Raw genomic sequence first — 114,951 nt, forward strand, 5'->3', positions numbered from 1 at the left:
CACCGGCTTTAGATATCGCCGCTTGAATCTGATCTTGAGAAATGTTCACTCCGGATTTAGGAGAGATCACAACTTTCCCCATCGATACTTCGCACTTTTCCAGACCTTCCATTGTGCAGACTTGGGCCTTGATAGAGCGGGCGCAGGAACCGCAGTGCATGCCTTCCACGTTGTAAGTGATAGTTTCAGCCAAAGCGGCTTGAGAGAAGAAAAGAGCGGTTGCTGCCAATAGCATTTTCATCGAAAAACTCCTTGATGCTTTCAGAGATTATACCCAGTTTCGGGCCTTGAATAGGCGAATCTGGGGAGGTGGAGTCATCTTTTTGCTTAAAAAGATGGCATTAAACGGCAGGTTACAAGATTTTTAAAAAATCTTGTTGTATTGCGGGGGCAGCTTGGCTATAAAAGATTCTCCGAAACGCCACTGGGGTGGTAGTTAAGTTGGTTATAACGTCCGCCTGTCACGCGGAAGGCCGCGGGTTCGAGTCCCGTCCACCCCGCCATTTTTTCTCTGGAAGAGATGGTCAAAGAGTCTAAGTGGTAGATTTTATTTAAATATTCAAGGCAGCTCACAAGGCTGCCTTTTTTATTTCTCCCCTCGTGAGACGAGTTCTTTCCGAGAAAAAATGTTGCATTAGAGTTACTTCGTTTCGCGTTTAGTTGTCTTGGTTTCTAGTTTTTGTAGCAGAACCAATGCGGCCGTTACCTCGTTGAGTCCTTCTTGTTCGTGAAAATCATTAAAAGACATTTTGCAGTCGGGGAAGCTAGTAAAGAAGTCATGAGATTCGGCTGGAAAATATGCTTGATATGGGCTTCCGAAATCCATTCCACGATAAATGGGGCAGTTTGTTTCTCGGCGTTCTTGGTTTTTATCATCCAGATCTTTGAGGCAATCAGAAATACCTTCTTTGAAAGCCGCAAAGTTACGTTGAGTGCAGGTAGCCCCATGTCGTGCATAAACATCAAAAAGCTGCCAGGCTAAGAGACACTGGCCTGGTAAAAGACTCCGCTGGGTCACAACTTCCTTGTAGTAATTTAGTATCGGTACGACGTCATTATCAAAATATCTCGCAGCAGGATCTAAGCTCGGTTCTGATGCTTCTGTAGCATTGTTATATGTTTCGTGAACGGCCAAAAGAATTTGATCGTGCGTGGTTTTGTCGCCGAGATAGTGTTTTATAAACTCATGATCGAATAAACCTGCAGGTTCTTTTGTGAAGTTGGGCGAAAGGGCTGTCGGAATGAGGCCAATAATACCGTCGGATTTAAATGTGAAATAGGGTCCGTCTTGAAACACTCGTGAGGCGGGTGTTGCCACTGAGATCATTGAGGTCATGTTGCCGACATTCAAATTATCGAAGGCCGAATTTGTATAAAAGTTTCCTTGTGAGTGGGCCACAGTAATGATGGACCAGCCATTTTTCAGAGATGCCTGATAACTTTTGATCTGAAGAGAGAGATCGACGTCCAGCAGTTTTTCTACAGCTATGTATTTACTGAGGATGGTGGATACGTCTTTTGGATTAACCTGAAGAAGGTTGGCGAAAGATTTCCAAAAGCTGACGTTGATGTCTGTCACTTTCTGCCTGAACACCTGATGTAACTGAATCAGAGCGGCTTCGTCGGTATTAAATGCCAGCTTTACCGTTGCAAACTTATCGGATGGATACTTTCTTTGAAGCTTTTTCTGTAATTCGTCCTTACTTTCATTAGCGCCTACGCGATCATTAAACATCCCATTGGCAAAGTACAAAACTTTGGGGGAGTTGCAGTCCGCCCGAGAGAACAAAGGTAACAATAGAGCTAAGACACTGCTGGTGATCGTTAATTTCACTGGATTTAATCTTGAGTACATAGGGAGATATCTGGTCCGCCACCATCGAATACTCGGCCCGAAAGTCGTGCATTATAGCGAATATATCGTCGTTCGCGTTCACTTCCTTTGATAGCAAGATCCCTGATATCACCTAAAACACCGGATTCATCGGAGCCTTGCTTCTCTAGTACACCCAATACACAAGACATAGCTTTTTCCAGTTCGACATCAATCGCTACCGCATTGTCGGGGTTTTGCACCGCCAATTGAAGTGCCTTGGCCATTTGGAGAGCGGCCTTTTTTAGCTCAGGATTGCTGGCATAGCGAGTTTCAACAGACACGCGGACCTGTTCCCACCCACTAATTATAGATTCATCAGAACCATCCTTTTTGAAAAACCAAAACCCTAAAAGGATAAGTAATATCAAAAAAAGTACTGCCAAAGCTTTTTTAAAAGAAAAATTCATGAAGAAACCTTTATCTGAACGCTATGGTTTGGGGAACTTCTGGCCAGCGGCCTCAGTTCAGTCCTTAGGCTCCCTTTAAGAGGTTCAAAAATTGTGGGCCTTGTTTTTCCATTAATTCTAGCAGGCGATTGCTGGCATCGGCTGGCTTACGCTGTCCCTGCTCCCAAGAGCGTACTGTTGCAACTTTAACATTCATTATGGTTGCGAACTCGTCCTGAGTTGCCCCGAATACCGCGCGTAACTTTTTAATCTTTTTGCCGGTGAACTCAGGGGCAGGTGGGGGAAGCTCGCGAGTGCGGGTTGTAAGCTTCTTTTTTCCAACTTCAAATTCATGGGCGTCTTTCAGGCTTTGAATCAGAGCATCTTCAACTGACATTTTCTTTTTCATGATTCTTCTCCCTTTATCTTTTCTACTAATGCCTTAATGACTTTTTTACCTTCAGGACTTAGATCGTCAGCTTGGCCCTTATCATACAGAAACAGCAGGTGAGTGTGTTCTACATGGGGAAGATCCAGATAAAGGCCCCTGAATCCACCGCGCTTGCCTTTGCCGCGCTCCGTATCTTCGGACCGAAACTTACGAACACCGCCAGTGCCTTGAATAATATCTCCGCACTTTGGATTTTTAAGAACTTCACCCTTATCTATCACTCAAAACTGAAAGCCGATCCCCGGAGCTAAAGAGAATATCTTCGAGAATATCCAGATCTTCTCCTGCGGCAGGGCGCTTGTAGTTTCCAGTCGTATCGAAGCGGGTTGCCCGTTTCCTGCGTAATGGATCAAAATGTCGAAGGAGGGGACTGCGCTCCAGCCATTTTCGTCTTCGGGTTCCCTCGCCCAATAGGAAAGTTTGACCGTGGATTCTTGGGTGACCAGGTGTCGGGTGTGAACTGTAAACGTGTTTTCGTCGGTAGGAAGTTGAAAATGAAACGAAGACTCACCATTGTTGATGACAATGGCTTTCTTGTCGGCACTTAAGGTAAGGGAGCATTTTTGATTTTTCTCCGGATTGGTTTCCAGATCTTTAGTGACGCAGCTTTCGTCGATGGCTTTGTTTTTAATCCAGCCGATGAGATCCTGTAAACCTTTGGTTCCGCTTTCTTCTGGAGGGACCATTCGCAGTGCAGACCCCACGACTCTTTCATCAAAACCAAGGCCGATAAGATGCACAAAAATCTCGTCAGAGGTTTTTTCTGAAGTGGAATCCATCAGCAGATGTGTCGCTTCACGGATTTTGGGATAGTCTGCTGCGCTCAGGACCGAATACAGGGATTTTGCTTTAGCGGTGGCCGTGGTAGCACAGACTTGAGACTCCGGGAAAAGATCCTTCAGTCGGTTGCAGTAAGCATTTTTGAATGGCGCGAAATCTTCTGGATTTTTATCTCCGATTTGACGGACCTTGGACAGCACGTACAGGTCCATGACCGTTTCGTGGAAAATCAAATAGGCTTGAGTTTCTGCCGACAGACTGTTGAAGGCGGTGGAGTCGATCCAAACTTCGCCTTCAGTTTGGAAGGCATACTGTTCATAGTCTTTTGTTCGGAACTCCATTCCCATTTTCTCTGCATCGATGCGATTCAGCTTTTGAGGAACAAAAATCCAGGTCTTCTTTTGCAGCACGTTCAATAAAGCCGGATTGAACGAAGAGGTCCTTTCCAGAACTTTGCTGATTTCAGTTTTCCAGATACCAAGGGTTTCAAGTTTGGTGATGTACTGTTCGTACATTTTGGAGTTAAATCCGGTGCCGCCGCCGCCATCACCGGTATTTCCGCCACCTCCACTGGTTTCAGTGGGGCCGGTGCTGGTGTGCTCATTGGGTTGACAGGCGACGATAAACGTCATGAAGCCGCAAAGAAGCCAGGGCATAAGGCTCAATAAGAATCTGTTTCGCGATGCTTGCACTGTCATATTCGACTCCTGCCAGTCTGAAGAGCAAGCGCCATGCCTCACCAAAGGTCCCGAAATCTCAATTTGAGACAGTAAAAAGGTCCTGATTTTTGGCTCAAAAACCGAAAAACAGGTCGGGCTTTGTTTACCGTTAGTAAACTGAGAGCATGCTGGATATTTACAACTACGACGACTACAGGCTTTTCTTTAAGGATGTTCTTCAATCCCAAGAGCGCACGGACAAGAAGTACCGAGGAAAACTGGTTGAAGCCATGCGCATCAGCACCTCGTTGTTTTCGCAGATCCTGAAAGGTGAAAAGAATCTTTCTTCCGAACAGGGGTTAGAGGCTGCAGCCTTTTTCGGATTTGGTGACAAAGAAACAGATGTCTTTATGCTGATGATCGAACTGGGGCGGGCAGGCTCGGTCAAGCTTCAGTCGCGCATCAAAGGCAAGATCCAGGTATTACAGTCCGAGGCCAAGTCCATCAGTGCCCGAGTTCCCAAGGATGTTGTCCTGAGTGATGTGGACAAAGCCACCTACTATTCCTCGTGGCTTTATACTGGCGTTAGAAATCTGCTGCCGACCCCTGTGGGAAAAGAACTGAAAACCATTGCCGAAAAACTGGGCGTGCCCTTGGAAAAAGTGGACATCGCTATTCAGTTTTTGATCGAAGTGGGCTTGTGTGAGCGAAAGAACGGTCAGCTTTATTATAAGCAGGGGTTCACTCATCTTGATTCAACCCATCCGATGATTTTAAGGCATCACCAGAACTGGCGTCAGCGGGCTATTTCCAAGATGGATTTTTATAAAGACCCCCATGTCCACTATACCAGCCCCATGTCTTTATCCGCCGAAGGGGCGCAGAAGATCCGGGACTATCTGCGTGCAAACATTAAGGAAATCATCAACTTATCGCGCGAGGGAAACCCCGAGGTTGGATACTGCCTTAATATAGACTGGTACGAATACTGACTTTACCAAAAGTAAACTGAAACCCGGCCGTTTTAACCAACCGGACTTCGCGGAATTCTTCTGAATTCTGTAAAAAGCTTCTTATGCGAAATGAATCGTATGAGGAGTTTTTATGAAGTTTTCCAAATTGATCTTCATGTTGTTGCTTCTGGCTCAGGTGCAAGCCCATGCGGGCCCCCTGTGCCTGAATGACCGGTACCAATCGAAGTGGACAGCCGAAACTCTGGCTGAACAACTGCCATCCCTTCAGGAACGCGCCAAGGTAGCAAAGCCCTTGTGGGCCCGTCTGCAAGGTGAAGACCTTCTGATTAAAGAAGACACACTTCTGATGCTGCCTGAAAATCCATCTCAGTATCTGGCAAGCATCGGCAAACTGACTGTCCGAAACAATGCCATGATTTTCTATGTGCAAAATGCGCGCATGGTGGTTGGTGAGGTAACAAAGTCATCGCGCGTGCAATTGCTGGATATTGCGGCTCTAAATCTTTCAGCTGCAATAGATCACGCAAACCAGGTCGTTTCCCTGACCGAAATAAAAAACAATCCCGATCAAGCAGAGCCGTTCAAGCGATGCACTTTCATGTCTTGTGCAAGTGTCTCTGCCGCCAATGGCATTCATGGCGGAGCAGGCGGTAATGGCAGCGATGCGGGTGGAAAAATAAAATGGGGAATTCCAAAATCTACTCCTAGCTCTGAAGGTGGTACTGGAGCTTCCGGAGGAGCCGGGGCGAATGGACGTAACGGCGACAATGGCTTGCCGGGCGTTGCAGGGCTGAATGCGCACAAAATTTTTATGCAGTTTGAGAGCGTGGACCTGTGCAGCGGTGTGGAAATTGTCGCCGCGGGTGGCGCTGGCCTCAAGGGACTAAAAGGTCTTAACGCTCAGGACGCCGGACAAGGTGGCAATGGCGGCAAAGGCGGTCGTGGCGGCGGCGCCAAGTATGATCGCAAAGCCAGTCGCGGTGGTCGCGGTGGCGATGGTGGTGCCGGCGGCAACGGCGGTAACGGTGGCTTTGGGGGCGATGGCGGTAAAGGCGGTGATGGCGGTCTGGTGGTCGTCGTGGTGAAGCCAAGATTTATGGATATGGTGAAAGTGAACGACAACATCAATGTTCTGGTTGCTGGTGGTAAAGGCGGACCGGGTGGCGCTAAAGGCCTTGCAGGCAAAGGCGGACGTGGTGGTCTTGCCGGAGAAGGTGGTGATGGTGGAGACGGTTCAGTCTTCAGTCACGGCGGCAGCTCGGGCCTTACCGGCAGTGCGGGCACGCACGGTCAGGATGGCAAGGATGGTCAAGAGGGTCGTCCCGGTGTCGAGGGTCGCGAGGGTCTTGTGACCAAAGCGGAAATTTATATTTCAAACGATGTCTCTCTTGAGAGCTTTCAATTTTAGCGAGGAAAATGACTATGAAAAATATCTTTAAAACATTGATCCCTTTGGCTGCGGCTGTGACTTTTGCTGATCCTGCATGGGCCCGGATTCTGGGTGACCCTTCAGAAAGAACTCGCGTGCTACTTGAAGAACAAAAGTTTCTTTGCAGTCAGGACGAAACCCTCGTGATTAACGGGGACGTGGAATTCACCCGTAAGGATGAGGATCTGCGCCAAGCACCGCTGAATGTTGATTTGATCTGTAAAAGAATTGAATTCAGAAATGGCGGAAGAATCCTGACTCAATCAAATCTGCAGATCGTCGCTGATTCTGTTGAAGGTTTTATGAATGTGGAAAGTATTCGCGGTGTCAAAGGCCAGCAGGGTGAATTTGCCTCTGCAGTATTGGAACTTGCCAACGCTGGTTCTGCCGGAGCCCGCGGTGGCAATGGCAGTGGCGGCAGCCTGACAGATTCTCCGGAAGACGGGGGCCGAGGTCAGCATGGCTACAATGGTATGGATGGCCGTGACGGCAACAATGGCGCTCCGGGCGAGTCGGGTGTTCATGCCTCTGATATCGTGCTGAAAATCAACAGAATTGAAGGGACCATTGGCTTCCGTATCCGCGCTGTCGGGGGCGAAGGTGGAACTGGCGGCAAAGGCGGCCGGGGACAGCAAGGTGGCAATGGCGGCGTCGGTGGTGAAGGTGGTCGCGGTGGCAACCAGAAGTACGCTATTTGGAATCGTTCTGGCGACGGCGGAGACGGTGGTGATGGTGGTCACGGCGGAAATGGTGGTAATGGCGGCGCAGGCGGTGACGGGGGCCGAGGTGGCAACGGCGGTAAGATCGCTTTGTATGTGGCCGAAGTCTTTAACACGCTGGAACTGACCGGGGATGAATTCGACAACCGTGGAGGCCCGGGAGGTCAACCAGGTATGGGCGGCGAAGGCGGTATCGGTGGCAAAGGGGGCGACGGCGGTAAAGGCGGCTCATCTGGTACGGCCTTGATCACCTCACGTTGTGAAATTCCACCTTGTGAAGGTGATAACGGTCGCTATGGCAAAAGAGGTCTTGATGGTAAGCCAGGTCTGGCAGGTCCGCAGGGTCGCTTGGGACAGGATGGATTGGCTGGGGTCAAAATTCTTGATCCGAAATTCAAATTCGTGAAATCGGTTCCCGAGGACTACTTCGACAAACTGCCGGAGCTGGGAACAGAAAAGAATTTAAAAATATTCAGAATGAAACTTCCGTAAGAGACAGGGGAACGTTATGAAAAAAATTATTTTAGCGATGATGTTGTTATCCGTACAATCGTTCGCACAGACAATCAGTTACAGTGAAAATGGTTCCTTGAGGCTGGGGGCCGGGGTGGATATGGACCACCCTGACAGAGCCAAGGCAAATTGTGTTAAAAGCACTGATCGTGAATGGCTGGATGGGAACACACCCGTTTCAACTTCATTCGATCTGAGCATGATTGAGACTTCCAGTGAGCTGGAAAGAAAAATGAATTTTGATGTTCAACTGAATGCGGCGGGAACAATCAAGGCCGTGAACATCGACAGCCAGAATTCTTACCGTGTGATTCATAAATTCCTGGAAAATAAGAACAGTCTGAACTTTGCGCTGACGGCGGAATTTTCATATGGGCGTAAAGGTCTGACGGAAGAATCCCTGAAGCCCGAGTATCAGACGCTGCTGGATAACGGCAAGTGGCAGGAAGTCCTAAGACGTTGCGGAACTCACTTTGTTTCAGAAGAAATTCACCGATCCAAGGTGGTCGTGCTGATTCATGTGAAGAATTCCCGTACAGAGGATATTAAAGAAAAGATCTTGGATTTGAAAAACAAACTGAAGGTTCCCAAGCTGAACTTCGGCGCGGACCTTAATGTTCAGTACAAAGAATTCATCCGTAAGCTGGATAGGATTGGCTCCGTGGAAGTGAAGGTGGTTTCTGTGGGCGGGCAGGGCGCAGATGCTCTGGGCACCTTTGCCAATGAAATTGCGGTGGATGATTTGCAAAGCATTAAAAACGCCGCTGAAAAGTATTTCAGAAGCTTTACGATCGAGAATTCCCCGGTGTTTGCCTACGTGGTAAAGCCCCTGGATATTTTCGAGGGGGCAGAAAACATTCGTCCAAGACAGAAAAAATGGCAGCAGCTTAAAGTTATGGCGGACTGGATTTTTGAGCACGAGGAATTACTGACAGAAATCAGAAATATGCAAACCCGGGTCAGCAGAGCCCTTTATACTGTGTACTTTGAACCCAAGGCAGCAACTCTGGAAGCCAAGATCAATGAGATCCGATCCCGGGCTGAAGAGTGTCTTGAACGCTATAACTGTGACAACCTGCCTGCCGTAGGCCCGTTTGCGGTGCTTGTCCCATCCCGTGCTGTCAGCACCGTTTCGTTGAGTACGCAGTGTGGGTATCTGCCGGTGAAGAATTCGGCAATGCAGATTCTCAGTGATGTGCGTGTCGGATTGGATGTTGATTTGATGTATTCAAAGGACATCGAAAATATCGAATTGTTCCGACTGGATCAAAATGGCGAGTTCCAAAGTGCAAACTATGGCCAGAATGAAGAGCTGACGATGTCGAATAATATTCTGGAATCAGAAGTAGGGCGCGTAAGAAGATATCAGTCTGTGAATGACTTTTCCGCCAATCATGTGCTTTCGGACCGCGCAATCCTGTCGGCACAAGACAGTGTTGTAAAGGCTCAGGATATTTTCAATGCAGCCTTTAACTCCATCTACATCCTGAAAATCAGATTCAAGCAAGGACAGGATCTGACTCAAATTCTGGGTGCTCCTCCCATGAAAAACTGTTCAGTATCCAGATAGCGGTCGACTGCGGGAGCCTACCGGCTCCCGACGCAACTTGAGGTGCGGGGAGTTGACCTGGCTTAAAGCTCGACACAATCGTGAACTTTGCCGGTGAGTTTGCTCGTTTTAAACTGATAATCGAATGCATGCTCCCCATCACCTTGAGATTTAATCCCTTTCCAGAGGAATATTTGCCAGAATGGATTCAGGAGATTCCTCATGGAGCAAAGAGCGGCACCAGTTCTGTGTGCTATTGATGACTGCATTGAAAAATTCACCGCGGACCGAAAGCAGAACATTTCCCCTTTTATTGAAAAACACTTCACTGTCTCTGGTGAAGGTATTCTGATGGACTATATTCGCAAAGATCCGGTGCTGGGGCCGATGGTGGCCTCGGGGGCTGTGGAGTTAGATCAGCGCAGGATCCGAACTGAAGTCCTTAAGGAGATAGAAAAGTACACCTCCAGTCAGGCCATGATCAGTGATATCTGCAGCTCTCTCTTGACCCTGGCTGCGGGGTGGATCTATTTCGGGGACAAGTCCCTGGGGGTCTTGGGGTTGGGCAGTCGCTTTGCTCGTAAGATCGCTCGGGAAAACGCGTCTTCGAACTTTTTCCTGGGTGAAAAGGTGGGTTCGGTCTTTTATGGAGTGTTTCCTCCGGCGCCGACAAACACCCAGATTGTACTGGCGACCTTTGCGGTTGGGGCTTTGTTGACCGTTTGCAGTTTATTCGTCAGTGTCATGATCGATCCGGCCCGTAAGCGCTTTGGAATGCATGATAAGAAGCTTCATGCGCTTGTGGATAATCTGGAAGAAAGACTCTTCATCTCATTAAAGAAAGATCTGAAGAAGCAGGCGGGTTGATGCCTCCAACCCGACATTCTTAATTCTCCGACAAGGTAATGTCGCCGGAAACCACCAAAGAGATTCGCCCACGACCGCTGGAAATGATGGAGACCAGAGGACACTTTTTCTCCAGGCGCTTACGCAGCAGAATAAGACGAGTCTCGAGGTTGTCTTTGACCTCGGGCAGTTGCAGCCAGGAATCCATTCTTAGCTCACGGTTTGTGAACTCGGTTTTTCCAGTCTGATAGTCTTTGAGCATCCGCCATAAAATGCGGGCTGGGACATTGCGGATCAAATATTCCCCATTAAGCAGAATGCAGTCTTCTTTGTGGAAGTAACTAAAGATCAACTTTTCCTTTGAGGGTCGGACTTTGGGTTCAGCCATGGTGGGGGGAGCGGTGTGAACGATCTCAAAATCGTGACTGATCTGAAGATTCTGGATCGCCAGCGCCAAAACATGACTTAAAGTTTTAAGGATGCTTTCGTCACTATCACGAAACTCGTAAATATTTTCGCTTTCCGCAAAGAGCACACCGAAAAGCTCGCCGCGCAAGACAATAGGGATCGCCATCTGGCTGCGAGACATCTTAAGCCCAGGTAAAGGGATCGCATAGTGCAGAACCGATTCGGTCGCAGTTTCCTTGGGGGAAGGAGCGGTGGCTCGCGCATAAAGAATTTCTCGGGTCAGGGAGGCGTGAGCGAACGGCACCTTCATCTCGGCAGCCCGACCTATGACACCTTCGCCGATTTTGACCTCCGAGCCGACTCCGGACTGATCATAGCCACGCGTGGAAATGGTATAAAGTCGATCGGCATCGCCTTGTTTCATCAGAATCATGGAGTGCCTTAAGCCAAATTCCAAATCGATGGCTTTGAGGATGGAGTCAAAAAGATCCTCTAAATTCTGAGCTGCGCTGACTCTTTCGCAGACTTTTTGAAGTGACTCAAAGTCAATGATCGTTCGGCGCGAAGGAAGAGGAAGGGCTGCTTCTTCACTGGTATAGGCTTCATTGCCAATCTTTTCGATATTTACAATATTCAAAACTTCAATCGACTGGAGTTTGAAAAAATGGGAGGCCCCGGAGTAATCGGCAATCGCATCGAATTTTTTGGCCAGTTGTGAAAACAGGGGGCCGTCTGATTCGGTATGACTGTATTGGGCCTCGATCTCATAGGCGCTGAAGTTATCAGGATCATAAACCCGCACGGTGCAGTGAGGGTTCGTGGTGATATTGCTTTTGGTTTTGTTGAAAAACTGAGTTGTCAGCCCCAGTTGTGTTTCATTCAATAAGTAAACCTGGCTTAAGTAGGCGACATTCGGAATGCCCTCAGAGGACGCTGTTAAAATTGTCGATGGAATAACACCTAAGAATGCGTTTTTGATGCTGAAGGGGCTGATCATAGAGGAGTCCCCGCATCCTGGCCCGGCGTACTTAAGAACAACTGGGTGATCTCAACGTCGACAGCGATGGCGGGGAAGGTGACCATCAGTCTCATCACTTGAGAAGGAACGCCGGCTTTGTCGGTCTCGGCAAAAAACAATTCTCGATAACGTTCAAGAATAATGCGATCTCTGGAGTCCGCCTCCCGATGAGACAGATAGCTTCCTTTTACCTGCAGTGTTTTATAGGTGGAAGGGAGAGAGGCGACAACAGCGACATGGGTCTGTTCTTTCAGTATTGGCAGAACTCTTAGTGCCGAATCTTTCTGGATGTAGAAGGTGACGGTCTTGCGGTCTAGGCCTACGACCGCCCCAATGCATCTGGCGCCTTTGCTTTTAAGTTCGGAGTCACAACAGCTCAAGGTCATTGCGACGCCATTTTCCAAAAATTCGGACCATTCTTGATTCAACATAGAACCCAAGATAGCAGGTTAGGATTTATTTCGTAAGAACTTAGTAAATATTTAGGAAACGCGAATCCCCAATAGCCGTAAAGTGTTTTACGGAGGATCTTATGAAAGTTCTAGTCACTGCCAGCACGGGGACCATTGGTTCTAGAGTCGTTAAACAGTTGGAAAAACAGTCTCAAGTTGAAATCCTCGAGGGCAGTCGGCAGGCCCTGCGGGCCGGTCAGATTCATTTCGATTTTGACAACGAGGATGTTGTTTTGTCCGCACTAAAGAGGGTCGACAAAGCAGTCCTTATAACCCCGGCCAGCCCGACAGAGCTTGAGACCGGTGTTCGTTTCGTCCAGATTGCCAAAGACGCTGGTCTTAAGCATCTTGTCTTTATGTCCATCCACAGAGTGGAAGAGGCTCCCCTGATTCCCCATTTCGCATCAAAGGTGGCCATTCAAAAGGAGTTGGAAAAGTCCGGCCTGATGTGGACGACTGTCGCACCCAATAACTTTTATCAGAACGACTACTTTTTTAAATCATCGCTTTTAGACCACGGGATCTATCCACAGCCCTTTGGTAATGTGGGGCTGAGTCGTGTCGACGCAGACGACATTGCAGACGCCTTGGTGCAGTCTCTCTTGAGGGAAGAGCTCAGGGGGCAGATCTTTCCACTGATCGGTCCTGAGGCCTTAACCGCCAAACAGACCAGCGAGATGTACAGTCAGTATCTAGGTGCCCCCATTCTTTACGGGGGAGACGACTTGGAGAGATGGGAAGAAAGCAATAAACCCTATTTGCCTGCTTGGCTGCTGGCCGACTGGAAGCAAATGTATATGTTTTTTCAGCGTCAGGGCTTGAAAGCCACCGTGGCTGATTACATTCAACAGGAAAAAATACTGAATCGTCCCGCCAAAACATTTGAAAGCTTCGTTAAAGAAACCATTCAAGCTTGGAAACGATAGAAGGAGATATTATGCAGAAGATGTTCATACTTGCATCGACGACTTTTGTTCTTTTTACCTTGCCCGGTAACTCAGAGGCAAAATCCCGCGAAGATGAAATCCAGCGCGGTCGGTATCTAGTTAAAACCATCGGTTGCAACGACTGTCACACGCCTTTTTTTGGAATGAAGAATGGAGAAGTTCCTGAAAAAGATTGGCTGATTGGGGATCAGGTCGGCTGGAAGGGGCCTTGGGGAACAACTTTTCCCACAAACCTGCGAGAGCGAGTTCATGGTATGAGTGAGGCTGACTTTGTTCAGTACGCCAAGACCTTAAAAACACGTCCTCCGATGCCATGGTATGCGGTAAATGCCATGACGAAAGAAGACCTGCGAGCGATGTATCGCTTCATAAAGTCATTGGGCCCCAGTGAAAATAAGGTTCCGTCGGGACTGCCTCCGGGCGAAATCCCTCAAGGACCTTACATGGATATGACAGTCGTAATGCCAAAGTAGGCCCATCAGTGCCGCGCCTTCGCAGGCAGGACTTAATTGATCTTGCTTGTGAAGTCGATGCTGGCTTGCTAACATTTTTATATGACTGGTCCGGAAGTGAAGGTTTTTAAATCCAACCTGCGAAGATTTCGTTGGTTTCATTGGGCGCTGGCGGCGTTGATAACGTTGGGGCTCTTTTTGAGCCTTCACAGTCTTTACCGTGTTCTTCAAGATAGTTCAGCCAGGCCGGATAGAAGAGCGGGATTTTTTTTAGCTGGAACCATGATCTTTGTGTGGCTGAGGTGGGTGGTCCCTATGCTTCTCCGTCACACCATTGCACGTGTTGATCAGACATCTATCCTTGAACTGAACACTGCGACTTTTATCACAGTAGATCCGCTGCCTTTTACGAGTATTGAAGAAGTACTTCGTCGTTCCGATTATTGTATTGAGTTGAAGCTGAAAGAGCCGACAACAGCGCTCTTTTCATTTATTCTTTTTCGATATCGCAAGATGCAGGACAACTTTACTCTTTTGGCAGATGTTGACGAGCTCGACAGTCTTTGTCAGACGCTCACCGAAAACGGCGTCGCTGTCTGCGCAAACACTATCCCTGACGATGATCCGACCAAGCAGTACACAATCGTAGTACTTATTTTGATAATGACTTTTTTAGTTGTTTTGTTGGTCGAAAAGCTAACGACTTAGGCATGCCCATGGTCTTTCTCAAATTAAGTCCACCTGATGTTCTCCTCGAAACAGGGGTGGGGATGAAGTTGCATTGCGTGGCAGAAATAGAGCCATCAAGGTATTACCATTTCAGTACGCAAAACTTCTGAGCGAATTTTACAAGTTCAACATCTCAAATCAAACTCAGTTTTGGGCTAACGAAAAGAACCCTATGCACCGATATTGCATAGGATGACTATAGCTATGTTCGAATGGGGGAGGTCAGATGCAGTCGTTGAAATACCGTGGAGTCTTGTTGTTGTTGTGTAGCCTGATGATTTTGTCCTTTCAAAACTGCTCAAAGATCGGCAACAACGCCGTGGTCTTTGAGGGGGAGTCCTTGGGACTTTCTGACGAGCTTCTTATTCCGGGGGGGGATCCTGTGAGTGTGTCGGAGCCCGCACCGAATCCGGCGGATGGGAAAGACAAGACTCCCGAAATGCCAGTGACCTCTGAAAGTGAAATCGCTGAAGTGGTGGCTTTGTGTCGCGATGCTGAAAAAGCTTCTGGTTTCCGGGACAGTCAGGTTATCCAAGCTGTTCAAGAGTCTCTTGATTCCATAGTGAATCTGGTTTCTTCCCTGAACTCGGTTCACAGTCGCTTGGTTCTGCGTGCGGCAGGTGCGCAGTCAACTGTCGGGGACGCTCAGGGGGTGCATAGTGATCTTGTACTGTGCGGGTTCTCGAAAATTTCTAGCATTCGCGCCACCCAAAGCCGTATTTTCGTTGTCGGCGGCAGCGTTGGGAGCGCCCATCTTGTTCATAGCTCCATGATTCTGATCAATGCCCAGGTGAAAGATCACGGGGGCGTACAGAGTGTGATCAGGACATATTCTCTTCAGTAGCCTTCCCAGGACGGTTTGCCAACTGTTTGTTGACTCATTGTTGATCTGATTTGTATAGTTCTGACTGTGGTTGAGTTTCAGTCACAGTTGAACTACTCATAGGAAAAGACAATGAAAAATAAAAAATGGTTTGCCGTTAAAACTCTCTATGTGACTCGTGCTGTGGGTAAGTCCAATGCTAAAGGCAAACAGGCCTTCGCGGAATTGCTTGAAGAACGTGTGGTGTTGTTTCAGGCAGCAAATGCCAATGCGGCGGTAAAAGCGGCTGAAAAAGATGCCAAAGAATACAGTCAATACACCTACACAAATTTTGAAAACCAAGCGGTACGCACTGAGTACTTGAATGCTTGTGATGTGTTCGAGCTTTATGAAACTCTTGAAAGTGGCGTTGAACTGTTTGCTTCAACAGAAGTCTTGACGAAAAAGACCTCGAAAGCAGATTTGATCGTTCGCAGACTTGGACGTTTGGAAACTCAAAGTACGATTAAGATGCGCAAAAGATTTATGAGCAAGGAACTAGGCGCTTACGTTTAAGTCAAAGTCTTGCCAAACCCACAACCAACGTCGTGGGATGAGAAATAAAAAAGGCTGGGGGTCCCCCGGCCTTTTTTTGTAATCTGTTTGTTCTTTTCATCTTACGGCACTTCTGCTGAGATAGTCCTATGAAGTACAAAAGAATGTTGATCGTTGCGATATTGCTGGTTTCGGGCGTTCTGGCCATTTTGGGCTATCTGAAGTGGAAGGACCAAAAAGAGTTCCTCGAAGCTGTCAGGGCCTCTGCGGCCTCCCTGCAAAAGAGAAATATTGAGCAGATGCTGGAACCGCAGCTGAGTTTCGCACCCGAGCTTCAGCAGATCGCTTTGACCGCCATCCTGGATTCAGCGGATGCCGAGGTGCTGGAGAAGATCCCGGTCAGCCAGAATGAGATTCTGGTACGTTACCGCCTGAGTGTGCTTTCTGAAGTGGGGGCCCGAGAGCTTGCAGGTCATTTCCTGAAATCCTATGAGGCCAAAAAACTGATGGGGCCCGGCGAATTTGAAGATGTTATCAAAGATCAGGTGGACAAAAGTATCCCTCGGCAAGTCCTTGTGGGGGAAATACAGCTTTCCAAAAGCGACGGGCGCTGGCTGACATCTTCAGAAGCTACTCAATAGAAACCCAGGCATTGCCATCACAGTAGGTCATCTTATTGGAAGTGCCGTTGTAATTGAATGCTCCCGCCAACGCGACGGGCGCAGAACATCCGGCCCCTCCTGCGCCCGGAGAGGGGCCCATTGGAATCATCACAGAACCATTGCAGTACGCAAAGACATTGTTCGGGGCGATATAGTCGATGACGCCGGCTACAGTACAGGCCCCTTGAGTCACCAATGGAAGAGCTTTGGTGACCTCCAAAGAGTTGCCTGTGTAGTCAGGGGAATAGATGTACGGAGCAACTAGCAGCCCCAGGTTGGTGGACCCGGAGGTGTCATAGTAGTCATTGATCACCGGAGTGGCCGGTGTGGAGATGTCAACCAGTGTGATGTCCCCAGTGGTTGAAACCGCATAAGCATAATTTCCCGATACTTCGACGTTCACCAGGTTGGACAGTCTCGTCGCATGTGTGATGGAGCCTAGGACGGTCGGGGACGTCGGTGTTGAAATATCCAGGATAACAAGGGACTTGTTGGTCGTGGTGACAACATAGGCCCTGTTGCCGACGATCTTAACATCTTTGCATCCATTCATGGACGAATCATTGAAGGCTGTCAGCGATGGGCTTGCGGGATTGGAGACATCTATTACTGACAGCGTCGAGCCGTTGCATGAATACGCATAGTTCCCGTCAAGTGCAAGCGCTTGGCCTGCACCGGTAACGGAGCCGGTGATGTTGATATTGGCCAGATCGGAAAGTGAAACCGTGGATAGTTTTGAGTTACCAACAACATACAAATAGTTGCCACTGGCGGCGAGGCTGTTTAATCCCCAAAAGTTGGAAAAGCTGCTGAAATACTTCACCAGGAACTGGGGAGTTGCTGGATTGGTAATATCCAAAATGCTGATTCCGTATGAGTCAATTTCCCCTATGTAGGCGCGAGTGCCTGAAATCTCCAGACGGAGAGCTCCATAAAGTCGCGGGTGAGACCATGAAGAGGTGATAGTCGGACTTTCGGGGTTTGAGATATCAACGACCGTCAGTTGTCCTGAAGCCAGCACAAAAGCGGTCGAGCCGACTATTTTTATCACAGCGGCATTACGCAGTCGCGGCGCTGGAGACATCACAGCTGTGGCCTTTTGCGGGGCCGGCAGCGGCACGATTTCAAAAACATAAAAGGTGTCTTGAGCGTCAGCGGCGATCAGTCGATTGGCAGAAAAGGCGACGCGGCTTAAGTAGCGATTGTTAGAGCTGCTGATGGGGTAACCTAGCTGTTCGGGGGCAAGTGGACTGCTGATGTCCCAGACTGTGATAATAGACTCGACCGAATACAGATTCGTGCCTACGATTTGAAGATCACTAGGCTGACAGCCTGAGCAATTAGAAACCCCATCAAATGAGGCCGCTAACAGTGGGGCAGTCTTGTTGGTGATATCGAAAACCTTGATCTTACTGTCATTTATAAAGGCATAGTTTCCGCTGATCACAACCGTGTTGGCATCGGTGTAAGATCCGGCAGAGGCAGTTCCGGCAATGGACGGAGCTGCGGGATTTGAGATATCAATCACGACAAGCAGCTTCGTCGATGCGCAAAGGGTTACCGCATGGCTTCCGGTCAAAGCCAGTCCTCTACAGTCCGAGAGATTTGCGTGGGTGAGTGTTCCGGAGATCGCAGGTGCGGACTTGGTGGTGATATCTATGACGGTCAATCGGCCGCTGGAAAGATAGTAGGCGTAGTTTCCGGCCACCGCGACTCTTTTTCCGCTGGAAAGATTGGCGTGAGATATTGATCCTGCTATCGAGGGCGTCGCTGGATTGGTGACATCGATGATGGTGAAGTGTCCGTTGGCGGCGGTGTAAGCATAGTTTCCAGAGGAGGTCAGATCTCCAAGTGAAGAAAATTTGGAATCAGCCAGAGTTGCTGTAACAGTTGGGCTGGTTGGATTTGTCGTGTCAGTGACGGTGACGGCGGAGGTTTTTGAGCTGCCTGTCAGGGCGTAGTTACCCTTGATCACAATTCGTTGAATGGATTCATAGTCGGCAGGTGTTTTGAAAGTGCTTAGTTGTGCGATCGCCAGTGGATTGCTGATATTGTAAGATCGAATCCCGGGGATGCTATTGTCAGTGACGAAAGCCGTGGATCCTGACACAACAACACCCGTGCAGTTGGCACAGTAAACGGAGTTCTTAAGTACGGGAGCACTTGGAGTGGAGATATCAATACTTCGGATATAGTCACCAATGGTATAGGCATAATTTCCAGAGATAGCGATTTTGCTGGCATAGCTGACTGTGGAAATTTTCGTAACATACGTGGGTGCTGATTTGGTGGCTATATCAACAACGACCATTGCTGAGCTCGTGGTAATATAGGCGTAGTTCCCGGATATCGCAATGTCAGAAGCGTTTGATAAGTTGATAAAGTCACTCAGGGTGCCGACCAGACTTGGTGCTGCCGGATTGGTGATATCGAAAATATAGAGATAGCCTGATTGAATTACATAGACATGGCTTCCTGAGGCCAGAACTTTTTTTGGCCAGGAAAATGAACTACTGGCGGTCGTGACATAGGTGGGCGCCGTTATTGTGGTCGCATTGAAGACAGCCAGACCCGACGAGGCCGCAGCGTAAATATAGTTTCCCCCCCGAGTCATTGCCATGACCTGTCCCAAGTTTACGTGATAAAGGGAAGTAACCAGAGTCGGCGCTGACGGCGTGATTAGGTCATAGATAAAGATGGTGGACTGATTGGGGGCAGCTATGTAGAAATAGCTGCCGTCAAAGTGGGCGGCCGTAAAGAACATGTTGGAGCCAACTGGAACCTTGGCTTTGCCGTAAAATGACATAGAGGCAGGATTGCTGACGTTGTACGTCCAGAAGCCTCCAGATGAATCCATGGATACCGCAGTGTTCCCGCTAAGATGAAGCTCCTGCGCCCAGGAGGAATCCCCAGAGAAGATATTACTGGATTCCGGTGTCTTTGGCATACCCGTGGGGGTCAGATCCAAAGTTGCGATAAAGCCGGAAGAGTCTGCGACGCCCACGAGTTTATTGCCATCATAGGACAACTTCGAAAGGCCCCTTAGATAAGTGGTGACCTTAGTTTTTTGTATGACGGTTGGATTTACCGGATTCGTCAGGTCCAGCGTATAGAAGTCTCCATTGTCTGCTGCCGCGTAGGCGTAGTTTGACTTTACGACAATGTCATTGATCCAGTAGGTGTTGGCAATGGGGCCAACGATCGTGGGGGCCGCTTTGTTCGTGATATTGACGATCGTCGGTTGCGCTCCAGAATTTCCCGAACTTCCGATATAGGCATAGTTTCCATAGAGAGCAATACTTTCCGGGTTGCTGCAAGCAGAACAGTTGACCGAGCCTGAGACGGCCGGAGCGGCCTTGTTAGTGACGTCGACGATGATGAGATTCTTAGTAGAGTAGCCCGTGATATAGGCATAATTCCCTGAAACAGCCAGACCTGAGGAATAGCTGAAGTTGGCATTTGAAAGTGTGGACGAGATGGTCGGAGCCGCCTTGTTGGTGACATCGACAATCGCCAGTCGGCTGCTGATAGCAAATACGTAGTTCCCGCTGACAACCAGTCGACCGGTTGAAAGATAGGTGTTGGTAAGGCTGCCCACAAGAGCAGGGGCCACCGGATTTGCAATTGAGAAAATTCTGAGAGTTGAGCTTTGTGTTGTATAAAGATAAGTGCCATCGGTGGTGATGGACTCGCCAGCCCCGAAGGCTCCTTCGTAGCTACCGGCAAAAGTGGGGTTAGAGAGATTTGAAATATTATAAACGGCGATAGAGAAGTTTCCGCTGCTATTAGATCCCAAAAGGTAAGCATAGTTGCCATTGACGGCAACATCCTTGGCATTGATACGGGATGAGTCTGTATCCACGAGAGCTGCCACACCCTTGATGCCGCCGTACTTGGTCGACACCCAGTTGGTGCCGTTGCAGTATTTGAGTTCGGCCGTGGCGGTGAAGTATTCCATGGCACCCGCGATGGCGGCCGGAGATGTGCAGTCAGCGTGGGCGGCAGAAATGGATAAAAACACCGCGGCGGTAAGAAGCATACGGGTGCTTAAAAGACCTAGGAACTGTGGGAAGGTGGCAACGTGAGATTTCATAAGATGGTCTTCCTGTTATTTCTGCAGCTTCCTGAACTGGGCTTCGATGGCGGACAGACGACTCTCAAGATCCTTGTTTCTGTCTTCAAGTTTCTTTACGGCCGCCTTGAGATCGCTGTTTTCTGCCTGGATCGAGGCGATATCGCGCCGGGTGTTCTTGTCGACCTGTTGGAGAGCGCCAATGGTCCATGGGATCAGCCCGATGTAGTTCACACCATAATAATTGCCATTCAAATCAACGCGCTTTACAAGATCCGGCAGAATGACCATCATGTCCTGGGCCATCACACCGTACTCGGTCCGTTCATTGGGGTCATCCCTCATGACATAAGAATAAACCGGGATCTTTCTGATCAATTCCAAGCTCGAGCTGATGGGCTTGATGTTCTTCTTAAGTCGGCGATCCGAAATATCCGTCAGGGTACCCGTGAACTGAATATCACCCACAACGTGCAGCGCACTGGCCGGGGACGCTGTTCCGATACCAACGTTGCCCGAACTATTGATGGTCATGCGGGCCAAGTTGTTGGTTTTAAATGACAGATCGTTAGCGTTCGTGCTTCCTAAACTGACAGCGGCCGCCTGTCCTCCCAGAAGAACCGCGTCGGTGATTCCGTAACCTGCAAGTGTCGTCGGCTTGGAAGTGATCGACGACCAGGCCGGTGTCACTGTGGTGTTCGCCGCCGCCGTCAGACGCCCTTGCGCATCCACTGTAAAGGTTGCCACCTGAGTCGCGCTTCCATACGATCCCGCAGTGACGGTCGTGTTGGCCAAGGCAATAGTGCCGCTGGTGGTGATCGTGCCGCCGGACAGGCCCGTGCCGGCAATAACTGAAGTCACGGTGCCTCCGGCAGGAGCCTGGCAGGCAAATCCAGAAGCAGTCCAAGTGGGGACATGTCCGTTCGTGGCGCAGACGAAGTTAAAGAATTTGCCCGTAGAATCTTTCATCACAAAACCGGTTGTGGCGGAGTTGACTCCAGTATAGTTCAGGTCGGCTCCCAAGATTGTGCCGTCGGCGATTTTTCCGGTTGTCACCGCGTTCGCAGCAATGGTGGCCGCGGCAGAGCCCGGACCTGTCGCCGTGACCTCGCCAGTTAAAGCGGATATTCCCGCGCCAGAGACCCCCACAGCTTGCGCTGCAGAACCATCCCAGTACTTTACCTGATTAGAGGTGGTGTTGAACCAGGTTTTACCTTTGTCGGAAGCACCCCAGCCAGTAATCAAAGTCGCTTCTGTGGCGTTGGTGTAATTGCCAAGCCCCAAAGAGCCCGTCATGACGTCGCCGGCTTTATTAACAGGAGTGAAGCCCAATGCCGTCGTCACGTCCGAAGAGCCGATATTAGCTCCCACCGTCACACGACCTTTAATATCCACGGTGACTTTCGAATAGGTGCCCGCGGCGACTCCGGAATTGGCCAGCGTCAAGGCACCCGTAGTGCTGATGGTGGCATCTCCACTCATGCTGACAGCGGTGGCAACATTGGATCCGTTCCCGATCCACAGATTGCCTGTGGCCAAGGAAGGCAACAGAGGCGTCGGGGCCTGACAGGCAAATCCTGCCGCTGTCCATGTCGGAATGTGACCCGTGGTTGCGCACGCGAAGTTAAAGAATTTGCCTGTAGAGTCTTTCATCACAAAACCTGTGGTGGCTGTGTTGACTCCAGTGAAGTTCAGATCGGTTCCCAGAATGGTGCCATCGTCAATTTTTCCGGTGGTCACAGCGTTGGCGGCGATCGTTGCCGCCACGGATCCCGGGCCCGTCGCAGAAATATCCCCGGTCAGAGCCGTGAGATAATTTCCGGCGGGTTGTTTGGCATTGAAGGTGTCAAAGTCAGACTTGCTGATTAAACCCGCCGTGACACTCGGAGCGGACGCCATGGGGATATTCAAAGTGTGCGTGTTGGAAGCTGAATTCCAGGCGGGTGCATTTCCAGAGCTGCCGATCGCCAAAGACTGAGATCCGCCGGTCTGCCCTGCAATAGAGGTGATGCCAGATCCGGCCAGACCCAGAGCCTGAGCGGCGGAACCGTTCCAGAATTTGATGGTGTTGTCGTCAGAGTTAAACCAAGTATATCCCTTGTGAGCCGCGGTCAGGCTTCCCACTAAGGTCGCTTCTTGAGCGTTGGAGTAAGATCCAAGGCCCAGTGCGCGCTGCGGGCTCATCAGAATATAGCCGGCGTTGCTGATGTTGTTGCTGTCCATATTCAACGCACCGGCCATGGTGTCGCCATTTTTGTTCACAGCATCGGTGATGCCATAACCTGCCAGTGACGTGGGTTTTCCTGAAGAAATCTTGGACCAGTCCAAAGAGGGAACATCCGTCGCCGTCAGGGCGCCGTTGATCCAGGCGCCTCCGTCGAAGCGGAAGAAGTGGCCGGCGGTAAGGCCGGTGACATTCACATCCGTACCTTTGATTTTATCGACGCTGTTGGCACCAGGAGCTCCATTGACATCTCCAGCAAGAGTGGGAGCTGAGGGCAGGGATTCCCAACGGCCATCACCCCGCAGGTAAGAGCTGGCGTCCGCTGTACCCGTGGGATTCATAACAGCCAAGGGGCCTAACCCCAGATTTGTGCGAGCCGCCGCGGCAGAGGTAGCTCCGGTTCCCCCGTTAGCAATAGCAACAGTGCCGGTGACGTTCGTGGCCGTGATGGCCGTTGAAGCGGCATAAGTCCCAGCCAGAAGATCTGCCATCACGGTGCTTGAAAACCAAGCCTCGACCGCAGATTGAGTCAAACCCGTCGGCGTATTGACCGCCAGGAATTGATCCGCAGATTTTCCTTCGAGCTTATCAGCATCAGAGGACTTTTCTGCGCGCACGGCATAAGGAGAGGCGCGCATATTAAAGTCAGCCGTGATTCCCAGGCTGTTGACAACGATGCGCAGTTTTCGCGAGTCCGTGGAGGCGGGTGTATAGTCGGTGTGACCGTTGGAACAAGTCAGACCTGTCTTGGGCTTGTCATCAAAGACCTGATCGAAGGTGAGATTGGGAAGTGGCGACTTTGTGCCTTGTCCGACGACCAGATAAAGATACCCTTTTTCGATTTGCACGCCGACATGGACTTCCTGCCAAAGAATGCAGGAGTTTCCGTCATTGCGTACACCCAAAATTTGCACGGTCACGTTGGAAAGAGAGGAAGGAAAAATCGGACTGGAGGGATTGGCAGTGTCCTTGATGACCCCTTGAAAGGTGATACCTCGGTTGCCGTTGGAGGCACTGGTCGGGACTGCGATAAACCCCAGCAGAAGGCTGAAGAGGATAGAGATCGATTTACTCATAAGCTATCATCCCTTCGATAACATATTGTCCGGCGGTCTTTTTTTCAGCAAGCTCGCCGATCTGACCATGAACTTCGTAGTGTCCAGATTTATAGACTTCGGCTTGCTGGAAATCTTTCTCGTGTCTGATCTTAGGCAGAAGGATCTTGCTTCCCGCAAGGTTTTCAATATTGGCATCCAACGAGCAGCCTGCTAAGAGGCCGCCGACGTACATAATGAGTATCAAATTTAGACGAAAACCCGAAATAGCTCCCATATTCCTATATTGTCGGAATAAGGCTGGAGTTCCTAAAGTCACCCGAATGGTGAAAATGAGGCACTACCCGTAGCCATTAGGTAATTTTGAATTAAGAGTCAGAAAGGGAACAGTTAAATTACACAGTTGCAATAAAAGTTGGGCCGGTTCTTACTCTTCAAGTTGGTTTTACCGGCCCAGATACCTACACTTGTTGTAGAAACCAAGGAGGCTTTTATGCGGGCGTTGATTTTTATACTGAGTCTGTTCTTTGTAGGTTCGGTGTCTGCTAAAGAAAAGGAATACGTCAAGCCATCGGATGCTGAGCTTAAGAAAACGCTGACACCGATGCAGTACCAATGCACCCAGCAGGCAGCGACAGAAAAGCCGTTTGAAAATGAATACTGGAATAATAAAAGAGCCGGGATCTATGTAGACGTCGTCAGCGGAGAGCCTTTATTCAGCTCCACGGACAAGTACGACTCCGGCACAGGATGGCCCAGCTTCACAAAGCCTATTGATGACTCTTTCGTCGAAACCAAGCCTGACTATGAACTGTCTGTGGAACGTACCGAGTTGATTTCCAAGAAGGCCAAATCCCATCTGGGCCATGTCTTTGATGACGGACCCAAGGACAAAGGGGGGAAACGCTTTTGTGTTAATTCGGCAGCTCTTAAGTTCATCCCGGTAGATGAAATGGAAGCAAAAGGCTACGGTCGCTATTTATCGCTTTTCCCTGAGAAGAAAGAGGGGAAGAAGAAATAGCTGGCTCTAATTTGTCACCTCCAAGGCCGGTTTTAACAGGGGCGAGTGCTTTTAAATGACTATAGGCCATTTAGTCCGGGCAAGCGCCTTGCAATAGGGGTGGATGGCTTAAAAAATTGGAGGCCTTATGAAAAAGTGGATCTTGTTTTCTTTGGTGTCGGTCTTTGCGTCTTCCGCCTTGGCGGATGGAACAATCACCTGCAAAGGGTATGATGCGGCAAAAAGCAAAACAGAAGATGTGCTGATGATCGAGGCTGATATCGCTATTCTTTTGACGGTCTCAAATAACGAAGGGTTCTTATCGCCGCGTTGGCAAAACGGCCAGGTCAGGGACTATGCCAATGACAAGTATGTTGTGACCGTGAACCACGACGAAAAAACCATCACCACTGAAAATCGTATTAGTGGCACTAAACAAGTCCACACGGATGCCAAGTGCCGCTATAACGGTGAGCCCGACGAAGACTACTAAAGATCGACAGGCGAGTCTGCTTGCTGATTCTATTTAGTCTGTTTATAAAGTGGCATCACCTTTGGCAGCAAGGACGAAATACTTCTGATGCGTGTGTCGTCCGCCGGGTGTGTGCTTAAGAACTCCGGCGGTTTTCCCTCGCCCGCAGCTGACATCTTCTTCCATAATGCGACGGCCTCCTCTGGATTGTAGCCAGCGCGAGCCATCAGCTCCAGGCCAATGTCGTCAGCCTCAGACTCTTGTTCTCGACTGTGGGGCAGTGACACAGCCAGCGTCGTGATTTGATCCGCCATTCCAACATATTTAGCCTCGACTTTGCCAGTGAGCAGTATAGCCTCGGCCAGACCACTTTTGATTAATTCTTCGGACATTCGTTCACGGCCGTGTTCGCGCAAGGCATGGGCAATTTCATGACCCATGATTGCCGCGATCTCGCCATCTGTAAGTTTCAACTTTTCGATAATTCCAGAATAGAACATGATCTTTCCGCCCGGCATGCAGTACGCGTTCAGCTCCTGGGATGTGATCACGTGGACCTCCCAGGCCCAAGAGGGGGCATCACTGCGAAAGATCGCCGTCTGCGGGATAAGTCTTTTGGCGATTGTCTGCACTCTTTGCACTTGCGCGGTGTTCTTATCCAGCAGGCCCTTTTTCTGAGCGTCCTGTTTTGTTTGCACGTATGCCTGAGCCGACATAGACACAATCTGCTCACTTGGCACCAAAAGAAGCTGGCGGCGCTCAACACCGATGGCCCCTTTCTCGGTTGAAGTCGCGCAGGCAACCAAAAATGCGAATAAAACGAAAATTAATATCTTCATAAATAGGAAGTTAGTGAGACTTTGGTTAAAGATCAACGCGCGACTTTATGCAAGTTGACCGTCCAGGCCGTGCATCTTCGCATTCCGACCATAGAAAGCTTTCCTTCCTCATTTGAAAGTAAGACCCTTGGTCCAAATTGATTCTTTTTTTTTAAAACAGAAAGGCTTAACCATGAAAAAAAATATCGGACTTGTTTCCGTCGCATCCATCTTGGCCCTGACTATGGCAGCGTCCATTTCTTTTGGTGCTGATACCATGAAAACTAAGGCGCCAAAAGTCGAATGGACGAACTTACAGCGTGAAAATATGGCGAAGATGCATGAAGATATGGCGACCTGCCTGCGCTCCAGCAAGACGCCAAAAGAGTGTCATGCAGACATGAGAATGGCCTGCAAGAATATGGGGAAAGAGGCATGTCCCATGATGCATGAAAAGGGTCGTCATATGATGGACAGTGAATACTGAAGTCCCTAGGGCTTCGGATTCCAGCTCCTCTGACACATTCAGATGAAGGCAAGTTCACTAAGTTGCCTTTCTTTCTTTTTATGTGCAGAATCAGTCTCTGATGCTTTACCGTTTTCAGATTGAAGTTTCAGATATTGATCGCGGAGTGTACGAGTCATTGGATTTCAGGGTTGCTCAGCATCCTTCGGAAACATACCCTTATATGCTCAGTCGTGTGTTGGCCTACTGCCTGGTGTATCAGGAAGGCTTGGAGTTTACCCCCGGGGGCCTGGCCGATCCGGAGGCTCCGGCTTTACGCAAGTTGGGAAATCACAATTCCATTGAAATGTGGATTGAGGTGGGAAGTCCTTCGGCGCGAAAGCTTCATAAGGCGGGGAAAGCCGCTTCCGAAGTTTTGGTTTTCACCTATAAAAATCCTGAGATTCTGCTGAATGAGATTAAAAACAACGACGTCCATCGTGCTGCTGACCTGCAGATCTGGGCTTTTGGTTCTGAGTTCCTGGATTCTGTTGGAAGTCTGGTCGAAAAGAACAATCGCTGGTCCTTGTTGGTACAACAAGGACAAATGGATCTGACAATTGGTGAGCAAACATTGTCAGATGAAATAAAGAAGTTCAAACCAGAAGTTAAATAGCCGAACCGGACTCCCAAAAATTCTAAAAGCTGAAATAATTTACCTACGATTTTTAGCGAAGGAGTTTTTTATGCAGACCTCACAAGCCAAAGATAATCAGACTTACGTACATAAACTCTCGACCCCCGGGGCAAAGTTGCTGGAAATAAATCGAGAGTTTCAAGCTCCGGTCGAGCGACTTTTTGAGGCTTTTGCAAATGCGGAGAGTTTAAAAAAGTGGTGGTGGCCTCATGGGATGTATGCGGATCATATCGAGCTCGATTTCCGCAATGGAGGAAAATACTTCTTCAATATGAAAGGAAACGAGCAGAGCGCTGCGGGAATGGCGGGGCACTTTGAGGAAATCATTAAAAACAAGCGTATCGTTATGACTGACCATTTTGCCGATACGCACGGCCACCCCATCTCGGCCAAGGAAGCGAAAATGCCCGGAGATTGGCCCGAGATGGCTTACATCACTTTTGAATTTGAATCCATCAATCGCAATACCAGTCGTTTCAAACTCTCTCAGCAGGGCATCCCGAACGAATTTCACAAGGACTGTCTTCAAGGTTGGTCCGAGTCCTTTGAAAAACTAGAGAAGTTCCTGGGGCATTAGAAAACCAACTTTAGCAGCTTGCTGCGGATCTGGCGGGCCCGGGCTTCATCGGTGGTGAGGCCCACAGCCTTGTTATACATCGCTTTGGCTTCCTCGGGCATGGACTGCATTGAGTAAGCGTCGGCCAAGTGCTCTGCAATGATGCTGGCAGAGGACTGATATCCATAGGCTTTCTCCAGAACTTTGATTGATTCAGAAAACTTCTTCTGTTTGAAAAGAACCCATCCAAGTGTATCCAGAACATAACCGTCTGTGGGCTCAAGCTCCAAAGCTCGGCGTGCCAGTCGTTCGGCTTCTGGAAGGTGCTGATTCAGCTCTGCCAATGTGAAGGCCAGATAGCTCATGCTTTGAACGTGGTTGGGTTCAATTTCAAGGACCTTCTTCATTTGAGCAATCATTCCTTCTTTTTTGCCCAGTCGGTCCAGTATTAGAGCATGCTGAAATAGCAAGCTGACATTTTTTGAAAATTTGCTCAGACCTTCTTCCAGAACTCGGGCTGCGCCTAAATAGTCCGACTTTGCATCTAGCAAGGAGGCATACATGGTGTAAACCTGTGGCTGATCGGCTTTTGTCTTTAGTCCTTTTGCTGTGACATCCAATGCCTGATTGAGTTTCCCCAGGCCTTTGAGCAAATGGGCTGCATGGACAATGGCCTCACTAAAATGGGGGCTTGAAGGTGGTACTAGCATGTACTCGCGAATAGCACTATCAGCAGCACCGGTTTCCTCATAGACAGCGGCGAGGTAATAGCGGGCAGTGTCTGAAGTTGGAGACTTCGTGACAATATCCTTTAGTTTTGAGGCTGCCAAATGGAAGCGCTTTTGTTCAATCAAAAGCAGTGCCATCTTCATTTGAATCTCCAAGGAGTTTTCTGAATTGCCGGAAATGACTTCCAGTTGCTCGAAGGCCTTATCAGACTCTCCGCTTTCAATGTATATTTGTGCAATGATATCAGCCACGCTTCTGTTGAAATGGCTTTGTTTTTGAAACTCAAGGCACAATGAAAGTGCTTTATTGCGATCACTTTGCTTCAAGTAAAAGTTTGCCAACGATACGACAGCGTCTTCGAAGTCAGGCTTCAGTTCCAAGGATTTCTTGAAGGATCGTTCGGCCGCAAGTTGTTGCTTTGCACCCTCTTGATCCTGCTTAATGAGACCCAGATAGTAGTGGGCCACATGTGGGGTTTCATATAGGGGGTTTTTCAAAAGAGACTTGAAGTATTGTTCGGCCTTTTTATAGTCCTTCATATCTGAGTAGAGAGAGCCAATATAAACTGGCGCCTCAACATTTTCCGGTTGCAGCCGTAGGACGATATTGTACTGAGCAATAGCTTTGTCGTAGAGCTTTTCTGCAGAATACAGGCCTCCTAAGAACAGATGCGCGTCAATGTTCTTAGGATCTTGTTGAACGGCTTTTTGGGCGTGGGAAATAGCCTCAGGCATCTTGTCGGCTTTTAGGTATTCTGCAGACAGGCGCATGTGAACTGCGGGAGACATTTGATCCATTGCCAGTGCTTTTTTGAAGGCCTCAATGGCTTGTGCAGAATTTCCTTCACGGCTATAGACGTCCCCCAGAATAAAATTGTAATCCGCTTCAGTGCGCATGTTCAACGGATCAGAAGCCGAGGCGGGGGTGAGAAGGTTTTGTACTTGAGCCGCCGCGGTCTTTTTTGCAGGCAGGCTTCCGCAGGCTGTAAGGGTGAGCAGAAGGGTGATACTTGCAGTTGTCTTAAAGCATGGACGCATCAGTTCTCCTTGTCAGATTGCATTGTAAAGAACTTTGCCGATTTAAAATAAAATTCTTGCGGGTCCCACCAAGGACTCGCCCTTTATCTTAATTTTGCAGATAGAAATCCTAGGCTAAGAGTTGGGAGAGAGGCGATAGAATCTGAACAATCGGATCGTTCATTAAAAAGGGCAGGCTGCCCACGCTTCCGCCTTGGCACGAACGCTTCTTTCGATCTGGATGCCTTTAGGGTACGTACCAGTGGTCCCCTGGCGAGCGACAATGCCGAAGTAGTTTTTGCTGCGATCCCAGAAGGGATAGGCGCCATAAGCGCCGGGGCTTGAGACACGGCCGTTGCTGCTGTTGCAACCATAGCTGCTGCTTTGGCATTCGTGCCAGAGCCCCAAGCCATAGTGCCAGTCTTCGTTTAAGTCCTGTTTGGGGGGAGAGTAAATGATCTGGCTGGCAGCGGTTTGGTCTTTGAGCAGTTCACTCATGGAAGAGGGGCTTAGTAGTGTTCCATTTTTGAGCGCACGCAGAAAATCAAGGTATTCGCTAGCCTGCCAATGCATCCCGCCCGCCAGACGAGGGTTTGTACTTGAGGGAAGGTCATAGGCCGCTGAAGAAAAAAGTCCCGTATCATTCTTGAATTGCGCGAAAATGTCCTGCCAAGATGAACCAGTTGCGTATTGAGCCATCAGCCCGGCGACCTGCATGTGGACTCCGGAATAGTAAAAGACAGAGCCTGGGGTGTAGGTGCTGCCTGAATTAGAGGAGGCCATATTTTTGGTGCAGGTTTCGAAGTTGGCACCAGCGCTATGCAGGCAAAGGAGTTCATCCGTCATCCCTGAACGGAAACTCAGAAGATGCGCCAGGGTCATGTTGTAAATGACATCTCCAGAGTCGAGAGGCCAGAGAGGGATGTGTTTTTGAGGCTTGTCAGTCAGAGCTAAAAATCCCTGGTCCACCAAGCGCAGTAAAATCACCGAGGTTACCAGCTTGGATGTTGAGGCAGATTCATACGTGGTTGTAAGGTTGGAGGCTCCATAGCTATAGGTAAATTTGCGCCCATCAGAGCGCTCGATGGAGTAAGTGAAGGGAACCTCTGAAGAGGCACCACCACTTAGAGTGGCAGCCATCTCAATTTCAAGTGTGGCTGTCGAACAGGTATTTGTTGCAGGCGGAGTATTTCCCCCCGAATTTGATTTACAGGAGGTGAAAGCAACAAGACTTAAAAGCACCAGTGACAATCTATATCTCACAACGCACCTGACTGTTTGGAAGGTATGAGTACATTATAGCTGCTCTGCGGGCTTCAGGTAGGGAATTTTTTAGAAGGGCTAGGGTCTTTCCTCTTAAAAAGAATAAGGGAGCACTCATGTTAAAAGATATCCACAGGCGCGGTGATCGAGGGGAACTAAGATACATGCAGCATTCCGGTGGAAACGGGGTTGATTGGCGCAAAAAGCTGTTCGTCTTGAACAGATCTTTTCACCGGGATATTGGCTATTTCTGTGTGGGGTTGATCTTGATTTACGCGATCTCTGGAATTGCGGTAAATCATATCGACTCTTGGAATCCAAGTTATGTCCTTACCCGAAGTGAGCAGACGGTGGCTGATCTGCCGGCTAATCCCGAGTCTGACGAATTCGAGCAGGCCCTGGCAAAGAAGCTGGGAATCACCACGGCCTTTCGAAGCCGGGTCCGCGATTCTCAGGAAGAAGTTTTATCTAAGTATCTCTGGCCTTTTCATGGTCAAGGGTGCCAACGGCTTCGGTCGTCGGGGCTGGATCTTCGTGATAGCGGGTTTGGTCATTCCCATCGCCTTCTACTATCTTTACATTTAGCTTATGAGTGCTGTGGCACTTCGATCTCAAGCTTTATCAAATTGAATATTTCATCAACTTGCTCTTGATTGAAGTCACCATGCTGAACCTTTTTTACGCCATGCTTTGAAAGGTCGTGGTGTCGGTCAGGGATGACTCCGTGTCTTTGCAGACAATGGCGGGCGCATTGCAATGGGCAACCATCAATGACTGTGATACGGCGGCCTGATTTGGCGGTTCTAACCAGGGACGGAACATCACCTCCGACACCCGCAATACAGGACATTTCGGCAATGCCCGACCGATCCAAGCGAACGGCGATAGCATTGGCGGCTTGCGCGGCACTTGAGCAGCCCGAGCAGGAATAAACCAGTTGTTTTGGGGTTTCATTCATAGGCATACCCGATGATGCTGATAGGGCAGATTTCTTGGGCCGCTTTGCATTCCTGTAGCTCCTTTTCCGACTGGGGCTGGCGGTGAACATAAGCATTGGCGTCGACGTCATGGCTTCTAAAGTTGTCGGGCGCTTCTTTCCAGCAGGCTCCGCAGCTGAGGCAGTCTGGCCCTATGAAGAACTTGTGAGAACGCAGGGCGACTGAGTTGCTTTCTTCTTCCATACAGTGATCTCCAGCGAATCGGTCGGCTTCATACTACTGCAAGGGGGGCAGTAAGAACATTGATCCGGATCATGGTTTTGTTAATTTTAGTTAAATTAATATTTTAAATTTGCATAGATTCGCTTCATGCAGATGAAAGAAAATGGGCTTCGTCCAGTTTTTCGATATTGGCTGATGTTTGTCATCGGATGGGTTTTTTTGACAATGGCCTTGGGAGGAGCGACCCGGCTGCTGGAGGCAGGACTGTCGATTGTCGACTGGAGGCCTGTGACCGGTATCATGCCGCCGATCACCTCCACACAGTGGCTGCAGGAGTTTTCCAAATATCAGGGGTCCCCGGACTTTAAGGCGAGATCCCTCATGACGCTGGCAGATTTCAAATTCATATTCTGGTGGGAATACGCCCATCGTCTGATTGCGCGGATGCTGGGATTCTTTATTATTGTCCCGTTCCTCTTTTTTTGGAGACAGGGACGAACCATCAGTCCGGATGGCAAAAGGGTGCTTCTGTTGTTGTTCCTAGTGGGGATGCAAGGGGGCTTGGGATGGTTTATGGTGCAAAGTGGACTGGTGCAGATTCCACGTGTAAGTCACTTTCGCTTGTTGGCCCACTTTTTATGGGCCTGTTTGATTTTGTCCTATCTGGCTTTTTGGTTGCAGCAGGAAAGTACCAAGATTCAGCACTGTCGCGGCCAGCGGATTTATTTACACACACTTTCTTTTCTTTGCGTGGTTCAGCTGGCATTAGGAGCGATGGTGGCGGGAAGTCGGGCCGGGTATGTTTTTAATACCTTTCCGCTGATGGGGGATTCGTGGGGACCACCCATATTCTTAATATACGACGGCTGGGTGGAGAACCTTTTTTACAATCAGTTCAATCTTCAGTTCTTCCATCGTATTGGAGGATGGGTGCTTGGCCTCTTGGCTGTGCTGGGATGGCGTCTGGGGTTTAGGGAGCTTACCTTGCTGATTTTCCTGCAGTTTATACTGGGTGTTTTTACTTTGGTCCTGAGGGTGCCGGTCTCTTTGGCGGTCCTTCATCAGGTTCTGGGGGCATTTGTTTTCTTCAGAATCCGGTGCTTGCTGTATAGTTCCAAACTTGATCTGGATCATAACCTCGGAAGATAAAAGTGGTTAAGTTCAGGATGTGGATAAACTACACGAAAACTCATTTGTCATAAATATTGCCAGTGTTAATGGCAGCGGTACTCAAACAGCCAACAGTGTTCTTTTGCGTTCATTGTTTCGTATGGGCGTTCCGGTGGGAGGGAAAAATATCTTCCCCTCTAACATCTCGGGGATGCCGACATGGTTTTGGATTCGAGCGAATTCCAAAGGGTATGTAGGGGCCACCAGTCGGGCCGATATCGTGCTGGCCTTTAACCCTCAGACATTTGAGGCCGATCAGAGCTGTCTGGGCTCAGGAGGTTTTTTCTTCTATCCAGAAGGGAAAACAGCGGGCAAGTCCGTGCGCCCGGATATCGTCGCGGTTCCAATTCCACTCCAGTCACTAACTGACAAGATTGTGGCGCCGATAAAAATAAAAAAGCTCGCAGCCAATATGATTTATGTGGGTATTTTGTCCGAGCTTCTGACAATCCCTCAAGAAATCGTTCGACAAGTTGTTAATGATCAGCTTGAAAAGAAAACGTCAGCTTTGCAACCGAACTTGGATGCGTTGGATATTGGGCGGCAGTACGCCCGCGAAAATCTGCAACATCTTGCGTGGCCATTTGTGGCCCGCACGACCGATGTTCCCCGAAATCAAGTGATGATGGATGGAAATACAGCAGCGGCTTTAGGGCTGCTTGCCGGAGGATGCCAGTTTATTTCCTGGTATCCGATTACGCCGTCTACATCAGTGGTTGAGCATTTTGAACGATTTGCCAAAGGCACGCGCAAAGACAAGGACGGCAAGAATAACTTTGCTGTCATTCAGGCGGAAGATGAACTCGCCGCTTTTGCCATGGTTCTTGGTGCCGGCTGGGCCGGCACTCGAGCTTTGACAGCAACATCCGGTCCGGGATTGAGTTTGATGGCCGAGGGTGCCGGGTATGCCTATTACGCCGAAATACCGGCGGTCGTTTGGAATGTTCAGCGTTTGGGTCCTTCGACAGGATTACCGACGCGAACGGCACAAGGGGATCTGACTTTTTCAGCTCACCTGTCGCATGGGGATGCAAAACATGTCTTGCTCTTCCCTGGCAGTATTCAGGAATGCTTCGAATTTGGCCAAACCTGCTTTGATCTGGCCGAACGGCTTCAGCAACTTGTAATTGTGCTCAGTGATCTGGATCTTGGAATGAATCTTTGGAGCAGTGAAGAGTTGAAGTCTGCGCCAGTTCGCTATGACCGGGGCAAAGTTCTAAGCCCTGAAGATCTGGATAAGTTGACACATTTCCATCGTTATGAGGATCAGGACGGGGACGGCATTTGTGCGCGGACCCTGCCTGGAAATTCCCATCCCCGGGCAGCTTATTTCACCCGAGGTTCCGGGCATAACTTCCGTGGTCAGTATAGCGAGAAGGCGGAAGAGTACTCGGACAATATTCTGCGCTTACAACGAAAATGGGAGACCGCCAAAAAACTGGTTCCGGCCCCGGAAATCAAATCGAACGACAACAAAGAAGGAATGATCTACTTTGGCAGCACCTCGGCTGTTGTTGAGGAGCTGACAGAACTTCTGGAGCAGAAGAATCAAAAATTTGATCTGTGTCGAATCAGAGCCTATCCATTCTCACCGGGTCTAGAAGACTTTATGAAAGAGCATGAAGCAGTTTATGTGATTGAACAAAACCGGGATGGTCAAATGAAGGCCCTTCTTGCTCAGGCCTATCCGCAGTGGGCTTCTAAGATGGTGTCGATCCTGCATTTTGACGGAACCCCGGTGACGGCAGAAGGCCTACGCCATAAAATATTGAACCTTCGAGGTGAGGCATGAATCTGGAACTCAAAGCTTATGAGGGCAGTCCTTCAACTCTCTGTGTGGGGTGTGGGCATGACTCGATTTCCAAGCACATCATCTCGGCCTGTTTCCACAGTAAAGTCCTTCCATTCCAGTTGGCAAAAATGTCGGGGATCGGATGTTCTTCCAAGATCCCAGCTTATTTTATGTCATCCAGCTTCGCATTTAATTCCATGCATGGGCGCATGGCCCCTGTTGCAACCGGAGCCATGATTGCTCAGAAGGACCTTCTGTACTTGGGGGTGAGTGGGGACGGGGACACCGGCAATATCGGCTTGGGTGGTTTTCTTCACATGATTCGCAGAAACGCCCCGATTGTGTATTTGATTGCGAACAATGGGGTCTTCGGTTTAACCAAGGGACAATTTTCAGCCGCCGCAGATAAGGGAAGTCTGGCGAAGTCAGGGCGTTCTGCCGAGCTGCCTTCATTGGATTTCTGCACCTTGGCTCTTGAAGCTGGGTGTGGATTTGTTGCCAGATCATTTTCTGGGGATGGCAAGCAGTTGGTTCCACTGCTTCAGGCGGCGATGAAACATCGTGGGACGGCCGTGATAGATATTATTTCTCCGTGTGTGACCTTCAACAATCACGATGGGTCCACCAAGTCTTATTCTTATATGAAGGAACATGATCAGGTTCTTCAGGAGTTGGGCTTCTTCACCGCCGCAGAAGAAATGTTGGCTGACTATGAAGAAGGGGGGCGCCAAAAAGTGGAGCTTCCCGATGGCAGTCATTTGCTTTTGAAGAAGCTGGATTCACGCGCGCATGATGTCCATAACCGGACGCAGGCCTTGAGTTTACTGGCACAGACACGAGCGCAGGAAGAAATACTGACGGGACTTTTTTATGTGAACGAAGCCACACCCAGGTTGGCAGAACAAATGCAGCTCACCGAGCGCTCTTTGAGTTCTCTGCAGGAAGTGGATCTGCGCCCGACGCCCGAGCAGTTGGCGTCATTGCAAAAAGATTTTAGATAAGGAGTTTTTAATGAAACAGTTTCAGTCCCCCGATTTTTATGCCTTGGATGCCCAGCTCAGTGATGAAGAGAAAATGATTCGCTCGTCCATTCGGGAATATGTGGATGCGGAAGTTCTGCCGATCATCGGCGAACACTACGACAAAGGGACCTTTCCACACCATCTGATCAAGGGCTTGGCAGATCTGGGAACTTTGGGGGCCACGATTCAGGGCTATGGATGTGCCGGGGTCAGCTACACCTCTTATGGCATCATGATGCAAGAGCTTGAGCGCGGGGACAGCGGCATTCGCAGTTTCGTGAGCGTGCAAGGGGCTTTGTGTATGTATCCGATCAGCCGCTTTGGAACGGAAGAGCATAAACAGAAATATTTGCCCAAGATGGCAAGTGGTGAATGGATTGGCTGCTTTGGTTTGACCGAGCCGGACTTTGGCTCAAATCCCGGTGGTATGGTGACCAGAGCCATCCGTGACGGGAACGACTATGTTTTGAATGGTTCAAAGATGTGGATTACCAATGGGGGCCTGTCGCATCTGGCGATCGTGTGGGCCAAAGATGAGGCTGGCAAGATTCGTGGATTCATCGTGGACCGTGACACTCCAGGATTTTCAGTTCGGGATATCGACAGAAAGTTTTCTCTGAAGGCGTCTGTGACCTCAGAACTTATTTTTGAAGACTGCCGGGTTCCGGCTTCCCAGATGTTGCAGGTTGAGGGGTTAAAGGGACCATTTGCATGTCTGAATCATGCACGCTACGGAATTTCATGGGGCGCTTTGGGCGCGGCCATGGCCTGCTATGATGAGGCTCTGAACTACGCCAAGACCCGTATTCAGTTCGACAAACCTATTGCTGGATTCCAGTTGGTGCAGGCAAAGCTTGTGGACATGTTCACCGAGATCACCAAGGGGCAGCTTTTGGCTTTGCAGTTGGGACGTCTTAAGGATCTGGATCAGGCATTGCCTGCGCAGATTTCCATGGCAAAAATGAATAATGTGTCCATGGCGCTGAAGGTGGCACGGCAGGCTCGGGATATTCTGGGCGCCAGTGGTATCACCTACGAGTATCAAGTGGGGCGGCATATGCTGAATCTTGAGTCGGTCAACACCTATGAGGGGACAGAGGACATTCATCGCCTGGTTTTGGGCGAACATATTACCGGCATTCCTGCATATCGTTAGTTCAGGTCAGGAATCCAGCCTCCCCAGGAAGGGCACGAGCGAGCGTGCTCTGAGGGGCCTTTGAGGACACCCCAGCGGTATTCAGCTTTTTCGTTGGGGTTGTTGGAAATCCATCCCAGAAACAGACGTCGTTTGAACTCCGCCAGGTCCATACTTCGGCTGGATTGATAGCGCACAACGCAGACCGAGTCTTCAGTGATGTTCTGGGGTTGCATTTGTCGGGCCTCGCTGGCTGTGTTTTGGTTTATATAAGGAAAAATCTTTTGCAGCTGCGCTTTGCGATCCGCGCTGAGTTGTTGGCCGTTATTACGCTGAATGATCTCTTTATAGGAACGTCTTAAGTACATAAGATCATCGAATATACGCTCATCCCGACTGGGGGAAGAATAAGTGTCATAGGCCTCATAAGACATGCAGTACGGATACTGTCGTTTGTAGGCCAAGGCTTCATTCACGTAAGACACGCGATCCTTAAAGCCCACGCAGGCATTTTCGATCAAACGACTCATCATCTGTTCGTCATCTTCCTGACGGGTTGCTAAACGTGACTGAAGTGTCTTTGTCCATTTTGAGAGCGGGATTTGGAATTGTTCAGTGCTGTATCCCGGAACTTCCCAGACAGGTCTGTTCAGGCTCGAAATGGGTCGCCAATAGCGAAAACCAGCGCCGCTGGACGGGCTGTAGTCTCCTTCGAAAACCCAGTTGGGATTGGGCCAAGACTTTCGTTCCTGCATTTCATAACCGGAGTTCGAGCCCACCACAGAGTTATAAACCAAATAAGGCACGCCAATAGGCAGGATTTCCTTGATCGTCCAAGAGTGATGATTGATAGGTGTGGTCGTCAGCACGCCTCCGGATCGGATGGTTCTGCGACTGATTGAGACGGGATAGGTGTCCGAGGGCAAGGAGCGAGTACTGCCGGTTTCATAAATATACCACAGAAAGCTGCGAACCCGGTCGATCTCGCGCTGTCGGTCCCAGCGGCTCATTTTGTTGGAGATGCGGCTGCTGGAATAAGTGGGATCTTTCATGGCAAAGGGAAGACGGTGTTCGTAAGCAAAGATGATGCGCATGGAATAGACGGCGTCAGCGCAGTCCACACGAAGGCCATAATATGGATTTGTCTGTCCGTTCGGCAATCGGGTTCTGGAAAAGAAATTTTTTTGCCATTCACTTTTGACCCAAGCCGCATAGCGGTTTTCCCATTCCTCGGACCATTGATTTATTTCAGTCCATACAGCCGCTTGGCCCAGTGAGCTTATGAGCAGGATCGCGATCATCAGTATCATGGTTTGCATCATCGCCTCGCTTAGGCTTTATGAAATCATGATCCTTCCAAGGCTCCACTTCTTCGTTTATTTTTTGTTAAGAATCGGAGGTCTAGTATGCAAATGGCAAAGTTACTTTGTGTGTGAAAGCACCAGGCCCCGGACTATTGGGCCGGGGCTTTCACGATAAGAACATTCACAGTGTCACTGTCGCGGCTAAGAACTTCCAGAATATATTTTTGCTTGGGTTTTAACTGAAAGCGCAGGGATTTCTTCATGGTATCACATTCGCGGATGGGGCCCCAGGCGCGGGCTTCCAAAGAAGCATTCTTATTTTCTGCATCCAGAATGTTCATGCGTGGGTAGAAATCTGAAATGACAAAATAGTCGCCACCATCCTGAGGTTGAAAATGCACGAAGCCGCGGGTTTCATTTTGAATATTTTTTAGCTTAAGTGCGGATCGAATCCCGATTTCGATTTGAGGGGCTGCGCTTATCTTGTCAGAGGCCGAGTTGTCTTTCGGAGCTTGTGCCCATCTTCTGTAGGCCTCTTCGCTGACAGTGCTCTTACCCACACAGCCCACAGGGATGTCAGAGCTGGCGCTGCCGAGAGTCGGGACTGTGAATGTCAGAAGTATCAAAAAATACAAGCGTGTCATGTCGGTTCCCTTTGGATTCTGGAACGAGCATAACCAGCCTGAGTCAGGATGGCAACCCGTTGATTGCCGCCATTGAGCAGGATTACTTGAAATAAATCAGTGTTTACCGTCGGGTGTCTAGAAGTCCTAAAAGTGGACGAATCTGAATATGCGCTGTTGTTCTGAGGCCGGGATTGCTACCCTTAGGTATGCGAGATCGTGCAAAGAAGGAGCTTATGCGAAAAGTTGTTTTGGTCATTGCTGGTGTTCTGGTTTTTGGCTCTGTCGGTTGTGGATTGAAAGTGATCAATCCCAATGATCAGAATCCCAACAAAGACACGTTGGCGTTGGATGTTTCTGAGGGCGGCCCCAAGCTGGTGGCCACCTATACCTGTAAGATAGTATCGCAAGGCAGTCGCTTTTTTGGTCTTGGAAAAACCGAAGAGATCGCCGCTAAAGAAGCCTTGGCCAAATGCCGGGCGCGCACGCTGCTGTCGTTCTGTGATCCCCAGCAGGTGAAGTGCGAAAAAAACTAAGGTAAAAAGTATCAGGTACCAAAATGCCCCCACTTTCGTTGGTATCAGCCTTGCTAGAAGGGCTCTGCGTGCAATTTTTTGCACTCATAAAAGCGGGGGAATTTATGAAAGTCCAAGTACTTGCCAGTCTGATCTTTTTGTCTCTGTGTAGTCACTCTGTTATGGCTTCGGCAGCAGAACCGTCTGAATCTGAAAAACAGCGGCTAGAGGAAATTGAACGCCGTCGCATTCGTGCCGGGCAGGCCGAGTCGCGTGAAACTGTGACGGCCGTGGGTGTTGATGAATCCGATTGTGTCGAGCAGGCGCGCTACAAGGCCAGCCGTATCAGTAGCACGGTCTTGAATCGTTGTGACAGTGATGCCCGCGAGTTCTATCGTTGTGAAGTTGTCTCTCAACGTATCGTCAGATACCCCACCTATATTACTTCAGTGTCCGGCAGAGGGGACTACAACGAAGCTAAAAGCAGTGATGCCACCTGCCGGGCTTCTGCGATTCGCGAGGCTGAAAGTTCCGCATTGGCATCTTGTTCTGACAAGTATGGTGTGTCCTGCGTGATCACGGCCCGAGGAAACATCACCAGTGCGCGTACTTATGAGCGTCGCAGATACTTTATCATGGGACCTAAAGAGCTTCGCCATGAATGCGTTGCCAATGCCGCTGCTGAACCGGATTCACGCTGTAGATTCCAGTGTTCAGTCGAAGTGGTAGCCAAAGCGCGATTGTAGGAACGAGGTAAGACGCTCAGCGGCGGGTCCTTGAAAACTCAGCGATAAGACTGATTTCTCCAGTGACATCGTTGTGGGGCGTAAATACCATTAGCGGATGAATAGCTTTTCTCAGATGAAGTTCTCGCGGAAAATCTTTGCAGCTCTTTTTGGAACGGGAGCTGGAGCCGCCATCATCATCTGTCTGATATTAAATAGCACATTGTCTAATTTCCGGGTCAGTGAGTTTGAGGACTCTTATATTGACCACATGAATCTGCTGGCGAAGGCCCTTTCGCGGATTGAAGAGTCTCAGGCGCGGATCGCATTTAATGCTGCTCAATTTCTGCAGATTCAGGAAGCTCAGGGGCAGCTGACTCCGTTCAAAATCAGGGATTTGGCAAAAACTTTGGGTGTCAATCGAATCACTCTTTACGATCGCAACGGCAAAGCTTTGGAGTCCTCGACGGGCACGCCGGGGGCTTTGTTCACGGACTTTCCTAATGAATCTTTCCAGTCTGTCTATCAAAGTGCTTTAGTGCGTGGTGAAGATGGGCTGGTCGGGCAGCACACCATCATGCCGGGGCTGGATGGCAAACATCTGATTGAAGTTGTGATCTATTTTGATGACCTGACTCAGCTCTTGCGGGAAATGGCAGAGCACGATGAAGACAATCTTTCCATTGAGCTTGTGGGAATCAAAGGCGAGTCTTTGGGGCATATCCAAAAAACAGGATTTGTCAGAGATTGGGACCTTGGTGAGGGACTGACGTGGAAAGACGGAGTGCATTGGTTCGGGGATAAGATGATCGTTATGACGGCGGTCAAGAACGAAAACCAAAAGCATTACCGCTTGCTGACAACGATTTCGGCCCGAGCCTTAAATGCAGAGCTGCACAAGATGCAGATCACTTTGTTGATTCTGGCGGCGGTTTTAATTGTGTTGTCAGCTTGGCTGTCCGTGGTTCTGACGAAAACTCTTCTGCGCAAAGTGGAAGCCATTCGGGGCTTGTTGAATCAGATTTCTGCAACTCAGGACTATTCTCATCGCGTGGCGGTGACTGCAAACTCTCAGGATGAACTGAATGATCTCGGCCAAAACCTGAATAATATGCTGGCGACGTTGCAGTCTCATCAGGCTCGTCTGATCGAAAGCGAGCGGGATAAGGCCCGTACTCAAATTGCGGCGCAAGTGGCCCATGATATTCGCAGTCCCTTGATGAGTATGAATATGGCCCTGGCGCAGATTGAAACCTCCCAGCAGGAACCCTTGGCAATTCTGAAAAGTGCTGTCGCCCGGGTTGCAGGTATTGTGCAGAAGCTATCGGCGTCCACAGCCCAGCCTGATGAAGAGCCCGGCACAGAAGCTCCAAAGTTAACGTTGATGGAGCCTTTGATTTTAAGTGTGTACAACGAACATCGCGTGCGCAAACTGGACAACCAGAAATTGACTTATCAGGGGATTTCCGCGACACCGCATTTATGGAGTGTGGTGCAGGTGATCGAGCTGCAAACCGCATTTTCTAACATAATCAACAATGCCTTTGAGGCGGGTGCTTCGGAAGTGACCTTGTTGATGACAGAAGCGCCGAAAAAGTGGACTTTGGAAATCAAGGACAACGGCAACGGAATTCCGGCAGAGATCATTGAACGCATTTTTGAGCGCAGCTTTACATCCGGCAAAAGAACCGGGACTGGCTTGGGGCTGTTCCAGGCCAAAGCGGCGGTGGAATGGTGTGGCGGTTCTTTGACGGTGAAGAGCCTTCCCGGTGAAGGCACCAGCTTTATAGCTGAGATCCCGCGCGAGAAAAATCCCTCTTGGCTTTGTACTTCATTGGAAGTGCAGAAAGACCAGGTTATTGCCTTTGTCGACGATGATCAGAATATTCTGAAAACCTGGCAGGAAAAGTCCACTTCGATGGGCCTGATGGGAGCTGTGTTCTTTGATTCAGTTAAAAAATTTGAGATGTATAAGCAGCAACACTCCTGGCCTGATGATGCAATCCTGATGATCGATCAGAATCTGGGGGACAGCAAAAAGGGTCTGGATGTGATCCACGAGATGGCTCTTGAGAAAAAAGCCATTCTGTGTACAACAGATTTTGATGAAAAATGGATTCAAGATCAGATACGTCAGAATAAGGCGTGTCTGCTTCCCAAACTTTTGATTTCTCAATTTGAATTTAAGATAAGGAATTCCTAATGCGTATTCTTATTGTCGATGACGAAACGCTGGTCCGCAAAACAATGCAGTCTCAGATTCCAGATCCGCACAAGGTCCTTTTGGCGGATTCGATGGAAGAGGCTTTGGAGGTTTTGGATCGTGAGCTTGTCGATCTGGTCTTCACGGATCTTTCCTTGGATGAATCGTCTGACCGTGTGGGCTTGCAGTTGATTCAGGAAATCTCGAAGAATTACCCAACCACCGTCGTTGTCGCGATGACGGGCCATGATGAGGCCCATCTGGTGGAAGCGTGTATGAAGGCCGGGGCTGTGGACTATTTGCTTAAACCTTTTGATGCCAAGACATTGACACAGGTTTTGCGTAAGGCGCCGGTCTTGCATCGTCTTTTGCGTCGCAATCAGACTTTGAAGCATCAGGCGGGTTCACGTCTGGTCAAGCACATCAATCTTTATACGAAGTCACCGGCCTTCAAGGCGGTTTTGGAAACAGCCAAAAAGATTCGCGGTTCGGGGCAGTCCGTTTTGATTCGTGGTGAAAGCGGGTCGGGTAAAGAGATCATGGCGCAGTATTTATGGAGCCTTGAAAACGACAACTCCCGTCCTTTTATTGCTGTGAACTGCGGGGCCATCCCGGGGCACTTGGCCGAGTCTGAATTGTTCGGGCACAAAAAAGGGGCGTTCACCGGGGCGACAGAAACCCGTGCCGGAAAATTTGAAAGCGCGGATGGCGGGGACATCTTCCTGGATGAGTTGGCGACCTTAAGCATGGACTTGCAGGTCAAGCTTCTGCGAGTGTTAAGTAGTGGCGATATTTATCCGGTAGGTCAGGATGTCGGAAGAAAGGTCAACTGTCGTACCATTGCCGCGACCAACGAAAATCTGGAAGAGCTGATTAAGGAAAAGAAGTTCCGAGAAGATCTGTTCTTCAGAATTAAAAACTTCACAGTGACGCTGCCACCGCTGCGCGAACGCAAAGAGGATATTTTGGATTTGGCGCAGGAGTTTTTGAGAAGTGGGAACTACCGTGACAAATATTTGAGTCCCGAGGCGGAGCATCTGCTTTTGACCTATTCCTGGCCGGGCAATATTCGCGAATTGAAGTCCGCGATTGAAGTTGCCTGTGTGCTGGTGGATGGAAATGAAATCAAGCCGTCAGATCTGACGCCGCACCTGGTGCAGTCTGCCCCGGTTTATGAAGACGTTATCAAAAGCACCTCGGTGGCCGAGATCGACGAAAAGGCTTTGGAAGGGCGCTACAGCCATGTGGTTTCTGAATTTGAACTGAAGCTGATTGATTTTGCCCTGAAGAAAAAAGGATCTGAATCCGCAGCAGCAAAGTATCTGGGTGTTCCGCGCAGTACTTTGGGCGATATTCGCCGTCGTCTGCAAGGTCTTAAGAAGTAAGTCCGCTGCCGGGACTTCGGCAGCTTCCGAAAACCCGGCAGGGGCCCCTGCCGGAATCCCGGCAAAGAGCGTCTCAGCTCGAAATAAAGCGGTTTATAGAATGAAAAATGGTGGCACCGCCCGTGCTTTAGTGTCTGGCATCAGATCAACAACGAAGTTGATTCTGCAACCGCCAGGGACGGCGTAACGTAAGGAGTTCGTTATGAAAGCACAATATCAAACATTCGTGAACAGAGCTGAAGAAACATTCTCTAACATCTTGGCCTTGAATGGGCTTTGTGATCGCGACACGGCTTTGCATCTTCAGGCTGTGGTGCAAGAGTTCTATCCTCAAACTTTTGGTATGACCGCTCTGGATTTGCATTCCGGTCGTGGGATTGGGGCGATGACTTTAGCTGAAATGGGCTTCCATGTTGCAGCCTACGATATGTATCGAAACTCCATTTCCATCCTTCAAAGAATTGCTTTGCAGCAGGATCTGAATATCTCTTTTGGAATGGGCGGGGCCCTGCAGGCAGAGGAGTTGGAACAAAAATTTGATCTTATCCACGACGGTGATTGTTTGAACAATATGATCGGTGAGGCGGATCAGATGCAATATCTTCTGAGCTTGCGCAATATTTTAAGTCTGGGTGGCAAGCTTGTGATCACGGTCAAAGTGCAAAGCAAAAGCTATCTTCCAGAAGAGGGGTTCGAGTCTGTGCGCATGGATGAGAACCATATCCTGTGGAGACAAACTCCCGAGTGTGACGTTCCCGGAGTGACTGAGCAGGACGGAAAGTTCTGGACGGCACACAAATGGATTCCGCCAGTAGAGGTGGTTCTAAAAAAAGTACATTCCCTGGGCTTCCAGATTCTGTCAGAGGATTTGGAGATGATTCCCGGTAATAATCCGGCCCTCTTGCGCCTGACTTTGACTCCTCAAATGGGTCTTGGCGAATTAAAGGGAGCTTAAGGTCTATACAAAGGCGACTTCAAAAAGAAGGCGCCTTTGTTGCTTTCTCTAATCCGCAGAGTGTTCCGTCAGAGTCTTTATTGCATTTCATTTATGTCTGCAGTTTAACTGTTTATGTTGAATCACAATTGTTAGTCTCCGCGCCATCAACAAGGAGACTATTTTTATGAAAGCACTTTTTGCTTTTATTGCCGGCCTGTCAGTTGCCAGCAGTGCAATCGCATCCAATAACTGGTTTAATGAGAGCAGTGATGAGACCTATGCCTGCTATGCCCGTAATGGTGTCTATGTCAGTGGAACATGTATTGAGGTGTCCGCATCGGCACAGGTGGCAGCCATTCTTAATAACGATCTTCGCCGCAGTGGCGGAAATGAAACCTCCGTCGGTGACAATGTGATTGAGGGGGATGTGAAGGCCACCAGAACCTTTGATAATCCTCATTTTAAACAGATCTTTATTTCAGTCAGTGCCATCCCCAAAGATCAGGTTCTGAATTACAATGAAAAAAACGAGCAGAACTATCACAATGCCAATCGTCTGCGTGCGGATGGATTTGTGGATCGTCCTTGGATATTGGCAAACATTGGCGCCAACATTGCGCTGACAGATTCGCAGGATATCACGGTGTTGGCCGGAAGTTTCCCCGCCAGTGGTCTGAATCCTTTAGAGGGGAAGCCCAGCCGATATTATATGACAGCTCCTTATGGGATCATGGTCCGCTACGACAAAGGCATTCAGTTTAACTATCAGCTCAAAGAGGAACTGGATCGTGTGATCTTGGCTTCTTTCAGTGTGATTGACGGTGATGGCTTGAAGGGGGAATCGAATGTTGATCCCGCGGATTCACGGGCGAATTCTTATCCAGCGGTTGCCGGTACCATGGAGCTGAGAATCACCAATGCTCTTCGCAAAGTGTTTGAAAAATCATCACCTTATTTGAAAAACCACGATATTTACATTGGTGTCACCGGCAGTCGCGGGGACACGGGAAGCTATCCTGGGCAAAAAAGAACCCAAGATGATTTGACGACCTACCTGGGCTACATGTTCACTTCCAAATATGGACAGGCAGAGGTTCGTGTATTTCGATCTGACTTTACCCGTAATAAAGCAGGGGATGGGGATGGACGTCACAGTACACCCGTTCAATCCAATGCTCACGGTGTAGAGGTCGCTTATAGAGGTCTGGAGTCCCGTCTTTGTACATGGGATTTTTACGTCAATAAGCATTTCTTTGAAAATAACGGAAAGTTCCCAGACGGAGAGTTTACTTTCGACGATATCCGGGGTGTACAAGGTTGGACCGCTGGGACGAGTTGCCGCAATTTCTGGGGCGTTGAAGATCTGACGGTGGGTTTTGAGTATGGCAACATAGAGCTTACGCAGACCCCGGGAACAAAAGTGACCGAAAAGTATCCCAAGACGGCCAGTCAGTTTAATCTGACATTGAGTTATCGCTTCGGTCTGAAAAAGCATTTCAAAAGATAGTTTTGCTAACAGAAACGGCTCAGTGCGTGGGGGTTGACCGCGGCAGAATTGGGAATAAACTGCTAGGGAGGGCAGGTGTTTATGCTTTTTTCTGATGATGTTTATAAGAATCGCCAAGCGAAAGTGGCAACGGTATGGAAGGACCTTCTGGGGACTTCCGATCTGGTGTTGGTGCATAGTGGTGAGTCCGTGCAAAAGCCCGGCGGTCTGGATCAAACTTATGATTTCCTGCCGCATCCGTCTTATTTCTGGCTGACGGGGCATCGTCGCGATGATGGTGTGATGGCATACTCTTTAAGCGAAGGCTGGATTGAGTACCAAAGACCTTTAAGCCCGGTTGATATTGTCTGGGAGGGTGCTGAAGGCAACTTTGAATGCGAACATTCCTTGGAAGATCTGAAAAAGAAACTTTCCGGGGGCAGCTACAAACGCATTGTCCATCTGGGGCAGCCGTCGCAAAAAATGGCTGACGATGAAATCACCCGTGAACTTTCAATTCGTCTGGACCAAGTGCGCCGTCGCAAAGGGCCCGAAGAGGTTCGCCTGATCCGTCAAATTGCCGAAATGGCCAATGCCGGATACACGGCCTTGAAAAATGCCATCCGACCAGGGATCACCGAGCGTGAGTTGCAGCTTCACTATGAAAATGCCGTCTTGATGGCGGGGGCTGAAAAAATGCCTTACGGTTCCATCGTGGGCAGTGGCGAAAACGCAGCGATTCTGCATGCCGTGCCCACAGCCAAAAAAGTGACAGCCGGAGAGTTGATTCTGGTTGATGCCGGGGGCGATATTGAAGACTACTGCGTCGATATCACACGTATGTTTGCCGTGGACGGAAAGTTCACGTCCCAACAAAAAGATGTCTATGATCTGGTTCATCAGGCGCACAAAGAATCTGTGAAGATGTGCCGCCCAGGAACGCAGTGGCGCGATGTTCATATGAAGTCCGCACGTGTGATCGCCGAGGGCTTGCAGCAGTGGGGAATTTGGAAAAGCTCGGTGGATGCCGCTTTGGAATCCGGGGCAATTTCGGTTTTCTATCCTCACGGGGTCGGCCACTTGGTTGGCTTGAAGGTGCGGGACACTGGAAATCCAGAGAATACAAATCCAAAAAGATATTATGGCTCTCGTTTGCGCGTGGACCTGGCTTTGGAAAAGGATTATTTGATCACGGTAGAGCCAGGCTGTTATTTCGCCCGCGCTTTCATTGAAGATCAGGGTATCCGTGAGACCTACAAAGATCATATCAACTGGTCTGAAGCTGAAAAGTGGAAGACCTTTGGTGGAGTGCGTATCGAGGATGACATCCTGATTACAGATGGTGAGGCGCAAAGCCTGACTGACTGTGTGCCAAAGTAAAGTCTACATACAAGAATCGTCAAAAAGCCCTCCACGGATGGTCCGGGAGGGCTTTTTTTATATCTGAAGCCTCGTAGAGTCCCGCTGAGAGCCTGTGGCGGCTGTGGCTTGCAGGGTGTTTGCTATATTATTTATAGGGTACTTAGGCAATGCGGGGAAATGAGGTATAAGGGGCCCATCAATAAAGACCTTATAAGGAGATTTTATGAAAAAGGAACTCTTGGCTAGTGTCCTGACTCTTTCTGCTGGCATGGCCAGTGTGGTGGCTTACCCTCAGCAATCATTAGCTCGCTCAGTGATTATGGAGAAAGACTTTGCTGACTTTTTTGTTTTGAAGTCTTCCTTTGCCGCCCGGTTTACTGATGAGGATGGGAAAGTGATCCAGGGGCATATCTATCTGAGTCTGACCCAGCAACCATTTACTCCTGAATATAACAACCAACTTCGTGGTGAAATGACGGGCTCTCTTTATTTCAAGAGCGACGAGCCGGTTTCTGAAGTCGATGGGAAGAAGTACTATCGTTACGAGCCGTTGACCGGAGATGATGGTGAAGTTCTTTTGGATAGAACTCATAAAGGTGAAACCAACGATTATCAGATTTATGGTTGCAACTCTACGATGACTCAATGTGAAGGCAGCAGTTTTGCCGTGTCCTTCTCTGGCAAAGACGTCAATATGCAACTTAGCTTTGCGGCGGATCAGCGCTTTGAGATCCTTGTGCAAAGCGCATCTTACTCGGAGTGGGTGACACGTGTTCATACTGTTCCAATGTTGCCGGCGGTGGCTGAATAGGTATGAAATTTACGGATCTTCTTTCCAGGGCCGTGACTGCCGCCGAAGAAACGCAGATTCGTGATTTGGCTGGACAGGTGGGTCAATTGCGCCAGACCTGTGAGTCCCTGTCTTTAGAGGACCTGCGGGCGGGCCTGGCGCGGCTTGCTCCGTTGCGACTGCGTTCTTCCAGCACGCTAAAAAGGGGTGAGCTTGAATCCTGGCAGCGTGCCAACGAATATATCGCTGAAAAGATCCGTGCTGAAGAGTCGCCGACTCTTCAGTCTATTTTGGAAATCAACGCCCTTCTTCGCAATCTTCCCACAGGCAGTATTCGGAAGCAGGCGGTCTATGTTGGCATTCAGCAGGCTTGTCCTGTGGGGGAGCTGACGGAAAGCTTACAGCGCCTTGAAGCAGAAATTTTAATGGGAACTTCAGACACTTTCAGTAAGGCCGCTTTGGCTCAATATTGGTTGATCAGTTTGCATCCTTTTGAAGATGCCAATGGGCGTACCGCGGTTATGCTGGCGGACTGGATTTTGGGAATGGGTGGATATTTGCCCATGAGTTTTGACTCCAAACTGGATGCCCTGGTGGCGATCTTTGATAACCAAAGGGCTTCGGCCACTCCGGGGGCTGCTATTATCAAGCTTCTGGTAAATCTGCAAAGAAGCTATCGGGCGGTTCTTGCTTCTTAGTCTTTGAGGGGACTGCCAAATGAGGCCAGGCCCTGTCTTTATTTCATGGGCGAAAGCCCTCGGGGGGCTTGAACCCCCTTCTGTTTGCAGCTGAGTCTGGGCATGCTTCGTGGACCTAGCCCCTTGTTACATACAACAAGGGACAGGAATATGTATAAAAAGTGGACAGACAAGCTTATCTCTTACTTCGTACTTCTTTCTTTCGCTGGTGCGATGGCGCCTATGACGGCTCATGCATCTGATTTGGATGCCCTTTATGATTCCCAGGCGGAAGTGGAAAGCATTGATGCCAATCTGGATGAAGCCAAAGGTGGATTCAATCAAAGTAAAGACGAGCTGCAGACGGCCCGTACGGACTTGAAAGCCACAACCCGCAAGAACAAAGAAACAGCAATACGTACCAGCCGCGAAATTCAGCGTCTGCAAAGCGAGCAAGCTAAGAATGCCAAAGAAACGGGTGTTCTGACGGGCAAGATCGAAGTCTTGAATAAAGAAATCAAAAAGAACGAGCAGGAAGAAGCCCGCGTTCGCACCAAGGCCGAAGCTGTTTCTGCAAAACTGGAAAATACGCGCAACAATTACGACAACTCTGTAGAGCAACGTCGTAAAACATTGCAGGCTTTGAAGCAGACGAACTCTGAGCTGGCGAATTTGCAGGCGGAGTTGAAAGATCTGCAACACAAGCACAAGGAAGCCAAAGCAGCGGAGCAGTCCAGCGCACGTTCTTTGAAGTCGGCGCAAGCCAGCCTTGATAAGTTTGAAGACTCTGCCCGTAAGGAAGCTCGTCGGTTGGATGATATGACCAGTGCCGCGTTGGCTCAGGCAGAAAAGAACAACCGCAAAGCAGACCTGTTGATCGAAAAGAAGAAACAGATGCAGGAAGCTTTGGAAAAGAAACGTCAACGCCTCAGCGAAGCTAAAGAAAAGAAAAAGAAAGCCTTGGCTCGCGTTAGTTCCAATTAAAATCAGCCTCTTAGATTTCTAAAAAGGGTCCCATGAGGACCCTTTTTTTTGCTCTGTTCCCAGCGTCAGTGGCTGGGTGGACTTCCCTGGAAAGCTGTGCTAGATTTTAAGCATGTTCAGCCTTTCCCACGCCCGTAATTTAATCTCGGAGTAAATAGCGAGGAGACTTTCATTGTCTCCTCGAAATCCCGGTATCGAGTCATTTCCTTAAAAAATTGAATCTGGAGTTTAACTGTGAAGAATCTGGAAAGTTCCTTGGGCCGTGTTGTGCGCGCTCAGGATCTGGCTATTTTTGGTGAATTTCGTGGCGAACACTACAAACGTATCAAGAGCATGTATTTGAACGAGATTTTTTTAGATGAATTGAGGCGTCTGAAGATCAATATTCAAGGCGGATATGGTCTGAGTTTGGGGGCGCGGCCTTCAGAGGCAAGCAGCATCTTCTTTGATGATGGGCAGGCTTTGAGAAAGTATCGTCGCCCCTCTGCTTAATGCCAGAGGGGGCGCACGGATGATGCGCCGTGAAAACAGCAAAAGAAATCAGGACAGAGTCGGGGTTCTTGAATATGCTTTTTAGCATCACAAGGGGACTTTATGAAAAGACTCGTGTTTTCATCTCTGCTGGGGGCTTTGGCTTTGCCAGCATCTGCTGGAACTTTGCCTGAATACGCGGCGCCGGAACTTTTGGTGCGCGTTCATTTTACCGACACTTACAATCTGCCACCATTGACGTATCTAAGTAACACCTCGCCTGCGATCAACAATCAAGGTGATGTGGCCATCAAATTGATGGCTGTGGATGGAAAACCGAATCAGGCCGTATGGTTCAAATCCCATAAGGCGCCGGGCGAAGTGATTTATGTTGCTCCGGAAGATCACTATGTGACCGATCCCACTGTGAACGACCGTGGTCAGGTGACATTCAGTCCGTTTAGTGAAATCGAAAGCCTGGGCGTTTTTGTATACGACGGCCACAGTAAGAAGACAGAAGTGAAAGTCTCCGGACCGGAGCATAAGATTGTCTATGCGGGCTATGCACAGACTTTAAACGATGGCACCGCGATTTTCCGCAGTATGGGAAAAGACTTTGATCGCAGTTTCGTTGAATATAAGGACTCTTATTCTACGATCGCACGGGAAGGTGAAAGACGTTTTGATACATCTGCTGCTTATTTATTCCGTCCATCGGTGAATGAAAAGAAACAATGGGCCTTTAAAGTGCGCCTGGGCGAGCGCGGTGAGATCAGCGATGCCCAGTCCGACCAAATTCTTCTGATTCAGTCCAAGGGGAATGGCGAATACGAAAAAATCGTGATTGCTCAGGATCGCAAGGGCGACGCGAACTCCAACTACGTTGGTTTTGGCAATACAGTGGCCTTGTCGCAGAACGGGATGGTCGTGTTTGTCGGCTATCTTCCCGACAAGCGTAAGTCCTTGGTGCTATACAAAGATGGCGAGCTTCAGTCTTTGGTGACGGAAGGTTTGGATGGCATTGCCGAGCTGGAACTCTTTACGCCACGCCTGAATTCGTCCGGAACGGTGGCTTTCCGAGCTAAAAATGCCAAAGGCTTGCGTGGCCTTTATGTTGCCAATGAATCCTCTGTGAAGCGTCTGCTGGGGGAAGGTGACAGCATTATGACAGACAAAGGGCATGGCTATATTCTGCTGAAGCAGGATTTTCCGGGTTTCGCGGGGGATATTGATTTCAATGAAAAGGGTGAACTGGCTTTTGCCTGTGTTCTGGCGTCACCAGAGAATAAAATCATCGGAGACGCGATTTATAAGCTTTCTCCAAAATAGATTTCAAGAAGGGGCCGCCAAGGCCCCTTTTCTTTTTGTCTTAGCGGGCGCATTCCTGCAGCAACTTTTCACAGCGATCGATGATCGTAGCTCGGATCTTGTCCCGATGTTCCATAAATTCAGGCAGCTTCGTTGTCTGGACAATCTTATACAGACTGATGGTGCGGACCAGATCAATCAGGCGCTGTTTCTGAGGCCCTTTTGACAGGGGATATTTTGGGATCTCGATGTTTTCTGAAACCGCCTGCAATACAGCTTCAGTCCAGTCGATTTCCGTCTGGGTCAGATAGATCGTTGGAACGAAGCCACTTTTTTGCAAAGCCTTTTCTTCGCTTTGAATCTGCGTCTGCAGCCAGCGCAGTTCACTGACGATCTTGTTCAGTTCGGCATCGTACTGTTTTCCGAAAAGCCCAAAGACGGTCTTCTTCCAAGCGGCACAGAAGTCCTCGAATTCAATGTTTTCGGCTTTTTCAAAAAAAGGCGGGTGCGTGATGTAGTGCAAAGTTTTAGTTAGCACATCCATCGAGATCACGGCACTTTCGGTTTTGTACCCCACGCGCATCAGATTGTGTGCCCAGTTTGCCAGACTTAGCACTGAATGGTTACTGACGCTGGCGGTGCGAAAGTTCAAGTGGAAAGAGGCAAAGATCGAACTGTGCATAGGACGCTCCAGCACTCGATCCAGTTCGCTTTTGCGGCGGTCCTGTTTGGGCATCGCGAAGAAATGATCCAGATGATCAGAAAACTTCTCAAAGCTCTCAGTCCACAGATTTTCCTGCTGGCAGGTTTTATACAATTGGAAAGCTTTTGCCGGATTGGGTTCGGCCTCGTCCAGCAGGGCATTGATCTTTTCTTCAATCAGTCGTGGAAAGTTCTGCCAAAGCTCTTTGATCATAGACCTTAGTTTAGCATGAAGTTTTTCCAGAAGTGGGAATCTGTTTTTTGTCGAAATTTTTGACGATTTCCTAGGTGCGGACCCGAGTCAGAATCTCGTTAAGCAGGTTCATATCCACAGGCTTGCTCAGGTATCCATCAAATCCGTTCGTCAGGCAGCGGGTTTGGCCTTCCACACTGGCTTGAGCGGTCAACGCTACGATCGGCTGGCGATAGCCTTTTTCGCGAAGCTGGGAGGTCGCTTTATAGCCGTCCATCACCGGCATTTTAAGATCCATCAGGATCACATCATAAGGGCGGGCCAAAGCCTTACTGACAGCTTCTTGCCCGTTCTCTGCGGTTTCCACCGCAGCTTCCTGACGTTTCAGGTAACGGGTCATCAGGGCGCGCAAATCTTCAGAGTCATCAACGACCAGAACGTGGCGATCTTTCAGGAAGCCTGTTTCCTTGGCCAGCTTGATACGTTCCTGCATTTGCATTTTTGTGGGGGTTGGAGAGATCAGCTTCAGATTTTGTACTTTTCCAAGCTTCAGTGAGAACTCAAAGGTGCTGCCCTGGCCGGGGGCAGAGTGCAAAAGGTAAAGCTCACCACCCATCATCTTGGCCAGGCGCTCGGAAAGAGCCAGCCCCAAGCCGGAACCCTGCAGACGTTGGACTTCCGCGCTTTCTCCGCGCACGAAGGGCTGGAACAAGTTTCTTTGCGTGGCCGCATCCATGCCCATGCCTGTGTCCGAGACGGTGATGGACAGCGTGCCCTCCATTTCGATGTTGGTGGAAAATGCCACGCGTACGGTGATGGTTCCTTCGCGTGTGAACTTAACTGCGTTCGAAAGCAGATTGATCAGCACCTGACGAAAGCGCACGGAATCTGACAGGATGGTTTCCGGAATCTGTGTATCGTAGTAGATCTGCAGATGATGTTTTTCTTCTTCCAAAGCCGAGCGGATGACTGAGATGGAGTCTTCCAGTTCGTGCATGGGATTCATGGGTGCTTTCTGAATATAGAGGCGGTTGGTTTCAATTTTTGAAAGATCCAGAAGATCGTTCACCAACGAGGCCATAAAGTTGCCCTGACGATAGATGGACTGAACATCGCGACGGCTTTGGTCGTCCAGGGAAGGGTTGCGCAACAAAGTTTCTGCAAAACCCACGATGGCCGCTAATGGTGTGCGAATCTCATGGCTGGCATTGGCAAGTAAAATGGATTTGGCATTGTTGGCGGCTTCATGCAGATCGCGTTCGCGGCGCAGGTTTTCTTCATTGCGTTTGGTGGTGATATCCCAGGCGATGCCAGTGGCGCGATAAGGCTGGTTTTCAGCGTTGCGATAGAACTTTCCGCGAAGGGCAATATGACGATCCTGATTGTTGATGTCTTTGATCAGGGCTTCCGCATCCAGATCGGTGATGGTATTGAGCGATTCTTCCAAAATGGTTTTTAGTTGGCTGATCCCCTCGGGAAACAGGCTGGAGTTTCCCTCGCAGTGGACCGAGTCATTGGGGATGTCCCAGTCCCAGCTAAGCGCATCTGAAGATGCCATCGACATGCGCAGGTGCTCTTCATTTTTTTGCAATTTGGAATCTAAAGTAAGAAGTTGAACCAAAGCAATGTGCAGATTCTTGCCTATGATCACCATCAAAAAACAGTACAAGACGATCAAGCTGCCCACGGGAATATGATAGGGAAGATCAGAAAAAATATATCCAAGCCCCCAGAAGGCCATCGCCGGAATAACAACACAGGCCATCGCGATCCAAGAAGAGACATAAGTGATCATGGCTCCGGCGGACATTGAACAAACCAGCAGAGCGGTGATGATCTGTTGAGCGGTGTCTCCGTAAGGTGCCAGCCAGCCAATTGTTCCCCAGCACAGACCTGAAATACCCAGAAGAATATACATGGAATAGAGCCAGAAGTGAGTTTGATGGATGTAGGTCAGAGAGTTTTTTATTTTATTCCAGCGTCGCAGAAAGGTCAGCCTGATCACTGCCGTTGCAAGTAGAATCGCGGCCCAGGCAATCAGATAAAAGTGCGCTATGTTGTCCCAGGCGATATAAACGTAAACCGAGGCGTTGGCGGCAATAGCGATAATGCCAGTGACATTTTGTTGATAGATCAGATCGACTTTGCGGATAGCAAGATCCAAAGATTCCTGATTGGTTTTATTCGGGGAATAAGTCTTTAGATCGTTTTTTGCCATTCGCTGCGATAGTACATTCAGGTCCGGGTGAACTCAAATTGCATCCAAGCCATGTTGGAAAAGCCTATGAATTCGCTCCCACTTTTCACAAGGGGGTGCCTGAATGGAAATTTTTTCGCCGCTCCAGGGGTGTTGAAGCTCAATGGCTGTGGCTTTCAGGCACAGTCCCTGAATTTGCAGGGTGTCGCGGAAGAAGCGATTGTGGTGAGAGTCGCCATGTTCGATATCGCCTAAAAGAGGATGGGCGATGCGGTCAAAATGGCGGCGGATTTGGTGCCAGCGGCCCGTGATGGGATGGACTTGTACCAGAGAATAGCGCGACGTCGGATATTTCTTCCCAACGGCAAATGGCAGTTCCACTTGCGCCAGGGTTTTGTACTGGGTTTGAGCTTCAACAATAATGCGTCCTTCGTCGGCCTCCAAAGGAAGTTCAATCATCCCTTCAGGTTCGACATAGCCTCGGATGACGGCCTGATAAGTTTTGTGCATCTGCCGTTCGGCGAAAAGGCGGTTGAGCTCGCGGGCCTTATCCCGTGACATCGCAAAAAGCAGAACTCCGCTGGTCGGCGCATCCAGACGGTGCACCGGGATGACATCTTTTTTCATCATCTTGCGCAGATGATAAAGACAGATCTTTTCTTTAGGCACCGGGTAGGGTGACAGTTCTGGTGGATGAACGAAAAAACCAGCGGGTTTGTCGATCGCAAAAAAATGTTCATCCTGATAAAGCAGGCGCAGCGGGGATTCCATAGGCGCGTAGATTAGGCGTTTTGTGATGTGAAAGCGAGAAAAATGTGGCGTAAAACGGACTCCTTTGCTTCAATAACGCCATGAAAATGATGGGTCATCGCGGGGCACGGGATCGTGCGCCGGAAAATACAATGCGATCTTTTGAGTTTGCTCTGCAGTCCGGAGTTCCGGCTGTTGAATTCGATATTCATGAAACCCGGGATGGCATTTGGGTGGTTCATCATGACGATACTTTGAATCGCACAACGACCTCCGAGGGCAAAGTCAGCTCCAGAACTTGGGCTGAGCTTTCTGAAGTGCGCACGAAGGAAGGTGATCCGCTTCCACGTCTGGAGCAAGTGCTGCAACTGTTTTTACAACGGCTTTCCTCCAGCACCGTGGAGCTGCAAATCGAACTGAAGTCCCAGGGGGACTATGGCCGGTTGGGCGAACTTTTGTGCCTTCACGGAAACATCGAAAAGATCACCGTGATTTCTTTCAATCATCGTTGGCTTTTGGATTTTAAAACACACAATCCACAGATAAGAACGACCTGTCTGCTGTTTGGACTTCCTAACAACCCGGTGGAAATCGCGAAGGCGGCAAAGGCCGACGGATTGTCTTTGAGTGTGAATTGGATCGATTCGCAGCTTGTCAAAGAATGCCATGCGGCGGGATTGACCGTCACAGCCTGGAACGCGAATGACACCGAAGTCTTCGGTAAGATGAAGGAAATTGGCGTGGACTATTTGGGGACGGATGTTCCCTTTACGGCTCTGCACTGGAATTAGAGCTTCCTTCCAATTAGAACATGTGCTCTAGTTGCAGTCATAAAAGTGGAGTTTTTATGACGAAGAAGAAGGCCGCCAAAGCGAAGTCACCGCGCACACAAGCTATTCACGGTGAGTTTTTGTCCAAATCCTGGGAGTTCTCTCACCATCTGATTCCTCCGATGACAGCTTCAACGACATTCCGTCTGGAGTCTTTGCAGCGAGGAGCTGAGGGATTTAGCACTTTCGGAGCGCCTTCAGATAAAGAGAAACCGATCTGGATCTATGACCGTTTGGAAGAACCGACAACAAAAATGCTGGAAGATCAGCTGGCTTTGCTGGAAAAGGGCGAATGCGCTGTCACCTTCGGCAGTGGTATGGGAGCGATTGCCTCTACGCTGATGTCGTTGCTGGCAAGTGGTCAGAAGGTTGTCGCACACAAAACTCTTTATGGATGCACGTACAGTTTGTTGACGAACTGGTTGCCTCGCTTCGGCATCCGTCATTCCTTGATGGATGTAAATGACTTCAAGGATCTTGAAGCCGAACTGGCGGACCCGACAACACGAGTGGTGTACTTTGAATCAGTTTCCAATCCTATTCTTGAAATTGCAGATCTGGAAAAGATCACGGCCTTGGTGAAGGCGGCCAACAAAAAACGTTCCAAAGACGAACGCATTTACACTGTGGTGGACAATACCTTCCCAACACCTTGGGCCTTGCGCCCGATTGAATGGGGTGTGGATTTCGTCATTCAAAGTCTGACGAAAAATATTTCCGGCTTTGGAACAGAAATGGGGGGCGCGGTGATCGCTCCGAAATCCCACGAAAGTCAGCTGCGTGTGGCACGCAAAGATTTTGGTGCGATCATTCATCCGTATTCGGCATGGCATATTCTGGTTTACGGTATTTCCACGCAGGCCATTCGTTTTGAACAGCAGCAGGATTCGGCTTTGGCTGTCGCAAAATTCCTGGAAAGTCACCCGAAAGTGGAAAGTGTCACCTATCCGGGATTGAAAAGTCATGATCAGTACAAGCTTGCAAAAAAATATCTGAAATCCCCGGAAGGAAAGTTTGCTCCCGGAACGATGATTTCATTCAAGCTCAAAGGTGACATGAAAAAGTGTCAGAAATTTGTCGATGATATCGCGACCAATTCTTATGCGATCACGTTGGCGGTCAGCCTTGGTCTGACAAAAACGCTGATTGAGGTGCCGGGCTTTATGACTCATTCCGCGATTCCAGATGACAAGCGCGGGCACAGCGGCATTGATCCACGCGCCATTCGCCTGAGCATCGGTTTGGAAAATGTCATGGATATTATTGGTGACCTGACAGAGGCTCTTAAAAAGATTTAAGGCTGACGGCGGTATGAACTTTCTACCGTCCATTTTTTTGACAGGTAACTATCCTTAGCGGGCAAAGCGGATCTTGAGGTATTCTTCCGGGAATGTGTTCCCGTTCGGAGGAGACCCTGTGAGATCCGCAAAGTCTGTGCTTTCATTATTGTGCTTTTGGCTTGCGGCTTGCTCTTCTCAAAATACATCTTCAATTGCAAAATTTGAAACGGCTATCATTGGTGGCGAAGCAGCCCTGGAAAGCGATTTGGTGACCCGTTCCACGGTGTCTTTGATCGCTGATATTGGCGGAATGCCGGTGTCCGTTTGCACCGGTGTTTTGATTTCACGCAATCTGATTTTAACAGCGGCTCATTGTCTGGTCGATTTTGAGCGAATGCCTGTGACGGTTTATTTTGGGGCGACTTTGCCTGTGACCATGCAGGACCCGGGATTTGTTGGGGTTGCTGAATCCACCTTTCACAATCAATACCATCGAGTCAAAGACGGCTGGGGTCGCTATGTTACAAGCCTCAACGATATTGGGCTGATCAAGCTGGCGGAAGAAGTTCCTGCGGCGGCTGAGCCTGTGGCAATCCTGGATCAGGGGCCAGAGCTTCAGCAAGGGACACAGTTTCTGTTGGCTGGCTTTGGGATTATCAATGAACTGGGTAAGGCCCAGTCGGCGACGGGGCTGAATAAGACCCGTGTTCCCTTTGTCAGAAGGGAAGGATCTGTCTTGGTGGCGGACCACAGCGCTGGACAGGGGGCTTGCCGTGGGGACTCTGGTGGACCGGCGTTCTTGGAAACATCACAAGGTCTTATGCTGGCGGCCGTGACCCGCGGGGCTCATGCAGGGTCACCGAACTGCCGGAATTTTGGTGAATACACCAGTGTGTCTTACCATAAACAGGCGATCTTGGAGCTGGCGCTGCAGATGGGGGCCGAGGCCCCGCAGTTTAAGACAGTGCCCAGCGCCGATTAAAGATGCGTCTGTAACGACAAAGTCACCAATCGTTCCATTCCCGGATACAAATAGATATGTCCGTATTGAGTCGGGGATTCCTTCCAGTATTTTTGATCCGTCACATTTTCTACAGACAGACGAACGAGAGTCGCTTTGTCACTGGGGCCGAAGTGATAGCTGCTGCCAACATCCCAGCGAGTCCACGCTTCAAGCATGATGGAGTTATCTGCTGTGACAGCGCGATCACCCTCATAAGAAAGACGAGTGTCCACACTGAGACCCGGCACCGAGGTCAGATGATAAACCCCTTGAACTCGCAATGTGTGATCAGGCAGGTTGACGGGGCGCTTGCCATTGATGGATGGATTCAGGACGCTGTCTTTTCTTGAAGCATGCAGCCACATGCCTGAAGCCCCCAGTTCGACCTGTTGCCATTTTTTTTGTAGATCCAGCTCCAGTCCCTGATGCAAGGCTTTGCCATCAATTTGAAAAGCAGGGCGCTGATCTTCCACCGTGGGGCGATCAATCTGGAAAGCGGCCAGGCCCCAGGTCAAAGTGTCCTGAGTTCTGCGCAGGCCGAGTTCAAACTGTTTGCTGATCACGTCAGGCACAAACTGACCGGGATGAGTATAGCCGTTGCGGTTTGGAATGACGTAGGTTTCGACTCCTTCGCCGTAACTGACATAGGTCAGAAGTTCGTCAGAGATTTGATAGGACAAAGCTGCCCATGGCAGCACGAAATTTTCCCGGAAATTTGTTACCCGCGATCCGTCTGTACGAATACTCCTTCGCTGGATATCATTGATGCGAGCACCCAGCCATCCTCTCCAGGCTCCGAAGGTGGCGGTATCATAAATAAAGAACTCGCTGACAGAGGATTCTCGGTTGGTGTTTTCATCATTTAAAGCTCCGTTGCCGGGCAGTTGTACGCTGCCATCGACCTTGCCAATCCCAACAAAGTTATAGGCCTGTTTTTCATAGTTTTCCTGCATTTTCGTGCCGACATATCCGACATTGAGCTGATGAGCGACGGGCCCGGTTTGGGTTTGCAGTTGCAGCGCAGTTCTTGCGGCTTGAGTATCTCGGCGCTCGTTGTCGCTGCGGAAATCATAAAGATCAAACGTGCCATCCGAACAATAGCGATCAAAGTTATTTTCGGCAGAACATCCATACGGGTAAGCCAGGCGGTCATCCGTCTGCAAGTTTTGGATACCGACCGTGGTCACCCAAGTCAGATGACTGTTCAACTTTTGTGTCCAGCGCAGGGTGGCGGTCAGTCCTTCGAATACGACAGGCTTGGACCAGGATTGGTTGTTTAGATTCAATCGTGGGTCTTGCACGGCAGGCAGCGTATTTCCCAAAAGGCTGAAAGCCGCTTGTGTGGGTTGAGAGCGGCGGGACCATTCGATGTCTGATTCCAGCAAGGAAGTTGAAGACGCTCGCCAGTCGTTGGCAAGACTTAATAAAGACCTTGTGCCCTCGGAGTTGTCAATCGGCGGGCGCAAGTTTTCGTGGGCAACATTCAGGCGATAACCAAATTGTTCAGCTCCGGCAATGCGGCCACTGGCATCAGCTCCCAGCAGCCAGTTGCCTTCCGAACTGATTTCCGTGTTGAGTTTTAACAGACGCTTTTCTGTGGGACGTTTCACAACATAGTTGATCATCCCCCCGGGAGAAGCCGAGCCGGCCTGCACGGAGCTTAAGCCCTTCAGAACTTCAATGCGTTCTTTGTTATCCAGCGGAATCGAAGTCTGTGCATTGATCGGCAGGCCTTCGCGCAAGAAGTTGTAGCGGTTGTCCAAAGTAAACCCGCGGATCGAAATAAAATCCCAATATCCAGAGGCGTTGTAGCTGTCCGTGACCGAGGCATCAATCAGCGTGATGTCTGACAGGCGATGCACACGTTGGTCTTGCAGTTTTTGAGAGGAAATCACCCGAGCAGATAAAGGAAGCGCGGGATAGGGGACTTCAAAACCGGGCGACTCCAGGGACGTGTCCTGGTCTTGAACCGTGATGGTGTCGATGTCATCGGCTCCGGCTGTAAAGTGAGTGAAAAGTGTTGCCAGTATTAACAGTGATTTTTTCATAGCCTTCCCTTAATAGGGAAGGTGAGCGCAGGTGTCTGCTTCAGCTTCCCTGCGCGAGCATTATCTCTATCAGGTTCAAAGGGTTATTCTCAGCCGGGACTTTTTCGGTCCCAACACCCCTAGCGTTCGGGAGCTTTATGGGCCATGGCCCCCATGGGAGTCAAATCTTTTTTGGTTTCACAAGTTTTGCTAAAACTTGGCGTTATTTTTAGGAATTCCGTTCCTTTCCAGGAACTCATGCTAAGCTTTATGAATGACGCTGAATCAAAAGTTACTGCTTTCATTTCTTAAGATTCCCCCCAAAGGTGAACTTCCCTGGGGTGATCTGAACGCCGAGGAAAAGGCCGCCTTTTATGTGGATCTGACTTTTCTGGAATCGGCGATCAGGTTTATGCAGGATGAACAGTGGCTCTTATCCAAACAGACAGACTTCAGCGAACAGTATCAGAATTTTCTTCAAAACATTTTCTCTTCAAACCTTCTCTCTCTCCAGTATCTTCAGGAACCCCTTGGTCAGCTTGATGCCAAACAGTTAAAGTCGCTTGTAAAGAGCGCTGAAGAACAAGAACAGTCCTTTATTTTTCACATTCAGAATTCCCCGGTAGACGAGCAAAAGCGGTTCATGGCACGCGCTTTGAGTTTGATGGTGCAGGTGTTTCAGTATGAACATGTTCTGCTTCAAGGGGGTAATTCCAGAGCTCGTTCGCTGGCATTTTCCTTGTACCGTACCTTCGATGGCTTGGATCAGATTTTCGGGTTGGACTATTCAGCCGATGTGGGGATGAAGACAGATTTGACGATTAATGAAAGACTTTATGAAGGGGCGGGGTTAGGAGTTCAATCGTCCTATTCGACACTTTTAACGGCATTGAGAGAGATCAATCCTTCCGAAGGTTGTCGGTTTATTGATTTGGGCTCTGGATATGGCCGCGTGGGTCTGGTCATTGGGTTCTTAAGGCCGGATATCGATTTTGTTGGCTATGAATATGTTCAGCATCGTGTGGATATATCAAACACTTCGACGGCCAAGTTCGGCCTGGAAAGTAATGTTCATTTCTATACTCAGGATCTGGCGGAAAAGAGTTTTAAAATTCCGGAAGCGGAAGTTTATTATCTGTATGATCCCTTCAGTAAAGAGACCTATCTGCATGTCCTGAATCAGTTGATCGAATTTTCCCGCCATCGCCGTATTGTCATCGTCACGAAAGGCAATGCCAGGTTGTGGCTGCAAGAAGTGGCCGAGCGCGAAGCCTGGCCCCCAGGTCGGGAATTCGATTTGGGGAATCTGGCTATCTTCACCAGTCGCTAGACTTATTTGACGAATTTGACCTGAAACTTTTGGCCTTTGATGCGACCGTCGCGCAACTTCTGCAAGGCCGTATCGGCCATTTTGTTAGAAACCGCCACGTAAGAGATCTTGTCCTGAATCTCGATTTTGCCGACCTCAGTACCCGCAATTCCCGCATCACCCGTCAGGGCCCCCAGAATATCCCCGGGACGAAGTTTGTCTTTGCGACCACCGGAAATAGACAGAGTCCTCATCGGTGCTTCACGCAGATTTTTGTTCAGGCCATACTGGTTTTTGAATCCCAGAGAAGGACGTTGGAATTTTCCGCCGGTGGCCTCGCTGAAGGCCGTCAGTTTCAGGGTGTCTTTGGGGTGTGCCAGGGTCACGGCCACGCCGGTTTTTCCTGCACGACCTGTTCGGCCAATGCGGTGAACGTAAATCTCCGGGCTTAGTGGCAGGTCGAAGTTGATCACCAGCTCCAGATGATCAATATCCAAGCCACGCGCAGCTACATCCGTCGCCACCAGAATACGATGGGACTTGTTGCGGAACAAAGCCATCACGCGGTCGCGTTCGCGCTGTTCCATGTCTCCGTGCAAAGCCCCAGCCGGAACTCCTTGTTGGGTCAGAAGGTCCGCTAGCGTATCGACGGCGATTCTGGTATTGCAGAAGACGATGGTGGAATCAGAAGGGTGCTGCTGCAACACACGCAGGAGCGTATTAGCTTTGTCATCGTCTTCGCAGTCATAGACAAGCTGTTCAATGGCGTTGGACTCTTCTTCCTCGATGATCACCGGGGTGACATGTCGTTGATATTTACGACTCAGATGCTCGATGGATTCCGGGAAGGTCGCAGAGAAAAAGACTGTTTGACGGGAGCCGGGAAGGTCGCTCATGACCGTTTTGATTTCATCAGCAAAGCCCATGTCCAGCATCTTGTCGGCTTCATCCAGGACGACTGTTTTTACTGCTGAAAGGTCCACACGGTTGCGTGTGACAAAGTCAGCGACACGGCCGGGAGTTCCCACCGCAATCTGCACCCCATTTTCCAAAGATTGAACTTGTTCACGACCGGATTGGCCTCCAGTCAAAGAAAGCACCTGAAGACCCGGAAGACGGCGTCCCAGTTTGCGAATTTCTCCAACAACCTGGGTTGCCAGTTCGCGAGTCGGGCACAGAATAAGAGCTTGCAGGTAAGATTCCTCAATTTTGATTTTATTCAAAATAGGCAGAGCAAAGGCGGCGGTTTTACCACTGCCGGTTTTCGCCTGGCCAATGATGTCTTTACCCGCCAGCAGCAGGGGCAGGCTTTCCTGTTGAATCGGTGTCATTTCCGCGAAGCCCAGCTCTTGAAGAACTGTCAGGAGTTCTGACGAAAGGGGCAGGGATGAAAATTGATTTTCTGACACAGGAACCTCGATGAAAAATTGAAGTTATTCCTTAGCAGAATTTGCAAGGGGGGGCCAATAAAATGAGCCGGTAAGAAATAGATTCCCGAAAGGGGGCTTTTGTGGCATCACTGGCGTCACTATGGTGCAAATCGGTCAGATCAATAAGCTCAAAGTCATTAAACGCGCAGAATTCGGTGTCTTCCTTGATGGGGAAAACGATGGCGAAATTCTTTTGCCTCGCAGATACGTGCCGGAAAAATGTGAGCTGGGTGACGAAGTGGAAGTTTTCGTTTGCTTTGATTCGGAAGATCGCCTGATGGCGACGACGGAAATGCCGTTTGCCATGGTGGGCACCTTTGCCAATCTGCGCGTGAAATCTCTGGAGCGTGTCGGGGCCTTTCTTGATTGGGGGCTGCCAAAAGACTTGTTCCTGCCATTCAGCGAACAGACTCGTGAATTGAAAGTCGGCCAGTATGCGGTCGTGCATTTATATCTGGATAAGAGTGATCGCATTTCCGCTTCCATGCGTTTGGAGCGCTTTATTGATAAAGAGCCGGGAGCCTATGAAGCTGGTCAGGTTGTGGATCTGTTTATCGCTGCGAAAACGGATTTGGGTTATAAAGCCATCATCAACAATCGCCACTGGGGGATATTGTTTGGAAATGAAGTTTTCCAGCGCCTGGATTATGGGCAGAAGTTGCAGGGCTATATCAAGAATGTACGTGACGATGGCAAGGTTGATCTGACTTTGCATCAGCAGCAGCTGACCGGACATAAAGCGGCGGCAGGTATTGATGACAAGATTCTGGAAGCTCTGAAAGCGCGTGGCGGCTTCCTGCCAATCAATGACAAAACGGATGCTGAATTGATCTATGACCTCTTCGGAGTCAGCAAAAAGAAGTACAAAATAGCCCTGGGCGGACTTTATAAACGGCGATTGGTGACCATATCGGACGATGGTTTGCGCCTTGTTGGGCCAGCCTAGACCCTTAGGGGGAGTCTTTGTCGTGGAGCCCTTAAATTTGGCGGTTTTGCGATAATTTTACGTAAGTATATGATTTCATGAGCATTTGCTAAAATTTATGAAATCTTCCCTGTGCGGCCTGTCCCCATGGGGGTCATGAAAAACTGCACATTTACACAAAACCCATTTTAATTGTTTCACTTTTGCCCGGAAGTTCGCTAGAAATTCAGAAGAATTTAGTCTCTGGAGAGTTTTCGGGCATAGGGCCCAGGACCTCTTAAGAGCTTCCCAAAAGCAAATCTTAGGAGGTTTATATGGGTAAAAAAATCTACGTTGGAAATCTTTCTTATTCTTTGGATGATCAGTCTTTGGCTGATACTTTCGCTGAATTCGGTAACGTTGAATCTGCACGCATCGTGATCGATCGTGAAACTGGTCGTTCTAAAGGTTTCGCATTCGTTGAGATGTCTACTGATGAAGAAGCAGCAACTGCAATCGCTAAATTGAATGGCGTTGAGTTGATGGGTCGTGCGTTGAACGTATCTGAAGCTAAACCAATGGCTCCTCGTGAGAACCGTGGTGGCTTCGGTGGTGGTCGTGGCGGCGGCGGCGGTGGCCGTGGTGGCTTCGGTGGCGGTCGCGGTGGTAACCGCGGTTAATTTGAGATTTTCATCTTAAATTCCAAAGGGCAGGTTGATAAAACCTGCCCTTTTTTTATTCCTTTTGTCGAGATCTCAGACAAAAGACAGTTTCTCTAAAATTCCTCTGCGAATATGACCTCTCAACTCCTTAAAATTATTCTGCTCAGCAGTTCTTGTTGAGTGGCTTTGAAATTGCTTTTCCTAAAGGCAGTCAAGGAGGCCACAAGGGCAAAGCAAGGACTGTCATCTTTGCGATTCAGCACAAAATGTCAGAGTGAGGCGCAAGCCCATGCGTTGGATATGGCTCAGCGAAACTTCTTTGCTCACGACACTCTCAAGGCATGAAACTTTGGGTTCAGTGTTTTACGGGGCTGTCCGCGGGCTGAGCGGAGTCAAAAAGTATTGGCATCTTATTTGAAATAGTTTCTCTTAGTAGAGTCTTCTGGTGGCAATGAGGCCCCAGAGATCTTTAAGGGGGAATTATGATTCGACGCACACTTCTAGCAGCTTTTTTCCTTTTGATTTCTTATCAATCCAAGGCCGCACAAGTTGGTTTTGTTGAAACTGCAGGGAATGCGTGTGAATCGACTCCGGGCCGCTATGACCTGCAATCCGCAGGAGAGGGGCGTGTCGTTATCCCGTCCGGTCTTTATGTGAAGAAAGAAGAAAGCAGTCGCATTGCGCGAGGAACCTGCACCTTTGCTCTGACCTTGCAGGCAGAGCGAGGGAAAAAGATCATCGTGAAAGACAGCCGCCAGCTTTTAAGTCTGCGAGCTTACCCTCTGAACACCAAAGTACGTGCAGAGCTTGAAATCTTCAAGGCGGGTGCTCAAGGAGCGAAACAAAGCTTAGAGGTTCAGTCCACTGAGACGGCGGAAAAGCTCACTCAATATCTGGGACAGCAGGATGTGATTGTGGAAACGGCCTGCGGAGGCTCTGAAATCCTGCGTGGAAATCTTTCTGCAACCATCATGGGTGAAGGCAAGGCTCGCGCCTTTGCAAAAAACCTGACATTGGAGATAGAAGAAGTCAGCTGTCAGTAAGCCTCACACCACGGTCGAGGTGTAATGACCTTGGTGATTTCATTGGCCCGCATATAGAGAAACTCAGGTCCCACCGATAAACGCAGTCTTTCCCGGCGTTGAGAAATGCGCGAAACGGTGCGGATCTGACCGTATCCCAATCCGTCAGTCACAACCGCGCCAGTCATTCCCTTTAAATTCCATTTCACAGTTTTCCCTGCAATCGGATTGACGTCTGCATCCGTCAAGATAGTCGAAACGGTGCCTTCTGTATCACGACAGAGCAATCGGAAGTGCAAGACCACAAAGACCTCTTTGTGGCAGTCTTGATTTCGAGAATAGCCATAGCCGGCCTCGCAGGTGTTAAAGACTCTTTCGGTATATCCCAGGTTTTCAGATCCACGATCCAGTCCAAGGAAAGTTTGCAGAGCCACATAGTCGATCTTTGCCGATGCTGCAGGCTCTTCCGTCACCGTCACAGGAATTGTCGGGGAAGGTACTTTCTTAGGAGAGCTGCTGCATCCAACAAGAAGGCATACCAGGGCTGCGAAAATCCACTTCATAGACGTCACCTCAAAAATGATCTCCCAATAGGGTAGGCGAATTCTGGAAAATTACAAAGGGATCTATTTTGGATAAAGTGTAAAACTATTTTACCGTCAAAGAATTTTGGAGGGCCTATGTTTAAGTTCTTCAGTAAAAGTCTTGTGATGGAACGGCTCAGATCGATATCGTTAATCCGAGGGTGACGATCATGGCCGGGAGGAATTCAATTCTTGCCAGGGAAGGGACTTCGTTGGTGATTCATGCTAAAGCGGATGACTATCATACGCAACCCGCAGGCGGAGCGGGAGATCGCATCGCCTGCGGTGAGATCAAGTCACCACCGGAAACCAAACCGGTGATTAAATAATTTAATTCGCAAAGGCATAGATCAGGCTTCCCCCTTTGAGGAGGCCCACGACTTTGTCGCGCAGGTTGTTGGCAACCGCCGGGCAACCCCAACTGCGACCTTGAATCACGCTGGACTCACGAACATAGCTGGCACCGTGAATAACGACTGCACGGGCGCGCGCGTTGGAGTTGGTGCTGGAAAGACCATCCAACTTCAAAGACAAACCATGTTTGCCGTAATAGGTTTCCGCCGCACGATAGTAACCCAGGGAGCTGGCATTGGAGCCGGATTTGTTGCTGAACTTCTCTGCATAACCGTCATGATTGGAATCGGAACCTTTACCGTGTGCGGTGTGGATCGCCATGACCTCACCTGAGGACATATTGACGATGAAGAAACGGGCTTGGGTGGAACGTTTGCCGAAATCAATCAAAGAAATATACTTCTTGTTTTTGAATCGGGACTGATTCTTCTCAAAGTACAAAACGGCCTCGGCCAGCGCTTTGGTGTTAATCAAACGCTTGGGATCAAGATGGTCATACTTTTGCAAAATGGCGGCAGAGTCAGAAGCGTTTGCGTTTACTTCCACCATGGCGGTGTCTTCGGCTTCCACATCAGCTACGTCTGCGGTTTGATCGGTCATTTCAGTGTTGGGAAGGGTTTGTTCGGTTTCCGGGTCATCGGTAAGTTTTTCGGCGTTGCTATAATCCTGGCCTGAGCAGGCGGCAAGTGTCAGGAAAGTCGCGGCAGTAACGGAAAATTTGGTGATTAGATTCATTCATCCTCCATGATGAAGAGTTCAGTTCTTGGAAGGATGCTAGCTGACATGTGTTGAATGACGGAAAAATAGTTACGGCACCATAATTTTTAGGACCAAATACCAAGAGGAATATGGAGCAGACTCAGAATAATCTCTGCCAAAGTTCAGTGAACAAACACAGATTCGAATAGAAAGTCCTGCGTCGGCTTAAGAGACAGTAAGGTTGCGGGTTTGGGGTTTTTATTGTTTCGGGGCGGAGTAAGATGAAGTCATGAACTTGCGAAGAATGAAGTTAGAAATAACAGAAGCTCGCAAGGACAAGAGGACCGTGAACGGATCAAATGTTTGGTCCCTCGCTTAAAAAGGAGATGTAACGAGCCATATGTTTCTTAGATGAAAAAGATAGAGGTTGCTTTTCAGTGTCTCTGATCGAATTCAAACAAGAACATTTCGTTTGCTCCAGATCCTCTGTGCCCATGTGTTTTACACATGGGCATTATTTTTTTGCAGGCACGCTGGGGATTGCTTCCTATACTGGGTCTCAAAAAACAGGAGGAAGTATGAATATCTGCGGGTGGTTTGAAATTCCGGTGAGTGATATCGGGCGTGCGATGAAGTTTTATGAGCAGTCTTTCAGCGTAACCCTGAAAACCATGGAAATGGGGCCGACCAAGATGGCATCTTTTCCATGGCAGGATAAGGATCAGGGGGCGACCGGCGCGTTGGTGCAGGGGACAGGATATAAGCCGTCCCACAGTGGCAGCCTGGTTTATTTAAGCGTTCCGAGTATCGAAGATACCTTAAAGAAAATTGAGTCCAAGGGGGGCAAGACTCTTTCTCCGAAGCAAAGCATCGGAGAGTGGGGCTTTATTGCCACTTTTGAGGACTGTGAAGGCAATCGTGTGGCCCTGCATTCGATGAAGTAGGTATTGAAAGCCAATTAAAAGTTCACTACGGGATTCTTGCAAATCATGAGGGGCTTCAGTAGAAGTCCCCTCATGAAAACATTGATTCTATCTTCTCTTCTTTTCCTGTCCGTTCAGGCTTCTGCCGTGCAAAAACGGAGCCTTCACGGGGCGCTATACGGGTGACTTGTTTATCAACGACCTCGATGTGCTTGCTTATTACAATCTGGTCGGTACGTCCAAAGAGCCCGGTATTCTTTGCGAAGCTCACTAGCGGTCATAGTTCTTCCATAATTTGAGTTCCCGTCTTGAAGCGGGATTTTTCCACTGTACCTCCATATTTCCCTCTTAACCTGAATGCGAAATAGGAGGTCGTCATGACTTTAAAACAGGCCCACAAAACCGTATTTGCCCTGACTGTATTGTTGTCTCTGACATTTATGGGGGTTCAAGCATCTGCCCAACAGCAGAAATCCCGCGAAGCGATGAAAGAGGCTTTCCGTGCCTGTAGCGAGGAGCTGGGCATTGAGCGGCCGGAGGCGGGGCAGCGCCCTCAGGCTCCTGACGAGGAAACTCGCGCTAAGATGGATGCCTGCTTGAAGGAAAAAGGATTTGAACCGCCTGTGAAGTTTGGCCATGGGCCCGGCGGTCATGATGAGCAAGGACGCCCTACAGAGGGCGTCCGCTAGGACGCAGGCTTAGTTGCCGCAGACCTGATCCAGGGTCACTTGGTCTTTATCAGGATTGAAGATACGACCCAAGCGGCCTTTGATGCCACCGGAGCTGCGGCGTTCGATTTCACAACTGTCCACTTTCGCAAACTGATCAGAAATCATCAGACGGTGCAGACTGACACGCAAAGTGTTGAGCGCCGTCTGAGCTTTAACTTTGGTCATAATGGAGTTCGTCAGCTTGTTGGCGGCATCCAAAACGTGCATGAGGTCTGTCATGCCCACATTGAAGCGCAGAACTTCCGCTTCATAAACTTTTACCATATTAGCATGCGCCTGAACGGAAGCACCGTATTGTCTTTGGGCTTCAATCAAAGCGCCCAATGTGACTTCCACCAGATTGGCCTGCTCGAACTGCAATTCTTTCTTACGCAGACGCAGTTGTTCGATGTTCAGGTTGCTGATCTTCAAAGACGGGAAGTAAGCAAAACCAAAATTCACGGAACCGGTTTGCTGAAGGTCTCCGAAGGAACCATTGGAACGTGTCGCCCCCAAAGAGCTGCCACCCAGGAAGCTGAAAGCTTTGCTCCATTTAGCCACTTGAGCCGCCAGGACCATAGAGTTCATTTGTTTGTTTTCCGGGGACTTCTCAAAGATCTGATTCAACATATCTTGTGGAGACCAGTTTTCAGCCGGAGACGCCGTCACAGCCGCAGGTTGGAACACGATTTCAGCAGTCAGTGGCAAGCCCAGCAGTTCACGAACGGCGGCCTTTTCACGACGGATCAGCTCATCCACCTGGGAAACCTGAACCAACGCCATTTGAGTTTGCGCTTGTGCTTGCAGGTAGTCTTCTTTGCGGATGATACCCAGCTCTGCCGGAAGGCGAAGTTGTTCTTCGATACCTTTCATGTTTTCGTATTGAACCTGCAGGGCATCGCGAAGTTCCATGTCACCCAGAATCGTCATGTAGATGGAATACGCAGATGAATAGCCGTTCAGTTGAGCGATGTAGTAGGAGTTCCCCTGCGCACGCAGAAGGTGGGCGCTTTCTTTTAGATCCAGCCAGTTACTTGGCATCAGGAAAGGCAAAAGGAAGGAAACTGAAGTCAAAGCGAAGCTCGGTCCGCTGGAGATCACGGCGCCCAGGTTTACAGATGGCAGCAGGTTGCCACGGGCCACGTTTACTTTTTCTTTGGCTTGATAAACTTCGTTCAGGGAGATGGCGATTCCGACATTGCGCTCAAGGTACATGCGACGCAATGATTCCGGGTTGATGGTCACAGGTCCCGCTGGAACTTTAGGTGCAGCAAAAGCACCGGATGCAGACACAAAGAAGGCAAGCAATAGCGCCGTTAGAACTTTCATGAAACCCCCCATAAAAACAAGCACAGAAAGATTTATTGGGGGGGCGTCTCCTTGTCAAACGGAGTGTTGTAAGGACCCCAAAATAGAGTGAAAACTCCGGTGGAATCGAATTAAAACGCTTTCCAGAACGGGGCTCGGGTCCGCAGCGGTATTTTGCCTCAAGTTGATCACTCCCTCACCTAAAGGTTTGATCCCGGACGAGCTATGGTAAAATGGGAGCCAATCAGGAATTCGATTTCTAGGAGTTGTACGTTGGAAGATCAGAAGTCGTTTCAATATAGCTTTAATCAGCGCAATAACATGCTGGTGGTTTCCTTTTCCGGGGAGATCAGCACACCGGTTTTGGCGGCTTTGGAAGCCTGTCGTCAGGAGCTGTTGTCAAAATCTGAAGTGCGTTGCGTGGTTCTGTACTTTCAGGATGTCGGGTCCATCAGCACAGACGCCATCCCGTGGTTGGCGCAGGTGCAAAGGGACATTCGTCTGAAACCGGCTGAAGTCCGGCTGTGTGCTTTGCCCGGAGCCTTGCGAGAACGCCTGGTTCGCATGGGCGTGGTCCGAGGGTTGGAGGTTGCTGATGATCTTAAGTCAGCACTTTTGTCTTTCAGTCGTGCGGCCTGACATGATATCGTGAGCGCATGAATTCATATAGCTTTAAAAAATATCAACCGGCGGGTCTGCGCCTGTGGCACTGGCTGAATGCTTTGGCCATCTTGGGTCTGTTGGGCACTGCGTTTTTACGTAAAACCTTCTTAAGTTGGCGTGGGAATGCCGCCTTGATTGAACAAAAAATTCAAGCGGCGGGCGGAAGCATCACGCCAGAATTGGCTAAGGATATCGCCGTTGGTATTCGCACACCGATGTGGGACTGGCACTATGTTTTGGGCTTCACCTTGGGCGGCCTGCTGGTGGTGAGGATTCTGGTCGGTATTTTTTCAGTCAAATCCTGTCCCGCAGCCCATGCTGTGAAAGCCACTTGGAATCTTTCTAAAGTTCCTGCTGCAGAAAAAGCCAATGCGGTTCATTATGCTTTGGTTCGCACGGGCTATGCGCTGTTTTATCTGGTCACTGCTTTTATGGTTGTTTCGGGACTGGTCATGTACTTCAAGGACTCGTTGGGGTTGGATAAGGCCGTGATCAATCCCATCAAGGAAGTCCATGAACTCTCGATGTGGTTCTTTGTTGTTTTCGTTGTGGGCCATCTTGTCGGGGTTGTTATCGCAGAGTTACGTCATGACCAGGGGTTGGTTTCTGATATGATCCATGGTGGGAAAAAAGAATAAGACTTTTACGGACACAAAATAAAAAAGGCGTCGGCAGAAACCGGCGCCTTTTTTTTATTTGCAGATGGAAAGCCCGCGAACGACTTTTTGAATCTCCAGATACTTCTGACCACGTCCTTGAGGGCGCAGCACATCCCAGTAGGACTTACGGCTGAAGAGCTTACCATCACGACGAAGCTGATCGTCCATCATGTGCAGGGTGCAGTTTAAAGTGGTCTCTGGTGTTTTGGAATCACCTTTGTTGCAGCCGCCAGAATAGTTTTGCTCTTTCCCGCTGTGCAGTTGGATCACGCCAGCCAAGCGTCCGTTAGGGCCTTGGGCTCTATTCATGCGAGGGTCTGTGCCACAGGTGGATTCACCAATAGCCATAACATTGATAATAGCGATCCAGATGATTTTTTTCTCAGAGCTTTTCAAGGAACCGTAAGACGGGCAGACCTTGCGCAGGTCATCCGTGCCTTCAAACAGATAGGCAAAGTCATTGGCGTTCAAGTTTTTGGAAATGGATTTGCCCCATTTGCCCAGACCGGTTTCACTGACAAAACTAGAGCACTCTTGACCCAAATTCCGAGTTTGATTGTAACGGAACAGATCAAGATAAGATTGGTCTCCGCCGACGGAGCTTCTTAATTGACGAAGTTGATCCACGGTTTCCGACGAAGCGCCCATACAGGACGCCGATGTGCATGGAGCCGCAGCACCATCTCGTTGGTACAGGCTTCCGCCGCTCGTTGATACTTTTGCCGAAGCCTGTGCGGCCGTCAGCAAGAATGCGAGTGTAAATAGCAATCGTTTCATAAAGTCTCCGACATTACTGCAAAGCAAGCATGATGCCGAGATCTCAAAACGAAATGAGGAGACTCTTGGAGTCTCCTCATGTTCATTTCTAATACACTGTAATGCCGAAACTGCGCTGTCTCACAATGAGACGGGCGTGTTAGTCGCGGAACTGGCGCTTTGGAGCACGCTGACGTTTGATGCCACTGTGATCACGACGTTCGGGAGAGAACCCACCACCACGCTCGCTGCGCTCAGAGCGTTCCGCACGTTCAGTGCGAAGAGGACGCTCAGAACGTTCGGCACGCTCAGTTCTTACTACCGGGCGTTCAGTGCGTTCCGGGCGGTCTGCGCGCTCTAAAGAGCCTTCTGTGCGTGGAGCAGAACTGCCACCACGGAAGCTGGCGCTGGCGCCGCCACTTGAATTGGAACGGAATCCACGGCCGCCACCATTGTCACGGCGACCACCACCGAATGGGCGGCGTGCACGGAAGTCATCACGGTCGCCATCGTTATTGTCACGACCACGGCTGAAACGGTTGTCTTTCGGATCACGCGGCAAAAGTTCGCGCGGAACACGGTCGCCCATGTAGTCCAGCATCAGATCTTTTTTCACGAACACGTTCGGGAAGTAAGCTGCGATGAAACGACCCAAAAGCTCTTCTTTGGAAAGGTCTTTGAAGTTGATGTCTTCAGCCTGGATCAGATCCTGGATCAGGTCCATCGCCAATTGCAATGGCACGGATTCAGAGTCCATGGTGCTGACTTTATCCATAACATCTTTGATTTTAAGACCAGCCACTTCATCAGCGGATGGAACTACACCTTTGGTCAAAACCGCTTTCGTGTTTTGCATCACACGGCGAAGAAGAGTCAGTTGCTCTGGATTTACCAAGGTGATCGCTGTTCCTTTTTGACCGTTACGGCCGGTACGACCGATACGGTGAACATAGGATTCAGAATCCCAAGGCAAAGAGTGATTCACAACGTGAGTCAGATCCTTGATATCCAAACCACGGGCTGCAACGTCCGTTGCCACGATGACTTTCACGTGACGCTGTTTGAATTTCTTCAAAGTCGCTTCACGTTCCTGCTGGGATTTATCACCATGCAGAGAGTCTGCCGGGAAACCACGTTGAGTCAGGATGTCTGCAAGCTCGGCCACTTCCATTTTCGTCTGGCAGAAGATGATGCCATAGAATTCCGGAGCTGTTTGCAGCAAACGTGCAATGACTTCAGTCTTATAGGAGTTTTTAACTGTGTAGTAAATCTGCTCGATGGTGTCAGCCGTGCCACCCACTTTGTTCACTGATACAGTTTCAGGATTCTCAAGGTAAGTGGAAGTCAAACGGCGAACTTCGGAGGACATGGTTGCAGAGAACAACCAAGTACGGCATGCCGCACGAACAGAATCAGAATCATCCGGTTGAGTCGCGGAAAGGATTGTTTCCAAAGCTTCTTTGAAGCCCATGGAAAGCATTTCGTCGGCCTCATCAAGGACAACAGTTTTCACGCTTTGCAGTTTGATCATTTTTTGCTCAAGGAAGTCCACCAGACGACCTGGAGTTGCCACAACGATGTGCGCACCACGTTTGATGCCGTCGATTTGTGTGCGGTAAGAAGCGCCACCGTAGATAGTCACTACGCGAACGCCTTTTTTCTTACCCAGCAAAGTCAGTTGTTCTGCCACTTGCAGAGCCAGCTCACGAGTCGGGCTAAGAACCAAAGCTTGTGTGTCTTTCGTTGTGCTGTCGATATTTTCAATCAGTGGGATACCGAAGGCAGCAGTTTTACCTGTACCTGTGGATGCCAGACCGATGAAGTCGTTGGCACCAGCCAGCAGAATCGGCAATGCCTGACGCTGGATCGGAGTTGGAGTGGTGAAACCCATGTCTGCCATCGCAGCCATCACAGGCGCACTCAGTCCAAAGTTTTCAAAATTATCTACGGTTGTCAGAGGAGTCATTAGAGACCTTTCAGGTAATGGAAGTGGTCTCAAATAAAAAACACCATATGTGCATTGATACCGCACTGTTTGCGGTAGATCCAAGCCCACTTCTAAAGATGCGCCAAGATAGTCGATCTTGGCGCCAAAAGCTTTATAAATTTTTAATTTTTCCCAAAATGCTAGAATAATGAACTATTTGCATAAAGGAAGGGACTTCACAATAGAGGCGATGTTGTTGATTTGTTGGTACTTTCCACCGGATTTGATCACTGCCCAATACACCCCTGAACTTACGACAATCCGGCCTTTGCTTTTGATCTGGGCTGCCATGATGCCGACCCCGCAGTGCAGGTTGATGTAGGGATCCAAAATGGTCTTCTTTGGGTCCGTGGCAGAGAGGTTTTTATCCTTTTGCCAGTCAAACTTGCAATAGCGGGCCCATTGGACGTCCTGATAGGACAGCTGCAAAAGCCCCTCGGAATAAACCGGTTTCCCCGTGACGGGATCAGAGCCCATGGTGGTTTCGTGCATACGCGAAACGGGACTGTAGGCGCTCTCATATTTAGCTATCGCCACGAAAAGCTGGGCCCAGGCATTGGCGCGTTGGTTGTTGTCCAAAGAATTGTAGCGCGGGCAGAACGACGTGATGTCGTCGGCTCCTGGCAATAAACTGCTCCATTCGTTCAGGATGGTTTCTTGCAGGTACTCGGACCACTTGGTTCTTTCTGGATATTTGCTGCTTTCCCAGGCTAAGGCCTGCATTTTGTAACCCGGTTCCGGCTCTGGAGTGGGTGTTGGCGTCGGTGTTGGTTCGGGCGTTGTGCCGCCGGTATCGGTATTGCCATTGCCATCATCAGTCCCTGGATCAACAGCCCCAGTGCTGTTGTTATCATCCAGTGTGGTGCTGGGAAATTGGCTGGATTTTGAACAACCTGTGAACAGAACAACGAGCGAAATCAGCATGGCTGCGAATGTATTGTTTCTAATTGCATTGTGATTCTTTGTTGCGATCATGTGGAACCCCCGCTGGGCTAACAGAGCAAGGGCAGGACCATGTGAGGGGACTCTATGTTTGTCGAAGTGCTTGATATCCTTTGGACTTTTTAGAGAGAAAAATCGCGAAGTTGATCTTTTTTGTGTACACTCGGTGAGGTGCTCAAAAGGCAGGCATATTTTCTCAAAATTTTTGCAGCCTTAGGAAGTAAAAAAAGTTATACGAAGGGCCTATGATTCATTTATCGAATATCACCAAGCAGCAAGGTAACAAAGTTCTCTATCGCAATGGATCTTTCCAGATCAATGCCGGGGAAAAAATCGGTCTGGTCGGCCCTAACGGTGCCGGTAAAACCACCATCTTCCGCATCATCATGGGCGATGAGGGCATCGACGGTGGCACGATCTCCAAGTCTGATCGCACGGTGATCGGGTACTTCTCTCAGAACATTGAAGAGATGAAAGGCAAGTCCGCGATTGAGGAAGTTAAATCTGCGGTGGGCAACATCGGTGATATGCAGGTTCGTATGCAAGAGTGCGAAGCCAAGCTGGCGGATCCGGATCTGGATCCCGATGAAATGATGAAGATTCTGGAAGTGTATGGCGAGCTTCAAGGTGAGTTCGAGCGTTTGGGTGGTTACGATCTGGAATCCCGTGCTGCCGAGATCCTGACCGGTCTTGGTATCGGGCCGGACGACTATCATCGCCCGACAGAGAGCTTCTCTGGCGGTTGGAAAATGCGTATTGCTTTGGCAAAAATCCTGGCACTGAATCCTGAAGTCCTTCTGATGGATGAGCCGACGAATCACTTGGACGTGGAATCCATCGTCTGGCTGGAAGAGTGGCTGGTGAACTTCCCGGGCGCGATTTTGATGACAAGCCACGATCGTGACTTTATGAATCGCCTGGTTGGAAAAATTGTCGAGATCGCCAACAAAACCATCACGGTTTATGGCGGTAACTATGACTTCTACGAAAAAGAGCGCGATATTCGCAAAGAACAGCTGATCGCAGCGGCCAAACGTCAAGAGGACATGCTGGCGAAGGAAGAAGAATTCATTGCGCGCTTTGCAGCCCGAGCTTCTCACGCAGCGCAAGTTCAGTCGCGTGTTAAAAAACTGGAAAAAATTGATCGTATCGAAATTCCCGACGAGGAAGCTGAAATCAAATTTGAATGGCCGGTGCCACCACGGGGTGGGGACGAGGTCGTCAGGTTTGAAGGTCTGTCTAAAATCTGGAAGCGCGATGACGGCAAAGAGAAAATGGTCTTTTCTGGAGCCAATGCGTTGGTGAAACGCATGGACCGCATCGCCGTTGTCGGTGTGAACGGCGCGGGGAAATCCACGTTGCTGAAGATTATTGCCGGTCATGCCGACGCCACAGATGGAAAGTGTGCGTTGGGGGCTTCTATCAATGTGGGTTACTTCTCTCAGAACTCTCTGGATGTTTTGGATCCGAAGATGACCATCATCGACGAAGTTCATTCGCGCATTCCAAATGCGGGTTTGGGGACTGTGCGCAGTCTTCTGGGGGCGTTTAAGTTTTCAGGCGAAGAGGCGGAAAAGAAGATTTCCATCTTGTCCGGGGGTGAAAAATCCCGCGTGGTATTGGCCTGCATTCTGGCGCAGCCAGTGAATTTCCTGATCCTGGATGAGCCGACGAATCACTTGGACATCAAATCGCGCGAACTGCTTCTGGAAGCTATCAAGGACTTCCCGGGCACAGTGATGATCGTAAGCCACGATCGTCACTTCCTGCGTGCGGTGACAACGCGTGTGTTCGAGGTTGATAAAAACCAACTGCGCATCTACGAAGGCGACTACGAGTACTATCATCACAAAAAAGAGCAAGAGCTTCGCGGCTAAGGCTCTTCTTGCGGGCCTCTGTCTCGAAAGCAGACCAGGGGCCGCCTGTTATTTCAGAATGATCCATCTAGATTAAATTCTCTATCCCCGGCGTGATTTATCGCCTGGATTCATAAAGCTTCCCCAAAGTCCTGCCGAAAAGTTCTACGAATAACCAAAATAACAGAACGTAGGTGGTGGTTATGAATTCAGAGATCGGGGCTTTTGCCCTGAGGCAAGTGCTTGCCTCGATGGCTATTCTGGGGCCGATACTCATCTTGATCGGCCTGTGTTACTTCCTTTTCAATCAGGATCGGCGCAGTATCATCATGTATATTGGTGGTGGTCTGGTGTTGACCGTGATCGGAGTGGCTTGTCTTTACTCCGAATTGCGCTCTGAGGATTCGCGAGCGGATTCTCTGGCTAGTGAATCCGCTCAAAAATAGCTAGTGAGTTTTGACTTCAGTCCAAGCGTCTTCAAAGAGCTTGTTGTTGTCGCCCTGATCCTGGATGCGTTCCAGTTTTTTCAAGGTGCCGTCGTCCGGGAACAAAGCTTTGTTGTTCTGAAGCTCTTTGGGCAACGCTGCCCGGGTGTTCTTCAGAACGGGCCCGCCCAGAATAGTCTTAACACGGTTGATTTCAGCTTGTTCACTGAGCAGGAAGTTGATCAGCTTGTGGGCTGCTTCAGAATGTTTAGCACCTTTAATGATCACCAAATTGTCGATGGCAAATGTTCCGCCTTCTTCTGGCAGAATGTATTCAATTTTCCCTGGGGATTTTTCGGCAGCCTGGAGGGCATCGGAAGAATAGGTCTGTGCCGCCGCCACCTCTTTGTTGTTCAGGATGTCGATAGTGTCAGAGGCAAACATCTTCAGGGACTTCTTGGTTTTCAAAAGGCTTTGTTTGGCCTTGTTGATTTCTTCAGGCTTTGTGCTGTTGACGCTGTAGCCGTGCATTTTCAGGGAAGCTCCCAGTGTTTCGCGGACGTCGTCCAGCAAAGCAAACTTGCCTTTCAGTTGCGGGTTGTCCAGCAGGTCTTTCCAGCTTTTGATCGGTCCTTGGTAAAGATCGCGGTTCACCGCAATACCCGCAGTCGTCCAGATGTAAGGTAAAGAGAACTTATTGTCCGGGTCGAAGTTCTGCTTCAGAAACTGATCGGCGATCAGACTTCTGTTAGGAATCTGTTCGGTTTTCAGGGGTTCCAGCAGATTCATCTTGGACATGACTTCCACCATATAGTCCGAAGGCACGGCGACATCAATGCCGGAAGATCCCATTTGCACCTTGGCCAGCAGCTCTTCATTCGAGGAATAGTTGGAAATGTTGATTTTGATTCCAGTTTCTTTTTCGAACTGGGCCTGAAGTTCCGGGGAAAGATAGTTTCCCCAAATGGAAAGATTCACCTCTTTGGCGGCGGCGGTCTCGGATGATTTTTTTGTACATCCCGCAAGAAGCCCACAAAGAACCAGTCCGGCCATCAATATTCTCGACATTTTTTTAATTCCTTCATATTGTTAGAAGCATGTTGGAACTTCTGAATATCGGCAAAAGTTTTTCCAGTCAAACAGCCTTGAAAGGAATTAACCTTTCGATCGGGGAGGGCGAGTTCTTTTCTCTTCTGGGGCCAAGTGGGTGTGGAAAGACAACACTCTTAAGAATTATTGCCGGTCTTGAGTCGGCCACCAGCGGGCAGATTCTGCTGGATGGGCAGCGTGTGGGTCAACTTCCGGCTCAAAAACGTCCTTTCAATATGGTTTTTCAGCGCTATGCTTTGTTCCCGCACATGACGGTCGGGGAAAACATCGCCTATGGATTGCGCCTGCGTGGGTTGTCCAAAGACGCCATTGAAGCTAAAATCGCTGAAGTGCTGGCTTTGGTGGATATGGGTGAATTCCGTGACCGCAAACCTGACACCTTGTCGGGAGGACAAAGTCAGCGTGTGGCAGTGGCGCGCGCCTTGGTCAACGAACCGCGGGTTTTGCTCTTGGATGAGCCCCTGTCGGCATTGGATCACAAAATGCGTGAACATATGCAAAAAGAGCTTCGGGCTTTGCAGCAGAAGCTGGGCTTGACGTTTATCTGTGTCACCCACGATCAGGAAGAAGCGTTGGCGCTTTCGGATCGCATTGGCATCATGAGTCGCGGAGTGCTGGAGCAAGTCAGCTCGCCTCGGGAAATCTACGAAAATCCAGAAACCATTTTTGCCTCTCAGTTTGTGGAAGCCACCAGTATGTTGCGTGGCGAACTGGTGGAGATCAGTGAGGACCTTGCTACCATCCGCTTGGGGGATGGCAGTCTGATCAAAGGTAAAATCAATGTGCCACCGGATCAGATTCGTTTGGGAATGAGCATCGAGGCCTATGTGCGCAAGGCCATGGTCTTCGGGGAACGCACGAAGTGAAGCTGCGTGATCTTTTCCTTTTACCTGCGGCTTTGTGGTTTGCGGTCTTTATTCTGTTGCCACTTTTGATTGTGGTGGTGGTGAGCTTTGCCACGCGTGGAACCTATGGTGGGGTTGAGTGGGCATGGACTCTGCAAAATTACGCCCGCGCTTTTTCTCCAAGATATTTGGGGATTTTTTTTGAAAGCTTTCAGTTGGCGCTGGTTACGACGGTGGTTTGTCTGGTGGTTGGCGTTTTGATTTCCTGGTCGATGGCCACCGCCTCCGCAAAACTTCGCCAGATCTATCTGATGGCGATGGTTTTGCCATTTTTAACCAATCTGGTGATTCGTATTTACGCTGTTCGTATGTTTGTCGGGGCGGAAGGGCCTCTGCAAACGGGATTGACGATTCTGGGGGTGCCGTTTGATCCCTATGCGCTGACCCAGAATAAGGTGTTGGTTCTGTACGGAATGGTCACAACGTATCTGCCTTTCATGGTTTTACCTCTTTATGGCGCTTTTGAAAAATTTGATTTCTCTTTGGTGGAAGCGGCCCAGGACCTGGGGGCGGGTATCTGGAAAATTCTTTTCTCTGTGATTTTACCAAATCTGAAAACAGCGCTGTGGGCGGGGTCTCTGTTGGTTTTTATTCCGTCTCTGGGTGAGTATGTGATCCCTGACTTGTTGGGCGGAGCGAAGAACATGCTCTATGGAAATCTTATCACCGAGCAATTTTTAAAGTCCCGCGACTGGCCATTTGGGGCCGCCTTGTCTGTATTGATGATGGTGCTTCTTTTGGGATTGGCGGCGCTGTTCCGTTTGCGGGAGGCGCGCCATGGCAAGTGAGGAACGGGGCCGGCCTGCGGCTCCCAGAACAGCGACGGTTGTTTTGTGGGTGACCTTGCTTTTGCTGCATACGCCGATTGTGGTGATGATTCTGGGGGCCTTAATCGAGAAAACTCCAGAGTCATGGAGCTGGACGCTGCGCTGGTTTACAGAGGTGATTTCAGATCAGGCCTTGATGGATGCGCTGATCAACAGTTTGAAGGTCGGCTTTGCGGCCAGTCTGCTATCGACGTTGATCGGAACTGCGGCGGCGGTGGGATTGTATCGTTCAGCGGGGATGTGGAAATGGGCGGTGGAAGGCCTGTCGGTGGTTTCTTTGATTTTCCCGGAAATCGTTTTCGCACTTTCTTTGCTGTCACTGTTCTTTGTTTTGAAGTTTGAGCTGGGGCTCATGACGGTGGTGATTGCGCACGTCAGCTTCAGTATTTCCTATGTGATGATGACGGTGGGGGCACGTTTGTCGACGATGGATCGTGCCTACGAGGATGCAGCTCGGGATTTGGGCGCCAGTGATTGGCAGACCTATCGAACGGTGGTGTTGCCATTATTGATGCCTTCTATTTTGGGCGGATTTATTCTGAGCTTCCTCTTGTCCTTTGATGATTTCCTGATCACCTACTTTGTCAATGGCGTTGGCAAGGATACCTTGCCAGTGAAGCTTTATACGGCGATGAAGTTAGGGGTCAGCCCGAAGCTCAATGCGCTTTCCAGTTTGATGTTTGTTATGACTTTGCTGGCGCTGATTTTCTTCTTCCGTTCTTCGGCGTTCCGTGTTTTCTTTGAGTCTGGCCGGAGGACTCATGGAGAAAACACAAAGAAAGAAAATTCTTAGCTGGGCGTTTTATGACTGGGCGAATAGCGCCTATTCAACGACCGTCATGGCTGCGTTCTTCCCGGTTTTCCTGAAACAGTATTGGAGTGTTGGCGCTGATCCCATCGTCACAACCGCACGCTTGGGTGTGACGATCTCGGTTTCCAGTCTGGCTGTGGCGTTGCTGAGTCCCACGTTGGGTGTCATCGCCGACATGAAGGGATTTAAAAAACTTTTCTGTATGCTGTTCACAATCATGGGTGTGATCTCTTGTGCCTGGATGGGTTTTATTCCCAGCGGGGACTGGGTGAGCGCTCTGTGGGCTTATGCCTTGGCTCTTTTTGCTTTTAATGCCAGCAGTGTGTTCTATGATTCTCTGCTGCCGTATGTGGCGCCGGTTCGTTATATGGATTACGCCTCCAGTCTTGGGTATTCGTTGGGTTATCTGGGCGGCGGTCTTTTGCTTTTGCTGAATGTGATGATGGCCCTTCATCCGCAAAGTTTTGGAATTCCCGATGCGACAGCGGCGACGAAGTTGTCCTTTATGATGGTTTCAGTCTGGTGGCTGGCGTTTTCTTTGCCGCTCTTTAAAAATATTCCCGAGCCTGAAGGTGGGCGTTCGTCCCACAACATCTGGAAGCTGACTCAAAGCAGTTTGCAAACCCTAAAGAAGACGTTGAAGGAACTTCTGCGCGAGCGGAATTTATTCTTATTTATGGCCGCTTACTGGCTGTACATTGATGGTGTTTACACCGTGATGACCATGGCGGTGGACTATGGAATTTCCATCGGCTTTGAGTCCAAGGATTTGATTGCGGCTCTGCTGATCACCCAGTTTATCGGTTTCCCGTGTGCTTATCTGTTTGGAACGATGACCGGACGCTGGGGTACGAAAAAGCCGATCATGGTTTGTATCATTGTTTACGGCGTGACGGTGATCGCGGCGACTCAGATGTCAGCAGCATGGCATTTCTATTTGTTGGCTATGGTGATTGGGATGGTTCAGGGTGGGGTGCAATCGCTCAGTCGTTCCATGTTCGGGCGTATGATCCCCAAAGAGGCCAGTGGTGAGTACTTCGGTCTGTTCAATCTGGTGGGCCGTTTTGCCTCTATTTTGGGCCCTTTGGTGGTCGCAGGGGGCGCTTTATTAACAGGAAGCTCACGTCTGGGGATGGTAGGGCTGCTGGTTCTTTTCGTTATTGGTGGTGGACTCTTGGCGATGGTCAAAGAACCCAAGCGCCAGTAATGCGTTGCTGAAGTCACCTTTTTACCGAGAATTCTGATAATGGTGGACTTTACGCGGGTATAGCGACATAACCCTTCGATATGACTTACAATCCTCGCGATCACTACTTCAGAAAAGCCAAACAGGAAAATTTTGCGGCTCGTTCCGTTTTTAAATTGGAAGAGATCGACAAGAAATTCAAGATGTTCAAGCCGGGGCAGGTCGTTTTGGATTTGGGGGCTTCGCCGGGGTCTTGGTCACAGTATGCTTCCAAGGTGTCGGGTGAAAGAGGCCGAGTGTTGGGTGTGGATCTGAGCCCCGTCACTGTGAAGTTGAAAAATGCCGTTTTCATTCAAGCGGATTTACGCGATTTAAATCTGGAAGAAATTTTCAAAGAGCACGGCTTTGAGCCGCCCTTTGATATTGTCATGTCAGATATGGCGCCAAAAACCACGGGCATTCGCATGACCGATCAGGCGCGTTCGATGGAACTGTGTGAACTGGCGCTGGATGTGGCCCGCAGGTTCTTGAAAAAGGACGGACACTTCGTGTGCAAGCTGTTCCATAGTGACGACTTCGGAAAACTTCGCGATGAAATGAAAAAGACTTTTGCAAAAGTGGAAGCGGTGAAGCCGGATTCCACGCGCAAGATTTCCAAAGAGATCTTTTTAGTAGGCCTTAGTAAACGATGATTCGCATCGTATGTGAGAATTCTCACTTTGTTATCTGTGACAAACCTCATGGGGTCCTTTCCACACCCAGTCGTTTTGAAGAGGACGACGAGCGTCTGTGCTTGGGGACGGCTTTGCAGAAGTCCCTGGGTGTGCAGATCTATCCTGTGAATCGCCTGGACTTTGAAGTCTCTGGTTTGATTGTCTATGCCAAGACTTCAGAAGCACATCGCAAGGGCAATGCGTGGTTTGAGCATAAAGAGGTCACAAAAACCTATCGTGCACTGACAACGGGACAAAGTTTTTCCCATATTCCTGCCAATGTTGCGAATCCTCGAGCGACTCTGAGTCTTGAGATAGGGAACACCTTTGAATGGCGCTGTCGCATTCTGCGAGGCAAGCGTCGTGCGTACGAAAGCCCTCAGGGGAAAGATTGCCTTACCCTGGCTCATTATCAGGGGCAGCGGGGTTCACAGCAGGTCTGGGATTTGAATCCAGTGACAGGACGTTCGCATCAATTGCGCTTCGATCTAAGTCGTCATGGTTTTCCGATTGTGGGTGACAAGCTTTATGGATCGAATGTAGAGCTTGAAGAGAACCACATCGCTCTTCGCTCTTACAGAATTGATTTTTCACGCGCAAATGGAGCCCAAGCTCTAGGGCTGCCAGAGATGATCGAGATCGATACACTCTGATTCTCAAAACCTTTGCAAAATGTCATGTATGGCAGCTCATGCAAAAAGAGTTTGCACGAAGTCTTTGGATAGTTCTTAATAATTACATGAGTATGGATTCGGTTTCTGAATATCGTTCTGAGGTGGGTGAGGTCATGGACTACATCCGTCATATCTTCAAAGCCCTGCGCGTTTCTTCCAGCCAGTTTGAAAAAGAGCTGGGTTTGAGCGCTGCGCAGATCTTCGTTATGAAAAAACTGAAGATGGAGCCGGGCTTGTCCATCAACGATCTCGCCCTGAGGACCACGACACATCAAAGTTCGGTGTCAGTCGTGGTTAAGAAGTTGGAAGAGCAAGGGCTTGTGTCCCGCACGGTATCCCAGGAAGACTCCCGCAAAGTGGTGGTCTCTCTCACTCCCTCCGGTCTGGATAAACTGGGCGAGATCCCTCGCACTGTTCAAGAAGAGATGATTGAGGCTCTTCAAAAAATGAATCCTGAAAAAACAGCCGTTCTTGCGCAAGTGATGAAAGAGTTTGTTTTCAATGCTGGAATCATCGAGGGCAATGCGCCCATGTTCGGTGAGGACAACCGCTAAGATCAGATTTCCCGTTTGATTTGTTCCAGATAAGTTTTGATGAAGGCGATGCGATGCTCGCCTTCTTTTTTTGCAGCCGGTGTGTTCAGATGATCCACCAGCTTAAATAATTTTTGGAAAAAGTGGTCAATCCCGAAGCTTTTGTCGTCCAGAGCGCGGCTTTCTGCCCAGGGATCTTCTTCTGCATAGAACGGGCGGCTCATCTGTGTGGAAGTGGCAAAGCAGCGGGCAATGCCAATGGCTCCTAAGCTGTCCAAGCGGTCGGCATCCTGGACGATTTGAGCTTCCCGGGTGGTGGGCTTAATGCCTGCACTGAAGCTGTGTGCTTCAATGGCATGGCGAATCTCATCGAAATGATCTTCCGGGTAATTTATGGACTTCAGATACTCCAGCGCCGCCTCGGCAGAAAGTTGAGAAGCATACGGGCGCCTTGGGTCATTCTTGGGAACGTTGATATAGTCATGGAAGAAAGCTGCGGGCAGAACAATTTCCCAGTTGGCACCCTCGGATTCTGTCAGATGTTTGGCGGTGTTCACCACGCGCATGATGTGAAGATAGTCATGCGCCGGATCGGTGCTGGGATAGAGCACGCGTGCTTTGTTGCTGAACAGATGGAACCACTTTTTTTCTTCAAATGCCATGGTACCAGCCTAGCTTAAGGTTCAATGACTCTCACCATGGGGCCGGTCAGTTTGTCAAAAAACGCCGTCAGTGGCTGATCTGAATAGCCATCCACATGGTCGAAGGTGACAAAGCCATAACCACCTTGCCCCCATTCCTCGCCCCACGAGTTTTTAAACATAAACACTTTTTGAACATCGTCATAGCCCACAAGCAGGACAGCATGACCACCGCAGGCGATTTTTCCTGAATTACATTGTTCATCAATTTCAGAAGAATACGTAAAGGTGCCTTTTTTGTCGTTGATATGGGGAAGGGCGACTTTCAAAGTCACCACCACGGGGTGGTTTTGATCCAGTTCCTGCATGAACAAAGTGGACCAGGGGCGGCGCACCCACATCTGGGTCAGAATCTTGGTGCGCAGGCTGCGATAGTCCACGCGTGCCACGGGCTTCTGACTTAGATTGTAAAAGTCATGCTGTTCGGGGCTCAGAGTCTTTGTGAAATCAGGACTGCTGGCCTGATAGGGCAGTTGGTGCTCTTGATAGAAGGTCATGCCATTGGTGAAATTCAAAAGGAGTTGATAGGTGTTGCCGAACTCAACTTCAGGACGCCATGGGGAGAGCACTTTGTGCCGGAAGATTTCATATTCTTCTGAAATATCGAATTCCTGGCCAAACTGATTTTTGATGGTGGATTCGACAAGCGCGGACACCGCAAAGTAAGCGCACGTGTCCCGGTTCTTCTGATTTTTGACCGGGGTTTGCAGGTGACGCAGGTCCACCTGTTTGGCCGAAGCCTGTTCCAGCATAAAGCTGCAAAGAAGACCCACAGTCAGGATCATGCGAGTGAATATTTTCTTCATGTAGAATCCCCATTTCCCCGGACAGATTTATTTTGCAGAGCTTTTTACTTCCACGGAAGTTTTCAAAGTCTGATCGCAGAAGTCGCCGCCACAGGCAGTACGGGCTTTGCGTTCGTCGATAAACATCTGGTTGGTGTCCACGGTGTGTGTAATGTCTGTCAAAGCTCCGTCAGCAGTGAAACCGACAACTTTGATTTCATAGATCCCTGCGGCTTTACGGGTTGCAGATTTGAATTCAAAAACCTGATCGTCGATTTTGAAGTCAGCAGAGATATTTCCCATTTCAGCAAGACTTGCATAGCCCAAATAGACGGTGTAGCGCGGGGATACGTCGGTGCTTAGGCCATGATCTTCGACAACGATAGATACTTTCTTGGCGGAAGAACCCGGATCCTTTTTGTCAACCAGACGCACAACCTGGTCAATACTGGAGGGCGCAATTTGCAGAGATTCGGAGGAAACCGATTTTGCAAAGGCATTTGCAGACAACAATAGAGACAAAGACAAAATGACAGCTTTAGACATTGAAATCTCCTCGTGTGTTTTTGAATCCCAGCGAAGATAGCTGAAGACCCGGAGATTTTAAACTGTCAAAAGATTATACATGCGAAATGTTCATGGTGTGGGCTACTCAGGCTCAGGGATATTGATCAGAGTGTTCTGATACGGAGCCGGTTCCCAGAGTTCGATACGATTTCCTTCAGGATCATAGACCCAGGCGAAAGAGCCGAAGTCGTTTTCGACCACACGGTCTTCCACTTTGGCACCTTGTTTGGCCAGATCCCGCAACAGAACAGGCAGCTTTTCCACACGAAACTGAATAGCCGAAGGCTTGTCGGAGGGGGTAAATCTATGGGTGTCTGTCTGGGGCAGAACCCCCAGCGTGTTTTCGTACCAAGAATAAAGCTGTTTGGGGTTTTGTGCTTTGGAAAAAGCCTCCCCGAAGTCTTTGATCGCCATGGATCTATCTTTTCGGCAGGGCCCGGCGCAGGCAATGTCTTCATGCCTGCACTGTAAAGAAGCAGTATCTAGTTGTTGGCCGGTTGGCGCAGGGCCTTGCACCAGTCGGGATGCTTTTTGGTGCCGCCATCATAAGCATAGGCCAAATTATTCTTTATCAGAATTTCTGACAGCGAACGCCCATCCACCATCACATCTGCAAGGATACGGAAGTATTTGTCACGCTGGACATTATGCAATTCCACACTTTTGGCATTTTTCAGCGTGCTGGCCACAAGATTGCGCGCAATACGGCCGGCTTCTTTTTCGCATTTGTTCTTTGTGCGGACCTCAGGGGTGTCGATCCCCAGAACTCGCACGCTGATCTTTTTACCAATCAGCGCAGGCACATCCGGGATATTTACAGTCAGGGTGTCGCCATCATAGTTTTTAAGCACTTCCACGCAGCGAAAGGTCTTGTCATCATGCTGGCAGGAACTGACGCTCGCCGATGAGGACAGGGTTTTGTCTGAAGCCTGCAAGCTTTGAGAACAGGCGGTCAGGGTCGATACGATCAGGGCAGAAGTTAACAACGTACTTAGATGCAAATTCATATCCCAAGTTTATGGGATCTTTCACAGAAGGGCAAGAAGCCCTTCTGATTTACTCCATATTCAGACCTGCCTGCAGACTGGAAATACGAGTTTGTGAGCGAACCTTTTTGCTGAGCAAACGGTCCTTGGTGCCACTGCTGAGCAAAACTTTTTTGATCTCCTGCGGAGTCAGTGTCTCCCAAGGGTGGCGCAATATCAGGGCGGCGGCCAGTCCGCTGACCCAGGCCGTCGCTTGGGAGGTTCCGCTCATATAGCCATACTTGCCTTCAGGAAGGGCGGAGAAAATATTCTTTCCCGGGGCGGCAATGTCGACAGATCGGGTGCCGAAATTGCTGCTGGCTAAAAGACGCTTCTGCGAATCCAAAGCCGCGACCGAGATGATATTGGTCAGTTTGTAACCTGCGGGGTAATAGCCAACCACATCGGTATTGCGCCCTTCATTGCCGGCGGCAGCGACGAACAGAATGCCCTCATCCTGGGCTTCGCGAATCGCAGCCTCTTCCATGGGGCTTCTTTCGTCACCACCGCCGGAATAGTTAATAATGTCCGCTTTCATGCGGGTGGCATAACGAATGGCCTTTACAGTATTCAAAAGGTTGTCGTTAGCCGGAATAGACGGGTCATAGTACTTAAGGATCATGAACTTCACACGGTTGGAGCGGGCTTGTTGCTGGATGATGCCTGCGACATGGGTGCCGTGACCGTGGTGGTCTGACAGATCATGGTTGTTGGAAACAAAGTTCCATCCATGGAGATCCCCGGCAAATCCATTGCCATCGTTATCTTTTCTATTGTTCTTTTCCTGTGGGTTCGTCCACAGATTGCCTTTGATAAGTGGATGATTCACATCCGCACCCGTATCAATGATTGCCACCACAATATCGCGATCAAGACTTTCCTGAGAGAAAGAGTTCATCGACATCCCCAAAAATGTAGTTACAAAAAATAGAATTGCCTTCATGCAGAGGCACTAAAGCAAGGAGGGGGCCAGCGTCAAACGTGGATGATTTTCTTCTGAGCTGGAAATGTACTGCGAGTGTTTAGAAAATTCTGAACATTAAAAAAGCCCGAACGACTGTTCAGGCTTTTGTAGTCACTAGTACTGAATGGTCAACTGTCTGAAAGTTAGACAGCCCTTAAGCAACACGTTTGATCTGGGATCCTTGGGACACGGTATACTTGTTACGGCCGGTTTGTTTGGATTCGTACAAGGCTTCATCGGCTCTTTTGTACAGAGCATCCGCTTTTTCACCTGGCAGAACTTCCGCGATCCCCATGGAAATGGTGAAGCGGATTTCATAGTTTTCGTGGACAAAGACTTCCTTGCGGATACGGTTCATGGCTTCCTCGGCCATGCGGGTGGCCGCCTCAGCATTGCAACCGGGCAGAATCACTGCGAACTCTTCACCGCCCAGGCGGGCAATGAAGTCCTCTTCGCGAGAGAAGCTTTCCTGAATCAGGCGAACGCATTCCTTCAGGACAAAGTCGCCGATATCGTGTCCGTAGGTGTCGTTGATCTTTTTAAAGAAGTCGATATCCATAATGATCAAAGTCATCGGGTCTTTGTCGATCTCGTGCAGCTGCAGATAGCGGCGCACTTGTTCGTCATAGCTGCGGCGGTTGTGAGCCCCAGTCAAATGGTCCTTGCGCATGGTGGTGTTGGCCTCCATGAGCTGTTTTTTGACGGTGGTCAGACTTTTCTTAATTGTCTCCATGCGCTTGGAACGGCGATCATTATGGGCGCTTTGGTGCTTCAGATAGAAATTAATGAATTCCCGGGATTTGGCACGCAACTCTTCGATAGAGTTGGATTCCACGGCTTCACGCAGCTGTTCCAGGCTTTGATTGACGTCTCCGGAGGCGGCGTTCTGCTCCTGAATCTCTTCGCTGAGGTGATCGGCGAAGTCCCAGATAATGCGTTTGAAGTCATCAAACGTATTTTGCACATAGCTGTATTCGTCGATGCGATAGCTGGAGATAAACTGGCGGATCTCAAACAAGACACGTTCGGTGTCCTGTCCGTCGGGCTTCACCAGTTCTTTGGCAAAGCCATCCAGCTTGTTGCGCACTTTGCGTACAGAGTGATTTTGGATCTCGAAAAGATGTTTGTTGAAAACATCCAATATGAAAAGCAACGTAGCTCGTTCTTCAGACATGTTGGGAACGCTTTTACCCTTTTCCGTGCCGGTGCCAGAACTCCAGTCCATGTCAAACTGCTCAACGAGCTTTTTTACCCACTGTTTCAAGTAAGCCTCCTGGGAAGGATACAACACTATTTTATCGGAAAAGATGCCCTTGGTCTTAAGGGGACTTGGGGCTGAATCTGTTCGGTATGTCTCAGAATGACATAAAAAAGTGATGCATTTTAGCAGTTAGGCGGACAGAGCATTCTGTCCTGATTGAAAGCTTCCTATGATAAGACCCGATGAATAAGGAGTTTATTATGGGACGATCCGCAGATTTAAAAGGACCTGACCTTTCCAAGGGTATTGATGCTGACCAGATTTCTGATGGGCAAAAACTATTGGGGTTTGTCGGTGACGAAGCCGTCTTGTTGGTCCGACATGAAGAGGAGTACTTTGCGGTAGGAGCCACTTGTTCTCACTACGGCGGACCTTTGCACGAAGGGTTGATTGTCGGCGAAACGGTGCACTGTCCCTGGCATCATGCCTGCTTTGATTTGCGTACCGGAGACGCGTTGAAAGCCCCGGCTTTGAATCCTATTTCGGCCTGGAATGTGGAGCTGCGAGGCGGGAGGATTTATGTGACCAACAAGAAGGCCTCCTCCATTCGTTCGCGAGAGTGGAGCGAATCTCAAAGATACGTGATTGTCGGCGCCGGAGCCGCAGGGACCGCCGCTGCGATCATGTTACGCAAGCATGGCTTTATCGGACATATCTCTGTTGTGACCGAAGACAAATACCTTCCCTATGACCGACCCAATTTATCCAAAGACTATTTAGCTGGAAATGCTCCGGAAGACTGGGTGTCCTTGGAGGCTGAAGAGTTCTATCAGCAGAACAAGATTCATTTTGAATTGTCCTCGCGGGTGGAAAAAATTGATTCCCATCGCCGAAGTGTTTTCCTGTCGAATGGGAAAACTTTGCGCTATGACCGGGCACTTTTGGCGACGGGGGGTGAGCCTGTTAAACCCAAGATACCTGGAATTGATAAGCCTCAGGTTCACTATCTAAGAACTTTGCAGGACTGTCGCCGGATTATTGGCAGGACCTCCTGGGCGCAAAAGGTGGTTATTATTGGCGCTGGATTTATCGGACTGGAGGCGGCGGCAGCTTTGCGCCAGCGAAATCTGGAGGTGCATGTTGTTGCACCAGAAGAGATGCCGCTGTTGCGGGTGGTTGGTGTCCATGTCGGCAGCGTCTTAAGAAAACTGCATGAAGAACACGGAGTCCACTTTCATTTGGGTCATGGCGTAAAGGAAATCCGGGACCGCAGTGTTTTGTTGGACAGTGGGGAAAGTGTCGAGTGTGATTTTGTGATTGTCGGTACAGGCATTCGTCCGAATACAGCACTGGCAGAACAAGCGGGATGCTGGGTTGAAAATGGTGTGCTGGTCAATGAATACCTGGAAACCAGTGTGCCGGGTATTTTTGCCGCGGGAGATATCGCTCGCTGGCCAGATCCACGCAGTGACCGGGCCATTCGGGTGGAGCATTGGGAGGTGGCTGAGCGTCAAGGTCAGACCGCGGCCTTGAACATGATGGGGGATCGGGTGAAGTTTCAAGACGTTCCATTCTTCTGGACTCAGCATTACGATCTGAGTTTAGGGTATGTCGGTTATTCGGATCGCTTTGATCGGATGGACGTCATGGGCGATCTGGACAGTCGGGATTTTGCCGTGGCCTTTTATGAAGATCAGCGCGTTGCTGCCGTTTTGACAGTCGGGCGCGATCTGGAAAGTCTGATGGTGGAAGATGCCTTCAGTCATTTTGATGATCACAAGCTGCATGAGGTTTTGCGATCTCAGGATCACCATGCCCCGCCATCCTAGCGGGGTACGGTGAATGTTGTATCAGTGAGCATGGTGTGATGGCGACATGGTCTCGTGGAAGTCGATATCCAGTGTTATATCGGCTTTCAAGACTTTTGAAACCGGACAGTTGACCTTTGCATCCTGTGCGATGGATTCAAAAAGTTTTCTGTCGATTCCGGGAACCTGTGCGCGCAGCTTCAGCCGGGAACTGGTGATATTGAATCCGTCACCAACTTTTTCCAAAGCGACGGTGGCGGAAACATCGAGAGTGTCAGCATTAAATCCTTTTTTGGCCAGTGCCCCGGACAGAGCCATGGCATAGCAGCCAGAATGAGCGGCGGCAATCAGCTCTTCAGGATTGGTGCCCGGACTGTTTTCAAAACGGGTCGCAAAAGAATAGGGGATGTCTTTGATAGCGCCACTTTCAGAATTGAGAGTGCCCCTGCCGTATTGAAGATTGCCCTGCCAGCGGGCGGAAGCTTTGCGTTGCATGAATTCCTCCTTCACAAGGGGGCCGCTACCGCGGTCCTTTTTTTCCACTTAAAAGATTGATGATAAAGCTGATGATTGCCAGAGCTAGGAATACAAAGAGCAGCAGACGGCCGATTTCAACGGACAGTCCGGCAATTCCACCTGCGCCCAGAAGATAGGCAACGATCGCGATGATAAAAAATATGATGGCGGCTCTAAGCATGGGAATTCCTTTCTGTTGGGGCAGAAGAAGGAATGGCGGGCAGGACGTCTTCGAAGTTATCCGGGGCGCTATTCATCTGCGAGGGGTAGGGCACAGCTTCGCGCTGGTGACGACGAGCAGCTCTTTGCATTTCGTCGAACTCCCACTCGTAGTAAAGGGCTTTTCCGGTTTCCTTCACGTCACGTCGTTGCTCCGACATAGATCCTCCTGCGCTATGATGCTTTAAGAATCCGCGTGCCGAAGGGTGATGCCAAGATTTTGCAGGGAATTGTTTTAGAAAACAAATGTGTGGCGAAGCAATCCCCGAGGGAAGCAGGGATCACCTCGCCACGAGGGAACTTATTTGCAGAAGGACAGTTTTTTCACCATGTCAGAGATCGGTGCGATCTTTTGGTATTTACCGCCACTTTTCACCACAGCCCAGTAAGCGCCGGAGCCGACGGTGATGGCACCTTTGTTCTTTATCTGACGGGCCATAATTCCGACGCCGCAATACAGATTTTTATAGGGGTCGAGAATGGTTTTCTTGGGATCTTTGGCGGAAAGTTTTTTATCCTTGCTCCAGTCAAACTCACACCAGCGTGCCCATTGAACGTCCTGATAAGACAATTGCAGCAGACCTTCGGAATAGACGGGATTTCCAGTCACAGGATCCGTCCCCATGGTGGTCTCGTGCATGCGTGATGTGGGATCATAAGCGCTTTCATACTTCGCCATGGCCGAAAATAGAGCCGCCCAGACATTGGCGCGCTGATTATTATCCAGTCTGTCATAACGAGGGCAGAAGCGATCCATGTCGTCGGCGCCACCTAAGAGAGTGTTCCAATCCTCAAGGATGATCCGGTGCAGGTATTCGCTCCACTGTCGACGCTCGGGTTTTGTAGAGGTTTCCCAGGACAGAGCTTCTATTTTATAGGTGCCAGGGCTTTCTGGGATTGCCGGGGTTGATGGGTCGGCAGGGGCTTCGGGCTCTGTGGGGGCCGGTGTTTCTGTGTTCCCCGGAGTCTCGGCGCTGTTGTTACCATCATCGACAGTGCTTGCCAGATCTGTGATGGAAGAAGTTGTCGGGGAACATGCGGCAGCCAGCAGAAATGCGATTGTGATCGCAGCCAGAGACACCGTCTTGGTCAGATGTTTTGAGTTCGTCAAAGGACCTCCACATAGCTGTGTGTTGTGGGCCCCTGCAGTGAAAACGGTTGGACGGTGCCGGCTAAACTTTTATTCGTTCAAAAGAATGTCGCCGCTGTAAGATCAAGATGTACTTTCACATTACTTGATGCCTTTAGACTGGTGTTAAAATTAAGGATGCAACATAAAAATTAGGACCAAAGACGAAGAAAAAGTGAGCGGGATGCCAGAGCTCCTCGACTATGGTGCAATAGCGATATGAGTTTGGAAGCGTACTTTCAAAATTTGATAGAGCAGGCCGAATCTTCGGACGAGATTTCCAATGCAGGTAAGGACAAAGACGGGTTTTACAAGCCTACGAAGACGATTCTTCTGCGGCATTTAAATCTGTTGAAGGACCTGCACGCAAAGCCGCTTGCAAAAAAGATGTGTCAGGCATCCTGGGTGTATGTGACAGAGCATGTGCCGCCAGAATGGCTGATTGCGGGCCCGGAAGAAAAGATGGCGTTAAGGAAAATGCTGGAATAAAAAAAGCGCAGAGATCTTCTGCGCTTTTTTATGTTAGTTCTGACACTGAACTGTTGCGAAGTCTGTGTCCGGCAAACGATCCATCCACCAATCAACACAGCCACCAGAATCATACTCACTGCACTGAATTTCTTTTGCAGACAAAATTCCATCAACACAAGTTCTGATGCGGGAAACAGATTCGCAAGAGTAAGCTGGTCCCAAAGATTTTGTCGGTTGGGAACTGTAGTACAACTTTACTGTAACACCGTTTGGAATGACCAAGCCATCAGCGGAAACGCAGTTTTGTGCTTGAGCGGTTTGGGCCATTGCAAAAGACGCGACCAGCGCCATTAGAAGTGCTTTCATGGGTTCTCCTTGTTAGATTGCTGGCGCAATATAACGAAGATAAGCCATAGATGTTGTCAGGAAATCGTCAGGGTCGTGTTGAGAGAATGTAAAGCTCGGGGATACTGCTGATACATTCAGCAATATCCCCATTGAAAGAGGATCTTTTATTCTTCGGAATTGTATGTTGCAGGAACAACTTGTGATTGAGCATCCTCAATCAGAACATCACGGACAGATTTGTTTTGAGGTGCAAACAAGATCAGATCACCGGCACCATAGCCTTTTACCAGGGAAATGCTGGTAGTGCCATTGCCTTCCAGCTCTACCACTTCGGGCAAGTTAGTGTACGCTTGAGCCATTGGGTTGGCAGAGATCTTTTCCCAATTATTTTCATGCGCACCCAGATAGTCGTCATACTCCACCGCGCCATTATCCTGGTGAGTGGTGGAGATCTTGATATTAAGCTCCCCTGTTGGTGCATAAGACAGCAGGGAAATATCTGCTTCAATAATAGCTAAAGTGGAGTTGTCAAACACGCCCATTGGACGGAGATCAACAACGGCTCCGGTATAGTCCTCTTTGGCTTTCTCGGGGTTGACGGCGTATTGTTCTTCGTACTTCTTACGCATCTCGCGGGCTTGATTGCCATCCAGAAGCAGACTGACGAAGGATTCTTCTGTCAGGCCAGGAAGATCCGAAGCGGGCATACCCGCCAGTTCCTGGTCGGCCTTGCCATCACCGTCAGCGTCGATTTGCACATTCACTTCACAGCGGTGCCATGTCGTCATGCCTTCAAACAACTTGATGGCCACTTGCAGAACACGACCACCGTCTTTTTCAATCACACGGTAACCGGCAGACTGCATATCGCAGTTACGGTTGTGTGCCAGGTCTGGTTTCTTTTCTTTCTTGCGGCTGTCAGAGCCCACAAGATTAAACAGATAAGCGTCGCCCGCGTTCACGCTGGCGTTCTTCAGTTGAAGTTCTGCCAGGCTGCCAGCGCTGTCGCTAGAGGTCGTGGAGTGAACAACCAAGGATGTTGCTTCAATTTTGGAAATTTGACGGGCCACCGCCAAAGCCGGCAGCTGCACCAACACGTCCTTGTCTGAAACAAGCTTCAAGAAGCCATCCAGCTCGTCGTTGGCAGACGCCATCAGGGAGCCAGTGATTTTGGCTTTCACCAAAACTTTTTTGCTTTCGCCAGCGGCCAGGGTCACGGAAGGCGCACTGACTTGCAGGGCTTTGTGACCATTCCATTGAGGCGTCACAGTGATGGATTCAGAGCTGATATTTTTGATGGTGATTTCCTGAGCCAAAGTTTTCTGCTGCTCAATGTCCGTCAAACCGAAGGACAAGGTTGCAGGAACTGTCACAAGTTTGGCATTCAGGGATTCTGCCACTTGCACGCGGCCTGCGCCTTGGCGGCTGACAGAGTAAGTTTTCTTTTCCGCATCATGGATGACTTTACCATGAGCCAGAAGAACAGATTTCAACTCGTAAGGGTTCAAGGCAGAGTGCTTCTGCTTGAGAAGTGCCATCACGCCAGCAATGTGCGGGCCCGCCATGGATGTTCCTGACATGGTAACACCTTTGTCACCGGCACCACGAGCTGCAGAAATAATATTGGTACCCGGGGCAGAGATTTCAGGTTTGATCACACCGTCTTCAGAGCGTGGGCCACGAGAAGAGAACGGGGAGATCGTGTCCACCAACCAGGCCTTTTCCACTTTTGCAGAGGTTTTAAGGTCCGCAATCACGGTGCCTGTTTTTAGTGCTGTTTTGATTTTATTGGCAACATCCAGAGTGATCATAACGGCTGGGATCTCGAATTTGCCTTCACCACCCATGACGATGGCATCACCCGGAGCATTGTTGGCAATGATCACCGCCAAAGCACCAGCTTGTTGACCACGTTTGATTTTATCTGCAAAAGCCACAACTCCGCGATCAATCAAGGCGATCTTACCTTTGATTTTCTCGGCTGTTTCTGCATCGAAGTCCTTGTCAGCCACGCCGACAAACACCACTTCTGCCTTGGCATCGGCCACTTCCGCCAGCGGCTTGGAAACCGCCCCTTCAATAGCTTCACCAACAAAAGATTCGGCCCCTGCTGTAAATTCCACAGCTGGGAACAGGACATTCTGATTCATATTGTCGATACTGGAAGCCACAGAGATCGCATCATCAGACACGCCTGGCGCGCCCACGATATAAGATTGATCACCCGAGTTGCCTCCGGAAGCGACCACAAGGGTTCCGCCACGCACAAGATTTTTGATGGCGTGGTTGTACATGATATGGGGATTGCCGTAACCGCTACCCAGAGACAGGTTGACGACATCAAGCTGGTTGGCAAAGCTCAGATCACCTTGAGGGTCGGCAGAGTATTCCAAAGCAGCGATGACAACTTCGTCACTGGTAGAGCCTTTGGCGCCAAAGACCTTGATGGCATAGATATCCGCATCCGGAGCCACACCATCATAAGTGTTCACGCCATCACCCAAGCCAGCCACAGTCCCGGCAACGTGAGTTCCGTGTGTTGCCTCGTCCAAAGGGTTGGCGTCAGGAACCGGAATACGTTTCATATAATCTGGAGAGCCGGAGTTGTACGCTGAGCCCACAAGGTCTATTCCGCCGACAACTTTTTTGTTCGGGAAGGAAGCATGAGGCTGGGAAGGATCAACAGCCGTGTAGGCTTCCTTGGTGCCTTCGCCGCCAAACATTTTGTGAGTATAGTCGACACCGGTGTCAATAACACCAACGCGCATGCCCTGACCGCGGATGTTTTGTGCGTAGGCGGCTTCGCTGCCGATGAATTTCACGGACGTGTTGTTGCCAACCAGGCCTTTTTCGTTGATCTCTTCGTCCTCTTGAGGGCGGGAGAAGGAACCGGATTGTTCCGACATTGTGATGTTTGGAAGCGCTTTGATTTTTTCAAAGACTTCCGCCGGAGCCCAGATTGCCATACCGTTCAAAACGCGTTTGTAGCGGATCAAAATGCGGATTTCTGGAGAAATTTTTTGAAGTTCGGCAATAGTTTCGGCCTGTTCGGCTTCGATAGCCTTCAAAAGCTTTTTGTCGACAACGACTTTGCCGTCTTTTCTTTGAGCTGTTTCCAGCAGGGCCGGATGGGAAAGCTTGATGATAAAGATATACGGTTCTTCAACAGTGGGACGGGTGCTGTAAAGACCTTCCAGGAAGTCGGAATTGAAGATCGCACCTTGCGGGACCTGGGCAGAAGGGCTGCAGGCTGTGAATAGCAAGGCTGAAATCAGCAGGGATGAAAAATATCTTAGCTGTGTTGTGGTTTTAAACGCTTTCATTATCTGCCTCTTTCGTTTAAGTGCCAAAGCGACACCGAAATCGGGTTAAATCATTACCAGTCGGACAGTATTCCAAGAATCGTGCCGGGAATTTTGCTACCGAAACAGGCAGATTTTGTAGTGCTTTAGGGGGCTTAGCGCAAGGGAATTGCCGCTCAATACAGCGCGTTTGTTTGTTATTTTGTCTTCAGCCAATTCACTAAGAGGTTGTCAAAGGCTTCTGCCTCTTCAAGCTGTGGATAGTGGCCGGATTTTTCAAAGACATTTACCGTGAAATCTCGGGAAGATTCTCGCAGCTCGTTCCATGTCCAAAAGGGGGCGACTCCATAGTCGTGCAGACCGCAAGTTAGCAGAACAGGCGCGTTCAGTTCAGCCAATGCCTGGCGGGTGTTGTAATCGCGGAAGACTTCGCCATAAAGATAGTCCATGGCGTCGTCATTCACTTTCACATCCTTCCACAAGTGCGAAGCATCGAAGTGTGGATTAAACCAACTTTTGGTGTTCAGGGCCTGGCAATAGGTAATAAATTTTCGCCCCGGTTCGGCCGCTGATAATGGATATTTGATTTGATCTTTGTTGAATTGGTCTTTGCGCTCGGGTGTGACGGCTTCGTCCCAACGGCGAAAGGCTTCAAACATCGGAGCCCCATGGCTGGGACCTGTGCAAATCAAGATCACTTTGCTTATTGAATCGGGATAGCGTCTTGCATACTCCAAAGCCAGATACCCATGAGCGGAATGGCCGATGACGACGGATTTGCCAAAACCGCAGGCTTTGCGCAGGTCCTCAATGTCTTCGCAGATTTTACCAAGGTCATAGTCGGCAGGGGTGAAGGGTTTTGCTGTTGGCGCAAAGCCGCGGTAGTCGATAAAGCCCATGCGAAGATGTTGCCGCAGATCTTCTGAAAAAGTGCGGGGATAAAACAGAGCTGAGCCAAGGATCAAGGTCTCTGTGCCGTGGCCCTGCACCAGGTAGCTCAGATTGAAATCGTCCTTCGTTATTTGACCTGACAATGTACTTGAATCTTTTTCCATATAGTTGCAATATACAACTATATGGTTGCTGTATGCAACCAAATGAAAAGGCAAGGGTAAAATGTCCAAGAATGATTCAGAACTGCTGGGAATATGTTTGGCAGACACGCTGGTGGCCATGAAAAGATATCTTCTGATGTCCTTTGAAAAGACCCAGGCCGCCATTTCATTTGAGGAGTGGATGAATCTGCGTCCGCTGTTGAAACAAGCACAAACCCAAAGAGATCTTGCCTATCATCTAGGGAAGGACAAAACCACGGTTTCTCGGTTGCTGGACGAATGGGAAAAAAGAAAGTTGGTACGACGGATTCCCCATACAACAGATGGCAGGACAAAGTTGATCGAATTGACGCCAGCAGCTCGACGGATGCATCAAGAGCTTGCAGCACTGGTCAGTGAGGCGGATTTGAAGTTCTGTTCTTTATTGAGTGGGAAGGATCGGAAACTGATGATAATCGGGGCGGAAAAGATTCGTCAGGCTTTGCACGAATGTGAGTAACACCTTGAATTCCAAGGGGCTGTCAAACCGGACTTGCGGGTTGTTGTTTGGCAGGTATCATCGGGGATAGAGAGGTCTTTAATGAAATATAGTCTGGCGATTTCGGTTCTGTCTTTATTTGTTCTTCAATCTCAAAGTGCATTTGCAAAAGAAATCCCAGTGCAGGCCAGACTCTTTGCCGGGATGACCACGGTGAAGCCAGACAACGTGAATGAAACCATCGAGGCCCAAGGTCTTAAAAAAATGGATGGAATAAGTCAGTTGGGAGTGGAGATCACATATCCTGTGATGAAGTATCTGGACGTTGGCGCCCGTTATGCCAAGAAGATGGCTTCTAGCGGAGAAGAGTTGGTGGTTGCTGCGGATGACTATCAGGCACGCTTGGACCAGGATGCCTTTCTGTTGATCGCCCGGGTTCCTCTTAAAAAGTCAGATTTTATCAGGGTGGATATTTTTGGTGGAGTCGGTGGCACCAACACCTCATTTAAAGTAAAAACCGCAAGTCTGGATGGCGAACTTAAAAAGAGTGTCGGGGATGAGTGGTATGCTTCTCCTTATGCCGCTGCTGGAGCTTCGCTGGCTTTTGGTTATAAGAAGTTCTATCTGGTCCTTGAAGCCGGCTATGAATACAACAAGATCGACGGCTTTAAGAGCTCGGGGAATCCGGGCAGTATTGATACCTTGGATCTTTCTGGTGGCTACTTCACACTTGGCCTGATGTTTGATGGCGTGCCGGGGACTGTGAACTAGTTTTAGAACACAGTCAGGTTTGTACCGAGGAAAACTTCGCCTTCTCCTTCAGAAGGGTCGACTTTCTGGATATAGCGCCAGCCGAAATCAAGCGGAATGGTTCTGAATATCATGGTTTGCGCAATCAGCTCCGCACCATAGCTGTTTAAGTCAGTGTCTGCAGAGGCAATGGTGTATTTTGTGTGATCGAAGTACACATTCGCATACAGTCGTTTAAAGTAAATCCAAGCCCCCAGGTTATAGTCCGGATATGAGAAGGGGAAGAGATACTCGAAGCTGCCTTTGGTAAAGCTGTCAGCCGGTTTGTATTCAAAGCCACGGGAATACACGTATCCTAGAGGATTGAAGATGGGGGTTGGGAAAATATAATTTCCAACACCGTCACGGTTGGTCTGCCCACTTCCAGTCAGACGGATGCCGTGATTTTGAACGAAACTTGGCAGATACAAAGTCAGTTCGCCAAAAGTACGATATGATCCCGGTGCTTCTTCGGAAGAAACTCCGCTGACATCCTCATACAACAACTGGGCCGTGAATCCCAAAGGTGATTGCAGAGCCCGGGTGGGTGCCGCTTTTTGGTAGGTGAAAAGTAAAGTGGTTTGTTGATCCAGATAGGTCGATGCTCGAGACCCAGGGATAGAAACGTCATTCAGGCGGAAGCTTTCTGTTTTAAGCACCTTTCCGGAATAACCAATTTGAATCTGTCCACTGTATAAGTGATTTTTGAAGAAATAGGGAAGTGTGACCCCCAGGCCATAAGAGCCTTCGCGCCAAGTCAGGTCTTGAGTGGTGCCCATGACCTTGGCGCTGCGGTTGCGAATGTCACCCAAAAGACTGAAGACAGGCCAGTACTTTTTGAAATCAATTTGAACGGATGTAAACGGCGTGTTTTCTTCGCCATCTGAACCAATCAGGATATGACTTCCAAAGTCACGCAGGTAATTGTCTGTGGTAACCCCCAAAGAAAGACCTCGTCCACCCAGGACGCTCCAACTGTGGGGGATGAACCCGCGACTGTCGATGGAGTCATAGTCCTCTTCTTTGTACTTGTCTGTGTTAGCGGTATAAAGCTTTTCCTGATCTACGAAGGACACGCGTTCAAACTTGTTGTAGTTGTCGCTTGGGTTGTCACCCAGGTAGTTATAGTCCACCAAGGCCGAGGCTTCCATCGGAGCACAAGAGTTCAGCTCAGCCTTTTGCGTGCGGGCACCATAAGGTGTCTCTTCGGAATAATAGAAGGCAGAGCCCACAAAAGTTGGCGCATAAGCGGAAATCTTACTGGTCGTGCATTGGGCAAACTTGTTGTCGTTCAGGAGCAGATGAATGATCTCCGTGGCACCTTTGTATTGGGCCTCAAACAGAACTTCCCCCTGGGAATTGGCTTGCACAGAGAAAACATTATTGCGTGAAAACGGCAGCAGGGTTTTGTATTTGTCAGAACCGAACTGTGCTTGAATCAAAGCTTTCTGTCCGGTTTTGGAAATGGCAATCGCAACGAATTCATCTTTGTTTAACGGGGCGGCTTCGATCAGGTCAAGACCTGCAAGATGCAAGGTTCTTTGTCTGTCTCCATTGAGGGAAAACTCTTGGATGTTCCAAGTCATCTTTTTGGTGAATTCCGCAGCCAGAATGTTCTTGCCGTCCTGACTGAATTTAGGATTGTAAAGGCGATGATCCGAGGTGATGTACTTCAAAGTACCTTTGCTAAGGTCTGCAAGCACAAGATCGGCAGAGCTTTTAAATCCATAGCGTGGGTCCCGAACATAGTCCGTATAGACGGCGGCATCCTCAAAGAAATCAATGCGTGTTAGATCCTCGGAATAGGGGACTTCCACGATTCTTTCTGTTCCGTGCGGGGTGCTTTTGTAAATAGCTGGCAGGGTATTCAGATCAGACCTGACAAAATAAAGATTTTTTCCGGTGGCTTTCGGGTTGAAGTCCAAGGTGTACTCGGTTTTTGGCAGATCCTGGAAAGCATCCTTGGACCAGGCCTTGCGAAGTTCTTCAAATGTTTCGTAATAGAAATCGCGGAAGTTATCGCCAGTGAGTTCCTTGAACGCAGACTCAATTCTAAACGGAGTTGGAGCATGAGCGATTTTGTCAGTCAGTCTTTCCCACACTTCGTCACCATATATCTGATAGGCATTGGAGATCAGAATATAGCCGTAGACATATTGGTTCACCAGGGCGTCCCGGTAAGTACCATTGACAAATTGATCATAGGTGGGTGTTTCTCCGGCCAGCAGAATCCCTTTGAGGCGGGCAAGGAAGCGAGGCGAACGGCCGCGACCACCGTCACTGTAGCGGGTTTCTGCATAGACCGCATCACCTTCCGCCATCCAGGATTTTTTAGCCAGGGCATCCAGCAAGGTGATCCCCATATCACCAAAAAGGTAGTCAAAGAACTTTACGGTGTGTTTGTTGAAATCATCCTGTTGCTGGACGTGACGATACTCGTGGATGGACAGGATCTGCAACCATTCCAAAGAGCCTACGAACGGGCTGTACGCACCGGCATTAAACCACTCCGTGCGTCGCGGGCCACGAGTCACAAATCCATTGGGCAGAGCCATCTCATTGCGGATAATCAGCGTTACTTTTTTTGGTTTTTTGATGCCATAGTTCAGGCCGACTACGGACGAGTAGTGCTCAATCAGATTGGCAACATAGACCGCCTTGGGGCGGAACTCTTCGGGATAGATGACTTTGACGAAATCGTTTTCGATGCTTTTCCAGTTCAAGGACGGGGAGCTTTGAGAATTGGTAAAATCCTGAGCCGCAGAGATTTGCGGAAATATCGTCAAACACGCCATCAGCGCCAAAAGCAGTTTCATAGAGTCACCTCGCCGCCCAGTTTTATGGGAGCGCGGGAGGTTAATCAACAGACTGTTTGTTGACGCAAGAAGTTGTTGTGGCGAGGCTAGTTAGGGAACGGACCTACTGAGATGGGCGCCAGGCGGATCGGTTTTTTATTGGTACCCAACTGAGCATTGGAGTCCATGCCTGAACAATACCAGTTGCTGCCGACCTTTCCGCAGGCTCCATAGGAGTTGCGAGGCTCAATATCGGTGACCGTCCCAAATGCGTTTAAGGTCGTGAGTGCAGTAGGGGAATAGTGGAACTCATTGGTCAGATAATCATTGAGTCCGTGATTGTCGAAGCGATTGAAGCCCCAGCAATAAGCGGCACCATTTGCAATCATGCAATGGCTGCTAGAACCACCTTGTATCTTAGTGATATTAGTGAAGCCCGTGATCTCGTTTGGAGCAGCGATGGCATTAGCTGTTGTGCCATTACCTGAATAGCTTCCCCAGCATTTTATCAGGTTTGTACCAACGCGTGCGCAGGTTCCATAGTTAGTTGTGGAGATCTCGTCAACGCCTGTTAAGCCTGGGATCTGCACTAGGCCGGGACGGGCGGTGGTGTCCCCTTGGCCCAGTTGCCCATTAGTGTTGTGTCCTGAGCACCATACAGTTTTATCAGTTTTAAGCACGCAGGCATGATAAGAGCCAAGGCTGACTTTGGCATTATTGGATCCAGCCTCCGTGATTTCTACAGGGTTTGTGAAGACGACATTAATAGGCTGGTTGAATATTTCCCAATGGTTCAAAAGACCCCAGCAGTATAATTTACCCGAAGCAATCGCACAAACAAAGTTGCTGCCTTGAGAGGTGGCGATATCGGTCGCCCCAGTGCTGAGGCCTGCCGGTGTGTTCGGATTTCCCGAAGTCGAACCACTGGCGCGAATATACGAGCGACCCCAGCATTTGACGCTTCCGTTTTGAAGGGCGCAACTTCCATCAGGAGCGGTGACGATTTTAGTGACTCCTGATTCCATATTTTTAACATCGGTGGCGGCCAAATACAGTCTGTCAGTCAGAAGATTTCCGACTTTGGATTGATTATTATCCCCAAGACACTTCACGCCGCCGTTGAAAATTCCGCAGGCGTGCTCGTCAAAAATAGAGATGGCGCTGGCTCCGGTAAAATCAGGACTCAACACATGGGCATTACTTTGCAGTATTTGCTGGTCTCCCAGTTGACCGAAACCCGAGAAGCCCGTGCAGTAGATCTGTCCGCTGCGAATGAAGCAGGTGTGCGCGCCGTGTGCAACGTCAACAGCGGTAACCCCCGAGGAGGCACCCACCACGGGGCTGAGTGGGACATTGGAGCTTCCTGTGGGCTGATTGATACCACTTTCACCAAAATAGTTTTTACCTTTACAATAAAGCTGACCACTTACAGTCGCACAGAATTGATAGCCGTAGGCAATTTCCGAGGCCCCGGCTAGCTCTGCCATCAAGGTTGGGGTGGACACGTCAGCGGTGGACGAACTGTGAATTTGATAGTCGCCGTTGTTACCCCAGCAATAGACCTGATTACTGCTATTCTTCGCACAAGTTCCATAAAGTCCGGCCCACACATCAGTCGCTGTACCGATGCCAGTCACAGCCTTGGGGGTACTGACTAGAGAGATAGTACCATCGCCCACTTCGCCATTTTTATTTTCACCCCAACAGTACACCACACCCGCTTTTAGAACGCAGGCATGCACCCAGCCCATGGCAAGCTTTTCCACGCCAGAGGAAAGTGCCGGGATGGCTACAGGATTCGTGGTTGATGAAGTTGTTGCCGGATCTCCCAGCAGGCCGTATTCCTTTGCGCCCCAGCAGTATAAGGCACCACTCTTCACGGCACAAGAGTTCACATAGCCAATGCCCACATCAGTGACCCCAGAAGTCATGCCAGTAACCTGAGTAGGAGCCCAGCGGTTTCCTGTGCTATTGGTGCCAGTCAGGCCGGCTCCAGGGAAGCTGCCTTGGCTTCCGGTCCCCCAGCAATACAAGGCCCCCGTGCTGAGAACGGCACAAGTATTGGCATATTTAACGGAAATACGCGTGACTGATGCTGGAAGTGGAACTTCCAAGGGCGAAGAGCTTGGACGATAGTTGCTTTGTCCAAGCGCCCCTGTGTTGTTGAGTCCCCAGCAGTACATCTTACCGTTGCTGGCAAGGGCACACGTGTGGTTGTCGGCAACTTTTACTTGCAGAGCATCTTTCCCTGCAGGGCTGTCGTTATCATTGATGTAGATGTCAGCATTGGAAATATAAGAAGTCCCGCCCGTGACACCCGTGATTTTGATCGCCACACGTTTATAGAGTTCGTCCACCGTATTGTCGATCGTGGTCAGACTGCCGAAGGAAACTGTGGTGGAGCCACTTGGAATCGAAGCAGTGCCCGACGTCGTCGTCATCGTGTAGTCAGTGCCTGCCACGGCGCAGTCGACACCTGTGCAGACATCTCGGGTCCAGTTGATTGCCACAGCCCCCTTGTCAGTCGGGTGAGAGATCGTGGCAATCAGGCCTGTAGAGGCTCCTTCAGTCACGAAGACATCCTGGATCGTCACCAATGGAGGATCCTCGTCGTCAGTGATCGTGACGGTGTGAACGGTGTTCGTACCCAGTGAACCACCGATGGGAGAACTCAAGGTGATTTTAAATGTCTCGTCATATTCTTCAGTACTGTTATCCAGAATCGGAATAGAGATGTTCACAGAAGTGCTGCCTGCGGCAATGGTTGCAGTGCCATTAACAGCAGTGTAGTCATTCCCCATCGTCGCGGAAGGAGCCGATCCGTTGGAGAATGTGTAGCTCACACTCACTGCAATATCTACGGAAGAAGGGATGCTGACTGCCACTGTGTGGGTAGGGTCATTGTACTCAGAAATAGAGGATGTGGTCGCCGTGAACTGAATCGCCGGGGAGTTTTTTGTCCAAGGCGCTGTCGTGGCGGCGGCATAAGTCTGCCAGTTGCCCGCAGTATCTTTTCCCACTACGCATAGCTTGATGCTACCATTGGCAAGGCCGGAGATATTGTCGGTGATATTGACAGTGTGAGAGATCTCGGAAGCTGAGTATCCCGTCGCCACCGTGCAATCTGTGGAACCCGCGACTCCCAGTTTGTATTTGTAGGCAACCACATCACTGCCATTTACATCAATATTCAGAGCGTACTTGGCACTGGAACCCGTCGGCTGCCCGGAAAGAGTCGCCGTCGGAGGTGTGTTGTCAAACGTGATGGAAGCCGAACTTGCCATCACACTGACGTTGCCCGCAACATCCTTCACCCAGGCATAAAGGGTCTTTGCTTCATTCACAGTGCTGACCGTAAACGTGGTTGGAAGTGCAGCCCCCGCAGTCCAAGTACAGGATGCCACGGCCGTGTTGTTTTCCATAATACAGTAAGAAGTCGGACTGCCGCTGACTGCAGAAGTAATATTAAAGGTCGTGCTGTTGGTCGGAGTTGAGTTAGTGACAGTAAACGTCGTGATGCTTGGGGCTGAGGTGTCAATCACAATGGCCTTGTTCGTACCCAAAGATCCGGCACCGCCTGTCGCTGGCAGGGTCAAAGTCGCATTGTTGTTGGCGGCATCTTTGATACTGGCTGAGCTGATCGTCAGGGAGTTGGTCGCAACATAGTTCAGATCAGCCGCGGTATCGGTGGCTTGAACGGTATAGTTGAACACCAAGATCGTCGTACCACTGCCAGAGGCATATGATGCTGAACGAGCTGGAGTGGTATTGAGGGCGATCAGTGGAGTTCCGGCAACAGTCACATTTTCACTGAAGGTCACACGGACATCAATCACATCGCCAATGGTATAGGCACCATTCGCCTTATTTGAAGTGACGTTCGTGATGGTTGGGGCCGTTGTATCAATGACCAAAGCACTGGAACAGCCCGAAGTGATCGAATTCCCGGCAGTATCGGTGGAGATCACCTGATAAGTGTAAGTGGTACCGTTAGCGCCAGTAAAATTAGAGGTCGTAGCGGCGCTGGTCGCAGAGTTTTCAGTGCCAGTATAGGTGTTACACGCCGAGCCGGTATAGAGGCGGACTTTCTGGGAAGCCAGATCCGGGCTTGTGGATTTGCTCCATTGTGCCACAAGAGCTGTCGTGTTTGTCGGACTGCTTTGCTGCCAAGTCAGAGAGCTGGCGTTCACAGGGGCGGTGACGTCATAAGTGACAGTGGCATCCGTCATGGTGGAAGCATTGTTGGTATTGCCGGCTGGGTCGCTGATTTTACCGGCGGCGATGGAAGGAATCAATGTTCCTGCGGTGGTCACCGCTGTTGCCTGCAAGGTCCATGTGATATTGTCAGAAGTCGTTAAATTCCAAGTGATACCGGAAGCCGTACCACCTTGAGTGATATCCGCTGCAATAAAGCTGCTTGGATTGATCGCCTCGGTGAAGACAATCGTAAATTCGGTAGGCAGAGTATTCGTCGGATCGGCCTGTCCTGCCTTTTGATTGATCGTCAAAGAAGGCTTGGTGGTTTCATAGGAAATCTGGTTGTCTGTGCTGGTGCTGGCGGTGTTGTTGTTACCCGCGACATCTGTCAGCTTATTGGCGCCGATGGAGGGAATCAGGGTGCCGGCACCTGTGATAGCCGTTGCTTTCAAAGACCATGTGATATTGTCTGAAGTTGTCAGGTTCCAGGTGATGCCGGTGGCGGTCCCGGATTGAGTGATATCAGCCACGGCAAAATTTGCCAACGCTTCGCTGGCCACAATGGTGAACTCAATAGGCAGGGCGTTGGTCGGATCGGCCTGTCCTGCTTTCTGATTGATAGTCATTGTCGGCGCAATCAGATCTTGAGTCCACGTGACACTGGTTGCGGAGGTCAAAGCTTGTTCGACGCTGGCAGAATTTTTACCGATCACGCAGATCTTAATATCTGTATTCCCCAAAGCGCTGACGGAATCCGTGATGTTCGTAGATGATGAAATATCCGCAGAATATCCTGTCGCCACGGCGCAGTTTGTGGAGGCAGCGACGCCAATTTTGTAGCGATAGGACTGAACGTCGGCTCCGGCGACGTCAATATTTAAACTGGTCTGGTTGGATTTACCCGTGGGTTGACCCGTCACCGTGGCAATCACCGCTGAAGTATTGACGTTGAAGATAAAGTCATTGTTTGTGGCCGCTGTTGAGTTTCCAACAGCATCACGGGCGGAAACACGGACAGTATATTGAGTTCCATTCGTCAAAGTACAGCCGGTGAAGGTGTGCGAAGTGGTGGCTACAGTTTGCTGTGCACATACAGAGGCCGAGGCATCGCTGCTGCGAATTTCCACCAGATATTGTGTGCTGCCATTTGCAGCGGCCCAATAAGCTGTTGCGGTAGAACCATTTGTCAGCCATTCATCCTGAGTTGAATCCGTACCTCCGGTGATCCCGGCGATGGCAAAGGCTTCAGGTGCCAGAGTGTCAATTTCAATATTCTTATTAGCAGACAGGGAGCCGGCCGCAGCAGGGGCAGGTAGTGCCAGTATCATGTCATTGCCGAAACTGTCTTTCAGGGTGCTGCCATTCAATGACAATGCATTGACAGATTCATAGTCCAGATCTGCGGAATTATCACCAGCCAGCACAGTGTAATGGAAGAGAAGAGTGCCCGTACCACTGCCACTAATATATGTTGCAATTCGATCTGTCGAACCGGTTTCAATAAGAAGCTCAGGGGTGCCACCGGAGACAGTCACAGCTTCAGTGAATTGCACAGAAACCGGAACCACTTGGCCTGCTTTGTAGGCCCCGTTTGCAAGGGATGAAGTCACAGAAAGCACTGTGCCCGGCAGATCAAGGGTGTAGGCCGCTGTGCCAGCTGCGGAAAGGACATTGCCAGCCAGGTCTGTCAAAGTGGCTTTCGCAGTCAGTGTGCAGACTTCGGCATTGGCTGGCGGATTTGTCACCGTCAAATTCACAACAGCCGAAGTGGCAGTGGCCGCAGAAACACCGGCAATGGAAACAACTCCGCTGCCAGAACACGCAATGCCCCAGTTGCCAAGGTTTTCCACGGAAGAAGCCAACATGGTTTCGTTGAAAGTCACAGTGACCGAGTTTGGCAGGCTTGAAACCGTGCTGGTTGCAGGATTTGAAGAAACTATAGAAGGCGAGGTGCGATCCATCAAAAGAGCGCTTGAACACGCGGAAACAGAGACGTTTCCAGAGGTGTCGATCACAGTAATATTATAAGTGTAAGTGTCCCCATCAAGACCAGTGAAGTTGCGAGTCGTGGCCGAGGTCGAAACAGAAATCGCAGTGCCTTCGAGTAGCAGACAGGTGGCATCTTTATAGAACTGAATTTTTTGATCTGCGATATCCGATGACGGAGAAAGGGCCCACTGCGCGGTGACCGGAGTGGCTTTGGTGGGAGAAGACTGCAACCAGCTTAAAGAGGTCGGAAGGGCCGGCGCGCTGGTATCATAGGTCACTTGATTGTCGGTGGCGGTGGAAATCGTATTCAGATTTCCAGCCAGATCAGAAAACTTGTCAGCGTTGATCACGGGTTGGATCACACCATTGCTATCCACACCTGAAACAGTCAGATCATAGTGGGTGCCATCAATCTTGGTTAAAGTATAGCTATTGGCAGACGCAGATCCCGTGAAGCTGACATCAGCGTCCGTCAGCGAACTTTCAGCAATAGGCTCACTGAACACCAAAGAGAATCTGACGGGCAGTGTATTGGTTGGATCGGTCTGACCCGCCTTCTGGCTGACAACAACGGTCGGGCGGATTGTGTCATAGTTCCAAACATAGCTGGTGGCGACGGCTACTGGCTGCCAGAAGTTGTTGGCGTCTTTTCCGACCACGCAGATTTTTAGATTCTGATTGGCGAGAGTCAAAAGACTGTCAGTCACCGCTGTGCTCACCGGAAGCTCTGCGGAATAGCCCGAAGTCACCGTGCAATCTGTACTGGATTGAGTTCCGACTTTGTATTTGTAGTGGGTGACATTGGTTCCGGCGACAGTAATGTTCAGATCATCGACGTTGCTTGGATTGCCAGGTTTTCCACCCAGCACGGCGGCAACCTCCACACCCAAGCCAGAAATATTTAAAGATCCGTTATCTGACTGAACAGGGTTGTTATAGTTCCAGGAAAGACTTTGGGCATGGGTATTTACTTCGGTCGGACTGTAAGTGATGACCACAGTACAAGAGCTGTGACCGTTCAGGATGGCACTGCACGTTCCGCCGTTGCCGGGGAAGCTTCCGCCTTTAAAGGCAAACGGAGCATTCAGAACACTCAAGTTCAGATTTTGAGCTGCGGCATCGCCCGAGTTTGAAAAACTCAAAGCGCGTTCCACGGTGGTGTCTTTCAACTGCGGTCCGAAATCCAGGCTAGCCAGGGTCGCATTGACCTTGGCCTTTGTGGTTTTGTCTTTGACCACGAAAGAAATGGAGTTTCCTTCAAGATTGGAAAACCGGTCGCCCGAGAAGACGAGCTCGAAGGATTCATCACTTTCGATTTCGCCGTCACGAAGAGCTTTGATGATAAAGCTGATGGACGTCGCACCCGGCTGGATGATCAATGTGCCAGTCGAGGACTCAAAGTCACCGTCAGTGTCGTTCAAAGTCCATTGCAGGCTTTCAGCTTTTAAAGTCACGCCGGGAACAGATGGAGTTTCAATCGCCAGGCTGATCTGATGACCGATACCTTCATCCAGAGTCACAACAGTGCCGGACTCAACCGTGATTTTTCTGAAGATTTGATTCTCGGATAGCATTGGGGTCAGCGATGCATCCATGCAACCAGCAAGGGATAGCATCACAATGAGCCAGATGTTTATTAGATACGTACGGGCGTTAGACATCTTGGGTATCTTGTCGGCTTTTTAACGGAAATATTGAGAAAAATTAGAAGAAAATAAGTCAGTAAAACAAGAAGGTTAGCTCATTATTGAAAGTCTGAAATGTGAGGTAATTGGTCGGGGATTGTTGCGTATTGAAACACTCGCCTCTCTCTTGGGGAGTCGTCGTTAAGATCTTAAAGGCCAAGAGCTTTTTCCAAGGGGTCTTCGTTCGGAGAAATAAGAATATGTGGAGGGTACCCTATGCGCTCAACTCTTCTTTTGTCTTTATATTCAAAATAGGTGCGGGCAATTGGAATAGTAAGGTGAGACTTTGGAAGCTGGACGAGGCCGATACTACCAAATTGTACCATTCCGGCAGTTCGTTCGCCCATGACGGTCACATGAGGATGAAGTTCTAAAGATTCAAGGAAATGTTCGCAGGCTGATGCGCAAGTTTTGTCGACGATAACGATGATGGGATGGTTGAAGCCTTTTTCTTCAAGGCTTGAAGGTTCATCTTCGTAAGTATTGATCTCTTGCTCAACATGATCTACGTAGTCGCTGGCGTCATACCACTTTTTTTGTAAAGATCCTTCCGCATATTCGTTGTAATTCCAAATCTTGGTAAAGATATTTCTATTGTTTTTGCGTAATTCCGCCAGTTTTCTTGGATTGGATATGATGGTGACATTTGTTTGTAGTTGATAAGATGCGGCGCCATTTAGGCTGTAGGTACTTTTTTTAGGGGAAGGGAAGTATTGGATATAGTTGTTCTCCCGATATTCTTCTCCCCACAGTCTTGCTGCAAGTTTATGCGGAATCGAGATGAAGCCGCCGGAGTTCCCTCTAAGATCAAAGATAACTTTCTTCGCATCGCCAATTTTTTCGTAGAAGGACTCAAGGTACTCCAGGGTGTTTTTGTCTGCTAAAAAAGTGGGGATCGTAACCATGAGAGTCTGGCGATCTTTTTTGTCTGATTGAAACTCTATTACAGCTTTGCAGTTGTCCCGATCAGGAATCGAAGCGAGATATCTTGTGGGAGCTATTATATACGAGTTTTCAGGTGTATCCACACTGAGATGACCATCTGGGAAGGTGTCGAGGATTTCGGACAACTCCTTTCTAAGGAGCTTCTGCGAAAGGCCTTTGGAGTGAAGCTTAGGCAGCTTTTCAATTTTATCTTTCATTGCGGCGTACTCGGCGGGATAAGCAATTTTCCCTGCATAAGCAGAATCCATAGCGAACATCAAAATCTCGATGTCATGTTGGAGGTCTAGAGCTGTCAGGGTCTCCCGTGGAGAGTCGGTGAACTCGGTAATATCGAGGTCTGACGCGGAAAAATCTTTGTCTCTGTTTGCTGTAAGGTACGAGGTGGTGACTCCCGCGATGAATACCAAAATGAGGCATGTTTTGAGAGGCTTTGTCATGCTCTTGGTATCGGATTGAGTAAGAGAATTGTTTAAACAAATTATGTTTACATCATTATGGTGGGCGATTTGGGTTTAGATCCAGCAATAATAGAATTTCCGTCCGCACTGCGTAGCTATCTCTCATTACAGGCTTGTGGGTTGATGTTGAGCTCTTGAAGGATTTAGCATTCAAGAACTACTAGCTTGTGAACGGAGCCATCCATTAAAACAGTTCAGCTTGTCACTTTGTCCGGTCTTGCCTTGATATGCTTTGCGGGAAACTCATTGCTTTGTCGAATGGCTTTGCGATCCGGATCTATTGATCCTGCGACCTTTACCGTTGTTCGTTTGTTTTCGGGTGCGATTATTCTTTTTGTACTTGTTGGCGTAAAGCACTCAATCTTATCTTGTGGCGTGGGTGGTTCTTGGAAATCGGGGATTGCACTCTTTGTCTATGCCGCTGGATTTTCCTGGGCGTATATCAATTTAACGGTGGCAACGGGCGCATTGATTCTTTTTGGATGCGTTCAAGGGACTATGATCGTTTCGGCTTATTATAAAGGCGAACGCTTTGGTGTACGTCAGGCACTGGGCTGTGTGCTGGCGATTGTGGGGCTTGTTATTCTGCTATTGCCAGGTCTTGCGGCACCGGCGCCTGTCAGTGCGATGTTCATGACGATGGCGGGAGTATCCTGGGGTGTTTATTCTTTGCTTGGAAAATCTTTTTCTAATCCTCTTGTTGCGACGGCAGGAAGTTTTCTTCGGGCGCTGCCATTTGCTTTGGTGATGGGGCTGATGTTTTTATCTCAAGTGAAGGCTTCTTCTTATGGAGTGATGCTGGCGTTTGTTTCGGGGGCGTTTACGTCGGGACTGGGGTATGCGGTTTGGTATAAGGTGCTTTCGCATATTAAGTCATCGACGGCGGCGGTGGTGCAATTGTGTGTACCGGTATTGGCGGCGCTTGGGGGAGTGGTGTTGTTAGGGGAAGTGTTGACGGTGAGGATGGTGGTCAGTGCGGTGCTGACTTTGTTGGGGATTGGGATGGTGGTTTTGCGGTAGTTGCTGATGTGGGGGCGGCTGGCTTGCTTCTCGCTTTGCTTGAAGCTCGCGAGTTTGGCTCTCGGTTTTGCGGGGGGATGGGGCTCGTCGCATCCGGCTCCTCGGGGCTTTGCCCTGCGCTTTCGCGCACCCTCGCGCTAGCTTCCTGCTAGGGCGAGTGAACCCCTGTGTCGGCGCACGACGCTTCGCTGGTGATTTGTGGATTTTTTTGCGCCGACCTTTTAAGTTCAAAGCCCCTTGGGAAAACCAGAGCTGTGAGTAAAAATAAAAAACCCGAATCTTTCGATTCGGGTTTTTTATTTTTAGTAACAAAATTGGCGTTCCCAAGGGGATTTGAACCCCTGTATCCTCCGTGAAAGGGAGGTGTCCTAGGCCCCTAGACGATGGGAACGTGTAGAGAAAACAACGAACTAAAAAATGGTGGCTCGCGATGGATTCGAACCATCGACCCCTTCATTAAAAGTGAAGTGCTCTACCAGCTGAGCTAGCGAACCACTGTCCGTTTAGGAAGTGCTAATTTGTAGTAAGAGGGGGACAAAGTCAATACGATTTCTTGCAGTTTTTTAAAAATTTTTGCGATTTTTTGATAAAAAAAAGGCCTTTGCTCAAGCTCTGAGCAAAGGCCCCATAAAAACTGCTAACTCTGCTTAATTGTTGAACAAAGGCTTGACCCACAGTGTCTGCTCGCGGCCCGGTCCGACAGAAATAACATCAATCGGCGTGCCCAATTGTGAGCCCAAGTAGTCGATGTAGTTCGTTGTTGGGCGCGGAAGATCCGAGAGTGTTTTTACTTTCGACAAATCTTGTGTCCAACCCGGGATCCATTCGATCACTGGCTCCACTTTTTCCAACTCATAAGGGGAGGTTGGAAGATCTGTGATCACTTCGCCATTTAATTTGTACGCTGTGCAGACGCCAATGCGATCATGTCCTGTCAACACATCGAGTTTCATCATCGCCAGATTCGTAATGCCATTCACGCGGATCGCGTATTTCAACGCCACCAGATCCAACCAGCCACAACGACGCGCGCGTCCTGTGGTCGATCCGAACTCATGACCGTCCATTTGCAGTTTCTTGCCGATTTCATCATTCAGCTCTGTCGGGAACGGACCGCTGCCCACGCGAGTCGTGTAGGCTTTAAAGACGCCAATCACTTTTTGCACGCTGGCAGGGCCAATACCCGCACTTGCGCAAGCATTGGAAGCCAAAGTGGAGGAGCTTGTTACGAATGGATATGTTCCGTGCAGAATATCCAGCATGGTTCCTTGAGCGCCTTCAAACAAAACGCGTTTGCCGGATTTCAAATTCTTGCTGATGAATAAAGAAGTGTCTTTCGTGCGGTAAGGAGCCAGCTCCTCTGCCACAGCCAGAAGGTCTTTGATCAGATCGTCAGCTTTGAAAGTGGAACCTTTGTAGTAGTTTTCCAGCATGAAGTTCTTTTCAGTCAGTGCCAGTTCCAGCTTCTTTTTCAAATTTTCTTTGTCGAAAAGATCACCGAACAAAATCGCACGGCGAGAAGCACGGTCTTCATAAGCCGGGCCGATGCCTTTTCCTGTTGTGCCGATCTTGCCATCGCTCAAAGCCGCTTCGCGAGCTGCATCCAGAGCTTTGTGATAAGGCAGAATCAATGTTGCCGTATCAGAGATCAAAAGTTGTTTTGGATTTTGCAGATAGCCGGTGTCTTTCAGTTTTCTGATTTCATCGCGGATAGAGAAAACATCAATCACCACACCAGAAGCAATCACGCACGTTGTTTCCGGGCGCAGAATTCCACTGGGAACCAAGTGCAGAACAGTTTTTTGACCGTTGACCACCAGTGTGTGGCCTGCATTGGCGCCGCCTTGATAGCGCACAACCATGTCCGCTTTTTCCGCGAACACATCGATCAGTTTACCTTTACCTTCATCGCCCCATTGAGCTCCGACAACTACTACGCCTGACATATAACGTACCCCTTAAAACAG

The 114,951-nt window shown here is 49.5% G+C and carries 107 protein-coding genes, 3 tRNA genes and 1 riboswitch (1 of these 111 running past the window's edge); of the genes, 59 read left to right on the forward strand and 51 right to left on the reverse strand.

The genetic code is table 11. From position 1 onward, the window contains the following. A protein-coding gene (locus ACES2G_RS05810) for a heavy metal-associated domain-containing protein (protein ID WP_347356853.1) crosses the window boundary here: on the reverse strand, positions 1–241 show its 5' portion. Its footprint begins 35 nt before the window's first position; 241 of the gene's 276 nt are visible here — the first part of the coding sequence; it begins with the start codon at positions 239–241; the stop codon falls past the left edge of the window. Between the two features lie 185 nt (positions 242–426). Here ACES2G_RS05810 and ACES2G_RS05815 point away from each other — a divergent pair. Continuing rightward, positions 427–503: transfer RNA gene (locus tag ACES2G_RS05815), tRNA-Asp, on the forward strand. A gap of 137 nt (positions 504–640) precedes the next feature. Here ACES2G_RS05815 and ACES2G_RS05820 read toward each other — a convergent pair. From ACES2G_RS05820 to ACES2G_RS05840, 5 genes are all read right to left on the reverse strand, one after another. Then, positions 641–1,834 carry a hypothetical protein gene (locus tag ACES2G_RS05820; RefSeq protein WP_374001540.1) on the reverse strand — a complete coding sequence of 398 codons (1,194 nt, stop codon included), beginning with the start codon at positions 1,832–1,834 and terminating at the stop codon, positions 641–643. A gap of 5 nt (positions 1,835–1,839) precedes the next feature. Further along, the gene (locus tag ACES2G_RS05825) at positions 1,840–2,283 is read right to left on the reverse strand and encodes a hypothetical protein (protein ID WP_374001541.1); all 444 of its coding nucleotides are present in this window, start codon (positions 2,281–2,283) and stop codon (positions 1,840–1,842) included. 64 nt (positions 2,284–2,347) lie between these two features. Next, positions 2,348–2,671: a helix-turn-helix domain-containing protein gene (locus tag ACES2G_RS05830; RefSeq protein ID WP_374001542.1), complete on the reverse strand. Its 324-nt coding sequence runs from the start codon at positions 2,669–2,671 to the stop codon at positions 2,348–2,350. After that, positions 2,668–2,934, reverse strand: coding sequence for a type II toxin-antitoxin system RelE/ParE family toxin (locus ACES2G_RS05835; protein ID WP_374001543.1), 267 nt, complete (start codon positions 2,932–2,934; stop codon positions 2,668–2,670). The genes ACES2G_RS05830 and ACES2G_RS05835 overlap by 4 nt, the downstream gene beginning before the upstream one ends. Next, entirely contained in the window at positions 2,935–4,191 is a 1,257-nt protein-coding gene (locus ACES2G_RS05840) for a hypothetical protein (protein ID WP_374001544.1), read from the reverse strand. It lies immediately after the preceding gene. 146 nt (positions 4,192–4,337) lie between these two features. On the opposite strand from ACES2G_RS05840, the gene ACES2G_RS05845 reads away from it, so the two are divergent. From ACES2G_RS05845 to ACES2G_RS05865, 5 genes are all read left to right on the forward strand, one after another. After that, a complete protein-coding gene (locus tag ACES2G_RS05845; protein ID WP_374001545.1) occupies positions 4,338–5,144 on the forward strand; it encodes a TIGR02147 family protein in 807 nt (268 codons plus the stop codon). Positions 5,145–5,256: 112 nt separating this feature from the next. Next, complete coding sequence (locus ACES2G_RS05850) at positions 5,257–6,534, forward strand: hypothetical protein (protein WP_374001546.1); 1,278 nt, start codon at positions 5,257–5,259, stop codon at positions 6,532–6,534. A gap of 14 nt (positions 6,535–6,548) precedes the next feature. After that, entirely contained in the window at positions 6,549–7,766 is a 1,218-nt protein-coding gene (locus ACES2G_RS05855) for a hypothetical protein (RefSeq protein ID WP_347356864.1), read from the forward strand. A 16-nt stretch (positions 7,767–7,782) separates the two neighbouring features. Then, entirely contained in the window at positions 7,783–9,357 is a 1,575-nt protein-coding gene (locus tag ACES2G_RS05860; RefSeq protein WP_374001547.1) for a hypothetical protein, read from the forward strand. Positions 9,358–9,558: 201 nt separating this feature from the next. Next, positions 9,559–10,203, forward strand: a complete 645-nt coding sequence (locus ACES2G_RS05865; RefSeq protein ID WP_374001548.1) for a DUF6635 family protein — start codon at positions 9,559–9,561, stop codon at positions 10,201–10,203. Positions 10,204–10,222: 19 nt separating this feature from the next. Here the strand turns inward: ACES2G_RS05865 and ACES2G_RS05870 are convergent, their stop codons facing one another. Continuing rightward, the gene (locus ACES2G_RS05870; protein ID WP_374001549.1) at positions 10,223–11,587 is read right to left on the reverse strand and encodes a GAF domain-containing protein; all 1,365 of its coding nucleotides are present in this window, start codon (positions 11,585–11,587) and stop codon (positions 10,223–10,225) included. Beyond that, positions 11,584–12,039 (reverse strand): hypothetical protein, encoded by a 456-nt coding sequence (locus ACES2G_RS05875; RefSeq protein ID WP_374001550.1) that lies wholly within the window; start codon positions 12,037–12,039, stop codon positions 11,584–11,586. The genes ACES2G_RS05870 and ACES2G_RS05875 overlap by 4 nt, the downstream gene beginning before the upstream one ends. A gap of 158 nt (positions 12,040–12,197) precedes the next feature. Here ACES2G_RS05875 and ACES2G_RS05880 point away from each other — a divergent pair, with 158 nt between their 5' ends. The 6 genes from ACES2G_RS05880 (at position 12,198) to ACES2G_RS05905 (ending at position 16,186) form a co-directional block, all read left to right on the forward strand. After that, the gene (locus ACES2G_RS05880; protein ID WP_374001551.1) at positions 12,198–12,986 is read left to right on the forward strand and encodes an SDR family oxidoreductase; all 789 of its coding nucleotides are present in this window, start codon (positions 12,198–12,200) and stop codon (positions 12,984–12,986) included. Between the two features lie 11 nt (positions 12,987–12,997). Then, positions 12,998–13,480, forward strand: coding sequence for a cytochrome C (locus ACES2G_RS05885; RefSeq protein ID WP_347356880.1), 483 nt, complete (start codon positions 12,998–13,000; stop codon positions 13,478–13,480). Positions 13,481–13,561: 81 nt separating this feature from the next. Further along, a complete protein-coding gene (locus tag ACES2G_RS05890; RefSeq protein ID WP_374001552.1) occupies positions 13,562–14,167 on the forward strand; it encodes a hypothetical protein in 606 nt (201 codons plus the stop codon). A gap of 247 nt (positions 14,168–14,414) precedes the next feature. Further along, complete coding sequence (locus ACES2G_RS05895) at positions 14,415–15,032, forward strand: hypothetical protein (RefSeq protein WP_347356884.1); 618 nt, start codon at positions 14,415–14,417, stop codon at positions 15,030–15,032. A gap of 111 nt (positions 15,033–15,143) precedes the next feature. Then, the gene (locus tag ACES2G_RS05900) at positions 15,144–15,566 is read left to right on the forward strand and encodes a DUF4288 domain-containing protein (protein ID WP_347356886.1); all 423 of its coding nucleotides are present in this window, start codon (positions 15,144–15,146) and stop codon (positions 15,564–15,566) included. A 128-nt stretch (positions 15,567–15,694) separates the two neighbouring features. Then, a complete protein-coding gene (locus ACES2G_RS05905; protein ID WP_347356888.1) occupies positions 15,695–16,186 on the forward strand; it encodes a hypothetical protein in 492 nt (163 codons plus the stop codon). On the opposite strand, the gene ACES2G_RS05910 is transcribed toward ACES2G_RS05905, so the two are convergent. From ACES2G_RS05910 to ACES2G_RS05920, 3 genes are read right to left on the reverse strand one after another with little or no spacing between them, the layout of a single operon-like run. Then, the gene (locus tag ACES2G_RS05910; protein ID WP_347356890.1) at positions 16,176–20,300 is read right to left on the reverse strand and encodes a hypothetical protein; all 4,125 of its coding nucleotides are present in this window, start codon (positions 20,298–20,300) and stop codon (positions 16,176–16,178) included. The two genes, ACES2G_RS05905 and ACES2G_RS05910, sit on opposite strands and share 11 nt — an antisense overlap. 15 nt (positions 20,301–20,315) lie before the next feature. Beyond that, entirely contained in the window at positions 20,316–23,579 is a 3,264-nt protein-coding gene (locus tag ACES2G_RS05915; protein WP_347356891.1) for a tail fiber domain-containing protein, read from the reverse strand. Next, the gene (locus ACES2G_RS05920; protein ID WP_347356893.1) at positions 23,572–23,793 is read right to left on the reverse strand and encodes a hypothetical protein; all 222 of its coding nucleotides are present in this window, start codon (positions 23,791–23,793) and stop codon (positions 23,572–23,574) included. Before ACES2G_RS05920 ends, ACES2G_RS05915 begins: the two co-directional genes overlap by 8 nt. Positions 23,794–24,051: 258 nt before the next feature. Here ACES2G_RS05920 and msrB point away from each other — a divergent pair, with 258 nt between their 5' ends. Together msrB and ACES2G_RS05930 are read left to right on the forward strand one after the other, a co-directional pair. Continuing rightward, positions 24,052–24,579 (forward strand): peptide-methionine (R)-S-oxide reductase MsrB, encoded by a 528-nt coding sequence (msrB, locus tag ACES2G_RS05925; RefSeq protein WP_347356895.1) that lies wholly within the window; start codon positions 24,052–24,054, stop codon positions 24,577–24,579. Positions 24,580–24,706: 127 nt separating this feature from the next. Next, entirely contained in the window at positions 24,707–25,051 is a 345-nt protein-coding gene (locus ACES2G_RS05930) for a hypothetical protein (RefSeq protein WP_347356898.1), read from the forward strand. Positions 25,052–25,080: 29 nt separating this feature from the next. On the opposite strand, the gene ACES2G_RS05935 is transcribed toward ACES2G_RS05930, so the two are convergent. After that, complete coding sequence (locus tag ACES2G_RS05935) at positions 25,081–25,869, reverse strand: M48 family metallopeptidase (protein WP_347356899.1); 789 nt, start codon at positions 25,867–25,869, stop codon at positions 25,081–25,083. Positions 25,870–26,041: 172 nt separating this feature from the next. On the opposite strand from ACES2G_RS05935, the gene ACES2G_RS05940 reads away from it, so the two are divergent. The 3 genes from ACES2G_RS05940 (at position 26,042) to ACES2G_RS05950 (ending at position 27,567) form a co-directional block, all read left to right on the forward strand. Then, positions 26,042–26,335: a hypothetical protein gene (locus ACES2G_RS05940; RefSeq protein ID WP_347356901.1), complete on the forward strand. Its 294-nt coding sequence runs from the start codon at positions 26,042–26,044 to the stop codon at positions 26,333–26,335. Positions 26,336–26,435: 100 nt separating this feature from the next. Further along, a complete protein-coding gene (locus ACES2G_RS05945) occupies positions 26,436–26,969 on the forward strand; it encodes a YaeQ family protein (RefSeq protein ID WP_347356902.1) in 534 nt (177 codons plus the stop codon). Positions 26,970–27,039: 70 nt separating this feature from the next. Beyond that, positions 27,040–27,567 (forward strand): SRPBCC domain-containing protein, encoded by a 528-nt coding sequence (locus ACES2G_RS05950; protein WP_347356903.1) that lies wholly within the window; start codon positions 27,040–27,042, stop codon positions 27,565–27,567. Here ACES2G_RS05950 and ACES2G_RS05955 read toward each other — a convergent pair. From ACES2G_RS05955 to ACES2G_RS05975, 5 genes are all read right to left on the reverse strand, one after another. Beyond that, the gene (locus ACES2G_RS05955) at positions 27,564–29,312 is read right to left on the reverse strand and encodes a tetratricopeptide repeat protein (RefSeq protein WP_374001553.1); all 1,749 of its coding nucleotides are present in this window, start codon (positions 29,310–29,312) and stop codon (positions 27,564–27,566) included. The two genes, ACES2G_RS05950 and ACES2G_RS05955, sit on opposite strands and share 4 nt — an antisense overlap. Before the next feature lie 162 nt (positions 29,313–29,474). Continuing rightward, on the reverse strand, positions 29,475–30,431 hold the full coding sequence (locus ACES2G_RS05960; RefSeq protein WP_374001554.1) for a serine hydrolase domain-containing protein: 957 nt from the start codon (positions 30,429–30,431) through the stop codon (positions 29,475–29,477). Between the two features lie 278 nt (positions 30,432–30,709). Next, complete coding sequence (locus ACES2G_RS05965; RefSeq protein WP_347356909.1) at positions 30,710–30,856, reverse strand: hypothetical protein; 147 nt, start codon at positions 30,854–30,856, stop codon at positions 30,710–30,712. 284 nt (positions 30,857–31,140) lie between these two features. Next, positions 31,141–31,512: a putative zinc-binding protein gene (locus tag ACES2G_RS05970; protein ID WP_374001555.1), complete on the reverse strand. Its 372-nt coding sequence runs from the start codon at positions 31,510–31,512 to the stop codon at positions 31,141–31,143. Further along, the gene (locus ACES2G_RS05975) at positions 31,505–31,735 is read right to left on the reverse strand and encodes a ferredoxin (protein WP_347356912.1); all 231 of its coding nucleotides are present in this window, start codon (positions 31,733–31,735) and stop codon (positions 31,505–31,507) included. Before ACES2G_RS05975 ends, ACES2G_RS05970 begins: the two co-directional genes overlap by 8 nt. A 204-nt stretch (positions 31,736–31,939) precedes the next feature. Between ACES2G_RS05975 and ACES2G_RS05980 the strand changes: the two genes are divergently transcribed. From ACES2G_RS05980 to ACES2G_RS05995, 4 genes are read left to right on the forward strand one after another with little or no spacing between them, the layout of a single operon-like run. After that, positions 31,940–32,863: a COX15/CtaA family protein gene (locus ACES2G_RS05980; protein ID WP_374001888.1), complete on the forward strand. Its 924-nt coding sequence runs from the start codon at positions 31,940–31,942 to the stop codon at positions 32,861–32,863. A 19-nt stretch (positions 32,864–32,882) separates the two neighbouring features. Continuing rightward, complete coding sequence (locus ACES2G_RS05985; RefSeq protein WP_374001556.1) at positions 32,883–34,676, forward strand: 2-oxoacid:acceptor oxidoreductase subunit alpha; 1,794 nt, start codon at positions 32,883–32,885, stop codon at positions 34,674–34,676. Continuing rightward, a complete protein-coding gene (locus ACES2G_RS05990) occupies positions 34,673–35,677 on the forward strand; it encodes a thiamine pyrophosphate-dependent enzyme (protein WP_347356916.1) in 1,005 nt (334 codons plus the stop codon). The genes ACES2G_RS05985 and ACES2G_RS05990 overlap by 4 nt, the downstream gene beginning before the upstream one ends. A gap of 10 nt (positions 35,678–35,687) precedes the next feature. Beyond that, the gene (locus ACES2G_RS05995) at positions 35,688–36,854 is read left to right on the forward strand and encodes an acyl-CoA dehydrogenase family protein (protein WP_347356918.1); all 1,167 of its coding nucleotides are present in this window, start codon (positions 35,688–35,690) and stop codon (positions 36,852–36,854) included. Here the strand turns inward: ACES2G_RS05995 and ACES2G_RS06000 are convergent. After that, positions 36,851–38,143 (reverse strand): hypothetical protein, encoded by a 1,293-nt coding sequence (locus ACES2G_RS06000; RefSeq protein ID WP_374001557.1) that lies wholly within the window; start codon positions 38,141–38,143, stop codon positions 36,851–36,853. The genes ACES2G_RS05995 and ACES2G_RS06000 overlap by 4 nt on opposite strands. A gap of 143 nt (positions 38,144–38,286) precedes the next feature. Continuing rightward, on the reverse strand, positions 38,287–38,781 hold the full coding sequence (locus ACES2G_RS06005) for a hypothetical protein (RefSeq protein ID WP_347356920.1): 495 nt from the start codon (positions 38,779–38,781) through the stop codon (positions 38,287–38,289). A gap of 215 nt (positions 38,782–38,996) precedes the next feature. Between ACES2G_RS06005 and ACES2G_RS06010 the strand changes: the two genes are divergently transcribed. The 12 genes from ACES2G_RS06010 to ACES2G_RS06065 all read left to right on the forward strand — a co-directional run bounded on the left by ACES2G_RS06010 (position 38,997) and on the right by ACES2G_RS06065 (position 51,624). Continuing rightward, positions 38,997–39,296: a hypothetical protein gene (locus ACES2G_RS06010; protein ID WP_347356922.1), complete on the forward strand. Its 300-nt coding sequence runs from the start codon at positions 38,997–38,999 to the stop codon at positions 39,294–39,296. 104 nt (positions 39,297–39,400) lie between these two features. Next, a complete protein-coding gene (locus tag ACES2G_RS06015) occupies positions 39,401–40,021 on the forward strand; it encodes a hypothetical protein (RefSeq protein ID WP_374001558.1) in 621 nt (206 codons plus the stop codon). A gap of 115 nt (positions 40,022–40,136) precedes the next feature. Next, positions 40,137–42,203, forward strand: coding sequence for an ATP-binding protein (locus ACES2G_RS06020; protein ID WP_374001559.1), 2,067 nt, complete (start codon positions 40,137–40,139; stop codon positions 42,201–42,203). After that, positions 42,203–43,588 carry a sigma-54 dependent transcriptional regulator gene (locus ACES2G_RS06025; protein WP_347356926.1) on the forward strand — a complete coding sequence of 462 codons (1,386 nt, stop codon included), beginning with the start codon at positions 42,203–42,205 and terminating at the stop codon, positions 43,586–43,588. Before ACES2G_RS06020 ends, ACES2G_RS06025 begins: the two co-directional genes overlap by 1 nt. A gap of 202 nt (positions 43,589–43,790) precedes the next feature. Beyond that, positions 43,791–44,543: a methyltransferase domain-containing protein gene (locus ACES2G_RS06030; RefSeq protein WP_347356928.1), complete on the forward strand. Its 753-nt coding sequence runs from the start codon at positions 43,791–43,793 to the stop codon at positions 44,541–44,543. Positions 44,544–44,709: 166 nt separating this feature from the next. Continuing rightward, positions 44,710–46,032: a hypothetical protein gene (locus ACES2G_RS06035; RefSeq protein WP_347356929.1), complete on the forward strand. Its 1,323-nt coding sequence runs from the start codon at positions 44,710–44,712 to the stop codon at positions 46,030–46,032. Between the two features lie 81 nt (positions 46,033–46,113). Further along, entirely contained in the window at positions 46,114–47,391 is a 1,278-nt protein-coding gene (locus tag ACES2G_RS06040; protein ID WP_347356958.1) for an aminopeptidase P family protein, read from the forward strand. Between the two features lie 205 nt (positions 47,392–47,596). Next, positions 47,597–48,184, forward strand: a complete 588-nt coding sequence (locus ACES2G_RS06045; protein WP_374001560.1) for a hypothetical protein — start codon at positions 47,597–47,599, stop codon at positions 48,182–48,184. A gap of 2 nt (positions 48,185–48,186) precedes the next feature. Beyond that, positions 48,187–48,861: a Fic family protein gene (locus ACES2G_RS06050; protein WP_374001561.1), complete on the forward strand. Its 675-nt coding sequence runs from the start codon at positions 48,187–48,189 to the stop codon at positions 48,859–48,861. 150 nt (positions 48,862–49,011) lie between these two features. Beyond that, entirely contained in the window at positions 49,012–49,824 is an 813-nt protein-coding gene (locus ACES2G_RS06055; protein WP_347356933.1) for a hypothetical protein, read from the forward strand. 234 nt (positions 49,825–50,058) lie between these two features. After that, positions 50,059–50,316, forward strand: a complete 258-nt coding sequence (locus ACES2G_RS06060) for a hypothetical protein (RefSeq protein ID WP_347356935.1) — start codon at positions 50,059–50,061, stop codon at positions 50,314–50,316. A gap of 102 nt (positions 50,317–50,418) precedes the next feature. After that, the gene (locus tag ACES2G_RS06065) at positions 50,419–51,624 is read left to right on the forward strand and encodes a hypothetical protein (protein WP_374001562.1); all 1,206 of its coding nucleotides are present in this window, start codon (positions 50,419–50,421) and stop codon (positions 51,622–51,624) included. A gap of 40 nt (positions 51,625–51,664) precedes the next feature. Here the strand turns inward: ACES2G_RS06065 and ACES2G_RS06070 are convergent, their stop codons facing one another. The 3 genes from ACES2G_RS06070 to ACES2G_RS06080 all read right to left on the reverse strand — a co-directional run bounded on the left by ACES2G_RS06070 (position 51,665) and on the right by ACES2G_RS06080 (position 55,466). Further along, positions 51,665–52,519 (reverse strand): hypothetical protein, encoded by an 855-nt coding sequence (locus ACES2G_RS06070; protein ID WP_374001563.1) that lies wholly within the window; start codon positions 52,517–52,519, stop codon positions 51,665–51,667. A gap of 70 nt (positions 52,520–52,589) precedes the next feature. Beyond that, the gene (locus ACES2G_RS06075; RefSeq protein ID WP_347356940.1) at positions 52,590–54,716 is read right to left on the reverse strand and encodes a response regulator; all 2,127 of its coding nucleotides are present in this window, start codon (positions 54,714–54,716) and stop codon (positions 52,590–52,592) included. Between the two features lie 33 nt (positions 54,717–54,749). Next, a complete protein-coding gene (locus ACES2G_RS06080) occupies positions 54,750–55,466 on the reverse strand; it encodes a pseudouridine synthase (RefSeq protein ID WP_347356941.1) in 717 nt (238 codons plus the stop codon). A gap of 80 nt (positions 55,467–55,546) precedes the next feature. Between ACES2G_RS06080 and ACES2G_RS06085 the strand changes: the two genes are divergently transcribed. The 3 genes from ACES2G_RS06085 to ACES2G_RS06095 all read left to right on the forward strand — a co-directional run bounded on the left by ACES2G_RS06085 (position 55,547) and on the right by ACES2G_RS06095 (position 58,537). Beyond that, positions 55,547–56,236, forward strand: a complete 690-nt coding sequence (locus tag ACES2G_RS06085; RefSeq protein ID WP_374001564.1) for a glycerophosphodiester phosphodiesterase — start codon at positions 55,547–55,549, stop codon at positions 56,234–56,236. A gap of 56 nt (positions 56,237–56,292) precedes the next feature. Further along, the gene (locus tag ACES2G_RS06090) at positions 56,293–57,573 is read left to right on the forward strand and encodes an aminotransferase class I/II-fold pyridoxal phosphate-dependent enzyme (protein ID WP_347356943.1); all 1,281 of its coding nucleotides are present in this window, start codon (positions 56,293–56,295) and stop codon (positions 57,571–57,573) included. A gap of 118 nt (positions 57,574–57,691) precedes the next feature. Continuing rightward, entirely contained in the window at positions 57,692–58,537 is an 846-nt protein-coding gene (locus ACES2G_RS06095; protein WP_374001565.1) for a trypsin-like serine protease, read from the forward strand. Here ACES2G_RS06095 and ACES2G_RS06100 read toward each other — a convergent pair. Further along, on the reverse strand, positions 58,534–60,606 hold the full coding sequence (locus ACES2G_RS06100; protein WP_374001566.1) for a TonB-dependent siderophore receptor: 2,073 nt from the start codon (positions 60,604–60,606) through the stop codon (positions 58,534–58,536). The two genes, ACES2G_RS06095 and ACES2G_RS06100, sit on opposite strands and share 4 nt — an antisense overlap. Before the next feature lie 29 nt (positions 60,607–60,635). Beyond that, positions 60,636–60,737: riboswitch (TPP riboswitch) on the reverse strand. Between the two features lie 122 nt (positions 60,738–60,859). On the opposite strand from ACES2G_RS06100, the gene ACES2G_RS06105 reads away from it, so the two are divergent. Beyond that, on the forward strand, positions 60,860–61,915 hold the full coding sequence (locus ACES2G_RS06105) for an SAM-dependent methyltransferase (protein ID WP_347356947.1): 1,056 nt from the start codon (positions 60,860–60,862) through the stop codon (positions 61,913–61,915). Between the two features lie 2 nt (positions 61,916–61,917). Here the strand turns inward: ACES2G_RS06105 and dbpA are convergent, their stop codons facing one another. After that, positions 61,918–63,303 (reverse strand): ATP-dependent RNA helicase DbpA, encoded by a 1,386-nt coding sequence (gene dbpA, locus ACES2G_RS06110; protein ID WP_347356948.1) that lies wholly within the window; start codon positions 63,301–63,303, stop codon positions 61,918–61,920. 121 nt (positions 63,304–63,424) lie between these two features. Between dbpA and ACES2G_RS06115 the strand changes: the two genes are divergently transcribed. From ACES2G_RS06115 to ACES2G_RS06125, 3 genes are all read left to right on the forward strand, one after another. After that, complete coding sequence (locus ACES2G_RS06115; protein ID WP_347356950.1) at positions 63,425–64,270, forward strand: S1-like domain-containing RNA-binding protein; 846 nt, start codon at positions 63,425–63,427, stop codon at positions 64,268–64,270. 293 nt (positions 64,271–64,563) lie between these two features. Continuing rightward, the gene (locus tag ACES2G_RS06120; protein WP_347356951.1) at positions 64,564–64,908 is read left to right on the forward strand and encodes an RNA-binding protein; all 345 of its coding nucleotides are present in this window, start codon (positions 64,564–64,566) and stop codon (positions 64,906–64,908) included. Positions 64,909–65,372: 464 nt separating this feature from the next. Then, the gene (locus ACES2G_RS06125) at positions 65,373–65,933 is read left to right on the forward strand and encodes a hypothetical protein (protein ID WP_374001567.1); all 561 of its coding nucleotides are present in this window, start codon (positions 65,373–65,375) and stop codon (positions 65,931–65,933) included. On the opposite strand, the gene ACES2G_RS06130 is transcribed toward ACES2G_RS06125, so the two are convergent. Beyond that, positions 65,927–66,475 carry a hypothetical protein gene (locus tag ACES2G_RS06130; protein WP_374001568.1) on the reverse strand — a complete coding sequence of 183 codons (549 nt, stop codon included), beginning with the start codon at positions 66,473–66,475 and terminating at the stop codon, positions 65,927–65,929. The two genes, ACES2G_RS06125 and ACES2G_RS06130, sit on opposite strands and share 7 nt — an antisense overlap. A gap of 191 nt (positions 66,476–66,666) precedes the next feature. Here ACES2G_RS06130 and ACES2G_RS06135 point away from each other — a divergent pair, with 191 nt between their 5' ends. Beyond that, the gene (locus tag ACES2G_RS06135) at positions 66,667–66,825 is read left to right on the forward strand and encodes a superoxide dismutase family protein (RefSeq protein WP_374001569.1); all 159 of its coding nucleotides are present in this window, start codon (positions 66,667–66,669) and stop codon (positions 66,823–66,825) included. A gap of 1 nt (position 66,826) precedes the next feature. Here ACES2G_RS06135 and ACES2G_RS06140 read toward each other — a convergent pair whose 3' ends face one another. Further along, a complete protein-coding gene (locus ACES2G_RS06140; RefSeq protein ID WP_374001570.1) occupies positions 66,827–67,585 on the reverse strand; it encodes a murein L,D-transpeptidase catalytic domain family protein in 759 nt (252 codons plus the stop codon). Positions 67,586–68,127: 542 nt separating this feature from the next. Between ACES2G_RS06140 and ACES2G_RS06145 the strand changes: the two genes are divergently transcribed. Together ACES2G_RS06145 and ACES2G_RS06150 are read left to right on the forward strand one after the other, a co-directional pair. Beyond that, the gene (locus ACES2G_RS06145; protein ID WP_347357967.1) at positions 68,128–68,493 is read left to right on the forward strand and encodes a VOC family protein; all 366 of its coding nucleotides are present in this window, start codon (positions 68,128–68,130) and stop codon (positions 68,491–68,493) included. Positions 68,494–68,849: 356 nt separating this feature from the next. Continuing rightward, positions 68,850–69,161 (forward strand): hypothetical protein, encoded by a 312-nt coding sequence (locus ACES2G_RS06150; RefSeq protein ID WP_374001571.1) that lies wholly within the window; start codon positions 68,850–68,852, stop codon positions 69,159–69,161. Positions 69,162–69,170: 9 nt separating this feature from the next. Here ACES2G_RS06150 and ACES2G_RS06155 read toward each other — a convergent pair whose 3' ends face one another. Further along, positions 69,171–70,511, reverse strand: a complete 1,341-nt coding sequence (locus ACES2G_RS06155; RefSeq protein ID WP_347357969.1) for a TolC family protein — start codon at positions 70,509–70,511, stop codon at positions 69,171–69,173. Positions 70,512–70,763: 252 nt separating this feature from the next. On the opposite strand from ACES2G_RS06155, the gene ACES2G_RS06160 reads away from it, so the two are divergent. After that, the gene (locus ACES2G_RS06160) at positions 70,764–71,129 is read left to right on the forward strand and encodes an STAS domain-containing protein (RefSeq protein WP_347357970.1); all 366 of its coding nucleotides are present in this window, start codon (positions 70,764–70,766) and stop codon (positions 71,127–71,129) included. A gap of 17 nt (positions 71,130–71,146) precedes the next feature. Next, on the forward strand, positions 71,147–71,791 hold the full coding sequence (locus ACES2G_RS06165) for a cytochrome b/b6 domain-containing protein (protein ID WP_374001572.1): 645 nt from the start codon (positions 71,147–71,149) through the stop codon (positions 71,789–71,791). A gap of 54 nt (positions 71,792–71,845) precedes the next feature. Here the strand turns inward: ACES2G_RS06165 and ACES2G_RS06170 are convergent, their stop codons facing one another. From ACES2G_RS06170 to ACES2G_RS06180, 3 genes are all read right to left on the reverse strand, one after another. After that, entirely contained in the window at positions 71,846–72,589 is a 744-nt protein-coding gene (locus ACES2G_RS06170; protein WP_347357972.1) for a hypothetical protein, read from the reverse strand. A 139-nt stretch (positions 72,590–72,728) separates the two neighbouring features. Continuing rightward, complete coding sequence (locus ACES2G_RS06175) at positions 72,729–74,534, reverse strand: DEAD/DEAH box helicase (protein ID WP_374001573.1); 1,806 nt, start codon at positions 74,532–74,534, stop codon at positions 72,729–72,731. Positions 74,535–74,708: 174 nt separating this feature from the next. After that, positions 74,709–75,530, reverse strand: coding sequence for a hypothetical protein (locus ACES2G_RS06180; protein WP_374001574.1), 822 nt, complete (start codon positions 75,528–75,530; stop codon positions 74,709–74,711). A 212-nt stretch (positions 75,531–75,742) separates the two neighbouring features. On the opposite strand from ACES2G_RS06180, the gene ACES2G_RS06185 reads away from it, so the two are divergent. Continuing rightward, the gene (locus ACES2G_RS06185) at positions 75,743–77,374 is read left to right on the forward strand and encodes an ABC-F family ATP-binding cassette domain-containing protein (RefSeq protein ID WP_347357975.1); all 1,632 of its coding nucleotides are present in this window, start codon (positions 75,743–75,745) and stop codon (positions 77,372–77,374) included. A gap of 182 nt (positions 77,375–77,556) precedes the next feature. After that, a complete protein-coding gene (locus tag ACES2G_RS06190; protein ID WP_347357976.1) occupies positions 77,557–77,799 on the forward strand; it encodes a hypothetical protein in 243 nt (80 codons plus the stop codon). Here ACES2G_RS06190 and ACES2G_RS06195 read toward each other — a convergent pair whose 3' ends face one another. Beyond that, on the reverse strand, positions 77,800–78,846 hold the full coding sequence (locus ACES2G_RS06195) for a spermidine/putrescine ABC transporter substrate-binding protein (protein WP_374001575.1): 1,047 nt from the start codon (positions 78,844–78,846) through the stop codon (positions 77,800–77,802). It abuts the gene before it with no gap. A 29-nt stretch (positions 78,847–78,875) separates the two neighbouring features. On the opposite strand from ACES2G_RS06195, the gene ACES2G_RS06200 reads away from it, so the two are divergent. From ACES2G_RS06200 to ACES2G_RS06230, 7 genes are all read left to right on the forward strand, one after another. Continuing rightward, positions 78,876–79,754: an ABC transporter ATP-binding protein gene (locus tag ACES2G_RS06200; protein ID WP_374001576.1), complete on the forward strand. Its 879-nt coding sequence runs from the start codon at positions 78,876–78,878 to the stop codon at positions 79,752–79,754. Next, positions 79,751–80,581 (forward strand): ABC transporter permease, encoded by an 831-nt coding sequence (locus ACES2G_RS06205; protein ID WP_374001577.1) that lies wholly within the window; start codon positions 79,751–79,753, stop codon positions 80,579–80,581. The genes ACES2G_RS06200 and ACES2G_RS06205 overlap by 4 nt, the downstream gene beginning before the upstream one ends. Continuing rightward, positions 80,571–81,413: an ABC transporter permease gene (locus ACES2G_RS06210; RefSeq protein WP_374001578.1), complete on the forward strand. Its 843-nt coding sequence runs from the start codon at positions 80,571–80,573 to the stop codon at positions 81,411–81,413. Before ACES2G_RS06205 ends, ACES2G_RS06210 begins: the two co-directional genes overlap by 11 nt. Continuing rightward, entirely contained in the window at positions 81,382–82,638 is a 1,257-nt protein-coding gene (locus ACES2G_RS06215) for an MFS transporter (RefSeq protein ID WP_347357981.1), read from the forward strand. Before ACES2G_RS06210 ends, ACES2G_RS06215 begins: the two co-directional genes overlap by 32 nt. A gap of 80 nt (positions 82,639–82,718) precedes the next feature. Further along, positions 82,719–83,309, forward strand: a complete 591-nt coding sequence (locus tag ACES2G_RS06220; protein ID WP_347357982.1) for an RlmE family RNA methyltransferase — start codon at positions 82,719–82,721, stop codon at positions 83,307–83,309. Then, positions 83,306–83,983 carry a pseudouridine synthase gene (locus ACES2G_RS06225; RefSeq protein WP_374001579.1) on the forward strand — a complete coding sequence of 226 codons (678 nt, stop codon included), beginning with the start codon at positions 83,306–83,308 and terminating at the stop codon, positions 83,981–83,983. The genes ACES2G_RS06220 and ACES2G_RS06225 overlap by 4 nt, the downstream gene beginning before the upstream one ends. A 92-nt stretch (positions 83,984–84,075) precedes the next feature. Further along, positions 84,076–84,558 carry a MarR family winged helix-turn-helix transcriptional regulator gene (locus ACES2G_RS06230; RefSeq protein ID WP_374001580.1) on the forward strand — a complete coding sequence of 161 codons (483 nt, stop codon included), beginning with the start codon at positions 84,076–84,078 and terminating at the stop codon, positions 84,556–84,558. Between the two features lie 2 nt (positions 84,559–84,560). On the opposite strand, the gene ACES2G_RS06235 is transcribed toward ACES2G_RS06230, so the two are convergent. The 7 genes from ACES2G_RS06235 to ACES2G_RS06265 form a co-directional block, all read right to left on the reverse strand. Beyond that, on the reverse strand, positions 84,561–85,199 hold the full coding sequence (locus ACES2G_RS06235) for an HD domain-containing protein (protein WP_347357985.1): 639 nt from the start codon (positions 85,197–85,199) through the stop codon (positions 84,561–84,563). A 14-nt stretch (positions 85,200–85,213) separates the two neighbouring features. Next, positions 85,214–86,044, reverse strand: coding sequence for a C1 family peptidase (locus ACES2G_RS06240; RefSeq protein WP_347357986.1), 831 nt, complete (start codon positions 86,042–86,044; stop codon positions 85,214–85,216). Positions 86,045–86,071: 27 nt separating this feature from the next. After that, a complete protein-coding gene (locus tag ACES2G_RS06245) occupies positions 86,072–86,569 on the reverse strand; it encodes a hypothetical protein (RefSeq protein WP_347357987.1) in 498 nt (165 codons plus the stop codon). A 102-nt stretch (positions 86,570–86,671) separates the two neighbouring features. After that, positions 86,672–87,004, reverse strand: coding sequence for a VOC family protein (locus ACES2G_RS06250; RefSeq protein ID WP_374001581.1), 333 nt, complete (start codon positions 87,002–87,004; stop codon positions 86,672–86,674). 68 nt (positions 87,005–87,072) lie between these two features. Continuing rightward, positions 87,073–87,597, reverse strand: a complete 525-nt coding sequence (locus ACES2G_RS06255; protein WP_347357989.1) for a thermonuclease family protein — start codon at positions 87,595–87,597, stop codon at positions 87,073–87,075. 49 nt (positions 87,598–87,646) lie between these two features. Then, on the reverse strand, positions 87,647–88,513 hold the full coding sequence (locus tag ACES2G_RS06260) for a S8 family peptidase (protein ID WP_374001582.1): 867 nt from the start codon (positions 88,511–88,513) through the stop codon (positions 87,647–87,649). A 220-nt stretch (positions 88,514–88,733) separates the two neighbouring features. Beyond that, positions 88,734–89,843 (reverse strand): GGDEF domain-containing protein, encoded by a 1,110-nt coding sequence (locus ACES2G_RS06265; RefSeq protein WP_347357991.1) that lies wholly within the window; start codon positions 89,841–89,843, stop codon positions 88,734–88,736. Positions 89,844–90,040: 197 nt separating this feature from the next. Here ACES2G_RS06265 and ACES2G_RS06270 point away from each other — a divergent pair, with 197 nt between their 5' ends. Further along, positions 90,041–91,609, forward strand: coding sequence for an FAD-dependent oxidoreductase (locus ACES2G_RS06270; protein ID WP_374001583.1), 1,569 nt, complete (start codon positions 90,041–90,043; stop codon positions 91,607–91,609). 21 nt (positions 91,610–91,630) lie between these two features. On the opposite strand, the gene ACES2G_RS06275 is transcribed toward ACES2G_RS06270, so the two are convergent. From ACES2G_RS06275 to ACES2G_RS06290, 4 genes are all read right to left on the reverse strand, one after another. Continuing rightward, positions 91,631–92,083: an OsmC family protein gene (locus tag ACES2G_RS06275; protein ID WP_347357993.1), complete on the reverse strand. Its 453-nt coding sequence runs from the start codon at positions 92,081–92,083 to the stop codon at positions 91,631–91,633. Positions 92,084–92,108: 25 nt separating this feature from the next. After that, positions 92,109–92,285: a DUF1328 family protein gene (locus ACES2G_RS06280; RefSeq protein WP_347357994.1), complete on the reverse strand. Its 177-nt coding sequence runs from the start codon at positions 92,283–92,285 to the stop codon at positions 92,109–92,111. After that, the gene (locus ACES2G_RS06285) at positions 92,278–92,484 is read right to left on the reverse strand and encodes a hypothetical protein (protein ID WP_347357995.1); all 207 of its coding nucleotides are present in this window, start codon (positions 92,482–92,484) and stop codon (positions 92,278–92,280) included. The genes ACES2G_RS06280 and ACES2G_RS06285 overlap by 8 nt, the downstream gene beginning before the upstream one ends. A gap of 140 nt (positions 92,485–92,624) precedes the next feature. Continuing rightward, on the reverse strand, positions 92,625–93,434 hold the full coding sequence (locus ACES2G_RS06290) for a hypothetical protein (RefSeq protein WP_347357996.1): 810 nt from the start codon (positions 93,432–93,434) through the stop codon (positions 92,625–92,627). A 237-nt stretch (positions 93,435–93,671) separates the two neighbouring features. On the opposite strand from ACES2G_RS06290, the gene ACES2G_RS06295 reads away from it, so the two are divergent. Continuing rightward, complete coding sequence (locus ACES2G_RS06295) at positions 93,672–93,941, forward strand: hypothetical protein (protein WP_374001584.1); 270 nt, start codon at positions 93,672–93,674, stop codon at positions 93,939–93,941. A 33-nt stretch (positions 93,942–93,974) separates the two neighbouring features. Here the strand turns inward: ACES2G_RS06295 and ACES2G_RS06300 are convergent, their stop codons facing one another. The 3 genes from ACES2G_RS06300 to ACES2G_RS06310 form a co-directional block, all read right to left on the reverse strand. After that, entirely contained in the window at positions 93,975–94,289 is a 315-nt protein-coding gene (locus ACES2G_RS06300) for a hypothetical protein (RefSeq protein WP_347357998.1), read from the reverse strand. Positions 94,290–94,435: 146 nt separating this feature from the next. Then, complete coding sequence (locus tag ACES2G_RS06305; RefSeq protein WP_374001585.1) at positions 94,436–97,594, reverse strand: S8 family serine peptidase; 3,159 nt, start codon at positions 97,592–97,594, stop codon at positions 94,436–94,438. 176 nt (positions 97,595–97,770) lie between these two features. Then, the gene (locus tag ACES2G_RS06310; RefSeq protein ID WP_374001586.1) at positions 97,771–98,607 is read right to left on the reverse strand and encodes an alpha/beta fold hydrolase; all 837 of its coding nucleotides are present in this window, start codon (positions 98,605–98,607) and stop codon (positions 97,771–97,773) included. Positions 98,608–98,689: 82 nt separating this feature from the next. On the opposite strand from ACES2G_RS06310, the gene ACES2G_RS06315 reads away from it, so the two are divergent. Together ACES2G_RS06315 and ACES2G_RS06320 are read left to right on the forward strand one after the other, a co-directional pair. After that, positions 98,690–99,127, forward strand: coding sequence for a MarR family transcriptional regulator (locus ACES2G_RS06315; protein WP_347358001.1), 438 nt, complete (start codon positions 98,690–98,692; stop codon positions 99,125–99,127). An 81-nt stretch (positions 99,128–99,208) separates the two neighbouring features. After that, entirely contained in the window at positions 99,209–99,877 is a 669-nt protein-coding gene (locus ACES2G_RS06320; RefSeq protein ID WP_347358002.1) for a hypothetical protein, read from the forward strand. Positions 99,878–99,879: 2 nt separating this feature from the next. Here the strand turns inward: ACES2G_RS06320 and ACES2G_RS06325 are convergent, their stop codons facing one another. The 3 genes from ACES2G_RS06325 to ACES2G_RS06335 all read right to left on the reverse strand — a co-directional run bounded on the left by ACES2G_RS06325 (position 99,880) and on the right by ACES2G_RS06335 (position 111,943). Continuing rightward, positions 99,880–102,711: a hypothetical protein gene (locus ACES2G_RS06325; RefSeq protein ID WP_374001587.1), complete on the reverse strand. Its 2,832-nt coding sequence runs from the start codon at positions 102,709–102,711 to the stop codon at positions 99,880–99,882. Positions 102,712–102,797: 86 nt separating this feature from the next. After that, positions 102,798–110,537, reverse strand: coding sequence for a Calx-beta domain-containing protein (locus ACES2G_RS06330; RefSeq protein WP_374001588.1), 7,740 nt, complete (start codon positions 110,535–110,537; stop codon positions 102,798–102,800). Between the two features lie 173 nt (positions 110,538–110,710). Beyond that, positions 110,711–111,943 carry a S41 family peptidase gene (locus ACES2G_RS06335; RefSeq protein WP_374001589.1) on the reverse strand — a complete coding sequence of 411 codons (1,233 nt, stop codon included), beginning with the start codon at positions 111,941–111,943 and terminating at the stop codon, positions 110,711–110,713. Between the two features lie 279 nt (positions 111,944–112,222). Between ACES2G_RS06335 and ACES2G_RS06340 the strand changes: the two genes are divergently transcribed. After that, on the forward strand, positions 112,223–112,984 hold the full coding sequence (locus tag ACES2G_RS06340) for a DMT family transporter (RefSeq protein WP_374001590.1): 762 nt from the start codon (positions 112,223–112,225) through the stop codon (positions 112,982–112,984). 315 nt (positions 112,985–113,299) lie between these two features. Here ACES2G_RS06340 and ACES2G_RS06345 read toward each other — a convergent pair. The 3 genes from ACES2G_RS06345 to ACES2G_RS06355 form a co-directional block, all read right to left on the reverse strand. Then, a tRNA-Glu gene (locus ACES2G_RS06345) sits at positions 113,300–113,375 on the reverse strand. A gap of 27 nt (positions 113,376–113,402) precedes the next feature. Beyond that, a tRNA-Lys gene (locus ACES2G_RS06350) sits at positions 113,403–113,478 on the reverse strand. Between the two features lie 153 nt (positions 113,479–113,631). Then, positions 113,632–114,930: an adenylosuccinate synthase gene (locus ACES2G_RS06355; protein ID WP_374001591.1), complete on the reverse strand. Its 1,299-nt coding sequence runs from the start codon at positions 114,928–114,930 to the stop codon at positions 113,632–113,634. Positions 114,931–114,951: the final 21 nt, after the last annotated feature.

The organism is Bdellovibrio bacteriovorus, assembly GCF_041888015.1.
GTDB lineage: Bacteria > Bdellovibrionota > Bdellovibrionia > Bdellovibrionales > Bdellovibrionaceae > Bdellovibrio.

Bases quoted from the DNA above. Each gene is read 5' to 3' on its own strand.
- ACES2G_RS05825 (WP_374001541.1), bottom strand. From the start codon at position 2,283: ATGAATTTTTCTTTTAAAAAAGCTTTGGCAGTACTTTTTTTGATATTA.
- ACES2G_RS05830 (WP_374001542.1), bottom strand. From the start codon at position 2,671: ATGAAAAAGAAAATGTCAGTTGAAGATGCTCTGATTCAAAGCCTGAAA.
- ACES2G_RS05840 (WP_374001544.1), bottom strand. From the start codon at position 4,191: ATGACAGTGCAAGCATCGCGAAACAGATTCTTATTGAGCCTTATGCCC.
- ACES2G_RS05845 (WP_374001545.1), top strand. From the start codon at position 4,338: ATGCTGGATATTTACAACTACGACGACTACAGGCTTTTCTTTAAGGAT.
- ACES2G_RS05850 (WP_374001546.1), top strand. From the start codon at position 5,257: ATGAAGTTTTCCAAATTGATCTTCATGTTGTTGCTTCTGGCTCAGGTG.
- ACES2G_RS05855 (WP_347356864.1), top strand. From the start codon at position 6,549: ATGAAAAATATCTTTAAAACATTGATCCCTTTGGCTGCGGCTGTGACT.
- ACES2G_RS05860 (WP_374001547.1), top strand. From the start codon at position 7,783: ATGAAAAAAATTATTTTAGCGATGATGTTGTTATCCGTACAATCGTTC.
- ACES2G_RS05865 (WP_374001548.1), top strand. From the start codon at position 9,559: ATGGAGCAAAGAGCGGCACCAGTTCTGTGTGCTATTGATGACTGCATT.
- ACES2G_RS05870 (WP_374001549.1), bottom strand. From the start codon at position 11,587: ATGATCAGCCCCTTCAGCATCAAAAACGCATTCTTAGGTGTTATTCCA.
- ACES2G_RS05875 (WP_374001550.1), bottom strand. From the start codon at position 12,039: ATGTTGAATCAAGAATGGTCCGAATTTTTGGAAAATGGCGTCGCAATG.
- ACES2G_RS05885 (WP_347356880.1), top strand. From the start codon at position 12,998: ATGCAGAAGATGTTCATACTTGCATCGACGACTTTTGTTCTTTTTACC.
- ACES2G_RS05890 (WP_374001552.1), top strand. From the start codon at position 13,562: ATGACTGGTCCGGAAGTGAAGGTTTTTAAATCCAACCTGCGAAGATTT.
- ACES2G_RS05895 (WP_347356884.1), top strand. From the start codon at position 14,415: ATGCAGTCGTTGAAATACCGTGGAGTCTTGTTGTTGTTGTGTAGCCTG.
- ACES2G_RS05900 (WP_347356886.1), top strand. From the start codon at position 15,144: ATGAAAAATAAAAAATGGTTTGCCGTTAAAACTCTCTATGTGACTCGT.
- ACES2G_RS05905 (WP_347356888.1), top strand. From the start codon at position 15,695: ATGAAGTACAAAAGAATGTTGATCGTTGCGATATTGCTGGTTTCGGGC.
- ACES2G_RS05910 (WP_347356890.1), bottom strand. From the start codon at position 20,300: ATGAAATCTCACGTTGCCACCTTCCCACAGTTCCTAGGTCTTTTAAGC.
- ACES2G_RS05915 (WP_347356891.1), bottom strand. From the start codon at position 23,579: ATGAGTAAATCGATCTCTATCCTCTTCAGCCTTCTGCTGGGGTTTATC.
- ACES2G_RS05920 (WP_347356893.1), bottom strand. From the start codon at position 23,793: ATGTACGTCGGCGGCCTCTTAGCAGGCTGCTCGTTGGATGCCAATATT.
- msrB (WP_347356895.1), top strand. From the start codon at position 24,052: ATGCGGGCGTTGATTTTTATACTGAGTCTGTTCTTTGTAGGTTCGGTG.
- ACES2G_RS05930 (WP_347356898.1), top strand. From the start codon at position 24,707: ATGAAAAAGTGGATCTTGTTTTCTTTGGTGTCGGTCTTTGCGTCTTCC.
- ACES2G_RS05935 (WP_347356899.1), bottom strand. From the start codon at position 25,869: ATGAAGATATTAATTTTCGTTTTATTCGCATTTTTGGTTGCCTGCGCG.
- ACES2G_RS05940 (WP_347356901.1), top strand. From the start codon at position 26,042: ATGAAAAAAAATATCGGACTTGTTTCCGTCGCATCCATCTTGGCCCTG.
- ACES2G_RS05945 (WP_347356902.1), top strand. From the start codon at position 26,436: ATGCTTTACCGTTTTCAGATTGAAGTTTCAGATATTGATCGCGGAGTG.
- ACES2G_RS05950 (WP_347356903.1), top strand. From the start codon at position 27,040: ATGCAGACCTCACAAGCCAAAGATAATCAGACTTACGTACATAAACTC.
- ACES2G_RS05955 (WP_374001553.1), bottom strand. From the start codon at position 29,312: ATGCGTCCATGCTTTAAGACAACTGCAAGTATCACCCTTCTGCTCACC.
- ACES2G_RS05960 (WP_374001554.1), bottom strand. From the start codon at position 30,431: ATGGCTGCCACTCTAAGTGGTGGTGCCTCTTCAGAGGTTCCCTTCACT.
- ACES2G_RS05965 (WP_347356909.1), bottom strand. From the start codon at position 30,856: ATGATTTACCGCAATTCCAGAGATCGCGTAAATCAAGATCAACCCCAC.
- ACES2G_RS05970 (WP_374001555.1), bottom strand. From the start codon at position 31,512: ATGAATGAAACCCCAAAACAACTGGTTTATTCCTGCTCGGGCTGCTCA.
- ACES2G_RS05975 (WP_347356912.1), bottom strand. From the start codon at position 31,735: ATGGAAGAAGAAAGCAACTCAGTCGCCCTGCGTTCTCACAAGTTCTTC.
- ACES2G_RS05980 (WP_374001888.1), top strand. From the start codon at position 31,940: ATGGCCTTGGGAGGAGCGACCCGGCTGCTGGAGGCAGGACTGTCGATT.
- ACES2G_RS05990 (WP_347356916.1), top strand. From the start codon at position 34,673: ATGAATCTGGAACTCAAAGCTTATGAGGGCAGTCCTTCAACTCTCTGT.
- ACES2G_RS05995 (WP_347356918.1), top strand. From the start codon at position 35,688: ATGAAACAGTTTCAGTCCCCCGATTTTTATGCCTTGGATGCCCAGCTC.
- ACES2G_RS06000 (WP_374001557.1), bottom strand. From the start codon at position 38,143: ATGATACTGATGATCGCGATCCTGCTCATAAGCTCACTGGGCCAAGCG.
- ACES2G_RS06005 (WP_347356920.1), bottom strand. From the start codon at position 38,781: ATGACACGCTTGTATTTTTTGATACTTCTGACATTCACAGTCCCGACT.
- ACES2G_RS06010 (WP_347356922.1), top strand. From the start codon at position 38,997: ATGCGAAAAGTTGTTTTGGTCATTGCTGGTGTTCTGGTTTTTGGCTCT.
- ACES2G_RS06015 (WP_374001558.1), top strand. From the start codon at position 39,401: ATGAAAGTCCAAGTACTTGCCAGTCTGATCTTTTTGTCTCTGTGTAGT.
- ACES2G_RS06020 (WP_374001559.1), top strand. From the start codon at position 40,137: ATGAAGTTCTCGCGGAAAATCTTTGCAGCTCTTTTTGGAACGGGAGCT.
- ACES2G_RS06025 (WP_347356926.1), top strand. From the start codon at position 42,203: ATGCGTATTCTTATTGTCGATGACGAAACGCTGGTCCGCAAAACAATG.
- ACES2G_RS06030 (WP_347356928.1), top strand. From the start codon at position 43,791: ATGAAAGCACAATATCAAACATTCGTGAACAGAGCTGAAGAAACATTC.
- ACES2G_RS06035 (WP_347356929.1), top strand. From the start codon at position 44,710: ATGAAAGCACTTTTTGCTTTTATTGCCGGCCTGTCAGTTGCCAGCAGT.
- ACES2G_RS06040 (WP_347356958.1), top strand. From the start codon at position 46,114: ATGCTTTTTTCTGATGATGTTTATAAGAATCGCCAAGCGAAAGTGGCA.
- ACES2G_RS06045 (WP_374001560.1), top strand. From the start codon at position 47,597: ATGAAAAAGGAACTCTTGGCTAGTGTCCTGACTCTTTCTGCTGGCATG.
- ACES2G_RS06050 (WP_374001561.1), top strand. From the start codon at position 48,187: ATGAAATTTACGGATCTTCTTTCCAGGGCCGTGACTGCCGCCGAAGAA.
- ACES2G_RS06055 (WP_347356933.1), top strand. From the start codon at position 49,012: ATGTATAAAAAGTGGACAGACAAGCTTATCTCTTACTTCGTACTTCTT.
- ACES2G_RS06065 (WP_374001562.1), top strand. From the start codon at position 50,419: ATGAAAAGACTCGTGTTTTCATCTCTGCTGGGGGCTTTGGCTTTGCCA.
- ACES2G_RS06070 (WP_374001563.1), bottom strand. From the start codon at position 52,519: ATGATCAAAGAGCTTTGGCAGAACTTTCCACGACTGATTGAAGAAAAG.
- ACES2G_RS06075 (WP_347356940.1), bottom strand. From the start codon at position 54,716: ATGGCAAAAAACGATCTAAAGACTTATTCCCCGAATAAAACCAATCAG.
- ACES2G_RS06080 (WP_347356941.1), bottom strand. From the start codon at position 55,466: ATGGAATCCCCGCTGCGCCTGCTTTATCAGGATGAACATTTTTTTGCG.
- ACES2G_RS06085 (WP_374001564.1), top strand. From the start codon at position 55,547: ATGAAAATGATGGGTCATCGCGGGGCACGGGATCGTGCGCCGGAAAAT.
- ACES2G_RS06090 (WP_347356943.1), top strand. From the start codon at position 56,293: ATGACGAAGAAGAAGGCCGCCAAAGCGAAGTCACCGCGCACACAAGCT.
- ACES2G_RS06100 (WP_374001566.1), bottom strand. From the start codon at position 60,606: ATGAAAAAATCACTGTTAATACTGGCAACACTTTTCACTCACTTTACA.
- ACES2G_RS06105 (WP_347356947.1), top strand. From the start codon at position 60,860: ATGACGCTGAATCAAAAGTTACTGCTTTCATTTCTTAAGATTCCCCCC.
- ACES2G_RS06115 (WP_347356950.1), top strand. From the start codon at position 63,425: ATGGTGCAAATCGGTCAGATCAATAAGCTCAAAGTCATTAAACGCGCA.
- ACES2G_RS06120 (WP_347356951.1), top strand. From the start codon at position 64,564: ATGGGTAAAAAAATCTACGTTGGAAATCTTTCTTATTCTTTGGATGAT.
- ACES2G_RS06125 (WP_374001567.1), top strand. From the start codon at position 65,373: ATGATTCGACGCACACTTCTAGCAGCTTTTTTCCTTTTGATTTCTTAT.
- ACES2G_RS06130 (WP_374001568.1), bottom strand. From the start codon at position 66,475: ATGAAGTGGATTTTCGCAGCCCTGGTATGCCTTCTTGTTGGATGCAGC.
- ACES2G_RS06135 (WP_374001569.1), top strand. From the start codon at position 66,667: ATGGCCGGGAGGAATTCAATTCTTGCCAGGGAAGGGACTTCGTTGGTG.
- ACES2G_RS06140 (WP_374001570.1), bottom strand. From the start codon at position 67,585: ATGAATCTAATCACCAAATTTTCCGTTACTGCCGCGACTTTCCTGACA.
- ACES2G_RS06145 (WP_347357967.1), top strand. From the start codon at position 68,128: ATGAATATCTGCGGGTGGTTTGAAATTCCGGTGAGTGATATCGGGCGT.
- ACES2G_RS06150 (WP_374001571.1), top strand. From the start codon at position 68,850: ATGACTTTAAAACAGGCCCACAAAACCGTATTTGCCCTGACTGTATTG.
- ACES2G_RS06155 (WP_347357969.1), bottom strand. From the start codon at position 70,511: ATGAAAGTTCTAACGGCGCTATTGCTTGCCTTCTTTGTGTCTGCATCC.
- ACES2G_RS06165 (WP_374001572.1), top strand. From the start codon at position 71,147: ATGAATTCATATAGCTTTAAAAAATATCAACCGGCGGGTCTGCGCCTG.
- ACES2G_RS06170 (WP_347357972.1), bottom strand. From the start codon at position 72,589: ATGAAACGATTGCTATTTACACTCGCATTCTTGCTGACGGCCGCACAG.
- ACES2G_RS06175 (WP_374001573.1), bottom strand. From the start codon at position 74,534: ATGACTCCTCTGACAACCGTAGATAATTTTGAAAACTTTGGACTGAGT.
- ACES2G_RS06180 (WP_374001574.1), bottom strand. From the start codon at position 75,530: ATGATCGCAACAAAGAATCACAATGCAATTAGAAACAATACATTCGCA.
- ACES2G_RS06185 (WP_347357975.1), top strand. From the start codon at position 75,743: ATGATTCATTTATCGAATATCACCAAGCAGCAAGGTAACAAAGTTCTC.
- ACES2G_RS06190 (WP_347357976.1), top strand. From the start codon at position 77,557: ATGAATTCAGAGATCGGGGCTTTTGCCCTGAGGCAAGTGCTTGCCTCG.
- ACES2G_RS06195 (WP_374001575.1), bottom strand. From the start codon at position 78,846: ATGTCGAGAATATTGATGGCCGGACTGGTTCTTTGTGGGCTTCTTGCG.
- ACES2G_RS06200 (WP_374001576.1), top strand. From the start codon at position 78,876: ATGTTGGAACTTCTGAATATCGGCAAAAGTTTTTCCAGTCAAACAGCC.
- ACES2G_RS06210 (WP_374001578.1), top strand. From the start codon at position 80,571: ATGGCAAGTGAGGAACGGGGCCGGCCTGCGGCTCCCAGAACAGCGACG.
- ACES2G_RS06215 (WP_347357981.1), top strand. From the start codon at position 81,382: ATGGAGAAAACACAAAGAAAGAAAATTCTTAGCTGGGCGTTTTATGAC.
- ACES2G_RS06220 (WP_347357982.1), top strand. From the start codon at position 82,719: ATGACTTACAATCCTCGCGATCACTACTTCAGAAAAGCCAAACAGGAA.
- ACES2G_RS06225 (WP_374001579.1), top strand. From the start codon at position 83,306: ATGATTCGCATCGTATGTGAGAATTCTCACTTTGTTATCTGTGACAAA.
- ACES2G_RS06230 (WP_374001580.1), top strand. From the start codon at position 84,076: ATGGATTCGGTTTCTGAATATCGTTCTGAGGTGGGTGAGGTCATGGAC.
- ACES2G_RS06235 (WP_347357985.1), bottom strand. From the start codon at position 85,199: ATGGCATTTGAAGAAAAAAAGTGGTTCCATCTGTTCAGCAACAAAGCA.
- ACES2G_RS06240 (WP_347357986.1), bottom strand. From the start codon at position 86,044: ATGAAGAAAATATTCACTCGCATGATCCTGACTGTGGGTCTTCTTTGC.
- ACES2G_RS06245 (WP_347357987.1), bottom strand. From the start codon at position 86,569: ATGTCTAAAGCTGTCATTTTGTCTTTGTCTCTATTGTTGTCTGCAAAT.
- ACES2G_RS06250 (WP_374001581.1), bottom strand. From the start codon at position 87,004: ATGGCGATCAAAGACTTCGGGGAGGCTTTTTCCAAAGCACAAAACCCC.
- ACES2G_RS06255 (WP_347357989.1), bottom strand. From the start codon at position 87,597: ATGAATTTGCATCTAAGTACGTTGTTAACTTCTGCCCTGATCGTATCG.
- ACES2G_RS06260 (WP_374001582.1), bottom strand. From the start codon at position 88,513: ATGAACTCTTTCTCTCAGGAAAGTCTTGATCGCGATATTGTGGTGGCA.
- ACES2G_RS06270 (WP_374001583.1), top strand. From the start codon at position 90,041: ATGGGACGATCCGCAGATTTAAAAGGACCTGACCTTTCCAAGGGTATT.
- ACES2G_RS06275 (WP_347357993.1), bottom strand. From the start codon at position 92,083: ATGCAACGCAAAGCTTCCGCCCGCTGGCAGGGCAATCTTCAATACGGC.
- ACES2G_RS06280 (WP_347357994.1), bottom strand. From the start codon at position 92,285: ATGCTTAGAGCCGCCATCATATTTTTTATCATCGCGATCGTTGCCTAT.
- ACES2G_RS06285 (WP_347357995.1), bottom strand. From the start codon at position 92,484: ATGTCGGAGCAACGACGTGACGTGAAGGAAACCGGAAAAGCCCTTTAC.
- ACES2G_RS06295 (WP_374001584.1), top strand. From the start codon at position 93,672: ATGAGTTTGGAAGCGTACTTTCAAAATTTGATAGAGCAGGCCGAATCT.
- ACES2G_RS06300 (WP_347357998.1), bottom strand. From the start codon at position 94,289: ATGAAAGCACTTCTAATGGCGCTGGTCGCGTCTTTTGCAATGGCCCAA.
- ACES2G_RS06305 (WP_374001585.1), bottom strand. From the start codon at position 97,594: ATGAAAGCGTTTAAAACCACAACACAGCTAAGATATTTTTCATCCCTG.
- ACES2G_RS06315 (WP_347358001.1), top strand. From the start codon at position 98,690: ATGTCCAAGAATGATTCAGAACTGCTGGGAATATGTTTGGCAGACACG.
- ACES2G_RS06320 (WP_347358002.1), top strand. From the start codon at position 99,209: ATGAAATATAGTCTGGCGATTTCGGTTCTGTCTTTATTTGTTCTTCAA.
- ACES2G_RS06325 (WP_374001587.1), bottom strand. From the start codon at position 102,711: ATGAAACTGCTTTTGGCGCTGATGGCGTGTTTGACGATATTTCCGCAA.
- ACES2G_RS06330 (WP_374001588.1), bottom strand. From the start codon at position 110,537: ATGTCTAACGCCCGTACGTATCTAATAAACATCTGGCTCATTGTGATG.
- ACES2G_RS06335 (WP_374001589.1), bottom strand. From the start codon at position 111,943: ATGACAAAGCCTCTCAAAACATGCCTCATTTTGGTATTCATCGCGGGA.
- ACES2G_RS06340 (WP_374001590.1), top strand. From the start codon at position 112,223: ATGGCTTTGCGATCCGGATCTATTGATCCTGCGACCTTTACCGTTGTT.
- ACES2G_RS06355 (WP_374001591.1), bottom strand. From the start codon at position 114,930: ATGTCAGGCGTAGTAGTTGTCGGAGCTCAATGGGGCGATGAAGGTAAA.